Source organism: Pseudomonas sp. NBRC 111139 (assembly GCF_001753955.1).
GTDB classification, from domain to species: domain Bacteria; phylum Pseudomonadota; class Gammaproteobacteria; order Pseudomonadales; family Pseudomonadaceae; genus Aquipseudomonas; species Aquipseudomonas alloputida.
Window position 1 is genome coordinate 1 of record NZ_BCBP01000032.1, and the last position, 102,623, is coordinate 102,623.

The window sequence follows — 102,623 nt, forward strand, 5'->3', positions numbered from 1 at the left end:
CAAACCTGCAGCTCCTGCTGGGTGGTGATGCGCGCATCGGCATGCCCCAGGTCTGCCGGGCCAATGCCGCTGCCGGCCAGCAACGCCGACGCCTCGCAACCGTCTGCCTGGAAGACGTTGAGGATCAGCGAAACTGCGTTGAGGGTGGTCAGGTGGCTGTGCAGCATGCTGGGTAATCCCGTTGGGCTGGGACGCATTATGGAGCAAGTTGTGTGCCGATCTCCGGGGCTGCAGGCAAACCACATACCCTGCCGGCGCGGCCGGGTGTTGCGAAGGCCTGCATAGCGGCCTCCAAAACCTTCAGGCAAAAAAAAGGCCCGAAGCAAGCGCTCGGGCCTTGGAAAGGTTGAGAGGTGTCTAGTCCCTCGACCTGGTGAGACTGTTTACAGCGGCCTGATTACGCTTTCAGCGGAACCAGACGTGGAGCGATCATGTTTTCAGGACGCAGGATGTCGTCGAGCATCGCGTCGTCCAGCAGCTTCTCTTCGCGCACCAGTTCCAGTACGCCGCGGCCGCTTTCCAGGGCAACGCGGGCGATACGGGTGGCGTTCTCGTAGCCGATGTACGGGTTCAGTGCGGTAACCAGGCCGATCGAGTGCTCGACCAGTTCACGGCAGCGCTGTTCGTTGGCGGTGATGCCGACGATGCAGTGCTCGCGCAGCATGTCCATGGCGCGTTGCAGCAGGCGGATCGAGTCGAAGATCTTGTACGCGATCAGCGGCTCCATCACGTTCAGCTGCAGCTGACCACCTTCGGCGGCGACGGTCAGGGCCAGGTCGTTGCCCATGATGGCGAAGGCCACCTGGTTCACAGCTTCTGGAATAACCGGGTTGACCTTGCCTGGCATGATCGAGCTGCCTGGCTGACGCGCTGGCAGGTTGATCTCGTTGATGCCGGTACGCGGGCCGCTGGACAGCAGGCGCAGGTCGTTGCAGATCTTCGACAGCTTGACCGCGGTGCGCTTGAGCATGCCGGAGAACAGCACGAAGGCGCCCATGTCGGAGGTGGCTTCGATCAGGTCGGCAGCCGGTACCAGCGGGTGGCCGCTGATGGTGGCCAGGCGCTGTACGGCCAAGGCCTGGTAGCCAGGGTCGGCGTTGATGCCAGTACCGATGGCGGTGCCGCCCAGGTTGATTTCGGTCAGCAGTTCCGGAGCCAGCGAGCGCAGGCGCTGCAGGTCTTCAGTCATGGTGGTGGCGAAGGCGCGGAATTCCTGGCCCAGGGTCATCGGGACGGCGTCCTGCAGCTGGGTACGGCCCATCTTCAGTACGTGGTCGAATTCTTTACCCTTGGCAGCGAAGGCCTGGATCAGGCTATCAAGGCTGGCCAGCAGCGCGTCGTGACCCAGCAACAGGCCCAGGCGGATTGCGGTCGGGTAGGCGTCGTTGGTCGACTGCGCCATGTTCACGTCGTTGTTAGGGTGCAGGTACTTGTACTCACCCTTCTGGTGGCCCATGGCCTCCAGCGCAACGTTGGCAATGACTTCGTTGGCGTTCATGTTGGTAGAAGTACCAGCGCCGCCCTGGATCATGTCAACCACGAACTGGTCGTGGAAATCGCCTTTGATCAGGCGGGCGCAGGCTGCGGAAATGGCAGCGTGCTTGGCATCGCTCAGGTGACCCAGCTCACGGTTGGCGTCGGCAGCGGCCTGCTTGACCATGGCCAGGGCCACGACCAGCTTCGGGTAGTGCGACAGCGGAACACCGGAGAGGTGGAAGTTGTTGGCAGCGCGCAGGGTCTGGATGCCGTAGTAGGCATCTGCAGGAACTTCAAGGGTACCCAACAAGTCTTTTTCGACGCGGAACGATGCAGCAGAGGACATGATGTATATCATCTCGATTTTGACCCGGCACATGCCGGAATGGCGCCAATCCTAGGCCTGAAGGTGTTTTTGCGGCCAATGCTATTGCACGCTAACCTATGCACAAACGGCATAGTGTTTCATGTGACGCCAATTGATATTCGAGCGTGTTCCATTTTGGTGCGCGCCGGGAGATGTGCTTCGTGAACCTTGAAAGCAAATGGCTGGAAGACTTCAGTGCTCTGGCCGCTACCCGCAGTTTTTCCCAGGCCGCAGAGCGGCGTTTCGTGACCCAACCGGCCTTCAGCCGGCGCATTCGCAGCCTTGAGGCGGCGTTGGGCCTGCAACTGGTGAACCGCTCTCGCACACCCATCGAGCTGACCGAGGCGGGTCAGCTATTTCTCGTCACAGCGCGTACTGTTGTCGACCAGTTGAGCGAAATTCTCCGCCATTTGCATCACTTGGAAGGCGGGCAGGGCGAAGTGGTGCAGGTAGCTGCGGCACACTCCTTGGCGTCGGGTTTCTTCCCCCGTTGGGTGGCCCAGCTGCGCAACGACGGTTTGAACATCGCCACCCGCCTGGTTGCGACTAACGTCGGAGATGCTGTGCATGCACTGCGCGAAGGCGGCTGCGACCTGATGCTGGCGTTCTATGACCCGGACGCGGCCTTGCAGATGGATGCCGAGATCTTCCCGTCGCTGCACATGGGCACCACTGAAATGCTGCCGGTGTGCGCCGTGGATGCTGATGGCAAGCCGTTGTTCGACCTGGAGGGCGAGGGCAGTGTGCCGTTGCTAGCCTACACCGCCGGCGCATTCCTCGGCCGCTCGGTCAACTTGCTGTTGCGCCAGCGCAACCTGCGTTATACCACCGTCTACGAAACCGCCATGGCCGACAGCCTCAAGAGCATGGCCCTGGAGGGGATGGGCATCGCTTGGGTGCCGCGCCTGTCGATGCGTGGCGAGCTCGAACGCGGTGAACTGGCGATCTGCGGCGGTAGCCAATGGCATGTGCCGCTGGAAATCCGCCTGTACCGCTGTGCTTTGGTGCGTAAGGCTAACGTCCGCTTGCTATGGCGCAAGCTGGAGTCGTCTGGCGCACAAGGTGAAGCGTCAATTTGAGTTGTATGTCAGGTAGTCAGTGATATTTGCACGATTCCTGTCGCTGTAGCGGTAGCAGTTGGATCGTGCCGGTACACGGGGGTGCGTGTACGTTTCGCACACCCAGCCATTGAACTTCAGTTCGGCGTCTTCATGCGTGGCACCTAGCAGATGGCCAATTTCATGAGCGGCAGCACCGTATGCGGCCACAGAGGCAATGGCCGTTTTCTGCTTGAAATAGGCCAAGCCGGCGTTGTAGTTCAGGCCGCTATGATCGTAGCTGTTGCGAGTGAGCAGGAGATGTTTGTCCATGAGAGAGTAGAGCCGGTGTCGCTGTTGTGCATACACCTGCTGGCTGAAAGCTTCCAGGAGCTTTTCGGACGGCATTCCTGCATAAGCAATATCGGTTATGTGTTTTACATTGCGTTGAAATATCACTTCGATGGGATGTTGGCTGAAACGGCGCATTTCGTTCAGCCAATGCTGGAAGAAGTCTTCGTTCAATTGCCCGTCGTGCATATCGGCCAGGTCGTCGTGCACATAGACGGTGACGGTGAGCGAGTGGGCCGCCGAAGCACTTGGCAATTGCAAGCTGAGTACCAGGCCAAACGAAAGTGCGAAAAAGCATGGAGTTTTCATGTAGACGTACCAAAGTGCGCGAGTTAAGGGCTGCGAGCGTGCAGCACTCGTCGACCCCGAGGCAGCAGGAAAAAGTTGTCCCACGAGACAGCTTGCCCTTTGATCCGGCATGTGCTTGTAGGGGTGGGCGGCCAGCCTTTAAATACGTTACAATCCCGCGCCTTCGGCCGACCTGGTCGATTCAGAATCCGTATGACAAGCCACGCCGGCCCACCTGCGTGGCTTGTTGCTTTTAGCGCGCCAGAAGGCGCTTGCAGGAGAGGCTCGACGATGAGTGCACTGGTTGGCGTGATCATGGGCTCCAAGTCCGATTGGTCCACCCTTAGCCACACCGCCGATATGCTGGAAAAACTCGGCATTCCCTACGAAGTGAAGGTGGTTTCCGCCCACCGCACCCCGGATCTGCTGTTCCAGTATGCCGAGGAGGCTGAGGGCCGTGGCATCGAGGTGATCATCGCCGGTGCCGGTGGCGCAGCCCACCTGCCAGGCATGTGCGCCGCCAAGACCCACCTGCCGGTGCTGGGCGTGCCGGTGCAGTCGTCGATGCTGTCGGGCGTCGATTCGCTGCTGTCGATCGTGCAGATGCCAGCCGGTGTGCCGGTTGCCACCCTGGCCATCGGCCGTGCCGGTGCGGTCAACGCTGCCCTGTTGTCGGCCAGCATTCTGGGCGCCAAGTACCCGCAGTACCACGCGGCGTTGAAGCAGTTCCGCACGGAACAGACCGACACCGTGCTGGACAACCCAGACCCGCGCCAGGCTTGAGGCTCAACCCATGAAGATCGGTGTAATCGGTGGCGGCCAGCTGGGCCGCATGCTGGCCTTGGCGGGTACCCCGCTGGGCATGAACTTCGCCTTCCTCGACCCGGCACCGGACGCCTGCGCTGCGCCCTTGGGCGAACACCTGCGTGCCGACTACGGCGATCAGGACCACCTGCGTCAGCTGGCCGACGAAGTCGACCTGGTCACCTTCGAGTTCGAAAGCGTCCCGGCCGAGACCGTGGCCTTCCTCTCGCAGTTCGTGCCCGTGTATCCCAGCGCCGAATCGCTGCGCATCGCCCGTGACCGCCTGTTCGAAAAGAGCATGTTCCGCGACCTGGGCATCCCCACCCCGGCCTTCGCCGACATCCTCTCGCAGGCAGATCTGGACGCCGCAGTGGCCAGCATCGGCCTGCCGGCCGTGCTGAAAACCCGCACGCTGGGTTACGACGGCAAGGGCCAGAAGGTGCTGCGCACGCCAGAAGACGTGGTGGGTACCTTCGCCGAGCTGGGCAGCGTGCCATGCCTGCTGGAGGGCTTCGTGCCGTTCACCGGCGAGGTGTCGCTGGTGGCCGTGCGTGGTCGCGATGGTGAAACCCGCTTCTACCCGCTGGTGCACAATACCCACGAGAGCGGCATTCTGCGCTTGTCGGTAGCCAGCCAGGCACACCCGCTGCAGGCTCTGGCCGAAGATTACGTCGGCCGCGTGTTGCAGAAGCTGGATTACGTTGGCGTGATGGCCTTCGAGTTCTTCGAGGTTGACGGTGGCTTGAAGGCCAACGAAATCGCCCCGCGCGTGCACAACTCCGGGCACTGGACCATCGAAGGCGCCGAGTGCAGCCAGTTCGAGAACCATCTGCGTGCCGTTGCCGGCCTGCCACTTGGCTCGACCGCCAAGGTGGGCGAGAGCGCGATGCTCAACTTCATCGGTGAAGTGCCGGCCGTGGACAAGGTTGTCGCCATCGGCGACTGTCACCTGCACCACTACGGCAAGGCCTTCAAGGTTGGCCGCAAGGTAGGACACGCCACCCTGCGCTGCCCGGACATGGCCACCCTCGAGCGCAAGATTGCCGAAGTAGAGGCGCTGATCAGCAACTGATCGGGCTTCGAATCGAACTTCCGCAAGCGGCATGCCCTCTGAATATGGCAACAAGCCGAAGCCCGTCTAGGCTTTGGCTTGTTCCAACTTCACTGCAGAGGGATTGCCATGGGTATCATTGGAACCATCTTCATCGGCCTCATCGTCGGCCTGCTGGCCCGCTTCATCAAACCGGGCGATGACAGCATGGGCTGGATCATGACCATCCTGCTGGGTATTGCCGGCTCCTTGTTGGCTACCTATGGCGGCCAGGCACTGGGTATATACCAGGCTGGGCAAGCGGCAGGCTTCCTTGGCGCGCTGGTCGGTGCCGTGGTGCTGCTGGTGATCTACGGATTCATCAAGAAACGCTGATTACTGGTTAGAATGCTCGGCAATTCTTTCGAGTTGCCGAGCATTTCCATGCGTGCCTTTTTCCTTGTCCCCTTGCTGTTGGCCAGTACCCTGGCCCATGCCGAACTGCCCGAAACCGACTGGCTGGAGCTGATGCCCAGGTCGGACCAGAAGGCACTCGAACAAATGCCTGAAATCGACCACAACTCACCGGAAGCCATGGGCACCTTTACCGCCAAGGGAGGCCTCAAGCAGAGCAAGGGCCTGCCTGCGGTGATGTACTCGACCAAGACCGTTGCAGCCATGAATGGCAAGGATATCCGCCTAGGTGGCTACCCTGTGCCGCTGGAGAGTGACGCCAAGGGCAACAGCACGTTGTTCTTCCTGGTGCCGTACCCGGGTGCGTGCATCCATGTGCCGCCACCGCCGCCCAACCAGTTGGTACTGGTGCGCTACCCGAAAGGCCTGAAGATCGATGACATCTACACCCCGCTGTGGGTCAGCGGCAAGCTGAAGGTGGAGAAGGTCAGCAATGACCTGGCCGATGCGGCCTATGCGCTGGATGCGGGGAAGGTGAGGGTGGTGGAGGATGCTGATCTCTGAACGGCTGTGCCGGCCTCTTCGCGGGTAAACCCGCTCCTACCCGGCGTCCACAGGCCTCGCATGCCGCGGGGTATCTGTAGGAGCGGGTTTACCCGCGAAGAGGCCGGCACAGGCACCGTAAAACTCAGATCATTTCGCTGACAATCCTGACCGCTAGCGAACTGCTGTGCCCGGGCTTCAATTCCACCAGGTCATCCCACACATTCGCCGTCTCGATGCACAGCATTCGCTGCCATCCATCGTCAGCCATGTCCGCCAGCTCCTTCGCCCGCTCGGTCCACGGGTTCCAGATCACCGCCGAGCGCGAGCCGCTGCTGGTCAAGGTAATCCGCCGATCCCAATGCGGGTCGACGATGCTGAGGGTCTGCGGGGTGTTCAGGTAGATCCGGTCCGTCTCCCCGGCAAACATCAGTGCCCCTTGCTGCTGGCGCTGTTCCCAGTTCGCCAGGGTCTCGATATAACCCAGCCCGTCGACACCCTCGACCCGCGCCTGGCGCACATCGCTGACCGCGAAGTAGCTATGCAGGGCCTGGCTGATGGTCACGGGGGTATTGCCCATGTTGCGGCTGGTCAGGCTCAGTGTCAGGTCTGCGCCCATCTCCACCACCAGTTTCAGCTCGACATCATGGGGCCAACCGGGCAGGTCGCCCCGCGCTTCAGGCAGTTCGAACTCGATCCGCAGGGTCTCGCCCACTTCCTCGATACCCAGCAATTGCCAGTCACGCGTGCGCGCAAGCCCGTGGGCAGGCGCCGGTGTTCCCTGGTACATGGCCTGGACGGCCTGAGGGTTGCGCTGCAGGTTGCCAAACCATGGCCAGCACACCGGTACCCCGGCGCGTACCGACTTGCCCTGGCGGAAGATGGCCTGGTCGCTCAGCCACAGCAGCGGCGGTTCGCCCACCTGCTGGTAGCTGAGGACCTGTGCGCCCTGCTGGGCGATCAGGAGTTCGGCACGGTCACTGCTGATACGCCAGCAGTTGAGTTCGCCATGTTGCTCGGTTACGACCTGAAAGGTAGCCATTGCGTTCTTCTCATTGATTGCCAGTGGGCCTTGGACCCGGGCAGATGCAATGAGTTTACCGCCAGCGTGGCTCAGCGACGAGGCACCGAGCGGGTACGACCACTGCCGTCGATGGCGACGAAGACGAATACCGCTTCTGTGACCTTGCGCCATTCGCTGGACAGCGGGTCGTCGCTCCACACTTCGACCATCATCTGGATCGAGCTGCGGCCGATTTCCAGGGTCTGGGTATAGAAAGACAGCTGTGCGCCGACCGCGACGGGCACCAGGAAGGCCATGCGGTCGATGGCGACGGTGGCTACGCGGCCGCCGGCGACACGGCTGGCCATGGCCGTGCCTGCCAGGTCCATCTGGGCAACCAGCCAACCGCCGAAAATATCGCCGAAACCGTTGGTTTCTCGCGGCAATGCGGTGATTTGCAAGGCCAGGTCGCCTTGCGGGATTGGATCTTCTTGTTCGAGCTCAATCATGCGATGGGGCCTCTGACCCGTGACGCTTTTCGTTGGTGTGGCGCAAAGGCCGGGTAAACGATTCAGCTTGAAACATACTACGCCGATTTCGTTTCACTGGGCGGCCGTAGGGAAACTCTGCGAAACCGCCTGACAATAGTGACCGGCGTTTTCGCACAACATCCCACGTTAGGAGCAACATAATCCTACGAAATGCCAGTATATAGGGCATAACGGCCAGCGACGACCGCGCATTCACGAATATCTGTGTGGATTTTGTATCGCTTTCGGCGTAGCTCGGCAATTTGCTATCTTCGCTTGTCTCCAATCCAGAAGCCGCGCGCCAAGCGGCCTGCATGCCCTATAAAGAGAACAACGAGCGATGACTTCCGTGCCCAGCAGTATCGAGCAGCCCTCGCGGCCGCTGACCCGCAGCGACTACAAGACCCTCTCACTGTCCGCCCTGGGCGGTGCGCTGGAGTTCTACGATTTCATCATCTTCGTGTTCTTCGCCACGGTGGTGGGCAAGTTGTTCTTCCCGGCCGACATGCCCGAGTGGCTGCGGCTGATGCAAACGTTCGGCATCTTCGCCGCCGGCTACCTGGCGCGGCCGCTGGGCGGCATCATCATGGCCCACTTCGGCGACTTGCTGGGGCGCAAGAAGATGTTCACCCTGAGCATCTTCATGATGGCCCTGCCGACCCTGATCATGGGCCTGCTGCCGACGTATGCGCAGATCGGCATGTGGGCACCGATCCTGCTGTTGCTGATGCGCGTGATCCAGGGCGCGGCAATCGGCGGCGAAGTACCGGGCGCATGGGTGTTCGTCTCTGAGCATGTGCCGGCTCGCAACACCGGCTATGCCTGCGGCACCCTGACCGCCGGCCTGACTGCCGGCATTCTGCTGGGCTCGCTGGTAGCGACCCTGATCAACAGCGTGTACAGCGCGGAAGAAGTGGCTGACTACGCCTGGCGTATCCCGTTCCTGCTTGGCGGTGTGTTCGGCCTGTTCTCGGTGTACCTGCGCCGCTGGCTGCACGAAACTCCGGTGTTCGCCGAAATGCAGCAACGCAAGGCACTGGCCGAGGAGTTGCCTCTGCGCGCCGTGCTGCGTGACCACCGTGGTCCGATCATCCTGTCGATGCTGCTGACCTGGATGCTTTCGGCCGGCATCGTGGTGGTCATCCTGATGACCCCGGCGCTGCTGCAGAGCTTCTACCACATCAGCCCGACCGACTCGCTCAAAGCCAACAGCCTGGCCATCGTGTTGCTCAGCTTCGGCTGTATTGGTGCCGGCAGCCTGGCCGACCGCTATGGTGCGGGCCGGGTATTCGTGATCGGTAGCCTGCTTTTGCTGGCCAGCTCCTGGAGCTTCTACCGCAGCCTGCCGACCCGCCCCGAGTTGCTGTTCCCACTGTATGCCGTGACCGGCCTGTGCGTGGGTGTGATTGGCGCGGTGCCTTATGTGATGGTCAAGGCATTCCCGGCGGTGGTCCGCTTTAGCGGGCTGTCGTTCTCGTACAACGTGGCCTACGCGATCTTTGGTGGGCTGACGCCGATGGCGGTGACTGCTCTGCTGAAAGTGAGCCCCATGGCGCCTGCCTACTATGTGGCTGGCTTGTGTGTTCTCGGCTTGCTCGTTGGCCTCTATTTGCTGGCGAAAAAACGTTGAGCTTCAGGTCAGATGCCTTCCCTGAAGAAGGCCAAGTCGCAAACCTGTAGATCGGTGTTGTATTGGACCATCACGAATGTGGGGACGTTGTTTGTGTTTTCCCAGGCAAACACGTCCCAACCTCCGGTATCGCCCAAGGGGGAGGGCATTTGCAAGGGCGGCTGCGACATGGACGAAGGGCCGAATCTCTCGGTGACTTCTTTTCTGGTTGTAAGTCCCTGTAATCGATCGGGCAGCGTGCCTTGATAGGGTTGGTCCTGAGGGATTGTTCTGATCACGTTGACATGCACGCACTTCAAAATTAACGGCTCAGTTGAAAACTCCAGTTCGAGGCCAGGCAGAGGGGTGGCAGTTTCTGACTCTTGCCCCATGAATACCACTTCAAGAGGTATATCTGGCAAATGGCTCAGTGTTACTAATGACGCGTGCGGGTGGCCAAGTCGCTCTATCCAGGAATCAATTATTGATTGGTTCATTCTACCCATCCCCCGTTCTGATAAAGGCTGATTATCTTCTGCTTGGCGCTCCCGAGTTGTGTAGCGTTGTCCGGCCAAGCTATTTTTAAAGCGGTGAAAAAAAGGTCGACCTCAGCCAATATCTCTCCAGGCTGATCGCCTGAGGCATGCCTCTTGTTCTTGATGAGGTGAAATGCCAAATCGAATTTTGGCAGTATGGCTTCGGGCAAAACGATCGAGGGTGTTTGCAGTAATATTTCTTTGGTCTTGGCAAAGCTGAGTTTCGGGTATTTTTTTATTAGTGTCCCGATAAGGATCTCTGGCCAAATGGTTGGCATGGTGAAGGTCTTCTCATGAGTGATGTTTTCAGGCATGGGTGTTCCCTGCTAATAATTAAAGTGTAAGTGGCAAATGCTTCATCCATAGCGTTGCATTTAATGATTGTCTGCGTCAGTGCGGATTTGTTTCATTGTGTGCTGTTTGTGTCGCTGTAAGAGGAATCAATCTAACTAGTAAGAAATTTCTTTTTGGGTATTGGTGAATAAGTAGAAGGGGTTGGGTTTCAAATGTGAGTTGATAAATATGTAACGCAGCGTCATACGGCTTTTTCACAACGATCGGCCATACAGACAAGGAGACTCTGTATGGCTCAGAACACTTTTAACGACAATTCAACAGGTGACGTTGTTATCACCCCAGGCTCTTCCGGTTCAAGCGGTGGCGGGGGTGGCTTCTTCAGCATTGGCGGCGGCGGTGGCTTCGGTGGTGGCTTTGGTGGTTCCAGCCGGCGTCGCCGAAAAAAGCGGGCGAGAGCTCGCGCTGCTGCGCTGGCCAAGGCGCAGGCCGAACAACAAGCACGCCAGGCCGCGGCAGCGGCTGAACGCGCCGAAGCGCAAGCGCTCGCTCATCGGCAGCGAGTAGCTGCCTACAGCCAGGCACGAGAAGACCGGCGCGTGCAGCTTGACGCCCACTTCGCAGGCCTGGCTCAGGGGTTGACCCAGGCGCTTCAAGGCGAAATCGATGCAGCACGCAAGCGCCCAGAATATGACGGTAGCGAACGCTGGCAGCTCTACCAGATCACCAAGGCACGTAACGAGACAGAAGGGCTCATTGCGGCAAAGCAAGGCGCGCTGACCGAGTATCAGGCACGAGCGGCTGCTTTCGCTGACCAGGGTGTAAGCGCGGACGCCTATGCCGCGCGGCTGTCAGACCTGGCGACCGCAGAGCAGATGCAACAACTGCATCACGACTGGGAAGCAGCCTATCTGGCATCCCAGGAGGCCCGGTTGCTGCAAGAGGCCATCAGGCAATTGTCAGAGCGCTCGGCCGCGTTGCTGGTGGAACATGCCGCGCAGGAGCAGGTCTGGAAGGCGCGGGATGCAAGTCGGGAGCAGCAGCGACAGTACGCTGAACAGCGCGAAGCGCGGATTCGCTACAAGCAACAGGCGGATGAAGACCAGCGGCTGCAGCGGCTGAGAGATGCCGCCACGCTGACGGCTCCAGTTGGTGCAGTCCAGGCCGGTGGTGTGTTGCTCACCCAGGGCGGCGCACAGGTAGCGTTGGAAGTGGCCACTGCCATCCAGCAGGCCATCGCCAATGCGGCCAAGGAAGTGTTCAGGGTCGCAGCGATCCGCGCCGGTCAGGCTATTAGCCTGTCGGTTACAGCTATGGTGCACTCCCCGGTGCTGGGCGATGGCGAGTTGACTGCCGACCAACGTCGGCGACGACTCGAAGGGCTGGGGGTACGTGCTGATCTGCTGGGCGTTGAGGCTGGGCAGGACCTCCAGGCTATCGCCAATGCTGGTGGTTCGGCCCGTCTCTCGAGTCGCATCAAGATCGAGCACCTGCCGGGAGGCAGTGGTGTCGCGGTGGCGTCGACAGGCGCCGGGATCGCGCCTGAGGTACGGGTCAGAAATGCCGTTTTCGATCCTCTGACCGAAACCTACCGACTCCAGGGCGACTCGACCTCTGGCAAAACCATCGTCCTCGGTGGTTCTGCCGTGCCGGTAGAAGGTGGGTCGACGGGGAGAGTGCTGTCACTTGCGCCGGAGGTGGTTCCGGTTGGCGCAGGCGTGGACCTGCGCTTTGACGACTGCATTGTCTGTATTCCTGGCCAACCCCCTCAGTATTTCTCTTTCGTGCTGCCGCCAGCCGGTACCGGAGTGGTCAGCGGAAGAGGGCAAGCGGTTGCTGGCAACTGGTGGTCCGGCAACGGGGCCGCTGCTGGCGTGGCAGTGCCGGCACAGGTTGGCAACCAGCTGCGCGGCCGCCAGTTCACCGATATGCCGGCGTTCGAAAGTGAGGTATGGCGGGCTATCGCAGCGGAGCAGGCGTTGTTCGGGCAGTTCGATGAACTGAACCAGCGGCGCATCCTCAGCGGTTTTCCTCCTATTGCGCCGAGGGCGAGTTGGAGCGGGGCACGGCAGTCGTTTGAACTACGGCATCTATCTGCCGTTGGCGTTGGCTCCGGCCTCTATAACCTCGACCAACTGAGTATCCACAGGCCCACCGATGCCCAGGGCGTGCTGACAGTCGTTCAGCCGTTTCAGCCCTGGTTCGCTTCCAGTGTGGCGCTGGCCTTTGACCCGGCAGTTGTACAAGGCCAGCCAACGCGCACCTGGACACCTCTGGTTGCCCCTGGTGCAGAACTGCTCGGTCCGACGCGCTTGCCGGTGGCACCGTCGCTACCGGGAATCCTCCCGGGCGCGCCCACCGATCCCGTGGGGCCAAGTCTTGAAATACTTCCGGGCGAAAATCCAAGTGAAATTGGGGCCATAATTCCTGGGTTTGGTAGCGATACAGATCTGCCGCAGCCAGGGCTGGTCAACCACGAGCCGGCAAAGCTGCTTGAGGTAGGATGGTTTAGAGACCTGAGGCGGCGAAGTACCAATGACAAGATGGACGTGGATCATATCGTTTCACGAAAAGCCTATGAACGCTTTTTGATTAAGAACAACCCTAGATTGAGCGGTCGTGAGATTAAAGCCTTGCTGGAAGCCGCGCCGAGTATAGTCATCCCTGCCGAAGTGCACAGGAAATTTAGCCAGACATACGGTGGTAGGAATACTGCGGCTAGACAGATCAAGGACGCATCGGACCTGCGTGCAGCCGTTGATAATAATATGGATGCCCTGAAGCCTGGGTTGCTTGAGTATGGTTGCAGCGATATCGACATAGAAAATGCTCGACAACAGTTGCATGCACTCCACCAAAAGCTAGGACTCTACAAATGAATGCAAAAGAACTGGAATCTTATTTGGCGGGACTTGGCAAGTCACATAGTGAGCTAGTAGATGAAGGTGTTTTACCGCCTGGTAAATTTATAGAGATTTACCCTGGGGCACTATCAGTTTATCGGGATTTGTTGCCTGGCGTGGAATTGAGATTCTGGGCGGAAAATCAAAGTTTCGAGTCTGTGAATATATCGCTTGTCAAGACGCCTGTTTTGAAAGTGGTATATCAGCATGAACTTCCTGCCCCCTACGACAGGTGTATAAATCGTGAGGCAACTTTGGAGGTTCTAGGTGATCCCATTGAGTCAAAAGAGCCTCATAAAAAGCCTTTTCCTTTAGGTGAGTCAGGAGGCTGGGACAAATTTGACCTTGTGGGTTTGGGTTTTGAAAAATTATATGTCCTCTTTGAATATGGTGTGGACATGAATGTGACTGGCCTGATGTTTTCGTTGAAAGAAACAGGCTATGACCGCAGTAATGATGATTTTCAGCAGCAAGCTGACGAATGAATATTCAATCGTATATAAAAGATGAGGTAAGGATATGGAGCTCAGACCCCAGCTGAGTCAGTACGAAGAGCATACCTTTCTTGGTCTGGTCGAAGCTATTTGGCAGGCAGATGTCGACAAGCCCTCGCATGACGCGTGGATCGCCCACTTCAACAACATTGTCGGCCACCCCGCCGGCAGCGATCTCCTGTTCTACTCAAACGCTGACGAAACTGGCAACGTCAACTCTCCCGATTACATCGTTAAAACGGTAAAGGCATGGCACCGGCAAAACGGCCGCGCGGCCTTCCTGGGCCAGACCGTGCAGCCGCTACCGCCCCAGCAGAACCTGACCCGCGAGCAGCGTGCCAGCCGGTCGTCCAACCAAAACCTGGAGAAAGTGCGCAAATTGGTGGCACAGGTTCATGCTGCGCAGCAGCAGGCAGCGCTGCAACTCACAGCACTTGAACAGCAGTTAGGCATTGACCCTGTCGCGAGCACGCCAGAGCAGCAATTGGCCGTAAGCCATGCCACGCTGCGTGCACTGGAAAGCACCCAGCACCAGGCCAAGCGTGCAGTCAGCCAGCTCGAGCGGCTACAGATGTCAGTCGGGTTCGCTCGGGATGGCGCCGTTCGGGATGCTTCCAGCCCGTTTCTCAATGCGGCGATACAGGCCGTGGTGCTGCAGGAAATCACGGCAGGTAGCCAACTACATGCCCAAGCATTGGCAGCGGCACAAGCGCGCCACCCTGGCTTGTACGCCCGAGCTGTGATGCTGATTGAAGCTCTGGAAGCGCGTATCGCCCAACTGGCCAGAACCACGGCAACCGGACCAGGCCATGGGCCACTGACGTTAAAGGCGCATGCACATGCGGCAGGTTTGCATCCGGCATTGCTGACTGCGCAGGGCCTGAGCTGTGAGGTGGCCCAACAGCAGCATCAGCTGATCAAGACTTTTCGCTCCGCAGCAGCAGAACTGGCATGGCAGGCCACCTCTGTAGAAGGCCAACACCCCGGCACCTATGCGGATGTTGTCGAATTCGTGCTGGGTACGCCAAGCGATGACCCCCGCTTTGCGATGACGGTGCCGCTGGTTGAAATGTTCTCTGGCGAGGATCTGGACTGGGCAGCCTTGGCGGCAGAAAGGGCTGAAGTGGAATTGCCCGTGCGCTTGTGCTCAACAGTACACGGCACTAGTTCTGGCACTAGTGTGGGCGTCAAGCCGTTTACCCTATACTCCCATGTCGTCATGACAGTCACTCAGGGGGCGGTTGTCCCCTCAGGCGTGCGAGTTCGGGCGGCTGGCTGGGATGCCACGCGGCAGGTTTTTGCGTTCACCAGCGAGGGCAAGGCGCCTGTGACCGTGTTGTGGCAGAAGGGCCGCGCGCCGAATGCGCTCAAGGATCTCGCGAGCCCCCCGAGCATCGGCTTCCTCCATATGCCGAAAGTACCTTTGATAGACCGTTTTGCGGACTTGTCCCAGGTTGAGTTCGACGACTACGTGGTGGTGTTTCCTCCCGATGCTGGCGTGGCGCCTCTGTACATCATGTTCAGGGACCGCCGCGAGCTTTGAGGCAGCATTTTTGCCATGGCCATCCCGATTATTGGTGATGGCCTTTCATCCATTTGTCATATTCAAGTCATATCGTATTCATGCGGCCTGCCGATACTTGGGCCCGTTCCATCCAACACCCCCATATTCCTGCTAGGAGCAAGGCATGAAACTGAAGCGTTTGATGGCGGCCCTTACCTTTGCCGCCGCTGGCGTTGCAACCGCCAACGCGGTAGCCGCTGTCGATCCTGCGATCCCGACCTACACCAAGACCACGGGTGTTTCGGGCAACCTCTCCAGCGTTGGTTCCGACACCCTCGCGAACCTCATGACTCTGTGGGCCGAGGCCTACAAGAAGGAATATCCGAACGTAAACATCCAGATCCAGGCTGCCGGCTCCTCTACCGCGCCACCCGCGCTGACCGAAGGCACCGCCAACCTCGGCCCGATGAGCCGCAAGATGAAGGATGTCGAGCTGCAAGCCTTCGAGCAGAAGTACGGCTACAAGCCGACCGCCATCCCAGTCGCCGTCGACGCTCTGGCCGTGTTCGTGCACAAGGACAACCCAATCAAGGGCCTGACCATGGCTCAGGTCGACGCCATCTTCTCCTCCACTCGCCTGTGCGGTGGCAAGGCCGAGATCAAGACCTGGGGCGACGTCGGTGTGACCGGCGACCTGGCCAACAAGCCAATCCAGCTGTTCGGCCGCAACTCGGTATCGGGCACCTACGGCTACTTCAAGGAAGAAGCCCTGTGCAAAGGCGACTTCAAGCCTAACGTCAACGAACAGCCTGGCTCGGCTTCGGTCGTGCAGTCGATCAGCTCCTCGCTGAACGGCATCGGCTACTCGGGCATCGGTTACAAGACCGCCAGCGTGAAGACCGTAGCCCTGGCCAAGAAAGACGGCGGTGAGTTTATTGAAGACAATGAAGCCAACGCCCTGAACGGCACTTACCCGCTGTCGCGCTTCCTGTACGTCTACGTCAACAAGGCGCCGAACAAGCCTCTGGCCCCGCTGGAAGCCGAGTTCGTCAAGCTGGTGCTGTCGCAAGCGGGCCAGCAGGTGGTGGTGAAGGATGGCTACATCCCGCTGCCGGCCAAAGTCGTCGACAAGACCCTGGCTGACCTGGGCCTGTCGCACGCCGGTAACGTTGCAAAGAAGTAAGTAATTAAGAGGAGGCCGGTGCCACAGCCCGGCCTCTTCCACGAATTTCCAGTCCGAAGCCAGGTCCCCTGTGCGGCGGGCTTTCGCGCGTCACCACTTTGTAATGTTTTTGTCACACGGGACCGCTAGGGTGTGCGCATGAATGATCTGGCCAATTCCAACATGACCCAAAACTCCCAGCCCGTGCGCATTGATTTCAATACGCCCGAGTTGCAACGCAAGCGCCGCATGCGCGCGCTCAAGGACCGCCTGACCCGCTGGTATGTGCTGGTAGGCGGGCTTGCCGTATTGGCGGCAATCACGTTGATCTTCTTCTACCTGGCTTATGTGGTGTTGCCACTTTTCCAGGGCGCCGAGCTGACCAGCAAGAAAGCCCTGGAGCCGACATGGCTGCAGCAGGATGCCGGTAAGCCACTGATGATCGCGCTTGAAGAGCAGAATCAGGTGGGGATGCGTGTTTCGGACAAGGGCCAGGCATTGTTCTTCGATACCAAGACCGGTAACGAACTCAAGCGTGTCGATCTGGCAGTGCCGGCGGACACCCAGGTTACTTCCATCAGTACTGACCAGCCGGGCAGCGCGCTGGTGGTGCTGGGCTTGTCCAATGGTCAGGCCCTGGTGTTCCACCACACCTACAAGATCACCTACCCGGACAACAAGAAAACCATCACCCCTGGCATCGACTATCCGTACGGCGAGCAATCGTTCGTGCTCGACGAGCAGGGGCGCGCGCTGGACCACGTCAGCGTCAACGTCAATGGTGACACCCTGCTGCTGGCCGGCTCTACCGGTGCTCAGCTGCAGGTGATCGAGCTGACGCGCACGGAAAACATGATGACCGAAGAGGTCACCACCGAGCAGAACCGCATCGAACTGCCGCAAATGACCGAGACGGTGAAGAATATCTTCATCGACCCACGCCAGCACTGGCTGTACGTGATCAACGGCCGCGCCACGGCCGACGTGTTCAGCCTGCGCGACAAGAGCCTCAACGGCCGTTACAAGTTGTCTGATAGCGCCGACACCGAAATTACTGCCACGGCCCAGCTGGTTGGCGGCATTTCGCTGATCATCGGTGACTCCAAGGGCGGGCTGGCCCAGTGGTTCATGGCCCGCGACCCGGATGGCGAATCGCGCTTCAAGCAGATCCGTACCTTCCAGATGGGCAAGGCGCCGATCGTGCAGATCGACGCCGAAGAGCGCCGCAAGGGCTTCATCGCCCTCGACGCCGAAGGCAAACTGGGCGTGTTCCACAGCACTGCACACCGAACCCTGCTGGTAGAGCCGGCTGCCGAAGGCCCTGGCACGCTGGCCCTGTCGCCACGCGCCAACCGCATCATCATCGAAGAAGGCGGCAAGTTGTTGCCGTTTAGCCTGCGCAACCCGCACCCGGAAGTTTCGTTCAGCGCGCTGTGGGGCAAGGTGTGGTACGAGAACTACGACGAGCCGAAGTACGTCTGGCAATCGACCGCGTCGAACACTGACTTCGAGCCCAAACTGAGCCTGTCGCCGCTGACCTTCGGAACCCTGAAGGCCGCGTTCTACGCCATGATCCTGGCCGCCCCGCTGGCCATTGCCGCAGCCATCTACACCGCCTACTTCATGGCCCCGCGCATGCGCCGCAAGGTCAAGCCGGTGATCGAGCTGATGGAAGCGATGCCGACGGTGATCCTCGGCTTCTTCGCCGGCCTGTTCCTGGCCCCGTACCTGGAAGGCCACCTGCCCGGTGTGTTCAGCCTGTTCCTGCTGATGCCGATCGGTATCCTGCTGGCCGGCTTCTTCTGGAGCCGGCTGCCGGAGTCGATCCGCCTGCGTGTACCGGATGGTTGGGAAGCGGCGATCCTGATTCCGGTCATCCTGTTTACCGGCTGGTTCGCCCTGACCATGAGCCCGCACCTGGAAAGCTGGTTCTTCGGCGGTGACATGCGCCTGTGGATCACCAACGACTTAGGTATCACCTACGACCAGCGCAACGCCCTGGTAGTCGGTATCGCCATGGGCTTCGCGGTCATCCCGAACATCTACTCGATTGCCGAAGATGCCGTGTTCAGTGTGCCGCGCAGTCTGACCCTGGGCTCGCTGGCACTGGGCGCGACGCCTTGGCAGACCCTGACTCGCGTGGTCATCCTCACCGCCAGCCCGGGCATCTTCTCGGCGTTGATGATCGGCTTGGGCCGTGCGGTCGGCGAGACCATGATCGTGCTGATGGCCACCGGCAACACACCGGTGATGGAGATGAACCTGTTCGAGGGCATGCGCACCCTGGCCGCCAACGTGGCCGTGGAAATGCCGGAGTCGGAAGTCGGTGGCAGCCACTATCGCGTGCTGTTCCTGGCCGCCCTGGTGCTGCTGATGTTCACCTTCATCATGAACACCTTGGCCGAGCTGATTCGCCAGCGTCTGCGCAAGAAATACTCGTCGCTTTGATAGAAAGGTAGCGATCCGTGAAAAAGGATTCCCTCAAAGGCTGGTTCAAGAGCGGCGCCCCAGGCGTCTGGATGAGCGGCGGCGCGGTGGCCATGGCCGTGATCATGACCGTCGGCCTGCTGGCGGTGATCGCCGTGCGCGGCCTGGGCCACTTCTGGCCAGCCGATCTTGTCCAGGCCACCTACAAGGTGCCGGGCCAGGCCGATCACGTTGTCATTGGCGAAGTGGTGCAGAAGGAGGAAGTACCCCGAGCTCGTCTGAAGGGTGCTGGCCTGCCGGTACCGGACCAGGGCCCGGAGTTCATGACCCGGGAGCTGATCAAGGTGGGTAACCGCGACCTCAACGGCAGCGACTTTACCTGGGTGGTCGGCGACTGGCTGGTCGACGAACAGCGTCCGGCTGACCTGATGGCCCTTGAGCGCCGCGAGTGGGGCAACTTCTATGGCTACCTGGTCAGCGTCAAGGAACAGGGCCGTGTGGTTGCCGAAGGCCCCGCTGCCTGGAACGAACTGCAGGCCCGCCTCAAGCGTGCCAACCAGCTCAACAGCGAGCTGCAGCAGCTGGAGAAGAAGGACATTGGTGCCATCAACCATGGCCTTGAGCGCCTGCGCCTGCAAGCGCGCAAGCTGGAGCTGGACGGCAAGCTGGACGCCGCCGCCCAGGCCGACATGGACGCCGACCGTGCCGAACTGAACAGCCGCTACAAGGCTATCGAAGAACGCCTGACCGGCCTGCACCAGGCTTTCTCCCGCGACAGCCTGGTGGCCCGGGATGGCAACGGCCGTGAAGTGGAAATCAACCTGAGCAAGGTGGTGCATGCCGTTCAGCCGAACGGCATGTCGGCGTTTACCAAGCTGGGCACCTACTTCGGCAAGGTCTGGGAGTTCCTCAGCGACGACCCGCGTGAAGCCAACACCGAGGGCGGTATCTTCCCGGCCATCTTCGGTACCGTGATGATGACCCTGATCATGGCCGTGATCGTTACCCCGTTTGGCGTGCTGGCTGCCGTGTACTTGCGTGAATACGCCAGGCAGGGCCCGGTCACCCGGCTTATCCGTATTGCGGTGAACAACCTGGCCGGTGTTCCTGCGATCGTCTACGGTGTGTTCGGTCTGGGCTTCTTCGTCTATGTGCTGGGCGGCTCGATCGACCGCCTGTTCTTCCCCGAAGCGTTGCCCGCGCCGACCCTGGGTACCCCGGGCCTGCTGTGGGCATCGCTGACCCTGGCATTGCTGGCGGTACCGGTGGTGATCGTGGCCACCGAAGAAGGCCTGGCGCGAATTCCGCGCACCGTGCGTGAGGGCTCGCTGGCGTTGGGCGCAACCAAGGCCGAGACCCTGTGGAAAATCGTCCTGCCCATGGCCAGCCCGGCCATGATGACTGGCATGATCCTCGCCGTGGCCCGTGCCGCCGGCGAAGTGGCGCCGCTGATGCTGGTAGGTGTGGTGAAGCTGGCGCCGTCGCTGCCGGTGGATGGTAACTACCCGTACCTGCACCTGGACCAGAAGATCATGCACCTGGGCTTCCACATCTATGACGTCGGCTTCCAGAGCCCGAACGTCGAAGCTGCGCGGCCGCTGGTTTATGCCACTGCGCTGCTGCTGGTGCTGGTGATCGCGACCCTCAACCTCTCTGCCGTGTGGATTCGCAACCACCTGCGCGAGAAGTACAAGGCGCTGGACGGCTGACCCTGATTGCAAGCGTGTCGCCCGTAAGCCGGGCGGCCCTTTGAAACGACTTGATAGCGTATGGAGTTGACCATGCAGCAAGATTCCCACACCCATGGCATCGACATGTCTGCCCTGGGCCGCAACAAGCAAAGCCTGCGAATGGCTGAAGAAACCGTGGCCATCGAAGTGCCGGGCCTGAGCCTGTTCTATGGCGACAAGCAAGCGCTGTTCGACGTGCAGATGAACATCCCGAAGCAGCGTGTGACCGCCTTCATCGGCCCATCCGGCTGCGGCAAGTCGACCCTGCTGCGCACCTTCAACCGGATGAACGACCTGGTTGACGGTTGCCGTGTGGAAGGTGCCATCAACCTGTACGGCAACAACATCTACCGCAAGGGCGAAGACGTTGCCGAACTGCGCCGGCGTGTGGGCATGGTGTTCCAGAAGCCGAACCCGTTCCCCAAGACCATCTACGAGAACGTGGTCTACGGCCTGCGCATCCAGGGCATCAACAAGAAGCGCGTGCTTGATGAGGCCGTCGAGTGGGCGTTGAAGGGTGCGGCCTTGTGGGACGAGGTCAAGGACCGTCTGCACGAGTCGGCGCTGGGCCTGTCCGGTGGCCAGCAGCAGCGTCTGGTCATCGCACGCACCATTGCCGTGGAGCCGGAGGTGCTGCTGCTTGACGAACCGTGCTCGGCGCTGGACCCGATCTCGACCTTGAAGGTCGAAGAACTGATCTATGAATTGAAATCCAAGTACACCATCGTCATCGTGACCCACAACATGCAGCAAGCGGCGCGTGTTTCGGATTACACCGCGTTCATGTACATGGGCAAACTGGTCGAATTCGGGGATACCGATACCCTGTTCACCAACCCGGCGAAGAAGCAGACCGAAGACTACATCACCGGTCGCTACGGCTAAGCGCCGCTCGCGAAACAGGCACCTCGGTGTCTGGCACCGGCGTTGCCGGTGTTCGCGGGTGAACCCGCTCCTACAGGGCCGCGCTACCAAAGGACAAAACGATGATCAACAAAGAAAGCCTTACCCATCACATTTCCCAGCAGTTCAACGCCGAGCTGGAAGAGGTGCGCAGCCACCTGCTGGCCATGGGCGGGCTGGTGGAAAAGCAGGTCAACGACGCGGTTACCGCGCTGATCGAAGCCGACTCTGGTCTGGCCCAGCAGGTGCGCGAGGTTGACGAGCAGATCAACCAGATGGAGCGCAACATCGACGAGGAGTGCTTGCGCATCCTCGCCCGCCGTCAGCCAGCGGCCTCGGACCTGCGCCTGATCATCAGCATTTCCAAGTCGGTGATCGACCTGGAACGCATCGGTGACGAGTCGACCAAGATCGCCCGCCGCGCCATCCAGCTGTGCGAAGAGGGCGAGTCGCCGCGTGGTTATGTCGAGGTGCGCCACATTGGCGACCAGGTGCGCAACATGGTCCGGGATGCGCTGGACGCCTTTGCCCGCTTCGACGCCGACCTGGCGCTGTCGGTGGCCCAGTACGACAAGACCATCGACCGCGAATACAAGACCGCGCTGCGTGAGCTGGTGACCTACATGATGGAAGACCCGCGCTCTATCTCGCGGGTGCTGAGCGTGATCTGGGTGCTGCGCTCGCTGGAGCGTATTGGCGACCATGCGCGCAACATCTCCGAACTGGTGATCTACCTGGTGCGCGGTACCGACGTGCGCCACATGGGCCTCAAGCGCATGACGGCAGAAGTGCAGGGCACTGCTGTCGCCAACGGCGAAAAGGCTAATGTTCCGGGTGAATCTGACGATAAGTAAGGTTGCTCCCGAGCATCGACGCCCGGCCTTGGCCGGGCGTTTTCGTTTGCGGTCGAGAGCCGGCAGGCACCCGCGAACGATGTGAAGAAGTCCCGGCGTGACCAGGTTGTAGCAAATGGCCATTATTTGGCAGTAGGCTAGTCGGGATTCATAAGGAGTATCGATGAGTAAAGTGAATGTGCTGGTCGTGGATGACGCCCCGTTTATCCGTGATCTGGTCCGCAAGTGTCTGCGCAACGCCTTCCCGGGTATGGCCATCGACGACGCGGTCAACGGTCGCAAGGCCATGGCCATGCTCGGCAAGGAAGCGTTCGATCTGGTCCTCTGCGACTGGGAAATGCCGGAAATGTCAGGCCTGGAACTGCTGACCTGGTGCCGTCAGCAGCCTGCACTGAAGAACCTGCAGTTCATCATGGTGACCAGCCGTGGCGACAAGGAAAACGTCATTCAGGCGATCCAGGCGGGCGTTTCCGATTTTGTAGGCAAGCCGTTCACCAACGAGCAACTGCTGACCAAGGTAAAAAAAGCCCTGACCAAGATCGGTAAGCTCGACAGCCTGATGGCCACCGGCCCGGCGCGAGCCAACCCGGCGTTTGCCAACGATTCGTTGAACGCGCTGACTGCGGGCAAGCCCGAAGCGGTCAAGGTTGCGGCGCCGGTACCGGCCAAGCCTTTGGTCGCCGCACCCGCACCTGCTGCCCCCGCGCCGAGCGGCCGTGGCCAGGGCCAGCTGCGCCTGGCCAGTGGCATGCAGCCATGCGTGATCAAGGCGTTGAGCCTGAAAGAGGCACTGCTGGTGGTACGCCGCAGCGAAGTGCTGCCACAGGTGCTGGAAGGTGCGGTGCTGGACCTGGAGCAGGGCGAAAGTGCCGAAGTTGCTCGCCTGAACGGCTACCTGCATGCGGTGGCGGCGCTGGAGCCAAAACCTGACAGCGACTGGTTGCAGTTGACGTTCAAGTTTGTCGACCAGGATGCCCAGAAGCTCGACTACCTGTCTCGGTTGATTGCCCGCGGCACTGCGCAGAAGCACTTCACCCCCGGTGCCTGACCCCGGCCCCGGGTCATGCTTTGGGCAGGAGCAGCACACGGGTGCTCCTGCCCAAGCCCGAGTTGCCCCATCCGACCAACTGCAATACCTACCGTAAAACCCGCTGCTAGGCTTCGACAGATCATAACTGTCAAAAAGCCACTATCATGCCCGCGCGCCTGCTGCTGTTCTGTGCATTGCTCATGGCCTCGGCGTCGAGCCAGGGCGTGACGCTCTACAAGATCACTGACGATTCCGGTGTCGTCTCCTATTCCGACCGCCCTGGCCCCGGCGCCAAGCCCTTGGTGTTGCTCGAACCCATGGTCGAAACGCTCGAAGGCCAGGTACTGCTGAACGCGAAAACCTTCGACGGTGGCGTGAGCTTTTCGGCACGAAACGAGCTGCATGTGCCGGTAGAGGTAGAGTTGCGGCTGGACAACCTGGTCAACGCACAAGGCGGTGATGCCCCGCGTATCGTGCGCCGGCTGCTGCCGCCGCGCACCACGCAGATGCTCAGTGTGCTCAGGGGGCGGCCCGGGCTGCTGCTGAACTACCGTTCGACCCTGCTGCAGGCCATGGGTGATCCGGGCAAACGGCCGCTAGGCTTCCGCTATGCGTTCCCGTGGATTGGCGGGCCGTTCCGCGTCACTCAGGGCCCCAATGGCCGTGTCAGTCATTTTGGGCCCCGAGGGCGCTACGCCATGGATATCGCCATGCCCGAAGGCACCCCCATCATCGCGGCGCGGGAAGGGGTGGTGGTGAAGACGCAGAACAGCCAGAGCGGGCGCGGCCCCAACCCCTCGGGTAACTTTGTCAGGATTTTGCACCCGGACGGCACCATGGGCGTCTACCTTCACCTGATGCGTGGTTCGGTGATGGTGGCGGAGGGGCAACGGGTACGGCAGGGCCAGATGCTGGCCAAGTCGGGCAATACCGGCAACAGCACTGGGCCGCACCTGCATTTTGTGGTGCAGCGCAATGTGGGGTTGGCGCTGGAGTCGATACCTTACCGCTTCGACAGGCCGATCAGCGGGATGCCGGATTTCACTGCCGGCAACCCCTGACCGATTGGGCCATCAATCCAGCTTCAGCACCTTGGCCAGTACGATCTTGGGCCCTTTCATCTTCTTGATGATGATGCGCAGCCCTTCGACTTCCAGCACTTCCTCTTCTTCTGGCACGCGCTTGAGCGTCTCGTAGATCAACCCGGCCAGGGTTTCGGCCTCGATGTGGTCAAGGTCGATACCCAGCAGGCGTTCGACCTTGAACAGTGGGGTGTCGCCGCGCACCAGCAACTTGCCCGGCTGGTAGGCGAGAATGCCACGCTCGGTCTTGCGGTGCTCGTCCTGGATGTCGCCCACCAGCACTTCCAGCACGTCTTCCATGGTCAGGTAGCCGATCACCTTGCCATCGGCTTCCTCTACCAGCACGAAGTGCGCGCCGCCCTTACGGAACTGCTCCAGCAACTGGGCCAGCGGCATGTGCCGCGACACGCGTTCGAGTGGCCGGGCAAGGTCCTCCAGGTCGATGGTCTCTGGCAAGTGCTCCAGCTCAGCCAGCTCCAGCAGCAGGTCCTTGATGTGCAGCAGGCCGGTGAATTCTTCGCGCTCGGCGTCGTACACCGGGTAGCGGCTGAACTTGTGGCGGCGCACCAGGGCCAGGATCTGCTTCAGAGGCGCATGGGCGTCGATGCTGATCATGTCCTCACGCGAGTTGGCCCAGTCGACCACTTCCAGCTCGCCCATTTCCACGGCCGAGGCCAGCACGCGCATGCCTTGGTCGCTTGGGTCCTGGCCACGGCTGGAGTGCAGGATCAGCTTAAGTTCTTCGCGGCTGTAGTGGTGCTCGTGGTGCGGGCCAGGCTCGCCCTGGCCGGCAATACGCAGGATGGTATTGGCGCTGGCATTGAGCAGGTAGATGGCCGGGTACATCGCCCAGTAGAACAGGTAAAGCGGCACGGCGGTCCACAGCGACAGCAGCTCTGGCTTACGGATAGCCCAGGACTTGGGGGCCAGCTCGCCGACCACGATGTGCAGGTACGAGATGACGAAGAAGGCGACGAAGAACGAGATCGCCTTGACCAGCTCGGCGCTGTCCACGCCGAAATAGGCCAGCAATGGTTCCAGCAGGTGGGCGAAGGCGGGCTCACCCACCCAGCCCAGGCCCAGCGAGGCGAGGGTGATGCCCAATTGGCAGGCCGACAGGTAGGCGTCGAGCTGGTTGTGAACCTTGCGCAGGATGTTGCCACGCCAGCCGTGCTTTTCGGCGATGGCCTCTACGCGTGTAGCGCGCAGCTTGACCATGGCGAACTCCGCGGCAACGAAGAAGCCGTTGAGCAGCACCAGCAGGAAGGCAAAGATGATCATGCCGAAGTCGGCGAATAACGAGGTGAGGCTAATACCAGAGGAAGGGTCCATGATGGAGTTTTTACGGGGTCCGTCTTTGAGATAGAGAGAAAAAAAGTGCCAGCTTTTGCTGGCACAGGGGATCCAATGTAGCGGCTGGGGCCGTAAAAGCAAAGGGCAGCGGACTCATTGCAGTCCCTGTGGGAGCAGGCATGCCCGCGAAGGCCCGCGCAGCAGCCTCAATCTCAAGCCTTTTCGTTGGCCAATTGTGCTGGCGCAAAGTGACAGGTAAAGGTGCTGCCATGCCCCGGTACACTGCTGATTTCCAGCTTGCCCCGGTGGCGCATCAGCACATGCTTGACGATTGCGAGCCCCAGCCCGGTACCGCCGGTATTCGATGCACGGCTGGAGTCTACGCGGTAGAAGCGCTCGGTCAGGCGTGGCAAATGCTTGGCATCGATGCCCACCCCCGAGTCCTGCACCGACAGGTGTGCGCCCTGGGCATCGGCCCACCAGCGGATGCGGATGCTGCCTTCGTCCTGGGTGTACTTGACTGCATTGAACACCAGATTGGAAAAGGCACTGCGCAATTCCGACTCGCTGCCCTTCAGCTTGAGGCCAGGCGCAGCTTCCAGGCTGATGCGCTGGTTGCGCGGCCCGGACAGGGCCTGGGCGTCGTTCTTGATGGCGGCGAGCAGGGCATCGACCGCCACCGGCTGGTTGTCCGATGGGTAATCGGTGGCTTCCAGTTTGGCCAGTAGCAACAAATCGTTGAGCAGGGTTTGCATGCGCGAGCCTTGCTGGCTCATTTGCTGCAAGGCGCGGCTCCACCGCGGGTTCACGTCCTCGACGTTGTCCAGCAGGGTTTCCAGGTAGCCGGTGATTACCGTCAGCGGTGTGCGCAGCTCGTGAGACACGTTGGCGACGAAGTCCTTGCGCATCTGTTCCAGCTGGTGAATACGGGTGACATCGCGCACCAGCATCAGGTGTTCATTGTTGCCGTAGCGGGTGATGTGCAACTGCACACGCATGCGGTCATTGATTGGCGAAGGGATTTCCAGCGGTTCGAGGTAGTTTTCTGCCTCGAAGTACTCTTTGAAGAGCGGATGGCGCACCAGATTGGTCACTTGCTGGCCGCCGTCCTGTGGGGTCTTGAAGCCCAGGAGGGTCTCGGCGGCGCGGTTCCACCATTCCAGGTTGCCGTCGCTGTCGAGCATGATCACCGCGTCACGCAGCGCAGCAGTGGACTCCTGCACCCGGTCGATCACTGCCTGCAGGCGGCCCCGTACGCGCTGGTCGCGGCGTTGCAGGTGGTAGATGCTATCGAATACCTCGCCCCACAGGCCGTAGCCATCGGGCGGTGCTTCGTCCGGTTGGTGATTGCGCAGCCAGTCGTGCAAGCGCAGCAGTTGCTTGAGGGTCCAGCCCAGATAGAGCGCCAGGCCAATGGCCAGGCTCCAGCCATAGTAGCCGCTGACCAGCCCGCCGATCAGGCAGACGGTAATCAGCAACAGCAGATGGCGAATCAGGGTTGCATGCCAGTTCTGGTTCAATTGACGATCCTTGTACAACGATGTGCAGCTTGGCGCTCCAGAGCTCGATCAGCTCTTGGTCGAGAAGCGGTAGCCAGTGCCCCGGACGGTTTGTACCAGATTCTCGTAAGCTTCACCCAGCGCCTTGCGCAGGCGACGGATGTGCACGTCGACGGTACGTTCCTCGACGTAGACGTTGCCGCCCCACACCTGGTCCAGCAATTGGCCTCGGGTGTAGGCGCGCTCCTGGTGGGTCATGAAAAACTGCAGCAGGCGGTATTCGGTAGGGCCCATCTCGGCCGGCTTGCCGTCGATGGTCACACGGTGGCTGATCGGGTCGAGCAGCAGGCCGCCGACCTCGATCGGCGCCTCGCTGTCGCTCGGACCCGTGCGGCGCAGCACGGCTTTCAGTCGCGCTACCAGTTCACGCGGCGAGAACGGCTTGGTGATGTAGTCGTCGGCGCCCACTTCCAGGCCCTGGATCTTGTTGTCTTCTTCACCCTTGGCCGTGAGCATGATGATCGGAATATCACCGGTCAGCTCGTCGCGCTTCAGGCGGCGGGCCAGCTCGATGCCGGAGGTGCCCGGCAGCATCCAGTCGAGCAGGATCAGGTCCGGTTTGCGGTCGACGATGATCGCGTGGGCCTGTTGGGAGTTTTCCGCTTCCAGGCAGTCATAGCCGGCCATTTCCAGGGCAACGGCGATCATCTCGCGAATGGGCGCTTCGTCGTCGACGATCAGAATGTTCCTGCCTACCATGCTCAAAACCTCTCCTGGATTCGGTGTCTTGGCCCGCATTAGATAACGGAATTATTGCAGCTGTGTGACAGGGTGTTGGCCGTTCTGGCGACATTCCGTGACTGAACTAGGCTACAGAGGGCCGCTTTAATGGCAACCCGAACCCATTTCCCCCCGAAACAATGGTGAATCCAATGACACGACATACGCTGAGCTGGATGGCCCTTTTCACTGCGTTGGCGCTCCCGGGGGTGGCGTTGGCCCACCATGCCATGGAGAAGGATGGCATGTGGGTCGATCATGCCGGCATGACCCTGTACACCTTTGACAAGGATGCGGGTGGCAAGTCGATGTGCAATGGCGAGTGCGCCAAGAACTGGCCACCGTTGATGGTCAAGAAAGAAGACGAAGCACCGAAGGATAAATGGACCCATGTAAAGCGTGACGACGGTTCGATGCAGTGGGCTTACGACGGCAAGCCGCTGTATACCTTCATCAAGGACAAGAAGGCCGGTGACATGACCGGTGACGGCATGAAAGACGTCTGGCACGTTGCCAAGCCTTGAGATAGCCGGGGCCGCTGTGCGGCCCATCGCGACACAAGGCCACATGGTTCGACGTATGCCGATCAATGTGTGCGGCCTTGTGTCGCGATGGGCTGCGCAGCAGCCCCAAACTACTCAGCGCAACGCGTAATCCAGCACCACCCCGATAAACACCAGCATCCCCGCCCAGTGGTTGTGCAGAAACGCCTTGAAGCACGATTCCCGGTCCAGCTTGCGCGTTGACCAGTATTCCCAGGCAAAGCAAGCCGCCGCGCCCAGCAACCCAAGGTGGAACCAGCCACCCAGGTCGAAGCGGCTACCGGCCAGCAACAGGCAGCCCAGCGACAGCAACTGCAGGGTCAGGATGATGCTGCGATCAGCGTCGCCGAACAGGATCGCAGTGGATTTCACACCAATTTTCAGGTCGTCATCGCGGTCGACCATGGCGTAATAGGTGTCATAACCCACCGTCCACAGCAGGTTGGCGATATACAGCAGCCAGGCGCCGGCCGGCAACTCACCGCCAGCGGCTGTAAAAGCCATGGGAATGCCCCACGAATACGCCGCGCCCAGCACCACCTGCGGGTAGTAGGTGTAGCGCTTCATGAACGGGTAGCAGAACGCCAAGGCCACCGCCCCGAACGACAGCCAGACGGTGCGGCTGTTGGTGCACAGCACCAGCAGGAAACTCACCCCGACCAGAATCGCGAACAGTGTCAGCGCCTCGCGTGGCCGCACCCGGCCACTGGCCAGGGGGCGGTCGGCGGTCCGCTTGACGTGGCCGTCAACCTTGCGGTCGGCAAAGTCGTTGATGCAGCAGCCGGCGGCGCGCATCAGCACCACACCAAGGCCGAAGATGAGCACATTGGCCAGGGTGGGTGACCCATTGCCGGCAATCCACACTGCCGACAGGGTCGGCCACAACAGCAGGTAGATGCCTATCGGCCGGTCCATACGGCTGAGCTGGACGAAGTCCCAGGCCCGTGGATGCAGGCGGTTGAGCGACTTGAGCAGTTGCAGGTACATCAGCGGTTATCCTCCTTGGCCGCTTGCCACAATGCCGGTAGAAACACTTCTGCCACCAGCAGGTCCAGACCGTTGCGCTCGAAGCGCGAGCGGCGGCCCCAAAGCGCCGCATGTGCAGCTTCGGACGGCAGCCATGCCTGTGGGTAAGTACACACTTCGAGCGGATGACGGATGAACGCCTGGTCGCAGAACAGCAGCTCGCCCAGCGAGCGGCTGCCCAAGGATTCCAGGTCCAGGCCACCACGTTCCAGTGCGCTACGGCTGGCCACGCTGCGGGCGAACACCCAAGGTTGGCCATGGCCGCGCAGGTACACTTCGCGCACCCAGCCTTCGGCGCCAGCAGCGATGCCCAGCGCTTGGCATTCGTCATCGCGCAGCGGCTGCCAGCCCTCGAACAGCGGGGTGACGGAAAAGTGATCGATGGACAGACGGGTCAGGCGGCGGGTCAGCGAGCCCTCGTCGAACAGCCAGTCAAGGGTGGGCTGGTCGATGTCGGTCGCCAGCTGTGAATACGGCAGCCACGCGACAGCGGCTGCTTGCGGGGATTCGTACGACACGTCGGTATGCTTTGTTACAGCCAGAGAGGCGGCGAGCTTAGCATGATTGCCCCAACTGCTTGCATACTGCCGACAGGGCCGCTACAAAGCCCCCACGCATTGCGCGCTGGCCCCATTCGCGGGCAAGCCCGCCCGGCCTGCGCGGTCACTGTAGGCGCGGGCTTGCCCGCCAAGAGGCCATCAGCCGCAACACAAGCCCCAGCCTGAACCGAGGAAATAGACCTGATGAAAAAGTGGCAATGTATTGTCTGTGGCCTGATCTACGACGAAGCCGAAGGCTGGCCCGACGACGGCATCGCCCCCGGCACCCGTTGGGAGGATGTGCCTGAGGACTGGCTGTGCCCCGACTGTGGCGTCGGCAAAAGCGACTTTGAAATGATCTCCATCGGTTAATCGAGGAAAGCACGACATGACGTCCCCTGTGGTAATCATCGGTACCGGCCTTGCGGGCTACAACCTGGCCCGTGAATTTCGCAAGCTCGATACGCAGACGCCGCTGTTGCTGATCACCGCCGACGATGGTCGTTCGTACTCCAAGCCGATGCTTTCCATGGGCTTTGCCAAGCAGAAGGACGCCGACGGCCTGTGCATGGCTGAGGCGGGTGCCATGGCCGAGCAATTGAACGCCGAGGTCCGCACCCATACCCGCATCAGCGGCATCGACCCGGGCCACAAGCGGCTGTGGATCGGCGAAGAAGCCGTGGAATACCGCGATCTGGTGCTGGCCTGGGGGGCGCAGACCGTGCAAGTGCCGATCGAGGGTGATGGCGGCCATCTGGTATTCCCGATCAACGATCTGGAGGACTACGCGCGCTTCCGTGCTGCCGCCGCGGGCAAGCAGCGTGTCCTGATCCTCGGCGCCGGCCTGATCGGCTGCGAATTCGCAAACGACATGAGCCTGGGTGGTTTCAAGGTCGACGTTGTGGCGCCGTGTGAACAGGTCATGCCGACCCTGCTGCACTCGGCCGCTGCGGCGGCTGTACAGGGTGGGCTGGAGGGGCTGGGAGTACGCTTTCACTTGGGGCCGGTGCTGACCCGCCTGCAGCAGGTGACCCAAGGCCTGGAGGCGCACCTGTCGGATGGCAGCGTGATTGCCTGCGACCTGGTGGTTTCGGCCATCGGCCTGCGCCCACGTACCGACCTGGCTGCCGCAGCTGGGCTGCAGACCAATCGAGGTGTAAGCGTAGACCGTGAGCTACGTACATCACACGCCAACATCTTCGCCCTTGGCGACTGTGCCGAAGTCGATGGCATCAACCTGCTGTACGTGATGCCGCTGATGAGCTGTGCCCGGGCGCTGGCGCAAACCCTGGCCGGCAAGCCGACGGCAGTTTTCTACGGGCCGATGCCTATCACCGTGAAAACCCCGGCCTGTCCGCTGGTCGTCTCGCCAGCGCCACAGGGTTGCGAAGGCACCTGGCAGGTAGAGGGGCAGGGCAGTGACCTCAAGGTGCTCTGCCTTGATGCCGACGGCAAGTTGCTGGGCTACGCCCTGACCGGAGCGGCGGTGATGGAGAAGCTGGCGCTGAATCGTCAGTTACCAGCGGTTATGGCGTAAATAGCGGCTGTTCTGTCGGATTTATCCTGTTGTTGCCTGCACAATGGCCGCCCAGATACTGGCGCGGCCCCTGAGCTCGTGCCATTCTCACTCCCGTCTGCCGCAGATTAGAGCCTGCGGTGCCTTGAGCGCTGCTCCCAGAGGCAGCACGGCATAACAACAAGAATTCCGTCAAAGAGGCTTCACTATGCGCAAACCAGAACTCGCCGCCGTCATCGCCGATAAGGCTGATCTGACCAAGGAAAAGGCCAATCAGGTTTTGAACGCGATTCTCGACAGCATTACCGGTGCCCTGGGCAAGGACACCGTGACCTTGGTCGGTTTCGGCACCTTCGAAAAACGTCATCGCGGCGCGCGTACCGGCAAGAACCCGCAAACTGGGGAACCGGTCAAGATCAAGGCCAGCAATACCGTGGCCTTCAAGCCTGGCAAGAACCTGCGCGACAGCGTTAACGCCCCCGCCAAGCCAGCCAAGAAAGGCAAGTGATCGCTCCCTGACAACCCCAGTGTCGGCCAAGCGGGCGCCCCAAGGCGCCCGTTGTGCTTTCTGCAGGCAAAATGTTTCGAACTTGCATAAATAGTTCTGGAAAAGGATAAACTGCGCGCCTTAGTCACTTTTCATTCGAGGCGCGTTGATGAAGTTTCGCTTTCTTCTCTGGGCCATGGGGCTGTTGATGGCCAGGGCCAGCCGTAATAACCCCGCATTCCAGCAGCAGCTCAAGGGCAAGGACCTGGTGTTCCAGATGCAGACCCTGGACGGCAAGGTCGCCCGACACTTCATCGTCCACAACGAACGCATCAGCAGCAAGGGCGGCGCGCACCCACAGCCGGCGTTCGCCATTGCCTTCAGGGACGCCGCTTATGGCTTCGCCACCATGCAGGCGGGTAACAAGCAGCTGGCGTTCATGCAGGGGATTCAGGAAAAGCACATCCAGATCAAGGGCAATCCGGCGCTGGTGATGTGGTTCCAGGGGTTGATGAAATACCTGAAACCGAAGAAGAAAGGCTGAAACCCGACGGGGATGCTGACGCTTTACCTGTGGGAGCGGGCGTGCTCGCGAAACAAGCGACGCCGTGCATGGCACCGGTTTCGCCGGTGTTCGCGGGCATGCCCGCTCCCACAAGCTATGTGCTAATGCTTAATGCGGTGCATGGAACTGCGAAGCCAGCTCACGCAGCAGGTTCTCGGCTTCGAGCACCTTGTTCACCACATCCTCGGCCTTGTCCCGGGTAATGCTCAGGCGTTCCAACAGCTCGTCAGGAATCTCTTCCTGCGGCCCTGAGCCTATACCTCGCGAGCGCAGCAGGCGGGTGGCCAGGCACACCAAGTTGGGGAACGCGAAATATTCGCCGTCGTAGGCTGGATCGTGCTGAAAGCGCAAGGCAGTCGACAGCTCTTCTGGCATGTCCCACAGCTTCATCAGCCAGGCACCGATCTGTTCGCGGCTGATGCCCAGCAAGTGTTGTTCCACATAGGTGTGGTTCAAATGCGGGTTGACCTCAAGGTGGCGGCAAATCAGCGAAAAATGCGGTGGGAACACGTGCGCCAGCAGCAGGTAGCCAAAGTTGTGCAGTAGCCCGGCCAGGTAGGTCAGCCCGGCCTCGGGGCGTTCTGCGCGCGGCATGGCGCGGGTCAGGCCTTCGATGATCGCGGCGGTGTAGATCGATTGTTGCCAGTAGGGCGTGGCCTGCTGCGGGTGGTCTTTGGGCAGGCTCAAGGTCTTGCCCAGCGCCAGGCCCAAGGCCAGGTTGATCACCAGGTCGAAACCCAGCACACGCACGATGGCGTCTTCTACCGAGCGGATCTTGCCCGGTGATCCATAGTAGGGCGATGCAGCCCAGCTCACCACCTGTGCCGCCAGCGCCGGGTCGGTTTCGACTACGCCGGTGATGTCGTCGATGCTGGCGTTGGGATCTACCCGCAGCTTGATGATCTTCTGCGCGGTGTCGGCGAGCGGTGGAATTTCGATGGTCTCTTCCAGGCGTTTCTGAATGCGTCGGGCAGTGAAGGCCTGGACCGCATCGGTGATTTCCCGGGTGTCGTCATCGGGGCGGTCGAGATTGGGGCTGATCGCTTCGACTTGCTGGCCAAAGCTGCTGGCGCTGGCCTTGGCCAGCATGCGCTTGAAGTGTGCGCGTTCGATTTCCAGCAACAGACCGGCTTCGCCTGACTGGATAAAGACAGTTTCGGCGTCGAGCAGGCTCTTTTCGTACTGACATGGCGAGCTGGTCAGCGCCGGGATGCCCGGCAGGGCCTTGAGGTGGTGCTTGTCGAGCATCTGCTTCAGGCGCGGCACCGACACCGCGGTCAGCTTGCGCCCGGTCAGCTCGGCCAGGCGGTTGAGGTCCAGCAGGTGGCTCTGCGGGAACAGCACCATGAGGGCGCCGACCTCGTCGTCGAGAAGGACAGCCTGCACCCGCGAAGCCGCAGGCAGGTGCGAGTGTTCGACCACCTGGCGGTAGGGCACGCCGAGCTTGTCGAGCAGCAGCCTGATGACGGAGGGGGCGTGTGGGGTTGCGGTGTCCAGGGCAACTTCAGTCATGGTCCGTATCCACTGTTTCTTTTAAACGCGAAGTATAACCAGCCTGCGAGCAAATCTGGATCCATTCTGGGACTGGCGTCACACTTGGCCATATTGTTGGCCGTGGCGCAGCCAGCGGTCCAGCAGCGGGCTGACGTGTTCCGGCCAGCGTGATACCAAGGCCTGGGCCGCGTCGCGCACGGCCGGCAGCAGGTCGGCGTCGCGCATCAGGTCGGCGACCTTGAACTGCAGCAGACCGGTCTGGCGGGTGCCGAGCATCTCACCCGGGCCCCGCAGTTCAAGGTCTTTTTCGGCGATGATGAAGCCGTCGTTGGTCTCGCGCATGATCCCCAAGCGCTCGCGGCCGATCTGCGACAGCGGCGGGTGGTACAGCAGCACGCAATGGCTCACGGCACTGCCTCGGCCTACCCGGCCGCGCAGCTGGTGCAACTGTGCAAGGCCCAGGCGCTCGGGGTTCTCGATGATCATCAGGCTGGCGTTGGGCACGTCCACGCCCACCTCGATGACCGTGGTCGCGACCAGAAGCTGCAGGTTGCCAGCCTTGAACTCGGCCATGATCTCGGCTTTTTCCGCCGGTTTCATGCGCCCGTGGATCAACCCCACCCTCAGCTCGCCTAGCGCGCTGCCAAGCTCCTCGTAGGTGCTTTCGGCGGCCTGGCAGGTGAGTTCTTCGGACTCTTCGATCAGCGTGCATACCCAATAGGCCTGGCGCCCCTCGGCGCAGGCGGCGCGTACCCGCTCGACCACTTCGAAGCGGCGGCTGTCGGCCACCAGCACGGTGTTCACCGGCGTACGGCCTGGCGGCAATTCGTCGAGCACCGAGGTGTCCAGGTCGGCGTAGGCGCTCATGGCCAGCGTGCGCGGAATAGGTGTGGCGGTCATGATCAACTGGTGCGGGCACAGTTCGCCGGCCACGCCCTTCTTGCGCAGGGCCAGGCGCTGCTGCACGCCGAACCGGTGCTGTTCGTCGATGATCGCAAGGGCCAGGTGCTTGAACCTTACCTCTTCCTGGAACAGCGCGTGGGTGCCGACCACCATGGGTGCACCGTTGGCGATCTGCTCCAGGGAAGCAGCCCGGGCCTTGCCCTTGAGTTTGCCGGCTAGCCAGGCGACTTCGATGCCCAGCGGTTCCAGCCAGCGCTTGAAGGTAATGTAGTGCTGCTCGGCGAGGATCTCGGTGGGTGCCATCAATGCCACCTGGTAGCCAGCCTCCAGCGCCTGCAGCGCCGCCAGTGCTGCGACCACGGTCTTGCCGGCACCCACGTCGCCCTGCACCAGGCGCATCATCGGTTCGTGTTGGCTAAGGTCGTAGGCAATTTCGTTGGCTACCCGCTGCTGCGCGCCGGTCGGCTGGAAGCCCAGGTTAGCCAGGTATTGCGCCTGCAGGCGCGTGGCCTTGGGCAGTACCGGCGCACGCAGGCTGCGCAGGCTTTCGCGCAGGCGTTGCTGCGACAGCTGATGGGTCAGCAACTCTTCGAAGGCCAGGCGGTGTTGAGCCCAGTGCTGGCCTTCGGCGAGCTCGTCGAGGTCAGCGTCGGCCGGCGGGTTGTGCAGGTAGCGGATGGCTTCGTCCAAGGGTGCCAGCTGGTAGTCCCGGGCAAGTTCGTCAGGCAGCCAGTCGGGCAGGCTACGCGGGCCAAGCAGCGCAAGGCTCTGCTGGCACAACAGGCGCAGGCGTTGCTGGGTAAGGCCTTCGGTGGACGGGTAGATCGGCGTCAGGGTCTGCTCCACCGGTGGTGGTGGCTCGTTGCCGTTCAGCGCACGGTACTCCGGGTGGTAGATTTCCAAGCCCGAAGCGCCGGGGCGGGCTTCTCCGTAGCAGCGCAGGTGGGTGCCCCGCTTCAGGCCCTCCTTCTGCGCGTTGCTGAAGTGGTAGAAGCGCAATGTCAGCACACCGCTCCCGTCGCCCAGGCGCACCACCAGGCTGCGGCGCTTGCCCATGGTCACATCGGCACCACTGACCACGCCCTCGATAACCGCGTCCTGGCCGGGACGCAGTTGGCCGATTGGCACCACGCGCGTACGGTCCTGGTAGCGCAGGGGCAGGTGGAACAACACGTCCTGCAGGTTTTCCAGGCCGACCTTGGCGAGTTTCTCCGCCATAGCCTCGCCCACGCCTTTCAGTACTGTGACCGGGACCTTCGACAGCTCACTCATGACTCAGGCCGGTTGTTCCGCAGGGTTTTTGGCGACCGAGCACAGGCGGATCGAATCGGCGAGGATCTCGATGGCCTTTGGCCGCGGGAAGCTGGCGCGCCAGGCGATGGCGACCGTGCGGAACGGTGCCGGTGCCGTCAGCGGGCGCACTTCGATGACGCCGGGGGCATAGTGATGGCTGTGCACTGCCGACAGCGGCAAGATCGATACGCCAAGGCCGGAAGCCACCATGTGACGGATGGTTTCCAGCGAGCTGGACTCAACCGTGGTGTGCCGTGAGCCTTCACCCCCCTTGTTCAGGGTAGGGCAGGCTTCCAGTACCTGGTCACGGAAGCAGTGGCCCTCACCAAGCAGCAGCAGGCTCTTGTCGTTGAGCATGGCGGTGTCGATGGTCTTCTTCGCCGTCCATGGGTGGTCGGCAGGCATCAGGGCGCAGAACGGTTCGTCGTATAGCGGTAGCGTCAGCACGTCGGCTTCGTTGAACGGCAGGGCGATGATCACCGCGTCCAGTTCACCGTTGCGCAGCTTTTCGCGCAGTACGTGGGTGAAGTTTTCTTCGATGTACAGCGGCATTTGCGGCGCTACGCGGTGCAGCTGCGGGATCAGGTGCGGGAACAGGTAGGGGCCGACGGTGTAGATAGCGCCGACCTTGAGCGGAGCGGTCAGCTGATTTTTGCCGGCCTGGGCCAGCTCGCGAATGCCTTGGGCCTGCTCCAGTACCTTCTGCGCTTGGGCGACGATGTTTTCGCCGACCGGGGTCAGACGTACTGCGCTTTTGCTGCGCTCGAAGATCAGAACGCCAAGCTCGTCCTCGAGCTTCTTCACACCGACCGACAGGGTGGGTTGGCTCACGTGACAGCGCTCGGCGGCATGGCCGAAGTGCTGTTCCTGGGCGAGTGTGACGATGTAGCGTAATTCTGTGAGGGTCATAACGTGCGTCCATGAAGTTGCGAGCCCAGCATAGCGGCTGCAATTGATAGACGCACGTTATCAGACTTGCCGAATTGTGACAGAAACAAAAGTCTTAGCGGCGGTCCAGTGAGTAGACGAACGGTGCCACGACTTCAATCGTGCCATTGTTCAGCAACTCGGGTGGCGGCTTGGGTACCGTGCCGGCCCGACGGATCATTTCCAGGGTCGCCCGGTCCAGTGCGGCACTGCCCGAGCCACCGGCCATGGAGTACGACACGACCTTGCCTTCGGCGTCGACCACGAAGCGCAGGCGGTTCATGCCTTGCAGGCCACGACGGCGCGCGTCTTCCGGGTAACGCTTGTACTTGGCAAGGTGGCGCAGCAGGTCGCTCTGCCAGGTTGGCAGGGCGTTGCTGTTGGACGCAATGCTCGGTGCCGGTGCCGCGGACTTCTGCGGTGGCGTGTTGCTGGGCGGTGCGTCCACCGTTTGCTCGGTGGGTGGTGCTTCCTTCGGCCGCTCAGGCTTTTTCTCGGGCTTGGGCGGTTGCGGCTTGGCCTTTGGCTTGGGCGGCTTGGGGATGGCGATCTTGGGTTTGGGCGCTTCTGCCAGCTTCGGCAACGGTGGTTCCTCGACCGGTGCCGGTGGCTGCGGAGCTGCCTTTGGGGGTGGTGGTGGCGCAGGCTCCGGCAACGGTGCCAGTTCGACCATCATCGCTGCCGGGGGCAGTTCGATGGCCTGTGGTACCGACCAGTTGAGCGTCAGCAGCACGGCGACCACGTGCACACCCAGCACGATCGCCAGGCTGCCACCGTAGCGCGCCATGTTAGAGCGCGTTTTCATCATTTCTTGGCTGCCGTCTCGAGACCTACCAGACCGACTTTCAGGTAGCCGGCCGCGCGCATGTTGTTCATCACCTCCATCAGGTCGCCGTAATCCACGCCTTTGTCAGCCTGGAAGAAGATGGTGGTTTCCTTGTCACCCTTGGTCTTGGCGTCGAGCATCGGGCCAAGCTGGTCGGGTGCAGCAACCTGATCGTCGCCGACATACAGCTTCTGGTCGGCCTTGACGCTGACGAACACCGGTTTCTCTGGCCTTGGCGCCGGTTTGGCGGTTGAGGCCGGCAGGTCGACCTTGATGTCGACCGTGGCCAAGGGGGCGGCGACCATGAAGATGATCAGCAGCACCAGCATCACGTCGATGAACGGCGTAACGTTGATTTCGTGGTTTTCGGCGAGGTCGTCGCCACCTTCGTTGAGATGCAGGCCCATGGCTTACCCCACTTTCACCATGTGCGGGGCGGCGCGCTCGCTACCCTGGTGGTCCAGATCACGGCTGACCAGCAGCAGTACCTGAGCGGAGGCATCGGACACCTGCGCCTTGTAACCGGCAATGGAGCGGGCGAAGACGTTGTAGATGACCACGGCCGGGATTGCCGCGACCAGGCCCAGAGCCGTGGCCAGCAGCGCTTCGGCGATACCTGGGGCAACGACGGCCAGGTTGGTGGTCTGGGTCTTGGCGATGCCGATGAAGCTGTTCATGATGCCCCATACGGTACCGAACAGGCCAACGAACGGTGCGGTGGAGCCGATGGTTGCGAGGACGCCGGTGCCGCTGCTCATGGTACGGCCGCTGGCATGCACCAGGCGCTCCAGACGGAAGCTGACGCGCTCCTTGATGCCTTCTTTTTCGCGGGCGTTAGTCGAAAGGCGCATCTCTTCGAGGGCATCGTGGACCAGGGTATGGGCCAGGGTGCCTTCCTTGTTGGAGACTTCGCTGGCTTCCTTCAGGGTGGTGGACTTCTTCAACTGGGCGATTTCACCCCGCAGGCGGCGCTTGGCGCCCATCAGCTCGAAGCCTTTGGCAATCCAGATGGTCCAGGTGATGATGGAGGCGATGGCCAGGCCGATCATGACGATCTTCACCACGATGTCGGCGTTCTTGTACATGCCCCATGGGGACAGGTCATGGGCCATGCCCAGCGAGGTGTCTTCGACCAGGGCTTGAACGCTTGGGTCTGCATCTGCCGGGTTGGTGGCAGTGGCACCAGGCGCCGGCGCATCGACCGGGGCAGCAGCGGATGCGGCCGGGGCAGTAGCAGCCGCAGGTGTGGCTGCGTTGGTGGTTGGCTCATCGGCCATGGCCACCGGGGCCAGCACCAGGCTGAGTGTCAGCGCGGCGATGGCGCGCCAGGCGCGCGACGGGGTTGGCGAAGCGGAAGGTTGAGTACGTGTCATGCTGGCCGGACCTGATGAAGAAAAAGTGAACGTTCTCCAAGGCCTCGATGTAGGCCGAGAACAATTTGGCGGCCATTATTGCAAGTAATTCTTGTTAACAAAAGTAATATTGTAGCTTTTTTCGCCTATGGTCTAGCCACCCATCGTGTAGCGTGGCCAGGCTGATCAATTGGTCTAGGGAGTTTAGAGATGTCAGACCTTTCCGTGATGGTGGTGGGTTGTGGTGATGTGGGTGGGCGTCTGGCCAAGCAGATGTTGGCTAAAGGCTGGCAGGTGAGCGGCCTGCGCCGTTCTGTTGGTCAGCTGCCCGCAGGGGTTCAGCCGGTTGCCGCAGATTTGGCCGAACCGTCGATACCGCAGGCCTGGCCACAGGGCCCGCTGGACTACCTGGTGTACTGCGTGGCGGCCAGCCAGCACGATGAGGCGGGTTACCAAGCAGCCTATGTCGATGGTTTGCGCCATGTGTTGGCCTGGTTGGCCGAGCGTGGCCAGCGCCCGCGTCGCCTGCTGTTCGTCTCAAGCAGCAGTGTGTATGCGCAGAAAGGCGGCGAGTGGATAGAGGAGGGCGCTGCCACCGAGCCTGAGGGCTATTCCGGGCGTGTGATGCTGGAGGCTGAACGGTTGGCACTGGCCAGCGGCATCCCGGCGAGCGTGGTCCGCCTGACCGGTATCTATGGCCCAGGGCGTGAGTGGTTGCTGAGCCAGGTGCGTCAGGGTTACCGCGTTGCCGAGGAGCCACCGCTGTATGGCAACCGCATTCATGCCGAAGATGCCGCCAGCCTGCTGGCGTTTCTGCTGCAGGCCGATGCTGATGGCAAGGCTCTGGACGACTGCTACATTGGCGTTGATGACGACCCGGCGCCGCTGGCCGATGTGGTGGCCTGGCTACGGGCGTACATGGGGGTTACCGAATGGTCCGATGAGCAGCGGGTGCGGCGTACCGGCAGCAAGCGCTGCAGCAATGCGCGGGCGCGGGCGCTCGGCTGGGCGCCTGAGTATCCGAGCTACAAGGAAGGCTACGCCGCGATTCTGGCAGGAAAAGCCTAGCTGGCAGGTGGCGCGATGCCTTGTTGGGAGCGGCCTTGTGTCGCGAAAGGGCCGCAAAGCGGCCCCTGAATTTCAGTGTGACGGCATAGCCTGCCGGGGCTGCTTCGCAGCCCTATCGCGACACAAGGCCCCCACAGGGGCCGCGCATCATCTCAGCTGCGCTCCAGCGCCCATTGACGCTTGCCCGCTGCCAGTTCTGGCATTTCATCCGGCTGGGCACGGTTCACTGCCTGGAAAATCTCCAGCTTGTCACCATCGCGCTTGATGATGAACGGTGCGCCACGCTGGTTGCGCTCCAGCCACAGGCTGTCATTGTTGCCACCCATGGTCGCGCAATCACCTGCCAGGCACAGGGCGAAGCGGTCCGGCCCCGGTAGGCCGGTGACGTTGCCGGTATCGCTGAAGCGTACACTGGCACCTTTGCCTTGGCCGTCGACGATCTTCCAGTCACCACCCAGGTAGGCCTGGTAAAGCGCTTTCTCGAAGCTGCTGCCCAGTGGTGCATTGGCTGTCGCCGGTGTCTTGGCGCGCACGAAGGTTTGCTTGGCGCCGTTCTGGGCGACGGCCAGCAGCTCGTCGCCATCGAGCGAAAGCTGTTCGGTCTGGCCGCCTTGGAAACGGGCCTGCCATTGCTTTTCATTGGCGCTCAGCTGGCCGTCAGCGGCCTCGAAACCATTGCTATAGCTAGCTTGCTGATTGGCCACGTCGAGCTTCCACTCGAACACTGGGCCGTGCTCATTCAGCGCCTGGCGCAGGCTGCCGGCTTTGACCGCCGCAGTGATGGCTTCCTGGTTGATCCAGATGCCGTTGAAATCTTCGGGTTTGTGGCTGGTGCAGCCGCCCAGTAGCAGGGCTGCCAGCGCAAAGGGCAGTGCTTGACGCATGACGGGGTAACCTTGCAGAGGAAGGAAGGTGACGGGCAGGGCCCGTCACCAGGGCATCATTCGATGACCAGGATGGCGTCCATTTCGACCTGGGAGCCTTTCGGCAACGCGGCAACGCCGATGGCGGCGCGGGCCGGGTAGGGCTGTTCGAAGTAGCGGCCCATCACCTCGTTTACCTTGGCGAAGTGGCTCAGGTCTGTGAGGAAGATGTTCAGTTTCACGATGTCCTTGAACGAACCGCCAGCAGCTTCAGCCACGGCCTTGAGGTTCTCGAACACCTGCACGGTCTGGGCTTCGAAGCCTTCGACCAGTTCCATGGTCTTCGGGTCCAGAGGGATTTGGCCCGACATGTACACGGTGTTGCCGGCCTTGATCGCCTGCGAGTAGGTGCCGATGGCGGCAGGGGCCTTGTCGCTGTTGATGACGGTTTTGCTCATGATGACTCCTTGCGGTTGGCGGACTACGTACGCATGCGGGTGATGCGGACCACACCGGTCAGGGTACGCAGCTTCTTGATCACACGCGCCAGGTGCACGCGGTCGTGCACGCTGACCACCAGTTGGACCACGCTGATACGGCCGTCGCGTTCGTCCATGCTGATCTTTTCAATGTTGCCGTCGGCGGCGTTGACGCTGCTGGCCAGCAGGGCGATCAGCCCGCGCTGGTGTTCCAGTTCGACACGCAGTTCGACATTGAACTCGCCAGTGATGTCCTTGGCCCAGGAGAGTTGCACGCACTTTTCGGGGTTGTGGCGGATTTCACTGATGTTGCGGCAGTTCTCCAGGTGCACGACCATGCCTTTGCCGGCTGACAGGTGGCCGACAATCGGGTCACCCGGGATCGGCGTGCAGCACTTGGCGTAGCTGAGCACCAGGCCTTCGGTGCCGCGGATCGCCAGCGGGCCTTCTGGCGCCGGCAGCTGTTCGCCTTCGGCCGACAGCAGGCGGCGCGCGACCACGTAGGCCATGCGGTTGCCCAGGCCGATGTCTTCGAGCAGGTCTTCTATCAGCTCCAGGCGGTACTCGGCGAGAATAGACTCGATGCGTTCCTGGGGGATTTTCTCCAGGCTGCTGTCGAAGCCAGTGAGTACCTTGTTCAGCAGGCGCTCGCCCAGGCTGATGGATTCGGAGCGGCGCTGTTGCTTGAGCGCGTGGCGGATATTCGTGCGTGCCTTGCCTGAGACCACAAAGTTGAGCCAGGCCGGGTTTGGCCGAGCGCCCGGGGCGCTGACGATTTCCACTGTCGAGCCGCTTTGTAGCGGTTCGGACAGCGGCGCCAGGCGGCGGTTGATGCGGCACGCGATGCAACTGTTGCCAACGTCGGTGTGCACCGCGTAGGCGAAGTCGACGGCCGTGGAGCCTTTGGGCAACTCCATGATTCGGCCTTTGGGCGTGAACACGTAGACCTCGTCCGGGAACAGGTCGATCTTCACGCTCTCGATGAATTCCAGGGAGTTGCCGGCACGTTGCTGCAGTTCGAGGATACCCTTGACCCACTGGCGGGCACGCGCGTGGCTGCCCTTGGGCTGCTCGTCGTCGTTTGACTTGTACAGCCAGTGCGCGGCGATGCCGTTGTTGGCCATCTCTTCCATTTCGCGGGTGCGGATCTGGATTTCGATGGGCACGCCGTGCATGCCGAACAGGGTCGTGTGCAACGACTGGTAGCCATTGGCCTTGGGGATCGCGATGTAATCCTTGAAGCGTCCGGGCAGCGGCTTGTACAGGTTGTGCACGGCGCCGAGCACGCGGTAGCAGGTGTCAACCTTGTCGACAATGATGCGGAAGGCATACACGTCCATGATCTCGTTGAAGGCACGGCGCTTGCCGCGCATCTTCTTGTAGATGCCATAGAGGTGTTTCTGCCGCCCGCTGACCTCGCCCTCGATGCCGTCGGCGGACAGGCAGTTGGCCAGCGAGTGCTCGATCTTGGCGACGATTTCTTTGCGGTTGCCGCGTGCGCTCTTCACTGCACGATGAATCAGCGACGAGCGCATCGGGTGCATGGCCTTGAAGCCAAGGTCTTCGAACTCCACGCGCACGGTGTGCATCCCCAGGCGGTTGGCGATGGGGGCGTAGATCTCGAGGGTTTCCTTGGCGATGCGCCGGCGCTTTTCGCCAGACAGCACTTCCAGGGTGCGCATGTTGTGCAGGCGGTCGGCCAGCTTGACCAGGATCACGCGGATATCGCGGGCCATGGCCATGGCCATCTTCTGGAAGTTTTCCGCCTGCGCCTCGGCCTTGGTCTCGAAATTCATCTGGGTCAGCTTGCTGACCCCATCGACCAATTCGGCCACAGTCTCGCCAAACTGCTGGCTGAGGGCTTCCTTGGCGATGCCGGTGTCTTCGATCACATCGTGCAGCATGGCCGCCATCAGGCTCTGATGGTCCATGTGCATGTCGGCGAGGATGCTGGCCACGGCCAGCGGGTGGGTTACGTAGGGCTCGCCACTGCGGCGGCGTTGCCCATCGTGGGCCTGTTCGGCGTAGAAATAGGCACGCCGAACCAGGTTGACCTGTTCGGGGCCAAGATAGGTCGACAGCCGTTCGGCCAAGGCTTCTATACCCGGCATGGGTTCACCTCCTGCCGAGGAAGAGGGCCTTGCGCCGTACGACGTCGACCTGGCATCAATCAGACAGCCTCGTTGTTCTCGTCCTCGAACGCGGCGAACACCGGATCCTCGGTGACGATCTCTTCAGCGGCGATGAACTCGTTGGTGACGATGCCTTCGGCAATTTCACGCAGGGCAACAACGGTTGGCTTGTCGTTTTCCCACGCAACGCGTGGCTCTTTGCCGCCGGTCGCCAGCTGGCGAGCGCGCTTGGTCGAGAGCATGACCAGCTCAAAGCGGTTATCCACGTGTTCCAGGCAGTCTTCAACAGTTACGCGGGCCATGGTCTTCCTCAGTAGCAATTGCGGTGGGCGTGCAGCCCATTAATGGGCAGGCGGACTCGATAGTATAAAAATTCACCAGCCAATAGGGAAGCGCTGTTTTGCCGGGCGGTACCTGCAAACCCTGCGATGCCTTCTTCGCGGGTGAACCCGCTCCTACAGGGACCGCGTAGCTTGTAGCTGCGGGTTTACCCGCGAAAGAGCCGGAACAGACACCCTCAGTGCATGAGCTTGACGATAACCTCAGAGCATCGCGTCACGCAACCGCGGGGTCAGCTCTTCGAACAAGGTCTGCACCGAGCGCAACGCCCGGCAATCCGGCCGGGTCAGCAACCACAGCTGAGTGTCGCAGCCGGGCAGGGGACCGCTGAGAGCATCCACCCCAGGCAGCGCATGCACCATGTAGTCCGGGAGTGCTGCCACGCCCAGGCCGGCCATTACCAACTGGGCGATGGTCGACATGCTGCTGCACTGGTAGCGCGGGCTCAGGCCCGGGTGTTGTTGGTTGCGCCAGACCACCGTAGGGTGGTCCTGCATCGAGTCGTCTGGTGCGATCCACGGCACGCTGGCGGGGGACTCGCTCAGGCGCTCGCGCCACTGTGGCTGGCCGCAGACTACATAGGAGGTCGAACCCAGGTTGCGGCCAACCAGGTGCTCCGGAGGTGTGTTGGTCAGGCGCAGGGCGATGTCGGCGTCGCGCCGGCTGAGGTTGGCGAAGGTATTGGAGGTGCCCATCTCCAGCGACAAAGCCGGGTAGTTGGACATGAACTCGGCCAGCGCCGGCAGCAACAGGCTGTGCATCACCGCCTCTGTGCAGGTCAGGCGCACCGTGCCGCTGACCACCTGCTCGCCACTGGTCATGGCAATGCGCGCCGCTTCCAGCGCCTGCTCGGCACGTTCGGCCTGCTCGGCCAAGGCCTGTGCGGTGTCAGTCGGCAGATAGCCCTTTCGGCTCTTGACGAACAAAGCAGTGCCCAGCGCTGACTCCAATCGGCGGATCGAGCGGAATACGGTCGAAACGTCGACTTTGAGCAGTTCGGCGGCTTTGGCCAGCGAGCGGCCACGTTCCAGTGCCAGGACCAGAGAGAGGTCTGCGTGGGTTATCTGATATTGCATTGATGCACGCTCTGCTTGCCAAATTGCCAATGTCTGTTGCGTCTGGGCCATTTTATAGTGAAACGGCCCCCCGGAATCAATGCGCCCGGTCGGGTAACCAGTCCCCACGATGGGAAAGTGAAAAGAACAACAGCTGCAACCATCGTCGCCCGTGAGGCGCCAGCCGTATCCCCACATCGCCGCAGCACATCAAAGGATGTACACCATGACGTCGGTAACCCCGTGCGCCAGTTCTTCCAGCGAGATGAATGACTTCCTCCAGGCCCATCCGGACACGCAGTACGTAGACCTGCTGATCTCCGACATGAATGGCGTGGTACGTGGCAAGCGCATCGAGCGGGCCAGCCTGCACAAGGTGTACGAGAAGGGCATCAACCTGCCCGCATCGCTGTTCGCCCTTGATATCAACGGTTCCACTGTCGAAAGCACCGGCCTTGGCCTGGACATCGGCGACGCCGACCGTATCTGTTTCCCGATCCCCGGCACCTTGTCGGACGAGCCGTGGCAGAAGCGCCCCACCGCCCAGCTGCTGATGACCATGCACGAGCTGGATGGCCAGCCGTTCTTCGCCGACCCGCGTGAAGTGCTGCGCCAGGTGGTGAGCAAGTTCGACGACCTGGGCCTGGATATTTGCGCCGCGTTCGAGCTGGAGTTCTACCTGATCGACCAGGACAACCTCAACGGCCGCCCGCAGCCGCCGCGCTCGCCGATCTCCGGCAAGCGCCCGCAGTCGACCCAGGTGTACCTGATCGACGACCTCGACGAGTACGCCGACTGCTTGCAGGACATGCTCGAAGCAGCCAAGGAACAGGGCCTGCCTGCCGACGCCATCGTCAAGGAAAGCGCCCCAGCGCAGTTCGAGGTCAACTTGCACCACGTGGCGGATCCGCTGAAGGCCTGCGACTATGCGATCCTGCTCAAGCGCCTGATCAAGAACGTCGCCTACGACCATGAAATGGACACCACCTTCATGGCCAAGCCCTACCCGGGCCAGGCAGGCAACGGCCTGCATGTGCACATTTCATTGCTGGACAAGAAAACCGGCAAGAACATCTTCGCCAGTGACGATCCGCTGCAAAGCGATCCGCTGCGCCACGCCATTGGTGGCGTGCTGGAAACCATGCCGGCGTCGATGGCCTTCCTGTGCCCCAACATCAACTCCTACCGCCGCTTCGGTGCGCAGTTCTACGTGCCCAATGCGCCGAGCTGGGGCCTGGACAACCGCACCGTGGCCGTACGCGTGCCCACCGACAGCAGCGACAATGTGCGCCTTGAGCACCGTGTAGCCGGCGCCGATGCCAACCCGTACCTGATGCTCGCGGCGATCCTTGCCGGCGTTCACCATGGCCTGACCAACAAGGTCGAGCCCGAGGCGCCGATCGAAGGCAACTCCTACGAGCAGCTGGAGCAAAGCCTGCCGAACAACCTGCGCGATGCCCTGCGCGCGCTGGATGACAGCGAAGTCCTCAACCAATACATCAGCCCGGACTACATCGATATCTTCGTGGCCTGCAAGGAAAGCGAACTGGCCGAGTTCGAAGTGTCGATTTCCGACCTCGAGTACAACTGGTACCTGCACACGGTGTAAGCCCATGAGCGCAAATGCGGTCCCTTTGATCGGTGTCAGCGCCTGCCGTCAGCAGGTAGGGAAGAACTCCTCGCATACGGTCGGCGACAAGTATGTCGAGGCGGCCGGCTTTGCCGGCTTGCCACTGATCTTGCCGGCCCGTGATGGCGGCAGCGACACGCAAGCGCTGCTGGCCCGCCTGCACGGCATTGTTTTTACCGGCTCGCCTTCAAATATCGAGCCGCATCATTACAATGGCGCCCCCAGTGTGGCGGGTACCCGGCATGATTTGGCGCGTGATCGCCTGACCCTGCCGCTGCTGCAGGCAGCCATTGCCGTCGGTGTGCCCGTATTCTGCATCTGCCGAGGCTATCAGGAGCTGAATGTGGCCCTTGGCGGCAGCCTGCACCAGCGTGTGCAGGAACTGCCTGGCTACCTTGACCACCGCGAACCTGAGGACGCCCCCCTGGAGGTGCAATACGGCCCTCGCCACTCGGTCAGCATCGAGCCTGGCGGGTTGTTCGAGCGCCTGGGGCTAGTGGCGCAGTTCGAGGTCAATTCGCTGCACAGCCAGGGCATCGACCGTCTGGCCCCGGGCCTGCGCGTCGAGGCACGGGCCCCGGATGGCCTGATCGAGGCGGTGTCCATGCCTGCGGCACCGGGCTTTGTGCTCGGGGTGCAATGGCACCCGGAGTGGCGCTTCAACGAAAACCCGGTTTCGCTGCGTCTGTTTGAGGCGTTTCGCGAGGCCTGCAATGCCTACGCAGCACGGGAGGGCTCACGGCAGGAATGATTCTGGCGTCAGCCGAAGGTCTCGGATGACTCGTCCCCGATAGCAAGCTTTCAATGAGTGAAAGCGAGCCTTGTACCCAAGGCTTGTTAAAACAATTCCAAAATTTACGGCAAATACTCATGAGCAATTACACAGAAGCCGGCCGCCCACCCGATGTGGCGGCCGACGCGGGCAACACTCAGCGCAGCAAAGGCCTGGCCAAGGGCCGCTTGGGCCTGCTGGCCAGCGTGGTGCTGGGCATTTCCACCATCGCCCCGGTCTATACCCTGACCGGGGCCCTTGGCCCGACCGTACGTGAGGTGGGCGCCCACCTGCCGGCCGTGTTCATCGTGGGCTTCCTGCCGATGCTGCTGGTTGCCCTGGGCTATCGCGAGCTGAACTCGGCGGAGCCGGACAGCGGTACTTCGTTTACCTGGTCGGCGCGTGCATTCGGCCCGATGATCGGCTGGATCGGCGGCTGGGGACTGGTGGTTGCCACCACGATCGTGCTGTCGAACCTGGCAGGTGTGGCGGTGGACTTCTTCTACCTGTTCCTTGGCCAGATCACCGGCAAGCATGAGCTGGCAGCGTTGGCCGACAACCTGTTGATCAACATCGTTACCTGTTGCGTGTTCATTGGTTTGGCAGTGTGGATCTGCTGTCGGGGTATCGCCACCACAATGACTGTGCAGTACGGCTTGGTGGCCCTGCAGTTGCTGGTGTTGATCGGCTTTGCTTTCGCCGCTTTCGGCGGCACCACCGCGCCGCCACCGCTGGCGTTCGATTTCGCCTGGTTCAACCCGTTCGGTGTCGAGTCGTTCTCGGCCTTTGCCGCTGGCCTGTCACTGTCGATCTTCATCTTCTGGGGCTGGGACACTTGCCTGACCGTCAGTGAAGAATCGGTGGGCAGCGAAGAGGTGCCGGGCAAGGCCGCTACCTGGACCGTGATGTTGATTCTCGGCCTGTACCTGTTCACCGCCATCGCCACCCTGCAGTTTGCCGGTATCAGTGAAACGGGTCTGGGCCTGAACAACCCGCGCATCCAGGAGAACGTCTTTGCCCACCTGGCCGGCCCGGTCATGGGGCCGCTGGCGATCCTGATGTCCATCGCTGTGCTGGCCAGTACGGCGGCGTCGCTGCAGTCCACCTTCGTGGCGCCGGCGCGCACCCTGTTGGCCATGGGTTATTACGGCGCTGTACCGCAGAAGTTCGCCAGCGTCTGCCCGCGCTCGCAAACGCCGCGCTATGCCACCATCTGCGCCGGCCTGGCCGCAGGCCTGTTCTACGTAACCATGCGTACGCTGAGCGAGAACGTGCTGGCAGATACCATCACGGCATTGGGCATGATGATCTGCTTCTACTATTCGCTGACCGCGTTTGCCTGCGTCTGGTATTTCCGCGGCAGCCTGTTCGACAGCCTGCGCCATTTCATCATGCGCGGCCTGTGCCCGCTGGTGGGTGGGGTGATCTTGTCGGTGATCTTCGTGCGTACCGCCATCGACAGTGCGTCGCCGGACTTCGGCAGCGGCTCGCATGTGGGCGGTCTGGGGCTGGTGTTCGTGATTGCCGCGATCATCTCGGTGCTTGGTATCGGCCTGATGATGCTGTCGCGCATGCGTGCGCCGGCGTACTTCCTCGGGGCTACCCTGCGTCAGCAGGCTACCTTGCCACTGCAGGAATAAACCAATGGGGCCGCTCTGCGGCCCCATCGATCTTTAGCCGATCATTTGCTTCAGCAGCGCCGCATGACGCTGCTGCTGCTTCTTCAACAGCAGCCGATTCGAGCGGAACACCGCTTTCAAGTCTGCCAGCGCCGCGTCGAAATCATCATTGATGATCACGTAGTCATACTCGTCGTAGTGCACCATCTCGCTGACCGCTTCCTTCATGCGCCCGGCAATGATCTCTTCGCTGTCCTGCCCGCGTCCGTCCAGGCGGTGGCGAAGCGCCTCCTGGCTTGGAGGCAGGATGAACACCGACAGCGCCTCTGGCATCAGCTTGCGCACTTGCTGGGCACCTTGCCAGTCGATTTCCAGGATCAGGTCGTAGCCTTGGTCCAAGGTGTGCTGCAGCGCGCTGCGCGAAGTACCGTAGAAGTTGCCGAACACTTCGGCATGCTCCAGAAAGTCTCCTTGCGCGATCAGCGTCTTGAACTCCTCGTGGACGACGAAGTGATAGTTCACCCCGTGCTGCTCGCCCGGGCGCATGGCGCGGGTAGTGTGCGAGACCGAGACGCGAATCTGCTGGTCGTCTTTGGTCAGGGCGGTGACCAGGCTGGTCTTGCCGGCACCCGAGGGGGCCGAAACGATGTAGAGGGTGCCGCTGCTGTGGTTCATGGTAGGGGTGGCCTTACTCGATGTTCTGTACTTGTTCACGCATCTGTTCGATCAGTACCTTCAGGTTGACCGCCGCTTGCGTGCTGCGTGGGTCGAAGGCCTTGGAGCCAAGGGTGTTGGCCTCGCGGTTGAGCTCCTGCATCAGGAAGTCCAGGCGCCGGCCAGCGGCGCCGCCACCCTTGAGCACGCGGCGCACTTCGGTGACGTGGGTGCTGAGGCGGTCGAGCTCCTCTGCCACGTCGCTTTTCTGGGCCAGCAGTACCATCTCTTGCTCCAGGCGCTGTGGGTCCAGCTCGGCTTGCATGTCGCCGAAGCGGTCGAGAATCTTCTGCCGCTGCGCCGCCAGCATCTGCGGCACCAGGGCGCGCAGGGTCGTGACTTCGCTGGCCATGTTGTCCAGGCGTTCGTTGATCAGCCGCGCCAGTTCCTGGCCTTCGCGCTGGCGCCCGGCCTTGAGTTCGGCCAACGCTTCGTCGAACAGCGCCATGGCTTCGGCGTTCAGTGCCTGTGGGTCGCTGGTGTCGGCCACCAGCACGCCTGGCCATGACAGCACTTCCAGCGGGTTCAGGGGGGCAGGCTGCTTGATCAGGCCCGCCACTTCTTCGGCGGCGGCAACCAGTTGCTTGGCGCGCTCATGGTCCACTTTCAGCGGTTTGCCATTACTGTCTTCGTTGAGGCGCAAGGTGCATTCCACCTTGCCGCGTGACAGGCCCTGGCGCAGGCCTTCACGTACACCGCCTTCGAGGTCGCGCAGGGCCTCGGGCAGGCGCAGGTGCGGCTCCAGGTAACGGTGGTTGACCGAACGCAGCTCCCAGACCAGGGTGCCTTGGCTGCCGGCGCGCTCGACACGAGCAAAAGCGGTCATGCTGTGCACCATGGGGAGTACCTCGCGTAATGAATGAACGGTGGGAGCCTCTCGGCTGCAAGGCGCAGGATTGTAGCGCAGTGTCGCCGTGGCGCCCAATCCGCCTATGTTACCGACGGGTGGCTACTGCGGTAGGAAAAGGCGACGGGCTGTGCCGGGCGCGACAATAGGCATGTCTTCCCCGGGCTGCGGGCTCTATAATGCTCGGCAGATTCAAAGTCCCAGTACAGGTATCCCAGATGAAACGTCCAAGTGGTCGCGTTGCCGATCAGCTCCGCTCGATCCGCATCACCCGCAACTACACCAAGCACGCCGAAGGGTCGGTACTGGTCGAGTTCGGTGACACCAAAGTCATCTGCACGGTCAGCGTTGAAAACGGTGTACCGCGCTTCCTCAAAGGCCAGGGCCAAGGCTGGCTGACCGCCGAGTATGGCATGCTGCCGCGCTCCACCGGCGAACGTAACCAGCGCGAAGCCAGCCGTGGCAAGCAGGGTGGCCGCACCCTGGAAATCCAGCGCCTGATCGGCCGTTCGCTGCGCGCCGCGCTGGACATGAGCAAGCTCGGTGACATCACCCTGTACGTCGATTGCGACGTGATCCAGGCCGATGGCGGTACCCGTACCGCGTCCATCACCGGCGCCATGGTTGCCTTGTGCGACGCTTTGGCAGTCATCAAGAAGCGCGGCGGCCTCAAGGGCGGCAACCCGCTCAAGCACATGATCGCAGCGGTATCTGTCGGCATGTACCAAGGCGAAGCGGTGCTCGACCTGGACTACCTGGAAGACTCCGCAGCCGAAACCGACCTGAATGTGGTCATGACCAGCGCTGGTGGTTTCATCGAAGTGCAGGGTACTGCCGAAGGCGCACCGTTCCAGCCGGAAGATTTCAACGCCATGCTCGCTCTGGCGCAGAAGGGCATGAACGAGATTTTCGAGCTGCAGCAGGCAGCACTGGCTGACTGAAGCCAGCCACGGAGGTGCGGGGCATGAGCGATTCGAACCTGTCGATCACCCCGCCCAATGCCGAAATCCGGCAATGGGCGATGTTCTGCCACCTCTCCGCGCTGTTGGGCCTGGTAGTGCCGCTCGGGCACCTGCTGGGCCCGCTGGTGCTATGGCACCTCAAGCGCGAGCAAGACCCTTTTATCGACGCCCAGGGCAAAGAGGCGCTGAACTTTCAAATCAGCGTGACCATTGCCGGGTTCATCTGCTTTCTGCTGATGTTCGTGTTTATCGGGCTGGTGCTGTTTGCCATGCTCACGGTGGCAGTGATGATATTGATCATCATTGCGGCGGTGCGGGCGAATGAGGGCAAGCCTTATCGCTACCCGATGATCTGGCGGCCGATCAAATAGCCATTGGGGCTGCAACGCAGCCCCAATGGCCTTTTAGATGGTCAGCGTCCAGTCATAGTCGACGATCAGCGGCGCATGCTGGGAGAAGCGTGGCTGACGCGGCAGGCGAGCGTTGCGTACGAAGCGGCGCAGGCCCGGGGTGAGAATCTGGTAGTCGAACCGGTAGCCCAGGTTAAGCATCTCGGCTTGCTCGTTGTCTGGCCACCAGCTGTACTGGTCGCCTTCACGGCTGACTTCGCGCAAGGCATCGACATACCCCATCTCGCCAGTGATTGCATCCATCCAGGCGCGTTCTGGCGCCAGGAAGCCTGGCGACTGCTGGCTGTCACGCCAGTTTTTGATGTCGAGCTTCTGCTGCGCCACGTAGAACGAGCCGCAATAGATGTATTCGCGACGCTTGCGACGCTGCTTGTCCAGGTACTTGGCGAAGTCGTCCATCAACTTGAACTTCTGGTTCAAGTCTTCGTCGCCGTTCATGCCCGAAGGCAGCAGCAGGCTGGCAATACTGACTTTGTCGAAATCTGCTTGCAGGTAACGCCCGTAGCGGTCGGCTGTCTCGAAGCCCAGGCCGGTGATGACTGCCTTGGGCTGCATGCGCGAGTAAAGGGCCACACCACCTTGGGCTGGCACCTCCGCGTCGCAGGCATAAAGGAAATAGCCATCGAGCTGGAAAGCTGGGTCGTCGAGTTCAAAGGCCGAGGCGCGGGTATCCTGAAGGCAGATGACGTCGGCATTCTGGGCTTGCAGCCAGCTGAGCAAACCACGCTCGGCCGCAGCCTGAATGCCATTTACGTTCACACTGATGATCCGCATAAATGGCCCCATAAATCTCGTGCGTGTATGATACCCGAGCTCAACCCATTTAGCTAAATCCGTGGTGTCCGGGACTATTCATGCAGCCGTATCAGCGCGACTTTATCCGTTTTGCCATCGATCGCGGGGTACTGCGTTTCGGTGAATTCACCCTGAAATCGGGGCGTACCAGCCCGTATTTCTTCAATGCCGGCCTGTTCAACACCGGTTCCGCCCTGGCTGAACTGGGCCGTTGCTACGCCGCCGCCATCGTCGACAGCAAAATCCCCTTCGATGTGCTGTTCGGCCCGGCCTACAAGGGTATCCCTTTGGCGGCGACTACCGCCGTGGCCCTTGCCGACCAGCATCAGCTCGACGTGCCATGGTGCTTCAACCGCAAGGAAGCCAAGGACCACGGCGAAGGTGGCAGCCTGGTCGGCGCGCCGCTGGCCGGTGACGTGCTGATCATCGACGACGTGATTACTGCCGGTACCGCCATTCGTGAGGTCATGCAGATCATCAACGCCCAGCAGGCCAAGGCCGCTGGTGTACTGATCGCGCTGAACCGTGAAGAGCGCGGCAATGGCGAACTGTCGGCGATCCAGGAAGTGGAACGCGACTTCGGTATCCCTGTGGTCAGCATTGTTTCGCTGACCCAGGTGCTGGAGTTCCTGGCTGACGATCCACAGTTGAAGCAGCACCTGCCGGCTGTGGAGGCCTATCGGGCGCAGTACGGGATCTGATCCTGGCCTAGGAATGAAAAAGGCGACCTTCTTCAGAGGGTCGCCTTTTTTTGTGCCGCCTGATCTGGCCCTTTCGCGGGTAATCCCGCTCCTACACGGGGATTTCCTTTGTAGGAGCGGGTTTACCCGCGAAGAGGCCAGTGCAGGCTAACCGATCAATCAGCGCGGCTTGCGGTTGGTAATCAGGGTGCCCACGCCGCTGTCGGTGAAAATCTCCAGCAGCACTGCATTCGGCACGCGGCCATCAATGATGTGCGAGCTGTTCACGCCGCCCTGTACCGCATCCAGCGCGCACTTGATCTTCGGCAGCATGCCGCCATAAATGGTGCCGTCAGCGATCAGTTCGTTGACCTGCTCGGTGGTCAGGCCTGTCAACACCTGGCCCTGCTTGTCCATCAGGCCGGCGATGTTGGTCAGCAGCATCAGCTTCTCGGCTTTCAGCGCTTCGGCAACCTTGCCCGCCACCAGGTCGGCGTTGATGTTGTACGACTCACCGTTGGCACCCACGCCGATTGGCGCGATGACCGGGATGAAGTCGCCCTTCACCAGCATGTTCAGCAGGTCGGTGTTCACGCTCACCACTTCACCGACGTGGCCGATGTCGATGATTTCCGGAGTGGTCATCTCTGGCGTCTGGCGGCTGACGGTCAGCTTGCGGGCGCGGATCAGCTCCGCGTCCTTGCCGGTCAGGCCGATGGCGCTGCCGCCGTGGCGGTTGATCAGGTTGACGATGTCCTTGTTGACCTGGCCACCCAGCACCATTTCCACCACGTCCATGGTCGCCGAGTCGGTGACGCGCATGCCGTCGATAAAGTGGCTCTCGATCGACAAGCGCTTTAGCAGGTCGCCGATCTGCGGGCCACCGCCGTGGACCACCACCGGGTTGATGCCCACAGCCTTCATCAGCACGATGTCACGGGCGAAGCCCGTCTTGAGCTCCTCGCTCTCCATCGCGTTGCCGCCGTACTTGATCACCAGGGTCTTGCCGACAAAGCGGCGGATGTAAGGCAGTGCTTCGGACAAAACCTCGGCTACATGGGAAGCGGCATCGCGATCGAGGGTCATGCAGGGCTCCTGTAAGGAACAGATAGTCGGTCAGAACGGCAGTTGCAGCTCAGGCTCTACCCGCAGCAACTGGGTGCGGAAAACATCCTTGATACGTTGCAATTCGGCGTCGCTGTCGGCCTCGAAACGCAGCACCAGCACCGGAGTGGTGTTGGAGGCGCGAACCAGGCCCCAGCCATTGGCGTAGTCGACCCGCACACCGTCAATGGTGGTCAGGTGGGCTTCGCCCCAGTCGGCGTCGCGTTGCAGTGCATCAATGATGCTGAATTTACCCTCGTCGGTCACATCAATATTGATTTCCGGCGTGGAAATATCATTCGGGAAGGCGGCAAACAGGTCTTCGGCGCTCTGCTGGGTCTTGCTGAGGATCTCCAACAGGCGCGCGGCGCTGTAGATACCGTCGTCAAAACCGTACCAACGTTCCTTGATGAAGATGTGACCGCTCATCTCGCCTGCCAGCAGCGAACCGGTCTGCTTCATCTTCTTCTTGATCAGCGAATGGCCGGTTTTCCACATCAAGGCGCTGCCACCGTGCTGTTCGATCAGCGGGGTCAGGCGGCGGGTGCATTTGACGTCGAAGATGATCTCGGCACCTGGGTTGCGCGACAGCACGTCCTGGGCAAACAGCATCAGCAGGCGGTCGGGGTAGACGATGCTGCCGGTGTTGGTCACCACGCCGACGCGGTCGCCGTCACCGTCGAAGGCCAGGCCGATATCGGCACCGGTTTCCTTGACCTTGGCGATCAGGTCTTCGAGGTTCTCCGGCTTGCCCGGGTCCGGGTGGTGGTTGGGGAAGTTGCCGTCGACCTCGCAGAACAGCGGGATCACTTCGCAGCCCAGGGCTTCGATCAATTGCGGTGCAACCACGCCAGCGGCGCCGTTGCCGCAGTCCACCACCACCTTGAGCTTTTTCGCCAGCTTTACGTCGCCGACGATCTGCTGGAAGTAGCGGTCGAGGATCTCGACCTTTTCCACGCGGCCTTGGGCCAGGGTCAGGTCGTTGGTTTTCAGGCGGGTCAGCAGGGCCTGGATCTGTTCGTTGGCCAAGGTGTCACCGGCGATGACGATCTTGAAACCGTTGTAGTCCGAAGGGTTGTGGCTGCCAGTCAGCATCACACCGGACTTGCCGGCTAGCACGTTGGCTGCGTAGTACAGCGCCGGGGTAGGTACCAGGCCGACGTCGCTGACGTGGCAGCCCGCATCGACCAGGCCCTTGATCAGCTGTTCCACCAGCATCGGGCCCGACAGGCGGCCATCGCGCCCTACCGAAACCTGCGGTTCGCCCTGGGCCAGGCTTTGCGCGCCGATGGCGCGGCCGATCCAGTAGGCGGTTTCGGCGTGAAGGGTCTTGCCGACCACGCCGCGTATGTCATATGCGCGGAAAATGCTGTCGGGCAATGCGGCGGGGACCAGGTGGGCCATGTCGTTCATCTCTGGAAGCTCCATTAGTCAAAGGCTTTCTGGGCAGGCGCAAACTGAACGCTTGGACGGTGGTTTCGCCAGAGAGTTCGCCATCCTTGGCCTGAACGGTCATTTGCCGGCTCAGTGGCTGCCGGAGTGACCGAAGCCGCCAGCGCCACGCTGGCTTTCGTCGAATGCTTCGACGATGTCGAAGTGAGCCTGCACCACCGGTACCAGCACCAGCTGGGCGATGCGCTCGCCCACCGCGATGGTGAACGGCGTGTTGCCGCGGTTCCAGCACGACACCATCAGCTCGCCCTGGTAGTCCGAATCGATCAGGCCGACCAGGTTGCCCAGCACGATGCCATGCTTATGGCCCAGGCCCGAGCGCGGCAGGATGACTGCCGCCAGGCCCGGGTCGCCGATGTAGATCGACAGACCGGTAGGAATCAGAATGGTCTGGCCCGGCTCGAGGAGGGTGTCTTCCTTGAGCAGGGCGCGCAGGTCGAGGCCGGCGGAGCCGGGGGTGGCGTACGCGGGTAGCGGGAATTCGCTGCCCAGGCGTGGGTCGAGGATCTTGGCTTGAAGAGCGTGCATGTAACTTATTGAACCTGGTTAAGCCGTTCGGCGATGAAGGCGACCAGTTGCCGGGCAATCTTGCCCTTGCTGGTCTGCGCGAAGAGGGTCTGGTGCTGCTGGCGGTCGATCACGGTCAAGGCATTTTCTTCGCTGTTGAAGCCGATGCTGGGGTTGGCCACATCATTGGCGACGATCAGGTCGAGGTTCTTGTCCTTGAGCTTGCGCGTGGCGTAATCGAGCAGGTGCTCGGTTTCGGCGGCAAAGCCGACGCTGAACGGGCGGTCGGCGCGGCCAGCAATGGTGGCAAGGATATCGGGATTACGCACCATCTGCAGCAGCATGCCGTCGCCGGTCGTAGGATCTTTCTTCAGTTTTTGTGTGGCAACCACTTCGGGGCGGTAGTCCGCAACCGCTGCCGAGGCAATGAACAGGTCGCACGGCATGGCCGCTTCACAGGCCGCGAGCATGTCTCGCGCGCTGACGACGTCGATGCGGCTGACCCGGTCAGGGGTTGGCAAGTGCACAGGGCCCGTGACGAGGGTCACCCGAGCCCCTGCTTCGGCGGCCGCTTCGGCCAGGGCGAAGCCCATCTTGCCGGAGCTATGATTGGTGATGTAGCGCACCGGGTCGATGTTTTCCTGGGTCGGCCCGGCGGTGATCAGCACGTGCTTGCCGGTCAGTGCCTGGCGCTTGAAGCTTTCCGCGGCGCACCAGGCCAGGTCGGTGGCTTCTAGCATGCGCCCCAGGCCGACGTCGCCACAGGCCTGGCTGCCGGATGCCGGGCCGAACACCTGAATGCCACGGCTCTTGAGCAGCTCGAGGTTGGCCTGGGTGGCCGGGTCGCGCCACATGGCCTGGTTCATCGCCGGCGCCACGGCGACGGTGGCGTCAGTGGCCAGCACCAGCGTGGTCAGCAGGTCGTCTGCCATGCCCTGGGCCATGCGTGCCATGAGGTCGGCGGTAGCTGGGGCGATCAGCACCAGGTCCGCCCACTTGGCCAGTTCGATATGGCCCATGGCAGCTTCGGCGGCCGGGTCGAGCAGGTCCATGTGTACGGGGTGGCCCGACAGCGCCTGCAGGGTCAGCGGGGTGATGAATTCGGCACCACCCCGGGTCATGACGACGCGCACCTGCGCGCCGTGCTCCAGGAGACGGCGAATCAGCTCGGCGCTTTTGTAGGCGGCAATGCCGCCACCCACGCCGAGAACGATGCGCTTGCGATACAGCCGCTGCATAGGCTTGCCTTTTTCCAGTGAGAGCGGGCGGCGACGTTTGAAAATGCCTGCGGCGGAACGTCGCATGTACGAGGCGAAATAGATTAACACAGGGCCGAAATGGGCCGCAGCAAAGGCAGGGGTGGAATGAACATCAGGGAGTGGCCGGCGCAAGAACGGCCTAGGGAGAAGTTGTTGCAGCGAGGGGCAGGGAGCCTGACAGATACGGAGCTGCTGGCCGTTTTTCTTGGCTCAGGCGTACGTGGGCGTAATGTCGTGGAGCTTTCGCGAGGCTTGTTGGTGAAGTTCGGCAGCTTGCGCCGGTTGCTGGAGGCCGACCGCGAGGCCTTCGTCGGCGAGCTTGGGTTGGGCCCGGTGAGGTACAGCCAGCTGCAGGCACTGCTTGAGATCGGCCGCAGGCACCTTGCAACGTCGATTGAGCGCGAGTCTGCCATGGACAGCCCGGCAGCGGTGCGACGCTACCTGAAAGCCATGCTCAGGCATGAGGCCAGCGAGGTGTTCGGGTGTCTGTTTCTCGATACCAAGCACCGGCCACTGGCATTTGAGATCCTGTTCAGGGGCACGATAGATCGGGCGAGTGTCTATCCGCGAGAGGTGGTGCGACGGGCGTTGGTGCACAACGCTGCGGCATTGATCCTGTGCCACAACCATCCGTCAGGGATCAGTGAACCGAGTCAGGACGATGTGCATTTGACCCTGTCGTTGAAGCGGGGGCTGGCGTTGATTGATGTGCGGGTGCTGGATCACATCATCATTGGTGATGGGGAGCCGTTGTCGATGGTCGAGCATGGGTGGATTGTGGCCTGAGGGACTACTGAGAGCCTTATAGGGTCAGTACGGGCCCTTTCGCGGGTAAACCCGCTCCTACAGGGGTAGCGTCAACTACCAGGCTGGCGCTGTCCTGTAGGAGCGGGTTCACCCGCGAAGAGGCCGTTACAGGCTTACTTGGTCACCGACACCTTGCTGAAATCCAGCCGCCCGAACGGGCTCACCTGGTACCCCTCGACGCCTTGGCGCAGCAAGGTCGCCGCCGTCGGGTGCGCCAGTGGCACCCACAGCGCCTGCTGCTGGATCAGTGTCTGCGCCTGTTGGTACAGCCGGCTGCGCACGCTCTGGTCGTTGGTGGTGCGCCCGGCGCTGATCAGCTGGTCGAGGCGGCTGTCGCAGAAGCGTGCGAAGTTGGTCCCTGACTCGACCGCCGCACAGGAAAACTGCGGGCTGAGGAAGTTGTCCGGGTCGCCGTTGTCGCCCGCCCAGCCCATGAACAGCAAGTCATGCTCGCCGGCCTTGGCGCGGCGTATCAGTTCGCCCCACTCGATCACGCGGATCTCCGCTTTCACGCCAATCTTCGCCAGGTCGGCTTGCAGCATCTGCGCGCCTAGGCTGGGGTTGGGGTTGAGCAGGCTACCCGAGGGCCGGGTCCAGATGGTGGTACTGAAGCCTTCGGCCAGCCCGGCCTTGGCCAGCAGGGCTTTGGCTTTCTTCAGGTCCAGCGGGTAGCCGGGCAGGTCCTTGGCGTAGCTCCAGGTGTTAGGCGGGTAGGGGCCGTTGGCAGCCACCGCAGAGTCTTCGAACACGGCCTTGAGGTAGGCCTGCCTGTCGAAGGCCAGGTTGATCGCTTGGCGCACTTCCGGCTTGTCCAGCGGCGGGTGCTGGCTGTTGATGGCGACGAAGGCAGTCATGAATGCCGGGGTGGTGGCCACCTTGAGGTTACCGTCCTTGCCCGCTTCGGCAATGTCCAACGGCTTGGGCGACAGGGCAACCTGGCACTCGCCACGCTTGAGCTTCTGCAGGCGCACGTTGGCATCGGTGGTGATGGCGAAGATCAGCGGGTCGACCGCCGGCTTGCCGGCGAAGTAGTCCGGGTTGGCGCGGTAGCGCACCACGGCGTCTTTCTGGAAACGCTGGAACACGAACGGCCCGGTGCCGATCGGTTGGTTGTTGAGCTTTTCCGGTGTGCCGGCCTTGAGCAGCTTGTCGGCGTATTCGGCGGAGTAGATCGAGGCGAAGCCCATGCTCAGGGTGGCCAGGAAGGTGGCGTCCGGGTGGCTGAGGGTGAAGCGCACGGTGTTCGGCGACGGTGCCTCGATCGCCTTGATCAGGCTGCCCAGCTGCAGCGATTGGGCATGCGGGTAGCCGCCCGGCGCGGTCTTGTGCCAGGCATGGGCCGGGTAGAGCATGCGCTGGAAGCTGAACAGCACGTCGTCGGCATTCAGCTTGCGGCTTGGCTTGAAGTAGGGGGTGCTGTGAAACTTGACGTCATCGCGCAGGGTGAAGTCATACACCAGGCCGTCGGCCGATACCGTCCAGTTGGTCGCCAGGCTCGGCACCACCTTGCCTTGCGCCGCATCGAACTCCACCAGGCGGTTCATCAGCACGTCGGCGGTGGCGTTGGTGGTAGTGAGCGAATTGTACTGCACCACGTCGAAACCTTCGGGGCTGGCCTCGCTGCAAACGCTCAGCGGAGCGGCCTGGGCAACGCCGGCGGCGAACAGGGAGGTGAACAATAAGGAAAGTGCGGCGGCACGCATGGTGGCTCCTTGGCTGTCAGTGGCCCATCTGCCAGTGCAGTCTGTAAAAGGCCTACCCTAGTGCGCCCGCCGGCAAATGACCACACCCTTTTTTGCAAATCTTGCGACGAGCGGTCGACGACTGGCGGGGCCTGCCGCTATGCTGGCCCGGCGCGTTCTGGCTAGCGGTAATGTGCATCTACTGTTGTTGCAGCCAAGTCTTTCTGGTATAAAGCAGCGCTCTTTTCTAGGGGCTCGGCCTGTCGCATCAGCGGATCCGGTCGATAAGGCCTCCAGAATCACGGCGCCCAGGCGCCAAAGACTGAGAGATTAAGCGGCCAACCCATGCCGGGTTGGGCATGTGGTTTTAGAGGGCTGAGTCATGTCGAGAGTCTGTCAAGTTACTGGTAAGGGTCCAGTAACCGGGAACAACATTTCCCACGCAAACAACAAAACCCGTCGTCGTTTCCTGCCGAACCTGCAGCACCACCGTTTCTGGGTTGAATCCGAGAAGCGTTTCGTGCGTCTGCGCGTTTCCGCCAAAGGCATGCGTATCATCGACAAGCGCGGCATCGACGCCGTTCTGGTTGACATCCGTAAAGCTGGCGCCAAGGTTTAAGGGAGAGCATCATGCGTGAATTGATCCGTCTGGTTTCGAGTGCCGGTACCGGCCACTTCTACACCACCGACAAGAACAAGCGCACCACCCCGGACAAAATCGAGATCAAGAAATATGATCCGGTTGTTCGCAAGCACGTGGTGTACAAGGAAGCCAAGATCAAGTAATTGATCGGCGACCTGAAAAAAACCCGCATCCGAAAGGACGCGGGTTTTTTTTGGGCTGCAGCAGGGTCAGTTGAAGGCGAAACTCTGGATCATCAGGTCGGCGTCGGCCTTGATCTGGATGCGCGCTGCGTCGTAGTCGCGGGTGGACATCTCGTTGGGGCCAACCACGCGAGTGCGCCCGGTGAGGGCGCAAATGGTGCCTTTCAGCTCCGGCACGTAGCGGGTGCCGACCAGGTGAGCGAGGGTTTGCAGAACTTCTTCGTTGGTCATGCTGATTTTCCTTGTGAGGCTGAATGGCCCGAAACGGGCAGGGTCATCCTCACGCATGCCTGCAAAATCCCTGCGCTACATAATTATTTCTGCTCGAACATCACATAGATCTTGCGGCACGGCTCCAGCACCTCCCAAGTGCCTTTGAAGCCGGCGGGGATGACAAACCGATCGCCGGCACGCAGGGTTTTAGCCCCACCGTCCTGGTCGCGCAGCACCGAAACGCCCTGGACGATCTCGCAGTATTCGTGCTCCGTGTAGTTCACTGTCCACTGGCCCACCTCACCTTCCCATACGCCAGCGGCAAACTGCCCACACGGGCTGGAATAATGGTTGTAGACCGCCTGGTCCGGTTCGCCCTTGAGAATTTTCTCTGCTGCCGGGCGGTAGCGTTCGGCTTCGGTGAGGACCTGCGCGAAGTCGATGATGCTATCGATACTCATGGTTCGGCTCCTGTTGTTGTTTAATAAAATGAACATCAGTAGGCTTTTGAGCCTCTCGTGTCAAATATATTGATAGTTTACACCGGCTGGTTTAGGGTATCGCTTGCCAGTGTGCGCTTGGCGCCCGGCCAGAATTCTGACAACGCCTGTGAGTCCTCAGTGCGGCGTTGCACCTAAACAAGAGGAGGAGTTTCGTATGACCACCCTGACCCGTGCGGACTGGGAACAACGTGCCCAGCAACTGAAGATCGAAGGCCGTGCCTTCATCAACGGCGAATACACCGATGCCGCATCCGGTGAAACCTTCGAGTGCCTGAGCCCGGTCGACGGACGCTTCCTGGCCAAGGTTGCCAGCTGCGACCTGGCCGATGCCAACCGCGCTGTTGAAAACGCTCGTGCCACCTTCAACTCCGGCGTGTGGTCGCAGCTGGCACCGGCCAAGCGCAAGGCCAAGCTGATCCGTTTCGCCGACCTGCTGCGCAAGAACGTCGAAGAGCTGGCGCTGCTGGAAACGCTGGACATGGGCAAGCCGATTGGCGACTCCTCCAGTATCGACATCCCAGGTGCGGCCCAAGCCATCCACTGGACTGCCGAAGCCATCGACAAGGTCTACGACGAAGTTGCCCCGACCCCGCATGATCAGCTTGGCCTGGTTACTCGCGAGCCGGTAGGTGTGGTCGGTGCCATCGTACCTTGGAACTTCCCGCTGCTGATGGCCTGCTGGAAGCTCGGCCCGGCGTTGGCCACCGGTAACTCGGTCGTGCTCAAGCCGTCCGAAAAATCGCCGCTGACTGCCATCCGCATCGCCCAACTGGCGATCGAAGCCGGTATCCCGGCTGGCGTGCTGAACGTGCTGCCAGGCTATGGCCACACCGTGGGCAAGGCACTGGCCCTGCACATGGACGTCGATACCCTGGTGTTCACCGGTTCGACCAAGATCGCCAAGCAGCTGATGGTTTACGCGGGCGAGTCGAACATGAAGCGCATCTGGCTGGAAGCCGGTGGCAAGAGCCCGAACATCGTCTTTGCCGATGCCCCGGACCTGCAAGCTGCCGCCGAAGCCGCCGCCAGCGCCATCGCCTTCAACCAGGGCGAAGTGTGCACTGCAGGTTCCCGACTGCTGGTCGAGCGTTCGATCAAGGACAAATTCCTGCCGATGGTGGTAGAAGCCCTGAAAGGCTGGAAGCCAGGCAACCCGCTGGACCCGCAGACCACTGTCGGTGCCTTGGTCGATACCCAGCAGATGAACACCGTACTGTCGTACATCGAGGCTGGCCACAAGGACGGCGCCAAGCTGCTGGCCGGCGGCAAGCGCACCCTGGAAGAGACCGGCGGCACCTACGTCGAGCCGACCATCTTCGACGGCGTGACTAACGCCATGCGCATTGCCCAGGAAGAAATCTTCGGCCCGGTGCTGTCGGTGATTGCCTTCGACACCGCCGAAGAAGCCGTGGCCATTGCCAACGACACCCCGTATGGCCTGGCAGCGGGTATCTGGACCTCGGACATTTCCAAGGCCCACAAAACCGCCCGTGCCGTGCGTGCGGGCAGCGTCTGGGTCAACCAGTACGATGGTGGCGACATGACCGCGCCGTTCGGTGGCTTCAAACAGTCGGGCAACGGCCGTGACAAGTCGCTGCACGCACTGGAGAAGTACACCGAGCTGAAGGCGACCTGGATCAAGCTGTAACCCGGTAGGTCCTTTTCGCGGGCAAGCCCGCTCCTGCAGGTCTTCGCGACCGATGCAGGAGCGGGCTTGCCCGCAAATGGGCCCCTGGAAATATTGGCTGGGAGGCTGCAATGCGTTGGGGTACCTACTTCGCCGTACTGGCATCGGTGCTCAGTGTCGGGCTGGCGCTCGGCGTGAGCATGCCGCTGGTGTCCCTGCGCCTGGAGGCCTGGGGCTACGGCAGCTTCGCCATCGGCGTGATGGCGGCAATGCCGGCGTTGGGCGTACTGGCCGGCGCCAGCCTGGCCAGCCGCCTGGCAGGGTGGGTTGGCGTACCGTCGGCGATGCGCCTGTGCCTGTGGGGCGGGGCGCTGTCGATTGGCCTGCTCGCGTTGCTGCCTAGTTACCCGTTATGGCTGCTGCTGCGGCTGATGATCGGCATGTCCCTGACCGTGGTGTTCATCCTCGGCGAAAGCTGGATCAACCAACTGGTGGTCGAACAGTGGCGTGGCCGGTTGGTGGCGCTGTATGGCAGCAGCTACGCCTTGAGCCAGTTGGCCGGGCCGTTGGTGCTGGGTTTCCTTGGCTCTGATGACGACTTCGGCTTCTGGGCGGCGACTGGCCTGCTGCTGGCCGCGCCGCTGGTTCTGCTGGGGCGTGGTGGGGCGCCGAGCACGGAAGCCTGCAGTGTCACCTTTGGCGACCTGTTCGCTTTCTGCCGACGCTTGCCGGTAATTGCCTGGGCCATTGCCCTGTTCGCCTCGTTCGAGGCGATGATCCTCACGTTGCTGCCGGTGTATTGCCTGCAGCAGGGTTTCAGCACCGAAATCGCCTTGTTCATGGTGAGTACCGTGGTGGTGGGTGATGCGGTGCTGCAGTTGCCCATCGGCGCGCTGGCCGACCATATGTCGCGACGTACCTTGTTCACTGGCTGTGCGGTGACCCTGCTCGTGTCCAGCCTGGCGATCCCGCTGCTGTTGCACACACCGGTTATCTGGCCATTGTGGGTGTTGTTCGGCGCCAGTGCCGGCGGCCTGTTCACCTTGTCGCTGGTGCTGATCGGTGAGCGCTACCGCGATGATGAGTTGGTACGGGCCAATGCCCACGTGGCTCAGCTGTGGGGTATTGGCTGTTTGCTCGGGCCGTTGTTGGCGGGGGCGGGGAGCCAGTGGATCAGCGGGCATGCGTTGCTGTTCCTGATGGCGGCCGGGGCTGCGGGGTTGGTGGTATTAACCCGGCGGCGCGGAGCCTTTGAGCCGGTTTCTGCCTGATGATTTTTGGGGCCGCAAGGCCCCGGAATCGCCGCTACAGCATTTTCTCCAAGCCAACCGCCTTGCTGATCCAGGCATTGAGCCGTCGCCAGATCCCGCCCGGCTCAGACGTCAGCACGTGCCGTTGGCCATTGTCCTCGGTCGCCCACACCAGCTTGTTACTTATCAGTTTCACCTGATAGCTCAGCGCAGGCGCCATACCCTGCTGGGCCAGCTCGCGGGTGTATTCGGCCAGCTCCGGGCTGTCCACCATTACCCCAACCTCGGTGTTCCACAATACTGAGCGCGGGTCGAAGTTGAACGAGCCGATGAAGGTCTTGCGCCGGTCGAACACGATCGCCTTGGTGTGCAGGCTCGAATCCGAGCTGCCACGGAAACTCAGTCGCCCCGCGCTGGGGTCGCCTGGCTGGCGGCGAAGCTCGTAAAGCTGCACCCCGTGCTCAAGCAAGGCACGACGATAGGGTGCATAGCCTCCATGCACTGCCGGCACGTCAGTGGCTTCCAGCGAGTTGGTCAGCAGCTTCACCGAAACGCCAGCGTCGGCGCGGCCGGTCAGGTACAGCAGCCCCGGTTCGCCCGGTACAAAGTAGGCCGAGGCCAGGACCAACTCGCGGTGCACGTTAGCCAGGTCCGGTGCCAGTTGCTGGCTCAGCAGTAATTGCGGGTCCGGTTCGTCTTCGGCCAACACCTTGCTGGGCGCATCCCATAGCGCCTGGGCGTGAGCCCAGATCAGCTCGTTGCGCCACACATCCAGGCGCGGCTGCGACTGGTAGGCCATCAAGCGGTCGTACAGGGCCTTGCGCTGGGTCCTGGCTTTAGCCAGCGACACTTCCAGGCGCTGGCGGCTGGCCCGCAGGTCGTTGGCATCCGGGTCATGCCAGAGGAAGTCGGTGATCGGCCGGCTGAGGGCGCTGTTCCAGTACTGGTCGAAGCTGTGCCCCAACTGCTCGGCTACCGGGCCCACGCCCAGCAGGTCGATGTCGGTGAAGTTGAGGTTGGGCTCGGCATCGAAATACTCGTCGCCCAGGTTGCGCCCGCCGACGATGGCCATGCTGTTGTCCACCAGGAACAGCTTGTTGTGCATGCGCCGGTGCTGGCGCGACAAGTTGAACAGCCGGCCCACGGCGCGCGTAACGCCGGTACTGCGCCCCAGATGCAGTGGGTTGAACACTCGAATCTGGATGTTCGGGTGGGCATTAAGGGTGCCCATGACGGTGTCCAGGCCGTCGCTGGTGGTGTCGTCGAGCAGGATGCGCACGCGCACGCCACGGTCGGCAGCGCGCAGCAGTTCATGCACAAGGGCGCGGGTACTGAGGCCGTCGTGGACGATGTAGTACTGCAGGTCGATGCTCGCCTGGGCGTTGCGTATCAGTTCGGCGCGGGCGCGAAATGCCTCGTTGCTGTTGGGCAGCAGGCGAAAGCCCGAGCGGCCGCCATAGGGCGCGGCTTGGCGCAGCACCGAGCGGCCAAAGGCCGAATCGTGGGCAGGCAACGCCTGACTGGTTTCGCGGGGCGCGCTGATGCTTGTGCAACCGGCAAGGCCGAGCAACAACACCAGCAGCAGAGGCAAGGCTCGCTGGAGTCTCAAGGGTGGACCGTCCTGTGCAGCAAGGGCTTTAGGGGTTTGACCGTGACGGGCGGCGCAAAGTTACGCGTCGGCGCTTTCGTCATCCAGTAGACGAAGGGCGGTTTCACCTACCTTACGCACGGAGGCTTCGATTTGCGGCGTTGGCCTGGCGGCGAAATTCATGCGCAGGCAGTGGCGGAACTTGCCCGAGGCCGAAAAAATGCTGCCCACGGCAACCTGCACGCCCTGCTCCAGTAAAGCGCGGTTCAGCCGAAGCGTATCGAGATGTTCGGGTAATTCCACCCACAGCATGAAGCCGCCCTGGGGCCGGCTCACCCGGGTGCCCGCCGGGAAGTAGCGGGTCACCCAGTCGCCCATCAGGTCGCGGCCACGCTGGTACTGGCTGCGCATGCGCCGCACATGGGGCTGGTAGTGGCCGCCGGCGATGAAGTCAGCGATGGCCAGCTGAGGCTGGCTGGCGGTGCTGCCGGTGCTGATGTACTTCATGTGCAGCACACGCTCCAGGTAGCGCCCGGGCGCCACCCAGCCGATCCGCAGGCCGGGCGCGAGGGTTTTGGAGAACGAACTGCAGAGCAGCACGCGGCCATCGTCGTCGAACGACTTCAGGGTGCGTGGGCGTGGGTAGGTATAGGCCAGGTCGCCGTACACATCGTCTTCCAGAATTGCCACGTCATAGCGTTGGGCGAGGCTCAACAGGGCCTTCTTGCGTGCCTCGGGCATGATGTAGCCCAGCGGGTTGTTGCAGTTGGGGGTGATCTGGATGAGCTTGATCGGCCACTGCTCCAGGGCCAGTTCCAGCGCCTCCAGGCTGATGCCGGTGACCGGGTCCGTGGGGATTTCCAGCGCTTTCATGCCCAAGCCTTTGAGGGTTTGCATGGCGCCGTGGAAGCTGGGCGAGTCGACCGCGACGATGTCGCCTGGCTCGCAGACCGCTCGGATGCTGCATGACAGCGCCTCATGGCAGCCGGTGGTGATCACCAGGTCGGCCGGCCCCAGGCGGCAGCCGGAGTCGAGCATCAGCCGGGCCACCTGTTCGCGCAGGGCCAGGTTACCGTGGATGTTGTCGTAGTACAGGCCAGGCATGTCCTGGCGTCGGCTCAACTGGGCAAGGCTGCGCAGCAGCGGCTTCAGGGTAGGGCTGTCGATGTCGGGCATGCCGCGGCCGAGTTGCACCACATCCTGGCGCGGCGTACTGCGCACCAGCTCCAGCACGTGTTCCCACTGCGAGATGTCCACCGGGCGCTGGGCCGGGCGGCTAACTGCGGGCAGTGCCGGCAACTGCCGTTGGTCGCTGACGAAGTAGCCGGACTTGGGCCGCGGCGAGACCATACCGCTGTCTTCGAGTATGCGATAGGCCTGCTGCACGGTGCTCAGGCTGACCCCGTGCTCCTCACTCAGTGCGCGCACGGACGGCAGGCGCTGGCCGGGGCGATAGAGCCCCTGCTCGATGCGGGCGCCGAGTATTTCGGCGAGATTCAGGTAGAGGGTCACGGCATACTCCTGCGCTGCATTGGCATAGCGACCGGTACAGTTGGCCCGAAAATACAGCATTCAGTCGGCCAGCGGCCAATTCTGTATGGGAATAATAAGGCTGTATTGGATCTGTATTGTCGAGGGTGCCGACGCGCATGCTTTCTCCACGGTAACCACTGAACGGGAGGATGCGGTGATGGGTGGCATGAGCGATGTGCGCTTGCAACTGTTGGCCAAGGAACTGGAAGCCGGGCAGCAGGCCAAGGTGTTCAACGCGCCAGAGGGTTTGGGGCGTTGGGGGCTGATGCTGCATCGCTGGCATACCCGCAGGGCGTTGCTGCAGCTGACCGATGACGAGTTGCGCGATGTCGGGCTGAGCTGGGAGCAGGCCCGGATAGAAGGGCGGAAACCCTTCTGGAAGGACTGACACGGTTACCCAGGGTTTGCTCAAGCCTGGACGATTGTGCGGCCCATGTGGGAGGAGGTCTACCCGCGAGGCAGGCAGCTCGGAGCATGGCACCGGCCTCGCCGGTGTTCGCGGGTGAACCCGCTCCTACAGGGGCCGCACAGCTCTCAAGTCAGCTCTTTGAGGCGATGCCACAGCATCCCCAGCGCCAGCAGTGGCGAGCGCAGGTGCTTGCCGCCAGGGAAGGTGATGTGCGGCACTTTGTTGAAAAGGTCGAAGCGCCCGCTTTCCTGGCCACTGATGGCTTCACCCAGCAGGCGTGCGGCCAGGTGGGTGGCGTTGAGCCCATGGCCCGAGTAGGCCTGGGCGTAATACACGTTCGGCTGGCTGGCCAGGCGGCCAACCTGCGGCAGGCGATTGGCACCAATGCCGATCATGCCACCCCACTGGTAGTCGATGCGCACGTCGGCAAGCTGTGGGAACACCTTGAGCATCTTTGGCCGCATGTAGGCGGCGATGTCCTTCGGGTCGCGGCCTGAATAGTGGCAGGCACCGCCAAACAGCAGGCGGTGGTCGGCGGACAGGCGGTAGTAGTCCAGCGCCACGCGCTGGTCACACACCGCCATATTCTGCGGCAGCAATGCGCGTGCGCGTTCTTCGCCCAGCGGCTCGGTGGCGATGATGTAGCTGCCGGCCGGCAGCACCTTGCCGCCCAGCTCGCGGTTGAGGTCGTTGTGGTAGGCGTTGCAGCACAGTACCAGGGTCTTGGCGCGTACCCGGCCTTGGGCAGTATGCACCTGCACTTCTGTGCCGTAGTCGATGCGGGTGACTTCGGATTGCTCGAACAACTTCACGCCCAGGCGGGCGGCTGCGGCGGCTTCACCCAGTGCCAGATTGAGCGGATGCAGATGCCCGGAGCCCATGTCGACCAACCCGCCCACGTAGCAATCGGCACCGACCACGCTGTGGATATCGTCCTTGCCGACCAGCCGCAGCTCATGTGCATAGCCCAGACTGCGCAGGTCCTCGGCGTCTTGGGCAAAGCCCAGCAGCTCGGCGGGTTTGTTGGCCAGGTCGCAGTAGCCCCAGGCCAGGTCGCAGGCGATGGCATGCTTTTCAACCCGCTCGCGCACGATCTGTACGGCCTCCAGGCCCATCAGTTTCATGGTGCGCACGCCTTCTTCGCCGATGACCGGGAGGAACTGCTCCAGACCATGGCCGACCCCTCGGATCAGTTGCCCGCCATTGCGCCCACTGGCGCCCCAGCCAAGTTTGCGCGCTTCCAGCAGGATGACCGAGAAACCACGCTCGGCCAGCTCAATGGCGGTGTTCAGGCCGGAGTAGCCGCCGCCGATGATGCACACGTCGGCGTTGTGTTCGCCTTGCAGGTAGGCGTGGTCGGGGTGTGGCGCGCTGCTGGCGGCGTAATAGGAGGAGGCGTGCTGCGCGCTGTGGATCATTGGGGCGGCCCTGAAAAATGGAGGGGGGACGAGGATAAGCTGTGCCATCGCGGCCGGGCAACCAGCGAGGGCTTCATGCTCGTTCGCGGGTGAGCCCGCGAATAAGCCTATAATCCAATCACTTTTGTCAGCTTGTATCCCGTCATGTCCTGTAACCGCCACAAGATCCACTTCCTGCGCGAACTCATCCCCTCTTTCGAGTGCGAGCCCGGCTGCCACGACTGCTGCGGCCCGGTCACCACCTCGGCGGAAGAAATGGCCCGGCTGCCGCGCAAGTCCCAGGCCGAGCAGGACGCTGCTCTGGAGCGTCTGGACTGCGTGCACCTGGGCCCCAACGGCTGCACGGTGTATGAAGAGCGGCCGATGATCTGCCGGCTGTTCGGTACCACCCCGCGCATGGCCTGCCCGCGGGGTCGTGGCCCTGAACCGATGATCGACCCCGCCGCTGAACAGTTGGTCCACCAGTTCATTGCCACCACCCGCCAGGTGCTGGTCTAGCCTCAGTCCGGGATCGGCAGGCAGAGGCTCTCCTTCACCTCTTCCATTACGATGTAGCTCTTCGATTCGCGCACGTGCGGCAGTTTCAGCAGGATGTCCCCGAGCAGCTTGCGGTACGAGGCCATTTCCGAAATACGCGCTTTCACCAGGTAGTCGAAGTCGCCCGACACCAGGTGGCATTCCAGCACGTGGGGCAGCTTCAAGACCGCGCGGCGGAACTCCTCGAAGGTATCGCCTGACTTGTAGTCCAGGCTGATTTCCACGAACACCAGCAGGCTGCCCTTGAGGTGCTGCGGGTTCAGGCGGGCGTTGTAGCCCATGATGATGCCCTCGCGCTCGAGGCGGCGAACCCGCTCGGTACAAGGGGTGGTGGACAGCCCAACTTTCTCGCCCAGTTCGGTGAAGGAAATACGCCCGTCATTCTGCAGGATACGCAGGATGTTGCGGTCGATCTTGTCCAGTTCACGCTTGGTCTGGTGCTGGGTTCTCATAGGGGATGCCCCTCCGTGAAAGGCGATTTTGCCGAGAATTCTCGCCAATAATAGGCTTTTATATAGTGAATTGCACTGGTCTCAAATTCCTATACTGCGCCCATTCATGCCATTTCAATAAAAGTGTGCGGCGCGCCGCGTGTGAGGGATAAAACGATGCGAGTTCTGGTACTTGGTAGCGGTGTAATCGGAACCGCCAGTGCCTACTACCTGGCCCGGCAAGGTTTCGAAGTGACGGTGGTCGACCGCCAGCCAGCGGTGGCCATGGAAACCAGCTTTGCCAACGCCGGCCAGATCTCGCCCGGCTATGCCTCGCCCTGGGCTGCCCCTGGTGTACCGCTCAAAGCCATCAAATGGCTGCTGGAGCGTCACGCTCCCCTGGCCATCAAGCTCACGGGCGATGTCGACCAGTACCTGTGGATGGCACAGATGCTGCGCAACTGCACCGCCAGCCGCTACGCGGTGAACAAGGAGCGTATGGTGCGCCTGTCCGAGTACAGCCGTGACTGCCTCGACGAACTGCGCGCCGAAACCGGCATCAACTACGAAAACCGCAGCCTGGGTACCACCCAGCTGTTCCGCACCCAGGCCCAGGTCGATGCTGCGGCCAAGGACATTGCCGTACTCGAACAGTCCGGTGTGCCCTACGAGTTGCTCGACCGCGACGGCATTGCCCGCGTCGAACCCGCCCTGGCCGGCGTGAAAGATATCCTGGCCGGCGCCCTGCGCCTGCCGAACGACCAGACTGGCGACTGCCAGCTGTTTACCACCAAGCTCGCCGACATGGCGTTGAAGCTGGGCGTGGAGTTCCGCCTCGGCCAGGACATCCAGCGCCTGGACTTCGCCGGTGACCGCATCAATGGCGTGTGGATCGACGGCAAGCTGGAGACGGCAGACCGCTACGTGCTGGCGCTGGGCAGCTACTCGCCACAGATGCTCAAGCCGTTGGGCATCAAGGCTCCGGTGTACCCGCTGAAAGGTTATTCGCTGACCGTGCCGATCACCAACGCCGACATGGCTCCGACCTCGACCATTCTCGACGAGACCTACAAGGTTGCGATCACCCGTTTCGATAACCGCATCCGCGTTGGCGGGATGGCTGAAATCGCCGGCTTTGACCTGTCGCTGAACCCGCGCCGGCGCGAAACACTGGAGATGATCGTCAACGACCTTTATCCTCGCGGCGGTGACTTGAGCCAGGCCAGCTTCTGGACCGGCTTGCGCCCGGCGACCCCGGACGGCACGCCGATCGTGGGCGCCACGGCGTTCCGCAACCTGTTCCTGAACACCGGTCACGGTACCTTGGGCTGGACCATGGCGTGCGGTTCCGGTCGCTTGCTGGCCGACCTGATTGCGCGCAAGAAGCCGCAGATCAGTGCCGAAGGCCTGGATATCTCCCGGTATGGCAACAGCCGGGAAGTGGCCAAGCACGGGCAAAGCGCGCCGGCTCACCAGCAGTAATAGCCTGTGCCGGCCCATTGGCGGGCTTGCCCGCTCCCGCAGGAACACCACCGCTTTTGAAAGCTGTGCACGACCTGTGGGAGCGGGCAAGCCCGCGAAGAATCCACCACCGATTTCAACCCGAACCACCATAAGGCAGCCGCCATGCGTCCCGCCCGCGCCCTGATCGACCTCCAGGCCCTGCGCCACAACTACCGTCTGGCCCGTGAACTGACCGGTGCCAAAGCCCTCGCCGTGATCAAGGCCGACGCCTATGGCCACGGCGCCGTGCGCTGCGCCCTGGCCTTGGAGGCCGAGGCCGACGGCTTTGCGGTGGCCTGCATCGAGGAGGCACTGGAACTGCGCGCCGCCGGTATCAATGCCCCGGTGCTGCTGCTGGAAGGTTTTTTCGAAGCCAGCGAACTGGCACTGATCGCCGAGCACGACCTGTGGTGCGTGGTGCACTCGCTGTGGCAGCTGGAAGCCATCGAGAAAACCCCGCTGCACAAGCCGCTCACCGTCTGGCTGAAGCTGGACAGTGGCATGCACCGCGTTGGCCTGCACCCCAAGGACTACCACGATGCCTACCAGCGACTGCTGGCCAGTGGCAAGGTTTCGCGCATCGTGTTGATGAGCCACTTCGCTCGCGCCGACGAACTGGACGCTGACGCTACCGCCCAGCAAATTGCCGTGTTCGAAGCTGCCCGACAGGGCCTGGCCGCCGAATGCAGCCTGCGTAACTCACCCGGCGTGCTGGGCTGGCCGCAAGCGCCCAGCGACTGGGTACGCCCAGGCCTGATGCTGTACGGCGCCACGCCGTTCGAAGTGGCGCAGGCCGAGGCCGCACGCCTGCAACCGGTGATGACCCTGCAATCGCGGGTGATCAGCGTGCGCGAGCTGCCTGCCGGCGAGCCGGTGGGCTATGGTGCCAAGTTCGTCAGCCCTCGGCCGACCCGCGTGGGTGTGGTCGCCATGGGCTATGCCGATGGCTACCCGCGCCAGGCGCCCAACGGCACCCCAGTGCTGGTCGCCGGCAAGCGTACCCACCTGATCGGCCGGGTGTCGATGGACATGCTCAGCATCGACCTCACCGACGTACCGCAAGCCACTGTCGGCAGCCCGGTCGAACTCTGGGGCAAGCAGGTGCTGGCCAGTGAAGTGGCCGCACAGGCGGGCACCATTCCGTACCAGATCTTCTGCAACCTGAAGCGAGTACCACGGGACTACGTCGGCGAATGAGACGCTGAAGCGGACAGGTTGGGGGCGGTGTGTTGTAAATACTGAACGGCATTGCCATGATATCGTTCACATCCACCCCCCTTTCACCGTTTCAGGAGGCTCCAGCTTTGGACGTCGGCGAACGACTGCAAGCCATCCGCAAGCTCAAGGGCCTGTCGCAGCGCGAACTCGCCAAGCGTGCTGGCGTGACCAACAGCACCATCTCGATGATCGAGAAGAACAGCGTAAGCCCCTCTATCAGCTCGCTGCGCAAAGTGCTGAGCGGCATTCCCATGTCCATGGTCGAATTCTTTTCGGTCGAGCTGGAGCCGCAAAGCCCGACTCAGATCGTCTACAAGGCCCACGAGCTGATCGATATCTCGGACGGTGCGGTGACCATGAAGCTGGTGGGCAAGTCGCACCCCAACCGTGCCATCGCTTTTCTGACCGAGGTGTACCCGCCAGGTGCGGACACCGGTGCCGAGATGCTGACCCACGACGGCGAGGAGACCGGTATCCTGCTTGAAGGCCGCCTGGAACTGGTGGTCGGCAACGAGATTTTCGTTCTCGAAGAAGGCGACAGCTACTACTTCGAAAGCACCCGCCCGCACCGCTTCCGCAACCCATTCGACCAGCCGGCGCGGCTGATCAGTGCGGCGACGCCTTCAAACTTTTGATCCAGCGCAGTGCATTGATTCGGCAATACCCCTTTCCTGTGTGGGGTCGTTTCACGGCCTCTGGGTTCCCGCTATACTTTTCAACGCTCGCCGATCCGTGGCCGCGAGCGTGATTAGCCACCATGAGGGTGTTCGCGTGAATCAAATCAAGAAGATGCTGGCCGTACCAGCAGCCGTATTCGCCCTCTGGGCAATGAGCGCAACCGCTGCGACCAATGACGACATCGCCAAACGCCTGGAGCCGGTTGGCCAGGTGTGCGTCCAGGGCCAGGAGTGCAAAGGCATGGAAGTGGCCGCTGCAGCGGGTGGCGGGGGAGCCAAGACGCCGGATGAAATCATCGCCAAGCACTGCAATGCCTGCCATGGCAGCGGCTTGCTCGGCGCGCCTAAAATTGGTGACACCGCCGCGTGGAAAGAACGCGCCGACCACCAGGGCGGCCTGGATGGCATCCTGGCCAAGGCCATTACTGGCATCAACGCCATGCCGCCAAAGGGCACCTGTGCAGACTGCTCGGATGAAGACCTGAAAGGGGCGATCAAGAAAATGTCCGGGTTGTGATTTACAGCTGAATTGCATGAGGCCCGCCGTTGATGGCGGGCTTTGTTTTTGTGATGCCCGCGAAAGGTCCAGCACAGGCAACCAACCCGCTAGAGCCATGTCCATGGATGTCTCCAGAAGCCCCGATCGGGCTGAGCCTGATTCCATGAGAACTAGCATTTTTACCAGTTCTATTTTTCAGGGTTCTGAAGAACACTGACGCTTCTGATTGCAGTGGTGGCTAACAATGGATCTGGGCGATAACTGTCCCGAGCAACATGCAGCCGGTCGAACACAGCCGCAAAAGCTGATCCCCGGCAGCGCCCTTCGGCATCTGGCCTATTCGCCTTATGGCTATCTCTCGATTTTCCACGCCGTGCTCGGTTTTAATGGTGGGCGACCGGACCCTGTTACCGGCTGTTATCTATTGGGTAATGGCCGTCGGGCATTTAACCCATCATTGATGCGCTTCATTAGCCCCGACAGCATGAGCCCGTTCGCAGCGGGTGGTCTGAACTCATATGCCTACTGTCTAGGGGATCCGGTAAACCGGGAAGATCCGAGTGGTTATTTCTCTTTATTCAAACCTATCTCGCGATTGTTCAGGTATTTTTTTCCAAAGAAAAAACCTACGACGCTTGGTAAATTGCACCGGGCGATTGTTTTTGAAACTGAAGTAATTACCAAGACATACAGTAATATACCTTCCCATACCAAGATCAATGTGGTGAAATCGCCGAAAAGTGTGCCGGATGGCTATGTATTGAGGATGGTGCATGGCACTCAGGAAAAGCATGTTCAATCATTGTTGAACGGGCTTGATCCTCGCAATGCAAAGAATGGATCTTACGGCGCGCACGTTTATGGCACAACGAATATTGATGCGGCCAGCAACTACACAGGCCAGGACGGATCTATAGTAGGGTTTTACGTGCATGAGTCTGAGTCGTGGGTTCGCGGTAAGGACTATTGGTATGTTCATAAAAATGCGATAGCGATCGATAAGAGCGCGTATCACAAGGTTCATGTGAGCGAAGAAGTGGAATTTCCATTTTTAATTAGTAAGACGCTTAAAGTAAGGTGGGGTTGACCAGCGTTTGCCCTAGGCAACCAACCCGCTTGAGCTCATGTCCAACCCCTGAACCCATGGATGTTTCAGGAGGCCCAGATGCACCTCTGCGCCATCGACCAGGCTGTCGAGCAGGTTTTGTCCCGGCTGCCAACCCATATCCACATGGGGCTGCCTTTGGGCCTGGGCAAACCCAATGCCTTCGTCAACGCGCTTTACGCCCGCGTACGCGAGCTGCCCGAACGGCGCCTGACCATCTATACCGCACTTTCCCTCGGCCGCCCGCCACTGGGCGATGGCCTGCAGCGGCGCTTTCTCGAACCCTTCGTCGAGCGTGTCTTCGCTGACTACGAAGAGCTCAGTTACCTTGCAGACCTGCGCAACGACACGTTGCCACCCAATATTCGGGTCGAACAGTTCTTCATGCAGCCCGGCAGCCTGCTGCACAGCGAATCGGCGCAGCAGGACTACGTCAGCAGCAACTACAGCCATGCCGCACGGGATATCAACGCCAAAGGCCTGAACCTGATCGCCCAGTTGGTGGCCGCCACCCCTGAAAAGCCCGTGCACCTGAGCCTGGCCTGCAACCCAGACATCACCCTCGACCTGCTGCCGATGATCGCCAAGCGCCGCGCGGCTGGCGAAACCATCCTTATGCTGGGCCAGGTGCATGCCGAACTGCCCTACATGCCAGGCGATGCCGAGCTGCCCATCGATGCCTTCGACCTGCTGCTCGATGAAGTCGAGCAACGCCGGCTGTTTTCCACACCAAACATGCCGGTTGGCATTCAGGACCACTGCATCGGCCTGCACGCCAGCAGCCTGGTACGCGATGGCGGTACGCTGCAGATCGGCATTGGTGCCATGGGCGACGCGGTTGCCGCGGCATTGCTGGCACGTCAGGGCGACAACGCCGGTTACCGTGCGGTGCTCAAGGCGCTGGATGTCGGACCGTGGCAGGCGTTGATCGAGCGAGAAGGGGGCCTGGACACCCTTACCCACGGCTTGTACGGCTGCAGCGAGATGTTCGTCAACGGCCTGCTGGTGCTGGCCGAAGCAGGGCTGCTACGACGCCCGGCGGACGAGCAGGGCGCAATACTGCATGGCGGCTTTTTCCTCGGCCCGCAAGCGTTCTACCAGCGCTTGCGCGAGATGCCGCTGGAGCAGCGCGCGCAGTTTGCCATGACCCGTATCAGCTTCATCAACGAGCTCTATGGGCAGGAGGCACTCAAGCGCCGACAACGTCGTGATGCGCGCTTCATCAACACCGCGTTTGGCATGACCCTGCTCGGCGCCGGGGTGGCCGACCAGCTTGAAGACGGCCGCGTACTCAGTGGCGTGGGCGGGCAGTACAACTTCGTTGCCCAGGGCCATGCGCTGGAGGGCGGGCGTTCGATCCTGCTCTTGCGCAGCTGGCGCGAGGCAGGCGGGGAGGTGACCTCGAACCTGTTCTGGACCTATGGCCACTGCACCATTCCCCGGCACCTGCGCGATATCGTGGTGACCGAGTACGGCATTGCTGACTTGCGTGGGCAGACTGACAGCGAAGTGATTGCGCGGTTGTTGGCGGTGAGCGATTCGCGGTTCCAGCCGGGCCTGATCAAGCAGGCCAAAGACGCTGGCAAGCTTGCCGACGACTTTCAGCTGGAGGCGCGCTTTACCGACAATACCCCGCAACGCCTGGAGGCGATCAGGGCACAGCATGCGCGGCTGTTCCCGGAGTATCCGATGGGCACGGACTTTACGGTCGAGGAGCGGGATCTGTTGCGGGCGCTGAACTGGTTGAAGAGCAAGTTCAAGCTGAGCGAGGTGTTGGAGCTGGGCAAGGCAGCGTTGGATGCACCGGGGCCGGAAGGGTATGAGCGGCATCTGGCGCGGATGGGGCTGGAGGTTCCGCAAGGGTTGAAAGAGGAGCTTTATCAGCGGCTACTGCTGGCAGGGTTACAGGCGACAGGATAATCGTTTGCGCACACTGGCCCCGTGTAGGAGCGGGTTTACCCGCGAATGCGATATTGAATCTGCCATCGCATTCGCAGGTAAACCCGTTCCTACGCCGGGGCGGTGAGGCCTTATTCGATGAAGCTGACCACACCACCTTCCAGCGACTTCACCCGGGCCAGCGATTCAACGCGGTAACCCTGGCTATCCAGTTCGGCACGGCCGCCCTGGAACGACTTCTCGATCACGATACCCAGGCCCGCCACGGTGGCACCTGCCTGCTTGATGATCGAGATCAGCGCCTGCGAGGCTTTGCCGTTGGCCAGGAAGTCGTCGATCACCAGCACGCGGTCGCTGCTGTTGAGGTGACGCGGCGAGATGGCCACGGTGTTCTCGGTCTGCTTGGTGAAGGAATACACCGAGGCGGTCAGCAGGTTCTCGGTCAGGGTCAGCGACTGGTGCTTGCGAGCGAAGATGACCGGCACACCCAGTTTCAGACCGGTCATCACCGCCGGGGCAATGCCCGAGGCTTCGATGGTGACGATCTTGGTCACGCCGGCATCGGCGAACAGGCGGGCAAACTCGTCACCGATCAGCTGCATCAGCGCCGGATCGATCTGGTGGTTGAGAAACGCGTCGACTTTGAGAACCTGATCGGAAAGCACGATGCCTTCTTCGCGAATCTTCTGATGCAGTGCTTCCACTGTGATTTCCTCGATGTAACAAAGGTTGCCGCTGGAGGCGGCAAAGTTAAAGAGTAATGGTTGATCAGCGTTTGAGCATTGCCCGGATATCGGCCAGGGCGTTGTTGCCGCGAGCGGCCTTCACCTCGACCGGCGCATCGTCCAGGCCCTCCCAGGCCAGGTCGTCCGGTGGCAGTTCGTCGAGGAACCGGCTGGGCGTGCAGTCGATGATTTCACCGTACTGCTTGCGCTTGGCGGCGAAGGTGAAGGCCAGGGTCTGGCGCGCGCGGGTGATACCCACGTAGGCCAGACGGCGTTCCTCTTCGATGGTGTCGGCCTCGATGCTGGAGCGGTGCGGGAGGATTTCCTCTTCCATGCCCATGATGAACACGTAGGGGAATTCCAGGCCCTTGGAGGCATGCAGGGTCATCATCTGCACGCCCTCGGCGTTCTCTTCCTCTTCCTGCTGGCGCTCGAGCATGTCGCGCAGCACCAGCTTGCCGATGGCGTCCTCGATGGTCATGTCACCCTCTTCGTCCTTCTCGAGGGTGTTCTTCAGCGCTTCGACCAGGAACCAGACGTTGCTGATGCGGAACTCGGCAGCTTTGTCGCTGGCGGTCTGCTGGCGGATCCAGTTTTCGTAGTCGATGTCGCGGATCATCTCGTGCAGCGCGGCAATCGGGTCTTCCAGGGCAACCTTGTGGCGCACCCCGTCCAGCCAGTGCTTGAAACGCTGCAAGCGCTCGGTGTAGCGCGCGTCCAGGTGCTCACCCAGGCCCAGCTCTTCGCTGGCGGCGTACATCGAAATGCCGCGCTCGGTGGCGTAGTTGCCGAGCTTTTCCAGGGTGGTGGAGCCGATCTCGCGGCGCGGCACGTTGATTACCCGCAGGTAGGCGTTGTCATCGTCCGGGTTCACCAGCAGGCGCAGGTAGGCCATCAGGTCCTTGACCTCCTGGCGGCCGAAGAAGCTGTTACCGCCCGACAGGCGATACGGCACCTGGTGGTGCTGCAGCTTCAGTTCGATCAGCTTGGCTTGGTAGTTGCCGCGGTAAAGGATGGCAAAGTCGCTGTACGGGCGGTTGGTGCGCAGGTGCAAGGTGAGGATTTCCATGGCCACGCGTTCGGCCTCGGCTTCCTCGTTCTTGCAGCGGATCACGCGGATCTCGTCGCCCACGCCCATTTCGCTCCACAGCTGCTTTTCGAACGCATGCGGATTGTTGGCGATCAACACGTTGGCGCAGCGCAGGATGCGGCTGGTGGAGCGGTAGTTCTGTTCGAGCATGACGATCTTCAGGGAGGGGTAGTCCTCCTTGAGCAGCATCAGGTTCTCGGGGCGCGCACCACGCCAGGCGTAGATCGACTGGTCGTCGTCGCCCACCACGGTGAACTGGTTGCGCATGCCGATCAGCATTTTCACCAGCAGGTACTGGCTGGCGTTGGTGTCCTGGTATTCGTCCACCAGCAGGTAGCGCACGCGGTTCTGCCAGCGCTCCAGCACCTCGGGGTGCTCCTGGAACAGCTTGACCGGCTGCAGGATCAGGTCGTCGAAGTCCACCGCGTTGAACGCCTTGAGCGTGCGCTGGTAGTGGGTGTAGACGATGGCGGCGGTCTGCTCGCGCGGGTTGCGCGCCTTTTCCAGGGCTTCTGGCGGCAGGACCAGGTCGTTCTTCCAGGCACCGATCATGTTCTTGATCTCGTCGATGCCGTCGTCGCCGGAGTATTCCTTCTGCATGATGTCCGACAGCAACGCCTTGATGTCGGACTCGTCGAAGATCGAGAAACCCGGCTTGTAGCCCAGGCGCTCGTGTTCCTTACGGATGATGTTCAGGCCCAGGTTGTGGAACGTACACACGGTCAGGCCACGGCCTTCGCCCGGGCGCAGCAAGGTGGCGACCCGCTCCTTCATCTCGCGCGCGGCCTTGTTGGTGAAGGTCATCGCCACGATGTACTGGGCGCGGATGCCGCAGTTCTGGATGAGGTGGGCAATCTTGCGCGTGATCACGCTGGTCTTGCCCGAACCTGCACCGGCGAGCACCAAAAGAGGGCCGCCGACATAGTCACGGGCTTCCTGCTGCCGGGGATTGAGTCGGGACATGCTAGAAACCGGGGGTCGCCAGAAAATAGCCGCGCATTCTAACAGGCATGGGGCCGTTGTGGCGCGACCGTCTGACGTCTGAGTCAGACTTTTGTCCGCCTAATTATTAGTGTCACTAATGCTAGTAGCTGAAAAAATCATATTTGCCGGTTTGACTCGTTTCGCGCAGGATGCACGACAAAATACGTCGGAATGCTACGCTCGAAAAAACCATGTATAAAAGTGAAAATCATTTTCATTGAATGCAGTAGCATCCCCTCCAGATCTCGTTGCACCGTCAAGCCCTAAGGAGCCCGCTTGTCCACGCCTGTCGAACCTTTGCGTTTGCTGCTGTTGGCCGATGAGCCGGAATGGGCTGCCTCGTTGCACGCGTGCATGCCCGCACTGGGGGGCAGCGCCGTGTTACTGACTGCGCCAAACTGGGAGGCGGTCGACAGCCTGTTCAGCCATGATCGCCAGGCCGTCGTGCTGGCAACACCCGCCTTGCAGCCCGCCCCCGGGCGTTGCGAGCTGCCGACTATTCTGCTGCTTGAACACGAGCCTGAGGCAGCGCCCAGCGCTGTCAGTGACTGGCTGGTGCGCGACCAGCTCAACGCCGATACCCTGCGCCGCTCACTGCGCCATGTGCGAGAGCGAGGGGTGCTGGTCGCCACCTTGCAGCGCCTTGCCGAGCAGGACCCGCTGACCGGCATCGCCAACCGCCAGGGCTTCCAGGCTTTGCTTAATGCACGCCTGGCCGAAAACGAAGGCCGTGGTGTCGCGCTTGGCCACCTGGACCTGGACAACTTCCGCCACGTCAACGACGCCCTGGGCCACCAGAGCGGTGACCGGTTGATCCTGCAGGTGGTGGCACGGCTGAAGCATCAGCTGGAGGCGGGCGACCAGCTGGCACGTCTGGGTAGCGACGAGTTCGCCCTGCTGATCGACACCCGTCGCGATGCCAACCGCGCCGAATGGATTGCCGAACGCATCGTCGAGGCCTTGGCAGAGCCCTACTGGATCGACGGCGAAAGCCTGCTGCTGGGCTGCAGCCTGGGCCTTGCACATGCTCGCGCGCAGAGCGGCGCCGATCCGCTGATGTGGCACGCGCACATCGCCATGCGTCAGGCCAAGGGCAGCCAGGGCTGCACCTTCCATGTGTTCAACGAACGCATCAACCGCAACGCCCGCAGCCTTGCCGACCTGGAAAGCGAGTTGCGCCGCGCCCTGCGCCGCGACGAACTGGAGCTGCACTATCAGCCCCGCCTGAACCTGGCTGACGGGCGCATTGTTGGCCTGGAGGCGCTGGTGCGCTGGCGCCATGCCGAGCGCGGGCTGCTGCCACCCAGTGAGTTCGTGCCACTGGCCGAGCAGAGCGGCCTGATCGTGCCCTTGGGTTATTGGGTTATTTCCCGTGCCCTGCGTGACATGCAGGCATTGTGCGAGCGTGGCCTGGAACCGCTGCACATGGCGGTCAACCTGAGTTTCCGCCAGTTCCAGGACAGCCAGCTACTGGCCACGTTGAGTCGCCTGATCCTCGAGCACGGTGTGGATGCCCGCTGGCTTGAGTTCGAGCTGACCGAGACGGCGGTGATGCGCCGCAACGAGGTGGTGCGCCAGACCATGGACGCGCTGGGTCGCCTGGGCGTGCGCTTCTCCCTCGATGATTTCGGCACCGGGTTTTCTTCGTTCGTGCACCTCAACAGCCTGCCGATCACCTTGCTCAAGGTGGACCGCAGCTTTGTTGCGGAAATGGAAATGCGTGAAGAGAACCGCAAGCTGGTACACGCCATGATCAACCTGGCGCACAACCTCAACCTCGAGGTGGTGGCCGAGGGTGTGGAGAGTGAAGAGCAACTGGCGTTGCTGCGCGGGTTTGGCTGCGACCAGGTGCAGGGTTTTCTGGTCAGCAAACCGCTACCGATAGGGGAATTGATGGCGTATTTGCTGCAGGCGCCCGGACGCCAGTTGGAGGCTGTCCTGTAGGAGCGGGTTTACCCGCGAATGGGCCGGGCCTGCTGGCCAATCTCCACCAGACGTTCACTGTTGCCGCCACCACCGTATTCGCGGGTAAACCCGCTCCTACACACTGATCTGCGGTGGACACACACCGGCGTTGGACACAGGCCGTTGTAGGAGCGGGTTTACCCGCGAAGAGGCCCCCACGTCAGGCCGAAGCCGTCGCCTTTCCGGTAGCCCAAGCCTTCCCCAACAACCGCTTCATCCGCCACTCAAAGCCAAAGGTCAGCGCCACCGCCGCACATGCCAGCCCCAGCGCCAGCCCCCACCAGATCCCTACTGCACCACCGCCCAGCGTAAAGGTGAACAGCCAGGCACTCGGCGCCCCCACCAGCCAGTAGCACACCAGCCCGATCAGGAAGGTGGTCTTGGCATCTTTCAGGCCACGGATCGAGCCCATGGCAATCGTCTGCATGCCGTCGAACAGTTCGAACCACGCCGCCACCATCAACAACTGCACGGCCACCTGGAAGATCGCGGCAAAGGCCGGGTCATTACGGTCGATGAACAGCCCTACCAGTGCTTCGGGCAGCAGCAGGAATAGCGCGGCGAAGGCAAACATGATCATGGCCCCGAACCCGATGCCCACCCGCCCGGCGCTGCGCGCCGCCAGCAGGTTGCCAGCGCCGTAGTACAGGCCGACGCGCATGGTCACCGCATAGGACAAGCCAGTCGGCACCATGAATGCCGTAGACACGATCTGCAGGGCAATCTGGTGCGCCGCCAGCTCGGTGCTGCCCAGCACGCCCATGCACAGCGCGGCGAATGCGAACAGGCCCACTTCCACCATGTAGGTACCGCCAATCGGCAGGCCCAGCCGCCACAGCTCGCGCAGGGCCGCCAGTGATGGGCGTGACAGGCCCTTGCGCAGCGGGTAGGCGGTATAGGCCGGATGCCAGCGGATATACAACGCCAAGGCAGCGGCCATGCCCATCGACACCACTGCAGTGACCAGACCGATACCCATCAGCCCCAGCTTGGGCAGGCCGAACATGCCTTCGATCAGTGCCACGTTGAACAGGTAGTTGAGCACCGTGCCGAACAAACTGATGACCATCACCGGGGTCGAGCGGCCCAGCGCGCTGGTGAAGCCACGCAAGGCCATGAAGGTCAGATAGCCGGGCAGGGCCAGTGGCAGCAGGGTGAGAAATTCGGCGGCCGAGGCCACGTTCTCGGGCTTCTGCCCGAACAGCAGCAGCACAGGTTCAAGATTCCACAGCACCAGCGCGGCGAACAGCGCCAAGGCCCAGGCCAGCCACAGGCCGTTCTGCGCCAGCCGGGTGGCGCCCTCGATGTCGTTGGCACCCTTGCGAATGGCCACCAGCGTGCCGACTGCGGCGATCACGCCCAGGCAGAAGATCGATACGAACGAATAGCTGGCTGCCCCCAGGCCACCCCCCGCCAAGGCCTGAGGGCTGATGCGGGCCATCATCAGGGTGTCGGTCAGCACCATCAGCATGTGCGCCAACTGCGAGGCAATCAGCGGCCCGGCCAGGCGCAGCAAAGCCTTGAGTTCTGTGGTGGGCGCGACGTGCATGGGGGCAGTCCTTCATTCTGGGGTGATCAACGAAGGGCGATTCTGAGGCTTCGGTCAACTTTGCACAAAAGGATAAAAGCGATAGTTGGCATGAGTTGAACTCATGTATATAGGCTTCTCGGTGATTTGCCTCACACGCCCATATTGCAGGTGCCTCATGCCACGCCAGCTACCACCGCTGTATGCCCTGCGCGCATTCGAAGCTGCCGCGCGGCTAAGCTCCTTCACCCGTGCGGGCGAAGAGCTTTCTATCACCCAAAGCGCCATCAGCCGGCATATCCGTACGCTGGAGGAGCATTTTGCCTGCCGCCTGTTCGTGCGCAGTGGCCGCAGCCTGCAACTTACCGAAGCGGGGCGGGTACTGCTGCCGGGCGTGCGCGAGGGCTTCGCGGCGTTTGAGCGGGCCTGTGAAACCTTGTGCGGTGAAGACGACATATTGCGCATGAAAGCCCCCTCGACCCTGACCATGCGCTGGTTGCTGGCGTGCCTCAGCCGCTTTCGCCACCTGCAGCCGGGCAATGAGGTGCAACTGACCAGTGCCTGGATGGATGTCGACCATGTGGACTTCAACCAGGAGCCGTTCGATTGCGCGGTGTTGCTCAGTGATGGGGTGTTCCCGGCGGAGTGGGAGGTGCGCAAGCTGTTCCCTGAGTTACTGATCCCGGTCGGTGCGCCGGACCTGCTCGACGAGGAACCTTGGGATGTACGTAGGCTGGCCTCTATCGAGCTGCTGCACCCTACGGTGGACAAGCGTGACTGGCGGGAATGGCTGGAGCGTATGGGGCTTGGCGACGAGGTGTCGCTCAAGGGCGGCCAGGTGTTCGATACCCTGGAGCTGGGCATGATTGCCGCGGCGCGTGGCTATGGAATATCCATGGGCGATTTGCTGATGGTGGCCGAAGATGTGGCGCAGAAGCGCTTGAGCCTGCCATGGCCGACGGCGGTGCCCAGCGGCATGGATTACTACCTGGTGTGGCCGCGCACCCGGCGAGGCGGCGAGCGGTTGCGGCGGTTGAGTGCGTTCCTGGAAGGCGAGGTGGCGGCAATGGATTTGCCGGATGTGGAAATCCTGCCGCCTCTTTGATCACCTGCACCGGCCTCTTAGCGGGCTCGCCCGCGAAGAGGCCGGTGCAAATTTACATCGAGCCCAGGTTCAACGCCTGTGCGCAGGCCTGCAGCGACCGGCGCTCGCTTTGCGCATACAGCGCCAGCTCATCCTGTACCTGCAACCCCAGCGCCGCTTCGAACGCTTCGCGGTTGGCGTTGCTGCCGTATTCGGCCTGCGCATCGTCACCCAGGTTGGACTGGAAGATCCCCGCCGCACTCACCGGCAGGAAGTCCTCGTACACCAGCGCCTCGAAGTGCACGTGGCCCGCGTCGATCAAGCCTTGCAGGGTGGTCGGGCGGCCTTCCTGGTCGCGTGCGGCCAGGCCTTTCTCGGTGGCGAAGTAGCGGAAGTACGCCAAGCCCTGTTCACGCATCTGCGCCAGGTCATCCGGGAATTCGGCAAAGTTTGCCTGCAGCAGCGCCATGTAACGCTCGGCATTGGCTTCGGCCGGGGCGCCACCCAGCACAGCGCGGGTAGCGTCGAGCAACTTGTCGTAAAGCTGGCGACCTTTCGGCGTCAGCGCCGCGCCGCGTTGCTCGATTTCGCCAAAGCGCGCGGTGTGGCTGCCTTCGCGGCCTTGCTGGTCGCGGAAGGCGACCGTTTCCTGCAGGGCCTTGAAACTGGTCTGGCGCAGCAGGATCGGGTGGCGGCGGGTGGGCGGGCCTTCAACCACGGCCTTCGGCGGGATGCCCTTGGCAGGCATGCCGAGCTGGATTGCATCGATATCCAGGGTACGCGGGGTCAGGTGGTTGATGTGCGGGCCCTTGAAGGCCACCACATCGGCGATCAGGCGGTGTTGGTCGTGCAGCTGCTGGTACTGCTCGGCCGTAACGGTAGCGTCCTGGTGCCAGCGGAAGGTGTGCAGCGCCTCCTGCACGAACGTCTCTGCATCCGCGGTGTCAAGGCCACCCTCGCGCTCACACTGGGCGATCAGTTCGAGGGCGCGGGAGGTGAAGATCTGGCGCTTGGCCAGGATGCTCTGTGCCAGCTCGCGCAACTGCGGGTTGTCGATCAGCTCCAGGCGCAGCAGCGAGGTGAACACACGGAACGGGCTGACATGCAGCGATTGCTCGTGCACCGCGCGGAAGGCAGTGGAATGCACCGGTACGCCAGCGGAGCTGAGGTCATAGTAGCCGACCGGCTGCATGCCCATGACAGCGAACAGGCGGGCGATGGTGGCCAGTTCTTCGGCGGTGCCGACGCGGATGGCGCCGTGACGTTCCTGGTCCAGGCGCTCGATTTCGCCGGTCCAGCGCAGGGCCTCGGCCACTTCGGGTTGCTGGGCCATGACCTGCTGGTTGATTTCGCTCACCAGCTCCAGCAGCGTGCCGTACAGCGGCACTTCCTGTTTGTACATGAGCGACATGGCGGCAGAGAACTGCGCGCGGATGCTGTCTGGGCTGACGAAATCGTTGGCGGGCATCGCTAGCTTCCTGGTTGGGTTCGGACGCTTACATGAAAGCTGGGAATGCACTTTGCTCACAAGCGAAAAAAAGTGAGTGTGTCATTCCTTTTTTGATCGACCTCGACGGCCCTTTCGCGGCTAAAGCCGCTCCTACAGGGACCGTGCAAGGTTGGGGTCTTGCGCAGGGCCCCGTAGGAGCGGCTTTAGCCGCGAAGAGGCCCTCAAGCCTGAAGCTGTTCGTGGATCCACTCCACCAGCGCCCGCACCTTGGGCACCTCCGCCGCATGTTCAGCGTACGCCAGATAGTGCGCCCCGGCACTGCGCATCGCATGGTTCCACGGCACCACCAGGCTACCGTCGGCCAGTTCCTTCGCCGCCAGGTAGCGCGGCACCAGCGCTACCCCGCACCCGGCCTGTGCTGCGCTCAACGCCATATAGAACGTATCGAAGCGCGGCCCGTGGTAGGCGCTGACGCTCTGCAGGTCCTGCTCCAGGAACCACTCATGCCAGGCCTCCGGGCGCGAGGTGCTTTGCAGCAGCACCAGCTCGGCCAGCTCCTCGGCACCGGCCAGCTTGCGCCCGGCCAGCAGCTCTGGCGCACACACCGGCACCACCTCTTCGCGAAACAACTCCACGCAAGTGGCCCCCGGCCAGGTGCCCTGGCCATAGAAGAACACCACGTCAGCCGAGCCTTGCAGCAGGGCGAACGGCTCCATTTCGTTGCGAATGTCCAGGTGGATATTGCTGTGCCGTTTGCCAAACCCCTTGAGGTGCGGGATCAACCAGCGCACGCCAAAACTCGGTTGAGTGGCTACCTTCAATATCTCGGTCTGCTCGCCGTAGGTGAGTACGTAGCGGCTGGACATGTCCACCTGGGTGAGGATTTTGTTGACCTCGGCCAGGTACAGGCTGCCGGCCGGGGTCAGCTGCAAGCGCCGGCGGATGCGCAGGAACAGGTGGTGGCGCAGCATGTCTTCCAGCTGCGCCACCTGCTTGCTGACCGCGCTCTGGGTCAGGTGCAGTTCCTCAGCGGCACGGGTAAAACTCAGATGGCGGGCTGCAGCTTCAAAGCACTGCAGGGCGGTCATGGAGGGTACCAGGCGTTTTGACATAGCGGTCTCTGCGGCTCAAATCATTACCTGACGGAATGATATGCGGAATAAAGGTCGTTTGTTGTACCTATGTGATCGGATTAATACTGATCCACATCATTTTTCCACCCCATCACCGATGTAGGAGATGCACAAATGGTTGCTGGATTGCTCGAGCGCCTTGGCGTTGCCGCCGAGGCTTACACCCAGGGCGACTACCCTGTTCACACGCCGATCGACGGCAGCCAGATCGCCTCGGTGAAACTGCTCGGCAAGGCCGAGACCATCGCCCGCATCGATCAGGCCCAGAGCGCCTTCGAAGCCTGGCGCAGTGTGCCGGCTCCGCGCCGTGGCGAACTGGTGCGCCTGTTCGGCGAAGTGCTGCGTGAGCACAAGGCCGACCTCGGCGAGCTGGTCTCGATCGAAGCCGGCAAGATCACCCAGGAAGGCCTGGGCGAAGTGCAGGAAATGATCGACATCTGCGACTTCGCCGTTGGCCTGTCGCGCCAGCTGTACGGCCTGACCATCGCTTCCGAGCGCCCGGGCCACCACATGCGTGAAACCTGGCACCCGCTGGGTGTGGTCGGCGTGATCAGCGCCTTCAACTTCCCGGTTGCCGTGTGGGCCTGGAACACCGCCCTGGCCCTGGTGGCCGGCAACTCGGTGGTATGGAAACCGTCCGAGAAAACTCCGCTGACCGCCCTGGCCTGCCAGGCGCTGTTCGAAAAAGCCCTGAAAGCCTTCGGCGATGCTCCGGCTGGCTTGGCACAACTGGTGATCGGCGGCCGTGAAGCTGGCGAAGCCATGGTCGACGACCCGCGTGTACCGCTGGTCAGCGCCACCGGCAGCACCCGCATGGGTCGCGAAGTCGGCCCACGCGTTGCTGCCCGCTTCGGCCGCAGCATCCTGGAACTGGGCGGCAACAACGCCATGATCCTGGCCCCGAGCGCCGACCTGGACCTGGCCGTGCGCGGCATCCTGTTCTCGGCTGTCGGCACTGCCGGCCAGCGTTGCACCACCCTGCGCCGCCTGATCGTGCACCGCTCGATCAAGGACGAAGTGGTTGCCCGCGTCAAAGCCGCCTACGGCAAAGTGCGTATCGGCGACCCACGTAAAGACAACCTGGTCGGCCCGCTGATCGACAAGCAGTCGTTCGACGCCATGCAGGGTGCACTGGCCAAGGCCCGTGACGAAGGTGGCCAGGTATTTGGTGGCGAGCGTCAGCTGGCCGACCAGTACCCGAACGCCTACTACGTTTCGCCAGCCATTGCTGAAATGCCGGCGCAAAGTGACGTGGTGCGCCACGAAACCTTCGCACCGATCCTGTACGTGCTGGCCTACGACGACTTCGAGGAGGCCCTGCGCCTGAACAACGAAGTGCCGCAAGGCCTGTCGTCGTGCATTTTCACCACCGACATCCGTGAAGCCGAGCGCTTCCAGAGCGCCTCGGGCAGCGACTGCGGCATCGCCAACGTCAACATCGGTACCAGCGGCGCCGAGATTGGCGGTGCGTTTGGTGGCGAGAAGGAAACCGGCGGTGGCCGTGAGTCGGGCTCGGATGCCTGGAAAGGCTACATGCGTCGCCAGACCAATACCGTGAACTACTCGCGCGAGCTGCCGCTGGCGCAGGGTATCGTGTTCGACTGATGTATTGATGCTGCATGGCCGGGGGCCTGGCCCCCGGTTCGCGGGTAGACCCGCTCCTACAGGGTTCGTCCAAGCGACACCGACCCCTGTAGGAGCGGGTTTACCCGCGAATGGGCCGCCCTGCGGCCCCAACAAGAACAAATTGCTGGAGCCGGCCATGTCCGAACTGCGTCAACAATGCTTGTGGGAACACGTCAGCAAACCGACCGTCGCCGCCCAGGCCCTGGCCGGTGAGCACAAGGCCGATGTCTGTGTGATCGGCGGCGGCATTACCGGCCTGTCGGCGGCCATCCACCTGCTCGAACAGGGCAAGTCGGTGATTGTGCTGGAGGCCTGGAAGATCGGCCACGGTGGCTCCGGGCGCAACGTCGGCCTGGTCAACGCCGGCACGTGGATCCGCCCCGACGACGTCGAGGCCACCCTTGGCCAGAAGCAGGGCAGCCGTCTGAACAAGGTGCTTGGCGAAGCCCCGGCTGAAGTGTTCGCCATGATCGAGCGCCTCGGCATCGACTGCCAGGCCCAGCACAAAGGCACGCTGCACATGGCGCACAACGCCACCGGTATCGCCGACCTCGAAGCGCGTCACGAACAATGGCGCCGCCGAGGTGCCGACGTCGAGCTGCTGACCGGTGCCCAATGCCAGGAATACTGCGGTACTGACAAGATTTCCGCTGCGCTGCTTGATCGCCGTGCTGGCACCATCAACCCCATGGGCTACACCCAGGGTTTGGCGGCTGCTGTAACGCGCCTGGGCGGCAAGATTTTCCAGCAGTCTTCGGTCGAAGGCCTGGAGCGTGAAGGTGATGGCTGGCGGGTGAAGACTGCGCGTGGCGCTGTGCGCGCCGAAAAGGTGGTGATTTCCACCGGCGCCTACACCGAAGGCGACTGGAGCAACCTGCAGAAGCAGTTCTTCCGCGGTTATTACTATCAGGTAGCCTCCAAACCGCTGCAGGGCACCGCAGCCGACAAGGTGCTGCCACATGGCCAAGGTTCGTGGGACACCCGCACCGTGCTCAGCAGCATCCGCCGCGACGATCAGGGCCGCCTGCTGCTCGGCAGCCTGGGCCGGGTCGACAACAAGCCGGCGTGGTTCGTGCGCAGCTGGGCCGACCGCATCCAGGGCCATTACTACCCGGAGCTGGGCAAGGTCGAGTGGGAAATGCACTGGACCGGCTGCATCGACTTCACGCCTGACCACCTGATGCGCCTGTTCGAGCCGGCGCCTGGGTTGGTGGCGGTGACCGGGTACAACGGGCGCGGTAATACCACCGGCACCGTGATTGGCCGGGCGTTTGCCGAGTTCCTGCTCAAGGGCGAGGCGGACAGCCTGCCGATTCCGTTTTCGCCGATGAGCGGTGTGAGCGCGCCTTCGCTGCGGACGGCGTTCTACGAGTCTGGCTTCTCGCTGTACCACGCGGGGCAGTGCCTGAGGGTTGTGTTGTAAGTACTGGCCTATTCGCGGGTAAACCCGCTCCTACAAATTGTTCACCGCCTGAGAGGGCTGTGGTGAACCTGTAGGCGCGGGTTTACCCGCGAAGAGGCCAGCACAGGCTTACTTGTGCAGCCAGCTGAGGAAGCCACCTTTCTTGATCAGGGCCGGCTTCTGCAGCAACAACGACTCCCGGCTCTGCCGCCGGAACCGCTGCAATTTGCTCAACGCCGTCTGCACTTCGCCACGCTGCTGCAAACAGCTCTTCACCTGTTCCTTGTCGATCCGGTACAGCACGCAACTGGTCAGCGTGCGGAATTCGGCCAGCGAATCTTCGTCGTCGATGATCCCCTCGATCCCAAGCACCTCTCCCGGCCCCATGCGCCCGGCCTCCAGCCGCTTGTCTCCGTCGCGCACCGAGGCCGATACCACACCGCTGCCAATCACCAGCAGATGATCGGAATGCTCGCCCACCTCCAGGATCACCTGGTCCGCCAGGTACTCGACTGCAGTCATGCGCTGGCTCAACGCATCGCGCTCTTCATCACTTAGCGAGCGGAACACTCGAACCTCATCCAGCACCTCGCGCTGGCGGCTGCGCGGCGGCACAGCCAGGTCGACGTTCCACATCACCCCGCTGGCCTCCAGATGCCGGTGCGCCAGGTCGAACAACTGGTTACGTGCATCGCCCTTGGTGCCCGCATCGGCCACGAAGCCGCTGGCCTCGTACTCCACCGACTCCAGAGTCGAGGCCTTTACCGTCACCTTCGGCTTCGGGGTCGCAAGGATGGCACTGACGCCCTGCAAGGCTTTTTCCAGCGCATCGAACACGCGCTTGGGCCGCACCTTGGCCGGGACCACCACGCTGATCGATACCCCGTGCACATCGGCCGGGCGACTGTGGTTGAGCAGCCGCGCCTTGGCCGCCACCGAGTTAGGGATTACCGCCAGGCTGCCGGTACCGGTCAGCAGGCGCGTGGCGCGCCAGTCGATGTCCAGGACCTTGCCTTCGGTGCCGTCGATGGAGATTGAGTCGCCAATCTGATAGGGCCGCGTGGTGTTCAGCACGATGCCGCTGAAGACGTCAGCCAGTGTGCTCTGCAGCGCCAGGCCGATGACGATGGCCATTACCCCGGAGGTGGCCAGCAGGCCCTTCACCGGCAGTTGCAGCACGTAGCCTGCGGCCGCGACCACGGCGGCGAGGAAGATCAACGCCCCCAGCACATCCTGCAGCAAGCGCCCGCCATGGCTGCCACGGGCCACCAGCAACAGGCCGAACACCACGGTCACCGTGCGCGCACCGAACAGCCACCAGCCGATGGCCAATACCGTGGCCATCAGGTTGCGCGAAAGATCGTCGGGCCACGGCGGTGGTTGCAGCGGGCTCATGCCGGCGGCCATCAGCACCGCGCTGAACAGCAGGAAGATCACCAGGCGCGCGCTGATGCGCCAGGCATGACGCTGAATGGGGATCAGTTGCCAAAGCACGAGGTCGAGCAGGATCAGGGCGCAACCGAGCAACAACGGGGACGACTGGATGAACGCCAGCATGGTGGTCTCGGGGGTGAGGGGAGGGCTGTGGGTAGTAATAGAGCAGGTTTGCCGGGCAGGCAATGCAAGCCTGTGCTGGCCCCTTCGCGGGTTTGCCCGCTCCCACAGGTAAAGCGCTGGTTTTGAACCTTGTGCGATCCCTGTGGGAGCGGGCGAGCCCGCGAAAAGGCCAGCAAAACCAACGCCAATCTATCGTTCCCAAAACAGAACGCTAAAGCCAAAAACCGCTATCTACCGCTCCAAAGGTGATGGTTTTAATCTTCTCCCATCAACGCGAAACACCCAACTTACTGAACATCAAAACCCTTAGGAGCTACCCCCATGACCCACTTCAAATACAACCGCCTGAACAAAGACGACGCCGCCGTACTGCTGGTCGATCACCAGGCTGGCCTGCTGTCCCTGGTCCGCGACATCGAGCCGGACGCGTTCAAGAACAACGTGCTGGCCCTGGCCGACCTGGCCAAGTTCTTCAACCTGCCGACCATCCTCACCACCAGCTTCGAGCAAGGCCCCAACGGCCCACTGGTGCCAGAACTGAAAGCCCTGTTCCCGGACGCCCCGTACATTGCCCGCCCTGGCCAGATCAACGCCTGGGACAACGAAGACTTCGTCAAGGCCGTGAAGGCCACTGGCAAGAAGCAACTGATCATCGCCGGCGTTGTGACTGAAGTGTGCGTAGCTTTCCCGGCCCTGTCGGCCCTGGAAGAAGAGTTCGACGTGTTCGTGGTCACTGATGCCTCCGGTACCTTCAACGCCATGACCCGCGACGCCGCCCACGACCGCATGAGCCAGGCAGGTGCGCAACTGATGACCTGGTTCGGCGTGGCCTGTGAGCTGCACCGCGACTGGCGCAACGACATCGAAGGCCTGGCCGCGCTGTGCTCCAACCACATTCCGGATTACCGCAACCTGATGACCAGCTACAACGCCTTCAACGCCAACAAGTAAGCGCAAACGCCGCGGGCACCGCCAATCGGTGCCCGCCCAGGGCAGCACACCTATCCAATCCAGCGCCCGTCCGCCGTTGCACAGTGGATGCGGGCAAGCTCATCCCAAGGAACGCCGATGAACACCGCACTCCATGACAACCGCGAAGTGGTGACCGTATGCCTGCAACACAAGGTGCTTGATAGCTCGCCGGGCACCCCCGCAGCGCAACCGCCGCGCTGGAAACAGGCGCTGCTGACCTACCTGGTGATCTGCCCGATGACCATGGTCATCCCGCAACTGCTGGCGCCGCTGTTTGCACGCTTCCCGCAGTTGGGCGGCGTGATCACCGGCAACCTGATCGTCAACCTGTTCGTCATCCTGCCCGTGGTGTTCTACATCATGCCTTGGGTAACCCGCCGCTGCGCCAACTGGCTGCGCGGCTGAGCCGACGCCTTCATCTCGAAACGTTCAAGGAGATACCGCTATGAGCACGTTCGTTACCCGCGATGGCACTTCGATCTATTTCAAGGACTGGGGCAGCGGCAAGCCCGTGCTGTTCAGCCACGGCTGGCCGCTGGATGCCGACATGTGGGACTCGCAGATGGAGTTCCTGGCCAGCCGCGGTTACCGCGCCATCGCCTTCGACCGCCGGGGTTTCGGCCGCTCGAGCCAGCCGTGGAACGGTTACGACTACGACACCTTCGCCGATGACATTGCCCAGCTGATCGAGCACCTCGACCTGCGCGACGTCACCCTGGTGGGCTTCTCGATGGGGGGCGGTGATGTCAGCCGCTACATCGCCCGCCACGGCAGCGAGCGGGTGGCCGGGCTGGTGTTGCTGGGCGCGGTGACGCCAGTGTTCGGCAAGCGTGAGGACAACCCTGACGGTGTCGACCTGTCGGTGTTCGAGGGCATCCAGGCCGGCCTGCGTGCCGACCGCGCGCAGTTCATCGCCGATTTCGCCACGCCGTTCTACGGCCTGAACCATGGGCAGCAGGTGTCCCAGGGTGTGCAGACGCAGACCCTGAACATTGCGCTGATGGCGTCAATCAAAGGCACCCTGGACTGTGTGACGGCCTTCTCGGAGACCGATTTCCGTCCCGACATGGCCAAGGTCGATGTGCCGACGTTGGTGATCCATGGCGATGACGACCAGATCGTGCCGTTCGAGACCACTGGCAAGCAGGCGGCGGAGCTGATTCGCGGCGCCGAGCTGAAGGTGTATGCCGGGGCGCCGCACGGGTTTGCAGTGACTCATGCACAGCAACTGAATGAGGACCTGCTGGCGTTCCTTCAGCGGTAAATGTGGGAAACATTCGCGGCTGAACCCGCTCCTGCAGACGTTGTAGGAGCGGGTTTACCCGCGAAGAGGCCGGCCCAGGCAGCAAAAAGCTTGACCAGGACTAACCTTCTTCAACCCACCGCACATCCATTCAAGCCCAGGCCTTGCATCAACCGGCATGCTTCGCAGTCCCCTGCCGGCCCCTAGTCGGAGAAGCCCATGTCCCAGGATCGCAACGACAAGACCCGTCGCCAGTTCCTCGCCACCAGCACTGTGCTCGGTGCCGCTGGCGCGCTCTGGTCCGCATTGCCCTTCACCGGCCAAGCCGGTTCCGCTCACGCATCCAGCCAAGGAGGTTCCATGACCGCCGACCTGATTCTGTTCAACGGCAAACTGCACACCGTTGACCGCGAAAAGCCCACCGCGACCGCCGTCGCCATCAAGGACGGCCGCTTCATCGCCGTGGGCAGCGACGCCGAGGCCATGGCCCACAAGGGCGCCGCCACGCAAATCATCGACCTCAAGCAGCGCACGGTGATCCCGGGCCTCAATGACTCGCACCTGCACCTGATCCGCGGTGGCCTGAACTACAACCTCGAGCTGCGCTGGGAAGGGGTACCGTCCGTGGCCGATGCCCTGCGCATGCTCAAGGACCAGGCTGCGCGCACGCCAACCCCGCAGTGGGTGCGGGTAGTCGGTGGCTGGAACGAATTCCAGTTCGCCGAAAAACGCATGCCCACCCTGGAAGAAATCAACCAGGCTGCGCCCGATACCCCGGTGTTCCTGTTGCACCTGTATGACCGCGCGCTGCTCAACCGCGCTGCGCTCAAGGCCGTCGGCTACGACAAGAGCACCCCGAACCCGCCAGGTGGCGAAATCCAGCGTGACAAGTTCGGCAACCCGACCGGCATGCTGATCGCCCGCCCCAACGCAATGATCCTCTACGCCACCCTGGCCAAGGGGCCGAAGCTGCCGCTGGAGTACCAGGTCAACTCCACCCGCCAGTTCATGCGCGAACTCAACCGCCTGGGCCTGACCAGCGCCATCGATGCCGGCGGTGGCTACCAGAATTTCCCCGATGACTACTCGGTGATCCAGGAGCTGGCCGACAACAACCAGCTGACCGTACGCATCGCCTACAACCTGTTCACCCAGAAGCCCAAGGAAGAACTGGACGACTTCAAGAAGTGGACCTCCAGCGTCAAGCTGCACAGCGGCACCGATTTCTTGCGCCACAATGGCGCGGGCGAAATGCTGGTGTTCTCTGCCGCCGACTTCGAGGACTTCCTCGAGCCGCGCCCGGACCTGCCGCAGACCATGGAAGAAGAACTGGAGCCGGTGGTGCGCCACCTGGTCGAGCAGCGCTGGCCATTCCGCCTGCACGCCACCTACAACGAATCGATCACGCGCATGCTCGACGTGTTCGAGAAGGTCAACCGCGACATTCCATTCAACGGCCTGCCCTGGTTCTTCGACCACGCCGAAACCATCACCCCGCAGAACATCGAGCGCGTGCGTGCGCTGGGCGGTGGTATTGCCATCCAGGACCGCATGGCCTTCCAGGGTGAGTACTTCGTCGACCGCTACGGCGCCAAGGCCGCCGAGCAGACCCCGCCGATCAAACGCATGCTCGAGATGGGCGTGCCGGTGGGCGCGGGTACCGATGCCACTCGGGTGTCTAGCTACAACCCATGGACCTCACTGTACTGGCTGGTCAGCGGCAAGACGGTCGGTGGCATGGAGCTGTACCCGGAAGGCCTGAGCCGTGACACCGCGCTGCAACTGTTCACCCAGGGCAGCGCCTGGTTCTCCAGCGAGCAAGGCAAGAAGGGCCAGATCAAGGTAGGCCAGCTGGCTGACCTGGCAGCATTGTCGCTGGACTTCTTCAGTGTCGATGAAGAGGCGATCAAGGGCATCGAGTCGGTGCTGACCATCGTTGATGGCAAGGTGGTGTACGGTGCTGGCGAGTTCGACAAGCTTGGCCCGCCGCAGGTGCCGGTGCTGCCAGAGTGGTCGCCGGTGACCAAGGTGCCTGGGCACTGGCGCGTTGGTACGCCATCGTTGGCAGCCGCGGTGCACCAGTGCTCGGGGCCGTGCGGGGTGCATGCACACAGCCATGACAAGGCGCGCAAATCGAGTGTTCCGGTCAATGATTTCCAGGGATTCTGGGGGGCGCTGGGCTGTTCGTGCTTCGCTTTCTAAGCTGAGCTGATGTGAAGAACGGGGGCCAATAACTGGCCCCTTTCTTGTGTCTTCAGTGCCGGCCCTTTCGCGGGTAAACCCGCTCCTACAGGGCCTTTGCTGCCTTTTCGCAGGTAACCCGCACCTACGGGGCCTTTGTGGTCCTTTCGCGGGTAAACCCGCGCATACGGGGGCTGCGCGGTCCTTGTAGCGAAAGGGCCGCAAAGGCCAGCATCAATGGTGAGCCTTATGCTCCCCGCCAGCCAACAAATGCCGAATCCGCACTTCAACCCCATCGGTCTGCAGCATCCTGACCCGCGCCTCGATCTTCAGTTCACCACGGGTCACCCGGTGGTGATGCCGCAGATGCTCCAGCCACGATTCCTCGAAGAAGAACTCCAGCCACAACGCCGGATCAGCACTGTCCCGCATCAACCCCCACGACAATGCGCCATTGCGCTTGCGCATCGCTTCCAGCTCCCGCGCCGCCTGCTGGAAGGCCTCGGCCTTGGTGGGGGCGATGTGGTACTCGACGGTGACCATCACCGGTCCGACTTCCGTGTCCATGTCATCGCTGAGCACCGGCACCGGCCAATGCAGCGACGGCGTCAGCTCCTCTGCCTCGGTTTCCGGCAGCGTCACCTTGCAGGTCAGCAAGGTACCCAGCGCCAGGCCGCCTGCGGCCAGCAGCAGGCTGAAGGTGATCGTTGCATGGCTGGCCAGCGTGCCCCACAGCAGGCCGCCACAGGCCATGGCGCCGAAGAAGATCAGAATGTATACCGACAAAGCCCGCGCCCTTACCCAGGCGGGCACCGAAGTCTGCGCAGCCACCTGCAGGTTGGACAGCACCGCGATCCACGCCGCGCCACTGAGCAGCATCGCGGGCAGCAGCGCATAGAAGTTGCGCACCAGCGCCAGGGCCAGCAGGAACAGGGCATACAGCAGGCTGGCCAGTAACACCAGGCGGTCACGGCTGATGCGCTCACGCAGGCGCGGCAGCAAGGTGGCACCCGCCACTGCGCCAATACCGATGGCCGCCAGCAGCAGGCCGAAGTCCGCTGCGGTGCCGCGCATCTCGCCACGCACGATCAGCGGCAGCAGCGAAGTGCCGGCGCTGGCGCAGAAAAAGAACGCCAACGCGCGTAGCATCACGGCCTGCAAAGGCTTGGCGCTGCGGGCAAAGCGCAGCCCAGTGCGCATGGCGCCAACGAAGCGTTCGGCCGGCAGCAGTGGTTCCTTCACCTCGCGCTTCCACAGGAACAACACCAGGATCACACCCGCGAACGAGATGGCATTCAGGGCAAAGGTCAGCCACGGGCCGACCATGCTCACCACCACCCCCGCCAGTGCCGGGCCGATGGCCCGTGACACGTTGATGCCGACACTGGAAAGCGCCACCGCGTTGGCCAGGTCCTCCTTGCCCACCAGTTCCGGTGTCAGTGCGCTCCACGCCGGCATCATCAGTGCTGTACCAATGCCCAGTGCCAGGGTCAGCACCAGCAGCAAGGTGACGTTCATCATCCCGAGCAAGGTCAGGGCCGCCAGCACAACCGCTACGCAAGACATCCACAGTTGCACCAGCAACAGGTAGCGGCGTTTGTCGACGATGTCCGCCGCTGCGCCCGCCGGCAGGGCCAGGAAGAACATCGGCAACGAGCCGGCTACCTGGATCAACGCCACGTGCAGCGGGCTGGCCGACAGCGTGGTCATCAGCCAGCCGGCGCCCACCTCGTGCATCCAGGTGCCGATGTTGGAGGCGATGGTGGCGATCCACAGCATGCGGAAGGTGGTGTTACGCAACGGGCTCCAGGCACCTGAAGGGGATGTACTCATGTCAGAAGCTGCCTTTGAGTGGGTATTCGATGATCAGGTAGATGCGGTCGATATCATTGCCCGCCTGGGCCTGGTTGGCGCGGTGGCTGACGTGGGAGAACGACAGGCTCAGGTCCTTGGCAGCCCCCGACTGCACCACGTATTTCAGGTCGATGTCGCGTTCCCAGTGCTTGCCGCCGTCGCCGTACTGGTTCACATAGGCGCCGTCCGCCGGCGCATGGCTGCCGTCGATGCCGCGGCCGCTGACATAGCGGCCCATCAGGCTCAGGCCAGGTACGCCGAGGGTGGCGAAGTTCAGGTCATAGCGCAGTTGCCACGAGTGCTCGCCAGGGCCGTTGAAGTCGGCGTACTTGATCGCGTTGGCCAGGTAGATGGCGTCGCCGCCGACGAAGTCGAACGGGGTGTCGCCCTCGACCTTCTGGTAGGCCAGGCTCAGCGCCTGGGTGCCGAAGCTGTACCTGGCCAGCAGGCTGTAGGCGAGGGTGTCGATCGCCCCGGCGCTGGCGTTGCCGGTGTCGCGGGTTTTGTACAGGTTGCCGTCCAGGCGCCAGTTGCCCTCGGCCACGTTCAGGTTGAGGTAGGCCTGGCGCCAGGTGTTTTCCAGCTGCCCGGCATACACTGCGGCGCCGAACGGCCCGTTGGGTGCGAAGGTGGCACCGGCCAGGCTGATGGCCCGGTTGTGGGTGGTCGCGCCGTAGCCGCTGAAGTCGTCGTGGGTGGAGCTGTTGTCCTGGTTGTTGAAGGCAGTGAAACGCCCGGCCTGCAGGCGCCAGTCGGGCTGGTCGGTGTTTTCCACCCACCAGCCGGTGGCGTATTCCGGGTGCAGGCGTTTGTCACCGGTGTCGAACACCGGGGTTTCCACCATCATCTCGCCATAGCGCAGTTGGGTGTTGCCTAACTGCATTTTGAGCGCGGCACCGGCGCTGGAGTACTCGGACTCGGCGCGGCCATCGCTGTCGCGTGGCAGCAGGCCGGTGCCGCTATGGCCGCGGCCGCCGTCGAGCTTGAGGCCAAGAAAGCCATGGGCATCGATGCCGACGCCGACAGTGCCTTCGGTGAAGCCGGAACGGACCTCGCCGATGAAGCCTTGGGCCCATTCCTGGCGGTAGTTCTGGCCGCTGCCGGAGGGCGAGCGGAAGTCACTGTGCAGGAAATAGTTGCGGCTGAGCAGCGACCAGCCGGGCGCCTCGGCGTGGCTCAGCGCCGGCCAGAGGGCGAGGGTGGCGAGCAGGGCGCGGCCTGGTCCGTGAGTGGCGCGGATCATGAGGGGCTCCGGGGGATGATCCGGGAGTGTGGAAGAAGCGTAGACCCAAGGTCTTGTAAGGGTGTGCTGGGTGGGGATTTGCATTACCTGTACCGGCCCTTTCGCGGCTAAAGCCGCTCCTACAGGGCCACCACCGGCCCCGAGCCTTGTGCAATACCTGTGGGTGCGGGCAGGCCCGCGAAGAGGCCGGCTCAGCCAGCCAGGCACTCAAGCCATGTCGCTGATGGCGAACTCCTCAGCCAGATGATCGATCAGCGCTCGCACCGAAGGCAGCAACCCACGTCGCGATGGGAAGATCGCATGCACGATGCCGCAACGCGGGTGCCAGTCCGGGATCAGCTCAACCAGGCGTCCTGCCGCCAGGTCCTCACGCACCGCCACCCGCGGCAAGTGTGCAATCCCCACTCCGGCTACCACGAAGTGGCGCAAGGCAAACAGGTCATCAGTCACCATGCGTGGTGTATGCGGGATGACGATGCTGCGGCTGTTGTCCTCACCCTGGAACAGTTCCCACTGGTACTCGCGCTGGGCACTGCCCCAATGCACGCTGGGTAGCGTGCCCAGCAGCTGCGGATCAAAGCCTTTGGGCAGTTGCGCCAGGTATTGAGGTTGACCGACCAGGCACTGGGTGCTGTTGCTCAGCACCTTCATCACCATGTCAGTGTTCTCCAGCGGCGGAAAGCGCACCCGCAGGGCGATGTCGAAGCCCTCGTGCAACAGGTCGACACGGCGGTTGGTACTTTCGATGAACAGCTCCACCTGCGGGTACTTGAGCATGTAGCGGGTCAGCATCGGCCCGACCCATGAGTTGAGCAGGGTGGTCGGGCAGCTGATGCGGACCAAGCCGCGCGGTTCGCTGCGGTTGCGCTCGATGATCTCTGCTGCGCCCTCGGCCTCCACGCGCATGGCCAGGCAGCGGTTGTAATAGGCCTGGCCGATCTCGGTCAGCGAGCAATGCCGGCTGGTGCGGTTCAACAGCCGCACACCCAGGCGGTCTTCAAGGTCGGCGATGCGCCGGCTGAGTTTTGACTTGGGCATGTCCAGCGCCCGCCCGGCCGGGGCAAAGCCGCCATGTTCGACGACCTGGGTGAAGTAGTAGAGGGAGTTGAGGTCTTCCAATGATCGGTCTCCGGGTATTTGGTTGCCTGTGTCGGCCTCTACAAATCCATCGTTCATAAATCGGAACGCTAAAGCCAGATTCTGCTAACTACCGCCGCAAAGGTGATGATTTTAATCTGTGCCCATCAACGCGAAACACCCCGGATTGCTGAAAAATTCATAACCCTTGGAAGCACAGACCATGAGCAAATTCACCTACAACCGCCTGAATAAAGACGACGCTGCCGTACTGCTGGTCGACCACCAGGCTGGCCTGCTGTCGCTGGTGCGCGATATCGAGCCGGACAAGTTCAAGAACAACGTGCTGGCGCTGGCTGACCTGGCCAAGTTCTTCAACCTGCCGACCATCCTCACCACCAGCTTCGAGCAAGGCCCCAACGGCCCGCTGGTGCCGGAACTGAAAGCCCTGTTCCCAGATGCCCCGTACATTGCCCGCCCTGGCCAGATCAACGCCTGGGACAACGAGGACTTCGTCAAGGCGGTGAAGGCGACCGGCAAGAAGCAGCTGATCATTGCAGGTGTTGTGACCGAGGTTTGCGTGGCGTTCCCGGCGCTGTCGGCCTTGGAGGAAGAATTTGAGGTGTTCGTGGTGACCGATGCTTCCGGCACCTTCAATGAAATGACCCGTGATGCCGCGCATGACCGCATGAGCCAGGCGGGTGCCCAACTGATGACCTGGTTCGGCGTAGCCTGCGAGCTGCACCGCGACTGGCGCAACGATGTCGAAGGGCTGGCTGCACTTTGCTCCAACCACATTCCGGATTATCGCAACCTGATGACCAGCTATAACGCGCTGACTGCGGGTAAGTAATCAACCATCAGCAACGCGCACAAAGGCCGGCTCTCTCTGTAGGGAGCCGGCCTTTTTTGTTTGCTGTACCGGCCTCTTCGCGGGCAAGCCCGCTCCCACAGGGATCGCGCAAGATTCAACGCCAGTGCAGTACCTGTGGGAGCGGGCATGCCCGCGAAAAAGCCGGTGCAGGCGACTCAATTCATGGGCTGTGACTCAATCCCATCCAGCAACGCCTCAACCAAACCTTCTGCCATTTCGAGTGCGTTCAGGTTGCTCCAGAACAGGCTCTTGCCTGTGTCATCCAGATGCTCCAAGGCTTTGTAGCCACAGTCGTAGGCACCGCGCAGGTATTGGGCGACATGCACCAGGGCATCGTGGGCGGAAACGCCTGGGTTTACGGTGAACAATGGGGGATGGCCGGCATCGCAGCGGCTGAAAGAGCGTTGTGTGGTGTTGGGGAAGGGTGGATCGGGGACGATTCTTTTCATGGCAATTCCTTCTCCAGGATTGAACTGCAACCACCCGTTTCCACGCAGAAGGCGGCAGTTGTGCGCGGGGTGGAAAACCGGGGAGAAGGCAAGCCGGTAGGCCAAATGGCCTCACGCGCACAACTGCCATAACGGCAGCCCTTCATCACATCCGGGTTTCCACACCCGATCGCTGAACCGACAGCGACCCGGTTAGCCTAGAGAGCAGGCCTTCCCTGGACAATCAGACGGGCGTCGACACGGTGTGTAGGATAATTCCTTGGGATTGGCGTGAACGTAGGAAATGGTTCGCGGGGAAGTAGGACCCAGCTGAGAATTAGACGATTTTGTGATGGCTTTTGTGTGTTCGCGTCATGGCGGCG

The 102,623-nt window shown here is 62.1% G+C and carries 94 protein-coding genes and 3 pseudogenes; 50 read left to right on the plus strand and 47 right to left on the minus strand.

Translation table 11 applies throughout. The annotated features are described in order from the left end of the window. Together BJQ17_RS31025 and aspA are read right to left on the minus strand one after the other, a co-directional pair. Positions 1-167 (minus strand): annotated as a pseudogene (locus BJQ17_RS31025) (AraC family transcriptional regulator); the annotation flags it as partial. A gap of 230 nt (positions 168-397) precedes the next feature. Further along, positions 398-1,822 carry an aspartate ammonia-lyase gene (gene aspA / locus BJQ17_RS12430; RefSeq protein ID WP_003253297.1) on the minus strand — a complete coding sequence of 475 codons (1,425 nt, stop codon included), beginning with the start codon at positions 1,820-1,822 and terminating at the stop codon, positions 398-400. Positions 1,823-2,004: 182 nt separating this feature from the next. Here aspA and BJQ17_RS12435 point away from each other — a divergent pair, with 182 nt between their 5' ends. Next, positions 2,005-2,922 carry a LysR substrate-binding domain-containing protein gene (locus BJQ17_RS12435; protein ID WP_003253299.1) on the plus strand — a complete coding sequence of 306 codons (918 nt, stop codon included), beginning with the start codon at positions 2,005-2,007 and terminating at the stop codon, positions 2,920-2,922. Here BJQ17_RS12435 and BJQ17_RS12440 read toward each other — a convergent pair. Beyond that, positions 2,914-3,540, minus strand: a complete 627-nt coding sequence (locus BJQ17_RS12440) for a zinc-dependent metalloprotease family protein (RefSeq protein ID WP_003253301.1) — start codon at positions 3,538-3,540, stop codon at positions 2,914-2,916. The two genes, BJQ17_RS12435 and BJQ17_RS12440, sit on opposite strands and share 9 nt — an antisense overlap. A gap of 270 nt (positions 3,541-3,810) precedes the next feature. Between BJQ17_RS12440 and purE the strand changes: the two genes are divergently transcribed. The 4 genes from purE (at position 3,811) to BJQ17_RS12460 (ending at position 6,331) form a co-directional block, all read left to right on the plus strand. After that, complete coding sequence (gene purE / locus BJQ17_RS12445; protein WP_003253304.1) at positions 3,811-4,302, plus strand: 5-(carboxyamino)imidazole ribonucleotide mutase; 492 nt, start codon at positions 3,811-3,813, stop codon at positions 4,300-4,302. A 10-nt stretch (positions 4,303-4,312) separates the two neighbouring features. Next, positions 4,313-5,395 (plus strand): 5-(carboxyamino)imidazole ribonucleotide synthase, encoded by a 1,083-nt coding sequence (locus tag BJQ17_RS12450; RefSeq protein ID WP_010955825.1) that lies wholly within the window; start codon positions 4,313-4,315, stop codon positions 5,393-5,395. Between the two features lie 108 nt (positions 5,396-5,503). Further along, positions 5,504-5,749: a GlsB/YeaQ/YmgE family stress response membrane protein gene (locus BJQ17_RS12455; protein WP_003253308.1), complete on the plus strand. Its 246-nt coding sequence runs from the start codon at positions 5,504-5,506 to the stop codon at positions 5,747-5,749. 48 nt (positions 5,750-5,797) lie between these two features. After that, positions 5,798-6,331: a DUF3299 domain-containing protein gene (locus BJQ17_RS12460; RefSeq protein WP_003253310.1), complete on the plus strand. Its 534-nt coding sequence runs from the start codon at positions 5,798-5,800 to the stop codon at positions 6,329-6,331. A gap of 124 nt (positions 6,332-6,455) precedes the next feature. On the opposite strand, the gene BJQ17_RS12465 is transcribed toward BJQ17_RS12460, so the two are convergent. Together BJQ17_RS12465 and BJQ17_RS12470 are read right to left on the minus strand one after the other, a co-directional pair. Then, positions 6,456-7,352 (minus strand): D-hexose-6-phosphate mutarotase, encoded by an 897-nt coding sequence (locus BJQ17_RS12465; RefSeq protein WP_070096134.1) that lies wholly within the window; start codon positions 7,350-7,352, stop codon positions 6,456-6,458. Positions 7,353-7,423: 71 nt separating this feature from the next. Beyond that, the gene (locus BJQ17_RS12470) at positions 7,424-7,822 is read right to left on the minus strand and encodes an acyl-CoA thioesterase (RefSeq protein WP_003253317.1); all 399 of its coding nucleotides are present in this window, start codon (positions 7,820-7,822) and stop codon (positions 7,424-7,426) included. Positions 7,823-8,183: 361 nt separating this feature from the next. Here BJQ17_RS12470 and BJQ17_RS12475 point away from each other — a divergent pair, with 361 nt between their 5' ends. Next, a complete protein-coding gene (locus BJQ17_RS12475) occupies positions 8,184-9,473 on the plus strand; it encodes an MFS transporter (protein WP_070096135.1) in 1,290 nt (429 codons plus the stop codon). Positions 9,474-9,481: 8 nt separating this feature from the next. Here the strand turns inward: BJQ17_RS12475 and BJQ17_RS12480 are convergent, their stop codons facing one another. Continuing rightward, positions 9,482-9,949 (minus strand): hypothetical protein, encoded by a 468-nt coding sequence (locus tag BJQ17_RS12480; protein ID WP_139139777.1) that lies wholly within the window; start codon positions 9,947-9,949, stop codon positions 9,482-9,484. Then, positions 9,946-10,302, minus strand: a complete 357-nt coding sequence (locus BJQ17_RS12485) for a hypothetical protein (RefSeq protein ID WP_070096137.1) — start codon at positions 10,300-10,302, stop codon at positions 9,946-9,948. Before BJQ17_RS12485 ends, BJQ17_RS12480 begins: the two co-directional genes overlap by 4 nt. 270 nt (positions 10,303-10,572) lie before the next feature. On the opposite strand from BJQ17_RS12485, the gene BJQ17_RS12490 reads away from it, so the two are divergent. The 10 genes from BJQ17_RS12490 to BJQ17_RS12535 all read left to right on the plus strand — a co-directional run bounded on the left by BJQ17_RS12490 (position 10,573) and on the right by BJQ17_RS12535 (position 24,350). Beyond that, positions 10,573-13,161, plus strand: a complete 2,589-nt coding sequence (locus BJQ17_RS12490) for an S-type pyocin domain-containing protein (RefSeq protein WP_070096138.1) — start codon at positions 10,573-10,575, stop codon at positions 13,159-13,161. Then, positions 13,158-13,670 carry a DUF6392 family protein gene (locus BJQ17_RS12495; protein ID WP_070096139.1) on the plus strand — a complete coding sequence of 171 codons (513 nt, stop codon included), beginning with the start codon at positions 13,158-13,160 and terminating at the stop codon, positions 13,668-13,670. Before BJQ17_RS12490 ends, BJQ17_RS12495 begins: the two co-directional genes overlap by 4 nt. Positions 13,671-13,704: 34 nt before the next feature. Further along, positions 13,705-15,222: an S-type pyocin domain-containing protein gene (locus BJQ17_RS12500; RefSeq protein ID WP_070096140.1), complete on the plus strand. Its 1,518-nt coding sequence runs from the start codon at positions 13,705-13,707 to the stop codon at positions 15,220-15,222. Positions 15,223-15,367: 145 nt separating this feature from the next. Then, positions 15,368-16,366 carry a phosphate ABC transporter substrate-binding protein PstS gene (locus BJQ17_RS12505; RefSeq protein ID WP_014861173.1) on the plus strand — a complete coding sequence of 333 codons (999 nt, stop codon included), beginning with the start codon at positions 15,368-15,370 and terminating at the stop codon, positions 16,364-16,366. 138 nt (positions 16,367-16,504) lie between these two features. Further along, a complete protein-coding gene (locus tag BJQ17_RS12510) occupies positions 16,505-18,793 on the plus strand; it encodes an ABC transporter permease subunit (RefSeq protein ID WP_070096141.1) in 2,289 nt (762 codons plus the stop codon). Positions 18,794-18,864: 71 nt separating this feature from the next. Next, a complete protein-coding gene (gene pstA, locus BJQ17_RS12515) occupies positions 18,865-20,481 on the plus strand; it encodes a phosphate ABC transporter permease PstA (RefSeq protein WP_173881456.1) in 1,617 nt (538 codons plus the stop codon). Positions 20,482-20,553: 72 nt separating this feature from the next. Continuing rightward, the gene (gene pstB, locus BJQ17_RS12520; protein WP_003253327.1) at positions 20,554-21,387 is read left to right on the plus strand and encodes a phosphate ABC transporter ATP-binding protein PstB; all 834 of its coding nucleotides are present in this window, start codon (positions 20,554-20,556) and stop codon (positions 21,385-21,387) included. 101 nt (positions 21,388-21,488) lie between these two features. Then, on the plus strand, positions 21,489-22,259 hold the full coding sequence (gene phoU, locus BJQ17_RS12525; RefSeq protein ID WP_003253329.1) for a phosphate signaling complex protein PhoU: 771 nt from the start codon (positions 21,489-21,491) through the stop codon (positions 22,257-22,259). Between the two features lie 163 nt (positions 22,260-22,422). Continuing rightward, entirely contained in the window at positions 22,423-23,307 is an 885-nt protein-coding gene (locus BJQ17_RS12530; protein WP_003253331.1) for a response regulator, read from the plus strand. 146 nt (positions 23,308-23,453) lie between these two features. Then, positions 23,454-24,350, plus strand: a complete 897-nt coding sequence (locus BJQ17_RS12535) for a peptidoglycan DD-metalloendopeptidase family protein (protein WP_003253334.1) — start codon at positions 23,454-23,456, stop codon at positions 24,348-24,350. Between the two features lie 12 nt (positions 24,351-24,362). Here BJQ17_RS12535 and BJQ17_RS12540 read toward each other — a convergent pair whose 3' ends face one another. The 3 genes from BJQ17_RS12540 to phoB form a co-directional block, all read right to left on the minus strand. Continuing rightward, positions 24,363-25,703 carry a hemolysin family protein gene (locus BJQ17_RS12540; protein WP_003253336.1) on the minus strand — a complete coding sequence of 447 codons (1,341 nt, stop codon included), beginning with the start codon at positions 25,701-25,703 and terminating at the stop codon, positions 24,363-24,365. Positions 25,704-25,876: 173 nt separating this feature from the next. Further along, on the minus strand, positions 25,877-27,184 hold the full coding sequence (phoR, locus tag BJQ17_RS12545) for a phosphate regulon sensor histidine kinase PhoR (RefSeq protein WP_070096142.1): 1,308 nt from the start codon (positions 27,182-27,184) through the stop codon (positions 25,877-25,879). Between the two features lie 48 nt (positions 27,185-27,232). Beyond that, positions 27,233-27,922: a phosphate regulon transcriptional regulator PhoB gene (phoB, locus tag BJQ17_RS12550; RefSeq protein WP_003253341.1), complete on the minus strand. Its 690-nt coding sequence runs from the start codon at positions 27,920-27,922 to the stop codon at positions 27,233-27,235. Between the two features lie 173 nt (positions 27,923-28,095). Between phoB and BJQ17_RS12555 the strand changes: the two genes are divergently transcribed. Then, positions 28,096-28,467 (plus strand): hypothetical protein, encoded by a 372-nt coding sequence (locus tag BJQ17_RS12555; protein WP_070096143.1) that lies wholly within the window; start codon positions 28,096-28,098, stop codon positions 28,465-28,467. A 114-nt stretch (positions 28,468-28,581) separates the two neighbouring features. Here the strand turns inward: BJQ17_RS12555 and ubiA are convergent, their stop codons facing one another. Both ubiA and BJQ17_RS12565 read right to left on the minus strand, forming a co-directional pair. After that, positions 28,582-29,472, minus strand: coding sequence for a 4-hydroxybenzoate octaprenyltransferase (gene ubiA / locus BJQ17_RS12560; protein WP_004575206.1), 891 nt, complete (start codon positions 29,470-29,472; stop codon positions 28,582-28,584). Beyond that, positions 29,472-30,029, minus strand: coding sequence for a chorismate lyase (locus BJQ17_RS12565; RefSeq protein WP_003253347.1), 558 nt, complete (start codon positions 30,027-30,029; stop codon positions 29,472-29,474). Before BJQ17_RS12565 ends, ubiA begins: the two co-directional genes overlap by 1 nt. Positions 30,030-30,254: 225 nt before the next feature. Here BJQ17_RS12565 and BJQ17_RS12570 point away from each other — a divergent pair, with 225 nt between their 5' ends. The 4 genes from BJQ17_RS12570 to BJQ17_RS12585 all read left to right on the plus strand — a co-directional run bounded on the left by BJQ17_RS12570 (position 30,255) and on the right by BJQ17_RS12585 (position 32,597). Continuing rightward, positions 30,255-30,422, plus strand: coding sequence for a rubredoxin (locus BJQ17_RS12570; protein ID WP_003253349.1), 168 nt, complete (start codon positions 30,255-30,257; stop codon positions 30,420-30,422). A gap of 16 nt (positions 30,423-30,438) precedes the next feature. Continuing rightward, positions 30,439-31,587 (plus strand): NAD(P)/FAD-dependent oxidoreductase, encoded by a 1,149-nt coding sequence (locus BJQ17_RS12575; RefSeq protein WP_070096144.1) that lies wholly within the window; start codon positions 30,439-30,441, stop codon positions 31,585-31,587. A gap of 187 nt (positions 31,588-31,774) precedes the next feature. Beyond that, entirely contained in the window at positions 31,775-32,074 is a 300-nt protein-coding gene (locus BJQ17_RS12580) for an HU family DNA-binding protein (RefSeq protein WP_070096145.1), read from the plus strand. 148 nt (positions 32,075-32,222) lie between these two features. Next, entirely contained in the window at positions 32,223-32,597 is a 375-nt protein-coding gene (locus BJQ17_RS12585) for a hypothetical protein (protein ID WP_003253357.1), read from the plus strand. A 129-nt stretch (positions 32,598-32,726) separates the two neighbouring features. On the opposite strand, the gene BJQ17_RS12590 is transcribed toward BJQ17_RS12585, so the two are convergent. From BJQ17_RS12590 to exbB, 6 genes are all read right to left on the minus strand, one after another. Beyond that, on the minus strand, positions 32,727-34,130 hold the full coding sequence (locus BJQ17_RS12590; RefSeq protein WP_012054109.1) for an aminoacyl-tRNA deacylase and HDOD domain-containing protein: 1,404 nt from the start codon (positions 34,128-34,130) through the stop codon (positions 32,727-32,729). A gap of 78 nt (positions 34,131-34,208) precedes the next feature. Beyond that, positions 34,209-36,287, minus strand: a complete 2,079-nt coding sequence (gene recG, locus BJQ17_RS12595) for an ATP-dependent DNA helicase RecG (protein WP_014861179.1) — start codon at positions 36,285-36,287, stop codon at positions 34,209-34,211. A 3-nt stretch (positions 36,288-36,290) separates the two neighbouring features. Beyond that, complete coding sequence (locus BJQ17_RS12600) at positions 36,291-37,217, minus strand: hydrogen peroxide-inducible genes activator (RefSeq protein WP_003253362.1); 927 nt, start codon at positions 37,215-37,217, stop codon at positions 36,291-36,293. 94 nt (positions 37,218-37,311) lie between these two features. Beyond that, entirely contained in the window at positions 37,312-38,043 is a 732-nt protein-coding gene (locus tag BJQ17_RS12605) for an energy transducer TonB (RefSeq protein ID WP_070096146.1), read from the minus strand. Beyond that, complete coding sequence (exbD, locus tag BJQ17_RS12610) at positions 38,040-38,468, minus strand: TonB system transport protein ExbD (protein WP_003253367.1); 429 nt, start codon at positions 38,466-38,468, stop codon at positions 38,040-38,042. Before exbD ends, BJQ17_RS12605 begins: the two co-directional genes overlap by 4 nt. Before the next feature lie 3 nt (positions 38,469-38,471). Beyond that, the gene (gene exbB / locus BJQ17_RS12615; protein WP_003253369.1) at positions 38,472-39,434 is read right to left on the minus strand and encodes a tonB-system energizer ExbB; all 963 of its coding nucleotides are present in this window, start codon (positions 39,432-39,434) and stop codon (positions 38,472-38,474) included. Positions 39,435-39,623: 189 nt separating this feature from the next. On the opposite strand from exbB, the gene BJQ17_RS12620 reads away from it, so the two are divergent. Then, positions 39,624-40,481: an SDR family oxidoreductase gene (locus BJQ17_RS12620; RefSeq protein ID WP_014861182.1), complete on the plus strand. Its 858-nt coding sequence runs from the start codon at positions 39,624-39,626 to the stop codon at positions 40,479-40,481. A 152-nt stretch (positions 40,482-40,633) separates the two neighbouring features. Here BJQ17_RS12620 and BJQ17_RS12625 read toward each other — a convergent pair whose 3' ends face one another. The 5 genes from BJQ17_RS12625 to BJQ17_RS12645 all read right to left on the minus strand — a co-directional run bounded on the left by BJQ17_RS12625 (position 40,634) and on the right by BJQ17_RS12645 (position 45,370). Beyond that, a complete protein-coding gene (locus BJQ17_RS12625) occupies positions 40,634-41,365 on the minus strand; it encodes a hypothetical protein (protein ID WP_003253373.1) in 732 nt (243 codons plus the stop codon). A 56-nt stretch (positions 41,366-41,421) separates the two neighbouring features. Then, entirely contained in the window at positions 41,422-41,802 is a 381-nt protein-coding gene (locus BJQ17_RS12630) for a RidA family protein (RefSeq protein ID WP_003253379.1), read from the minus strand. A 23-nt stretch (positions 41,803-41,825) separates the two neighbouring features. After that, positions 41,826-43,934, minus strand: a complete 2,109-nt coding sequence (gene spoT / locus BJQ17_RS12635) for a bifunctional GTP diphosphokinase/guanosine-3',5'-bis pyrophosphate 3'-pyrophosphohydrolase (RefSeq protein WP_003253381.1) — start codon at positions 43,932-43,934, stop codon at positions 41,826-41,828. A 59-nt stretch (positions 43,935-43,993) separates the two neighbouring features. Further along, complete coding sequence (gene rpoZ, locus BJQ17_RS12640) at positions 43,994-44,257, minus strand: DNA-directed RNA polymerase subunit omega (RefSeq protein WP_003253383.1); 264 nt, start codon at positions 44,255-44,257, stop codon at positions 43,994-43,996. 240 nt (positions 44,258-44,497) lie between these two features. Next, a complete protein-coding gene (locus tag BJQ17_RS12645) occupies positions 44,498-45,370 on the minus strand; it encodes a LysR family transcriptional regulator (protein ID WP_003253385.1) in 873 nt (290 codons plus the stop codon). A gap of 205 nt (positions 45,371-45,575) precedes the next feature. Between BJQ17_RS12645 and BJQ17_RS12650 the strand changes: the two genes are divergently transcribed. The 3 genes from BJQ17_RS12650 (at position 45,576) to BJQ17_RS12660 (ending at position 49,391) form a co-directional block, all read left to right on the plus strand. Next, on the plus strand, positions 45,576-46,958 hold the full coding sequence (locus BJQ17_RS12650; RefSeq protein WP_070096147.1) for a glutamine synthetase family protein: 1,383 nt from the start codon (positions 45,576-45,578) through the stop codon (positions 46,956-46,958). Positions 46,959-46,962: 4 nt separating this feature from the next. Continuing rightward, positions 46,963-47,730, plus strand: coding sequence for a gamma-glutamyl-gamma-aminobutyrate hydrolase family protein (locus BJQ17_RS12655; protein ID WP_003253389.1), 768 nt, complete (start codon positions 46,963-46,965; stop codon positions 47,728-47,730). A gap of 119 nt (positions 47,731-47,849) precedes the next feature. Continuing rightward, a complete protein-coding gene (locus BJQ17_RS12660) occupies positions 47,850-49,391 on the plus strand; it encodes an APC family permease (protein WP_003253391.1) in 1,542 nt (513 codons plus the stop codon). Between the two features lie 33 nt (positions 49,392-49,424). Here BJQ17_RS12660 and gmk read toward each other — a convergent pair whose 3' ends face one another. Then, positions 49,425-50,045: a guanylate kinase gene (gmk, locus tag BJQ17_RS12665; protein WP_004575215.1), complete on the minus strand. Its 621-nt coding sequence runs from the start codon at positions 50,043-50,045 to the stop codon at positions 49,425-49,427. Between the two features lie 13 nt (positions 50,046-50,058). Continuing rightward, the gene (locus BJQ17_RS12670) at positions 50,059-50,922 is read right to left on the minus strand and encodes a YicC/YloC family endoribonuclease (protein ID WP_003253395.1); all 864 of its coding nucleotides are present in this window, start codon (positions 50,920-50,922) and stop codon (positions 50,059-50,061) included. A 227-nt stretch (positions 50,923-51,149) separates the two neighbouring features. On the opposite strand from BJQ17_RS12670, the gene rph reads away from it, so the two are divergent. Both rph and BJQ17_RS12680 read left to right on the plus strand, forming a co-directional pair. Next, the gene (gene rph / locus BJQ17_RS12675) at positions 51,150-51,872 is read left to right on the plus strand and encodes a ribonuclease PH (RefSeq protein ID WP_003253397.1); all 723 of its coding nucleotides are present in this window, start codon (positions 51,150-51,152) and stop codon (positions 51,870-51,872) included. Positions 51,873-51,895: 23 nt separating this feature from the next. Beyond that, the gene (locus BJQ17_RS12680; RefSeq protein ID WP_003253399.1) at positions 51,896-52,264 is read left to right on the plus strand and encodes a DUF4870 domain-containing protein; all 369 of its coding nucleotides are present in this window, start codon (positions 51,896-51,898) and stop codon (positions 52,262-52,264) included. 33 nt (positions 52,265-52,297) lie between these two features. On the opposite strand, the gene BJQ17_RS12685 is transcribed toward BJQ17_RS12680, so the two are convergent. Then, positions 52,298-53,077, minus strand: coding sequence for an exodeoxyribonuclease III (locus BJQ17_RS12685; RefSeq protein ID WP_003253401.1), 780 nt, complete (start codon positions 53,075-53,077; stop codon positions 52,298-52,300). An 80-nt stretch (positions 53,078-53,157) separates the two neighbouring features. On the opposite strand from BJQ17_RS12685, the gene pyrE reads away from it, so the two are divergent. After that, positions 53,158-53,799: an orotate phosphoribosyltransferase gene (gene pyrE / locus BJQ17_RS12690; RefSeq protein ID WP_003253405.1), complete on the plus strand. Its 642-nt coding sequence runs from the start codon at positions 53,158-53,160 to the stop codon at positions 53,797-53,799. A gap of 159 nt (positions 53,800-53,958) precedes the next feature. Here pyrE and argB read toward each other — a convergent pair whose 3' ends face one another. The 4 genes and pseudogenes from argB to coaBC form a co-directional block, all read right to left on the minus strand. Next, positions 53,959-54,864, minus strand: coding sequence for an acetylglutamate kinase (gene argB, locus BJQ17_RS12695; protein WP_004575216.1), 906 nt, complete (start codon positions 54,862-54,864; stop codon positions 53,959-53,961). A 30-nt stretch (positions 54,865-54,894) separates the two neighbouring features. Next, positions 54,895-56,262, minus strand: a pseudogene (locus tag BJQ17_RS12700) (phosphomannomutase/phosphoglucomutase); the annotation flags it as partial. A gap of 144 nt (positions 56,263-56,406) precedes the next feature. Beyond that, a complete protein-coding gene (gene dut / locus BJQ17_RS12705) occupies positions 56,407-56,862 on the minus strand; it encodes a dUTP diphosphatase (RefSeq protein WP_003253408.1) in 456 nt (151 codons plus the stop codon). Between the two features lie 5 nt (positions 56,863-56,867). Then, positions 56,868-58,079, minus strand: coding sequence for a bifunctional phosphopantothenoylcysteine decarboxylase/phosphopantothenate--cysteine ligase CoaBC (coaBC, locus tag BJQ17_RS12710; protein WP_003253409.1), 1,212 nt, complete (start codon positions 58,077-58,079; stop codon positions 56,868-56,870). A 126-nt stretch (positions 58,080-58,205) separates the two neighbouring features. Between coaBC and radC the strand changes: the two genes are divergently transcribed. Then, positions 58,206-58,886: a DNA repair protein RadC gene (radC, locus tag BJQ17_RS12715; protein ID WP_004575218.1), complete on the plus strand. Its 681-nt coding sequence runs from the start codon at positions 58,206-58,208 to the stop codon at positions 58,884-58,886. 134 nt (positions 58,887-59,020) lie between these two features. Here radC and BJQ17_RS12720 read toward each other — a convergent pair whose 3' ends face one another. Then, on the minus strand, positions 59,021-60,610 hold the full coding sequence (locus BJQ17_RS12720; protein ID WP_060538443.1) for an ABC transporter substrate-binding protein: 1,590 nt from the start codon (positions 60,608-60,610) through the stop codon (positions 59,021-59,023). Positions 60,611-60,971: 361 nt separating this feature from the next. Between BJQ17_RS12720 and rpmB the strand changes: the two genes are divergently transcribed. Next, positions 60,972-61,208: a 50S ribosomal protein L28 gene (rpmB, locus tag BJQ17_RS12725; protein ID WP_003253504.1), complete on the plus strand. Its 237-nt coding sequence runs from the start codon at positions 60,972-60,974 to the stop codon at positions 61,206-61,208. A gap of 11 nt (positions 61,209-61,219) precedes the next feature. Further along, positions 61,220-61,375 (plus strand): 50S ribosomal protein L33, encoded by a 156-nt coding sequence (rpmG, locus tag BJQ17_RS12730; protein WP_003253507.1) that lies wholly within the window; start codon positions 61,220-61,222, stop codon positions 61,373-61,375. Positions 61,376-61,441: 66 nt separating this feature from the next. Here the strand turns inward: rpmG and BJQ17_RS12735 are convergent, their stop codons facing one another. After that, the gene (locus BJQ17_RS12735; RefSeq protein WP_004575219.1) at positions 61,442-61,645 is read right to left on the minus strand and encodes a hypothetical protein; all 204 of its coding nucleotides are present in this window, start codon (positions 61,643-61,645) and stop codon (positions 61,442-61,444) included. A gap of 83 nt (positions 61,646-61,728) precedes the next feature. Then, positions 61,729-62,088: a cupin domain-containing protein gene (locus BJQ17_RS12740; protein WP_003253509.1), complete on the minus strand. Its 360-nt coding sequence runs from the start codon at positions 62,086-62,088 to the stop codon at positions 61,729-61,731. Positions 62,089-62,284: 196 nt separating this feature from the next. On the opposite strand from BJQ17_RS12740, the gene BJQ17_RS12745 reads away from it, so the two are divergent. Both BJQ17_RS12745 and BJQ17_RS12750 read left to right on the plus strand, forming a co-directional pair. Further along, positions 62,285-63,778, plus strand: a complete 1,494-nt coding sequence (locus BJQ17_RS12745; RefSeq protein ID WP_003253510.1) for an aldehyde dehydrogenase — start codon at positions 62,285-62,287, stop codon at positions 63,776-63,778. Positions 63,779-63,888: 110 nt separating this feature from the next. Next, the gene (locus BJQ17_RS12750) at positions 63,889-65,028 is read left to right on the plus strand and encodes an MFS transporter (protein WP_003253511.1); all 1,140 of its coding nucleotides are present in this window, start codon (positions 63,889-63,891) and stop codon (positions 65,026-65,028) included. Between the two features lie 34 nt (positions 65,029-65,062). Here the strand turns inward: BJQ17_RS12750 and BJQ17_RS12755 are convergent, their stop codons facing one another. Beyond that, positions 65,063-66,616, minus strand: a complete 1,554-nt coding sequence (locus BJQ17_RS12755) for a phospholipase D family protein (RefSeq protein ID WP_070096148.1) — start codon at positions 66,614-66,616, stop codon at positions 65,063-65,065. A 60-nt stretch (positions 66,617-66,676) separates the two neighbouring features. Beyond that, the gene (locus BJQ17_RS12760) at positions 66,677-68,107 is read right to left on the minus strand and encodes a PLP-dependent aminotransferase family protein (RefSeq protein WP_003253513.1); all 1,431 of its coding nucleotides are present in this window, start codon (positions 68,105-68,107) and stop codon (positions 66,677-66,679) included. A gap of 178 nt (positions 68,108-68,285) precedes the next feature. Here BJQ17_RS12760 and BJQ17_RS12765 point away from each other — a divergent pair, with 178 nt between their 5' ends. Beyond that, positions 68,286-68,516 (plus strand): DUF1127 domain-containing protein, encoded by a 231-nt coding sequence (locus BJQ17_RS12765; protein WP_003253515.1) that lies wholly within the window; start codon positions 68,286-68,288, stop codon positions 68,514-68,516. A 146-nt stretch (positions 68,517-68,662) separates the two neighbouring features. On the opposite strand, the gene BJQ17_RS12770 is transcribed toward BJQ17_RS12765, so the two are convergent. After that, positions 68,663-69,955, minus strand: a complete 1,293-nt coding sequence (locus tag BJQ17_RS12770; protein WP_070096149.1) for an FAD-binding oxidoreductase — start codon at positions 69,953-69,955, stop codon at positions 68,663-68,665. Positions 69,956-70,099: 144 nt separating this feature from the next. Here BJQ17_RS12770 and BJQ17_RS12775 point away from each other — a divergent pair, with 144 nt between their 5' ends. Continuing rightward, positions 70,100-70,453, plus strand: a complete 354-nt coding sequence (locus tag BJQ17_RS12775; protein ID WP_003253518.1) for a YkgJ family cysteine cluster protein — start codon at positions 70,100-70,102, stop codon at positions 70,451-70,453. A gap of 2 nt (positions 70,454-70,455) precedes the next feature. Here the strand turns inward: BJQ17_RS12775 and BJQ17_RS12780 are convergent, their stop codons facing one another. Further along, entirely contained in the window at positions 70,456-70,944 is a 489-nt protein-coding gene (locus BJQ17_RS12780) for an Lrp/AsnC ligand binding domain-containing protein (RefSeq protein ID WP_003253520.1), read from the minus strand. A gap of 156 nt (positions 70,945-71,100) precedes the next feature. Between BJQ17_RS12780 and dadA the strand changes: the two genes are divergently transcribed. The 6 genes and pseudogenes from dadA (at position 71,101) to BJQ17_RS12805 (ending at position 77,845) form a co-directional block, all read left to right on the plus strand. Beyond that, positions 71,101-72,405 carry a D-amino acid dehydrogenase gene (dadA, locus tag BJQ17_RS12785; RefSeq protein WP_070096150.1) on the plus strand — a complete coding sequence of 435 codons (1,305 nt, stop codon included), beginning with the start codon at positions 71,101-71,103 and terminating at the stop codon, positions 72,403-72,405. A 144-nt stretch (positions 72,406-72,549) separates the two neighbouring features. Further along, the gene (alr, locus tag BJQ17_RS12790; protein ID WP_003253524.1) at positions 72,550-73,623 is read left to right on the plus strand and encodes an alanine racemase; all 1,074 of its coding nucleotides are present in this window, start codon (positions 72,550-72,552) and stop codon (positions 73,621-73,623) included. A gap of 107 nt (positions 73,624-73,730) precedes the next feature. Further along, on the plus strand, positions 73,731-74,279 hold the full coding sequence (locus tag BJQ17_RS12795; RefSeq protein WP_003253526.1) for a cupin domain-containing protein: 549 nt from the start codon (positions 73,731-73,733) through the stop codon (positions 74,277-74,279). Positions 74,280-74,433: 154 nt separating this feature from the next. Beyond that, positions 74,434-74,838, plus strand: a complete 405-nt coding sequence (locus BJQ17_RS12800) for a cytochrome c5 family protein (RefSeq protein ID WP_033723760.1) — start codon at positions 74,434-74,436, stop codon at positions 74,836-74,838. A gap of 310 nt (positions 74,839-75,148) precedes the next feature. Continuing rightward, positions 75,149-75,907 (plus strand): annotated as a pseudogene (locus BJQ17_RS29965) (RHS repeat-associated core domain-containing protein); the annotation flags it as partial. Between the two features lie 78 nt (positions 75,908-75,985). Further along, positions 75,986-77,845 (plus strand): acetyl-CoA hydrolase/transferase C-terminal domain-containing protein, encoded by a 1,860-nt coding sequence (locus tag BJQ17_RS12805; RefSeq protein WP_070096151.1) that lies wholly within the window; start codon positions 75,986-75,988, stop codon positions 77,843-77,845. Positions 77,846-77,955: 110 nt separating this feature from the next. Here BJQ17_RS12805 and BJQ17_RS12810 read toward each other — a convergent pair whose 3' ends face one another. Both BJQ17_RS12810 and rep read right to left on the minus strand, forming a co-directional pair. Further along, positions 77,956-78,528, minus strand: a complete 573-nt coding sequence (locus BJQ17_RS12810; protein ID WP_003253535.1) for a xanthine phosphoribosyltransferase — start codon at positions 78,526-78,528, stop codon at positions 77,956-77,958. 64 nt (positions 78,529-78,592) lie between these two features. Continuing rightward, complete coding sequence (rep, locus tag BJQ17_RS12815) at positions 78,593-80,602, minus strand: DNA helicase Rep (RefSeq protein ID WP_003253537.1); 2,010 nt, start codon at positions 80,600-80,602, stop codon at positions 78,593-78,595. Between the two features lie 297 nt (positions 80,603-80,899). Between rep and BJQ17_RS12820 the strand changes: the two genes are divergently transcribed. Then, positions 80,900-82,567 (plus strand): bifunctional diguanylate cyclase/phosphodiesterase, encoded by a 1,668-nt coding sequence (locus BJQ17_RS12820; RefSeq protein WP_003253539.1) that lies wholly within the window; start codon positions 80,900-80,902, stop codon positions 82,565-82,567. Positions 82,568-82,748: 181 nt separating this feature from the next. Here the strand turns inward: BJQ17_RS12820 and BJQ17_RS12825 are convergent, their stop codons facing one another. Continuing rightward, positions 82,749-84,137, minus strand: coding sequence for a NorM family multidrug efflux MATE transporter (locus BJQ17_RS12825; protein WP_070096152.1), 1,389 nt, complete (start codon positions 84,135-84,137; stop codon positions 82,749-82,751). Positions 84,138-84,294: 157 nt separating this feature from the next. Between BJQ17_RS12825 and BJQ17_RS12830 the strand changes: the two genes are divergently transcribed. After that, the gene (locus BJQ17_RS12830) at positions 84,295-85,221 is read left to right on the plus strand and encodes a LysR substrate-binding domain-containing protein (protein WP_012054085.1); all 927 of its coding nucleotides are present in this window, start codon (positions 84,295-84,297) and stop codon (positions 85,219-85,221) included. A 52-nt stretch (positions 85,222-85,273) separates the two neighbouring features. Here BJQ17_RS12830 and BJQ17_RS12835 read toward each other — a convergent pair whose 3' ends face one another. Next, positions 85,274-86,668: a VOC family protein gene (locus BJQ17_RS12835; RefSeq protein WP_070096153.1), complete on the minus strand. Its 1,395-nt coding sequence runs from the start codon at positions 86,666-86,668 to the stop codon at positions 85,274-85,276. 203 nt (positions 86,669-86,871) lie between these two features. Then, positions 86,872-87,762, minus strand: coding sequence for a LysR family transcriptional regulator (locus tag BJQ17_RS12840; RefSeq protein WP_003253545.1), 891 nt, complete (start codon positions 87,760-87,762; stop codon positions 86,872-86,874). A gap of 135 nt (positions 87,763-87,897) precedes the next feature. On the opposite strand from BJQ17_RS12840, the gene BJQ17_RS12845 reads away from it, so the two are divergent. Together BJQ17_RS12845 and BJQ17_RS12850 are read left to right on the plus strand one after the other, a co-directional pair. Next, complete coding sequence (locus tag BJQ17_RS12845) at positions 87,898-89,388, plus strand: aldehyde dehydrogenase family protein (RefSeq protein ID WP_003253547.1); 1,491 nt, start codon at positions 87,898-87,900, stop codon at positions 89,386-89,388. 157 nt (positions 89,389-89,545) lie between these two features. Beyond that, on the plus strand, positions 89,546-90,832 hold the full coding sequence (locus BJQ17_RS12850) for an FAD-binding oxidoreductase (RefSeq protein WP_003253548.1): 1,287 nt from the start codon (positions 89,546-89,548) through the stop codon (positions 90,830-90,832). A gap of 108 nt (positions 90,833-90,940) precedes the next feature. Here BJQ17_RS12850 and BJQ17_RS12855 read toward each other — a convergent pair whose 3' ends face one another. Beyond that, entirely contained in the window at positions 90,941-92,368 is a 1,428-nt protein-coding gene (locus BJQ17_RS12855) for a mechanosensitive ion channel domain-containing protein (protein WP_003253551.1), read from the minus strand. Positions 92,369-92,689: 321 nt separating this feature from the next. Here BJQ17_RS12855 and ycaC (BJQ17_RS12860) point away from each other — a divergent pair, with 321 nt between their 5' ends. The 4 genes from ycaC (BJQ17_RS12860) to BJQ17_RS12875 all read left to right on the plus strand — a co-directional run bounded on the left by ycaC (BJQ17_RS12860) (position 92,690) and on the right by BJQ17_RS12875 (position 96,785). Further along, a complete protein-coding gene (ycaC, locus tag BJQ17_RS12860) occupies positions 92,690-93,319 on the plus strand; it encodes an isochorismate family cysteine hydrolase YcaC (protein ID WP_003253552.1) in 630 nt (209 codons plus the stop codon). Positions 93,320-93,436: 117 nt separating this feature from the next. After that, positions 93,437-93,745: a hypothetical protein gene (locus tag BJQ17_RS12865; RefSeq protein WP_003253554.1), complete on the plus strand. Its 309-nt coding sequence runs from the start codon at positions 93,437-93,439 to the stop codon at positions 93,743-93,745. 40 nt (positions 93,746-93,785) lie between these two features. Next, the gene (locus BJQ17_RS12870; protein ID WP_003253555.1) at positions 93,786-94,604 is read left to right on the plus strand and encodes an alpha/beta fold hydrolase; all 819 of its coding nucleotides are present in this window, start codon (positions 93,786-93,788) and stop codon (positions 94,602-94,604) included. A gap of 198 nt (positions 94,605-94,802) precedes the next feature. After that, positions 94,803-96,785, plus strand: a complete 1,983-nt coding sequence (locus BJQ17_RS12875) for an amidohydrolase (protein ID WP_003253557.1) — start codon at positions 94,803-94,805, stop codon at positions 96,783-96,785. A 213-nt stretch (positions 96,786-96,998) separates the two neighbouring features. On the opposite strand, the gene BJQ17_RS12880 is transcribed toward BJQ17_RS12875, so the two are convergent. The 3 genes from BJQ17_RS12880 to BJQ17_RS12890 form a co-directional block, all read right to left on the minus strand. Then, a complete protein-coding gene (locus BJQ17_RS12880) occupies positions 96,999-98,597 on the minus strand; it encodes an MFS transporter (protein ID WP_014860495.1) in 1,599 nt (532 codons plus the stop codon). 1 nt (position 98,598) lies between these two features. Continuing rightward, complete coding sequence (locus tag BJQ17_RS12885; RefSeq protein WP_070096154.1) at positions 98,599-99,861, minus strand: OprD family porin; 1,263 nt, start codon at positions 99,859-99,861, stop codon at positions 98,599-98,601. Positions 99,862-100,068: 207 nt separating this feature from the next. Next, positions 100,069-100,980 carry a LysR substrate-binding domain-containing protein gene (locus tag BJQ17_RS12890; RefSeq protein WP_010955764.1) on the minus strand — a complete coding sequence of 304 codons (912 nt, stop codon included), beginning with the start codon at positions 100,978-100,980 and terminating at the stop codon, positions 100,069-100,071. 181 nt (positions 100,981-101,161) lie between these two features. Here BJQ17_RS12890 and ycaC (BJQ17_RS12895) point away from each other — a divergent pair, with 181 nt between their 5' ends. After that, positions 101,162-101,791, plus strand: a complete 630-nt coding sequence (ycaC, locus tag BJQ17_RS12895) for an isochorismate family cysteine hydrolase YcaC (RefSeq protein ID WP_010955763.1) — start codon at positions 101,162-101,164, stop codon at positions 101,789-101,791. Between the two features lie 176 nt (positions 101,792-101,967). On the opposite strand, the gene BJQ17_RS12900 is transcribed toward ycaC (BJQ17_RS12895), so the two are convergent. Beyond that, entirely contained in the window at positions 101,968-102,261 is a 294-nt protein-coding gene (locus BJQ17_RS12900; RefSeq protein ID WP_004575818.1) for a hypothetical protein, read from the minus strand. Positions 102,262-102,623 lie beyond the last annotated feature (362 nt).

Bases quoted from the DNA above. Each gene is read 5' to 3' on its own strand.
- aspA (WP_003253297.1), bottom strand. From the start codon at position 1,822: ATGTCCTCTGCTGCATCGTTCCGCGTCGAAAAAGACTTGTTGGGTACC.
- BJQ17_RS12440 (WP_003253301.1), bottom strand. From the start codon at position 3,540: ATGAAAACTCCATGCTTTTTCGCACTTTCGTTTGGCCTGGTACTCAGC.
- purE (WP_003253304.1), top strand. From the start codon at position 3,811: ATGAGTGCACTGGTTGGCGTGATCATGGGCTCCAAGTCCGATTGGTCC.
- BJQ17_RS12450 (WP_010955825.1), top strand. From the start codon at position 4,313: ATGAAGATCGGTGTAATCGGTGGCGGCCAGCTGGGCCGCATGCTGGCC.
- BJQ17_RS12455 (WP_003253308.1), top strand. From the start codon at position 5,504: ATGGGTATCATTGGAACCATCTTCATCGGCCTCATCGTCGGCCTGCTG.
- BJQ17_RS12460 (WP_003253310.1), top strand. From the start codon at position 5,798: ATGCGTGCCTTTTTCCTTGTCCCCTTGCTGTTGGCCAGTACCCTGGCC.
- BJQ17_RS12465 (WP_070096134.1), bottom strand. From the start codon at position 7,352: ATGGCTACCTTTCAGGTCGTAACCGAGCAACATGGCGAACTCAACTGC.
- BJQ17_RS12470 (WP_003253317.1), bottom strand. From the start codon at position 7,822: ATGATTGAGCTCGAACAAGAAGATCCAATCCCGCAAGGCGACCTGGCC.
- BJQ17_RS12475 (WP_070096135.1), top strand. From the start codon at position 8,184: ATGACTTCCGTGCCCAGCAGTATCGAGCAGCCCTCGCGGCCGCTGACC.
- BJQ17_RS12480 (WP_139139777.1), bottom strand. From the start codon at position 9,949: ATGAACCAATCAATAATTGATTCCTGGATAGAGCGACTTGGCCACCCG.
- BJQ17_RS12485 (WP_070096137.1), bottom strand. From the start codon at position 10,302: ATGCCTGAAAACATCACTCATGAGAAGACCTTCACCATGCCAACCATT.
- BJQ17_RS12490 (WP_070096138.1), top strand. From the start codon at position 10,573: ATGGCTCAGAACACTTTTAACGACAATTCAACAGGTGACGTTGTTATC.
- BJQ17_RS12495 (WP_070096139.1), top strand. From the start codon at position 13,158: ATGAATGCAAAAGAACTGGAATCTTATTTGGCGGGACTTGGCAAGTCA.
- BJQ17_RS12500 (WP_070096140.1), top strand. From the start codon at position 13,705: ATGGAGCTCAGACCCCAGCTGAGTCAGTACGAAGAGCATACCTTTCTT.
- BJQ17_RS12505 (WP_014861173.1), top strand. From the start codon at position 15,368: ATGAAACTGAAGCGTTTGATGGCGGCCCTTACCTTTGCCGCCGCTGGC.
- BJQ17_RS12510 (WP_070096141.1), top strand. From the start codon at position 16,505: ATGAATGATCTGGCCAATTCCAACATGACCCAAAACTCCCAGCCCGTG.
- pstA (WP_173881456.1), top strand. From the start codon at position 18,865: ATGAGCGGCGGCGCGGTGGCCATGGCCGTGATCATGACCGTCGGCCTG.
- pstB (WP_003253327.1), top strand. From the start codon at position 20,554: ATGCAGCAAGATTCCCACACCCATGGCATCGACATGTCTGCCCTGGGC.
- phoU (WP_003253329.1), top strand. From the start codon at position 21,489: ATGATCAACAAAGAAAGCCTTACCCATCACATTTCCCAGCAGTTCAAC.
- BJQ17_RS12530 (WP_003253331.1), top strand. From the start codon at position 22,423: ATGAGTAAAGTGAATGTGCTGGTCGTGGATGACGCCCCGTTTATCCGT.
- BJQ17_RS12535 (WP_003253334.1), top strand. From the start codon at position 23,454: ATGCCCGCGCGCCTGCTGCTGTTCTGTGCATTGCTCATGGCCTCGGCG.
- BJQ17_RS12540 (WP_003253336.1), bottom strand. From the start codon at position 25,703: ATGGACCCTTCCTCTGGTATTAGCCTCACCTCGTTATTCGCCGACTTC.
- phoB (WP_003253341.1), bottom strand. From the start codon at position 27,922: ATGGTAGGCAGGAACATTCTGATCGTCGACGACGAAGCGCCCATTCGC.
- BJQ17_RS12555 (WP_070096143.1), top strand. From the start codon at position 28,096: ATGACACGACATACGCTGAGCTGGATGGCCCTTTTCACTGCGTTGGCG.
- ubiA (WP_004575206.1), bottom strand. From the start codon at position 29,472: ATGTACCTGCAACTGCTCAAGTCGCTCAACCGCCTGCATCCACGGGCC.
- BJQ17_RS12570 (WP_003253349.1), top strand. From the start codon at position 30,255: ATGAAAAAGTGGCAATGTATTGTCTGTGGCCTGATCTACGACGAAGCC.
- BJQ17_RS12575 (WP_070096144.1), top strand. From the start codon at position 30,439: ATGACGTCCCCTGTGGTAATCATCGGTACCGGCCTTGCGGGCTACAAC.
- BJQ17_RS12580 (WP_070096145.1), top strand. From the start codon at position 31,775: ATGCGCAAACCAGAACTCGCCGCCGTCATCGCCGATAAGGCTGATCTG.
- BJQ17_RS12585 (WP_003253357.1), top strand. From the start codon at position 32,223: ATGAAGTTTCGCTTTCTTCTCTGGGCCATGGGGCTGTTGATGGCCAGG.
- BJQ17_RS12590 (WP_012054109.1), bottom strand. From the start codon at position 34,130: ATGACTGAAGTTGCCCTGGACACCGCAACCCCACACGCCCCCTCCGTC.
- recG (WP_014861179.1), bottom strand. From the start codon at position 36,287: ATGAGTGAGCTGTCGAAGGTCCCGGTCACAGTACTGAAAGGCGTGGGC.
- BJQ17_RS12600 (WP_003253362.1), bottom strand. From the start codon at position 37,217: ATGACCCTCACAGAATTACGCTACATCGTCACACTCGCCCAGGAACAG.
- BJQ17_RS12605 (WP_070096146.1), bottom strand. From the start codon at position 38,043: ATGATGAAAACGCGCTCTAACATGGCGCGCTACGGTGGCAGCCTGGCG.
- exbD (WP_003253367.1), bottom strand. From the start codon at position 38,468: ATGGGCCTGCATCTCAACGAAGGTGGCGACGACCTCGCCGAAAACCAC.
- exbB (WP_003253369.1), bottom strand. From the start codon at position 39,434: ATGACACGTACTCAACCTTCCGCTTCGCCAACCCCGTCGCGCGCCTGG.
- BJQ17_RS12620 (WP_014861182.1), top strand. From the start codon at position 39,624: ATGTCAGACCTTTCCGTGATGGTGGTGGGTTGTGGTGATGTGGGTGGG.
- BJQ17_RS12625 (WP_003253373.1), bottom strand. From the start codon at position 41,365: ATGCGTCAAGCACTGCCCTTTGCGCTGGCAGCCCTGCTACTGGGCGGC.
- BJQ17_RS12630 (WP_003253379.1), bottom strand. From the start codon at position 41,802: ATGAGCAAAACCGTCATCAACAGCGACAAGGCCCCTGCCGCCATCGGC.
- spoT (WP_003253381.1), bottom strand. From the start codon at position 43,934: ATGCCGGGTATAGAAGCCTTGGCCGAACGGCTGTCGACCTATCTTGGC.
- rpoZ (WP_003253383.1), bottom strand. From the start codon at position 44,257: ATGGCCCGCGTAACTGTTGAAGACTGCCTGGAACACGTGGATAACCGC.
- BJQ17_RS12645 (WP_003253385.1), bottom strand. From the start codon at position 45,370: ATGCAATATCAGATAACCCACGCAGACCTCTCTCTGGTCCTGGCACTG.
- BJQ17_RS12650 (WP_070096147.1), top strand. From the start codon at position 45,576: ATGACGTCGGTAACCCCGTGCGCCAGTTCTTCCAGCGAGATGAATGAC.
- BJQ17_RS12655 (WP_003253389.1), top strand. From the start codon at position 46,963: ATGAGCGCAAATGCGGTCCCTTTGATCGGTGTCAGCGCCTGCCGTCAG.
- BJQ17_RS12660 (WP_003253391.1), top strand. From the start codon at position 47,850: ATGAGCAATTACACAGAAGCCGGCCGCCCACCCGATGTGGCGGCCGAC.
- gmk (WP_004575215.1), bottom strand. From the start codon at position 50,045: ATGAACCACAGCAGCGGCACCCTCTACATCGTTTCGGCCCCCTCGGGT.
- BJQ17_RS12670 (WP_003253395.1), bottom strand. From the start codon at position 50,922: ATGGTGCACAGCATGACCGCTTTTGCTCGTGTCGAGCGCGCCGGCAGC.
- rph (WP_003253397.1), top strand. From the start codon at position 51,150: ATGAAACGTCCAAGTGGTCGCGTTGCCGATCAGCTCCGCTCGATCCGC.
- BJQ17_RS12680 (WP_003253399.1), top strand. From the start codon at position 51,896: ATGAGCGATTCGAACCTGTCGATCACCCCGCCCAATGCCGAAATCCGG.
- BJQ17_RS12685 (WP_003253401.1), bottom strand. From the start codon at position 53,077: ATGCGGATCATCAGTGTGAACGTAAATGGCATTCAGGCTGCGGCCGAG.
- pyrE (WP_003253405.1), top strand. From the start codon at position 53,158: ATGCAGCCGTATCAGCGCGACTTTATCCGTTTTGCCATCGATCGCGGG.
- argB (WP_004575216.1), bottom strand. From the start codon at position 54,864: ATGACCCTCGATCGCGATGCCGCTTCCCATGTAGCCGAGGTTTTGTCC.
- dut (WP_003253408.1), bottom strand. From the start codon at position 56,862: ATGCACGCTCTTCAAGCCAAGATCCTCGACCCACGCCTGGGCAGCGAA.
- coaBC (WP_003253409.1), bottom strand. From the start codon at position 58,079: ATGCAGCGGCTGTATCGCAAGCGCATCGTTCTCGGCGTGGGTGGCGGC.
- radC (WP_004575218.1), top strand. From the start codon at position 58,206: ATGAACATCAGGGAGTGGCCGGCGCAAGAACGGCCTAGGGAGAAGTTG.
- BJQ17_RS12720 (WP_060538443.1), bottom strand. From the start codon at position 60,610: ATGCGTGCCGCCGCACTTTCCTTATTGTTCACCTCCCTGTTCGCCGCC.
- rpmB (WP_003253504.1), top strand. From the start codon at position 60,972: ATGTCGAGAGTCTGTCAAGTTACTGGTAAGGGTCCAGTAACCGGGAAC.
- rpmG (WP_003253507.1), top strand. From the start codon at position 61,220: ATGCGTGAATTGATCCGTCTGGTTTCGAGTGCCGGTACCGGCCACTTC.
- BJQ17_RS12735 (WP_004575219.1), bottom strand. From the start codon at position 61,645: ATGACCAACGAAGAAGTTCTGCAAACCCTCGCTCACCTGGTCGGCACC.
- BJQ17_RS12740 (WP_003253509.1), bottom strand. From the start codon at position 62,088: ATGAGTATCGATAGCATCATCGACTTCGCGCAGGTCCTCACCGAAGCC.
- BJQ17_RS12745 (WP_003253510.1), top strand. From the start codon at position 62,285: ATGACCACCCTGACCCGTGCGGACTGGGAACAACGTGCCCAGCAACTG.
- BJQ17_RS12750 (WP_003253511.1), top strand. From the start codon at position 63,889: ATGCGTTGGGGTACCTACTTCGCCGTACTGGCATCGGTGCTCAGTGTC.
- BJQ17_RS12765 (WP_003253515.1), top strand. From the start codon at position 68,286: ATGGGTGGCATGAGCGATGTGCGCTTGCAACTGTTGGCCAAGGAACTG.
- BJQ17_RS12770 (WP_070096149.1), bottom strand. From the start codon at position 69,955: ATGATCCACAGCGCGCAGCACGCCTCCTCCTATTACGCCGCCAGCAGC.
- BJQ17_RS12775 (WP_003253518.1), top strand. From the start codon at position 70,100: ATGTCCTGTAACCGCCACAAGATCCACTTCCTGCGCGAACTCATCCCC.
- BJQ17_RS12780 (WP_003253520.1), bottom strand. From the start codon at position 70,944: ATGAGAACCCAGCACCAGACCAAGCGTGAACTGGACAAGATCGACCGC.
- dadA (WP_070096150.1), top strand. From the start codon at position 71,101: ATGCGAGTTCTGGTACTTGGTAGCGGTGTAATCGGAACCGCCAGTGCC.
- alr (WP_003253524.1), top strand. From the start codon at position 72,550: ATGCGTCCCGCCCGCGCCCTGATCGACCTCCAGGCCCTGCGCCACAAC.
- BJQ17_RS12800 (WP_033723760.1), top strand. From the start codon at position 74,434: ATGCTGGCCGTACCAGCAGCCGTATTCGCCCTCTGGGCAATGAGCGCA.
- BJQ17_RS12805 (WP_070096151.1), top strand. From the start codon at position 75,986: ATGCACCTCTGCGCCATCGACCAGGCTGTCGAGCAGGTTTTGTCCCGG.
- rep (WP_003253537.1), bottom strand. From the start codon at position 80,602: ATGTCCCGACTCAATCCCCGGCAGCAGGAAGCCCGTGACTATGTCGGC.
- BJQ17_RS12825 (WP_070096152.1), bottom strand. From the start codon at position 84,137: ATGCACGTCGCGCCCACCACAGAACTCAAGGCTTTGCTGCGCCTGGCC.
- BJQ17_RS12830 (WP_012054085.1), top strand. From the start codon at position 84,295: ATGCCACGCCAGCTACCACCGCTGTATGCCCTGCGCGCATTCGAAGCT.
- BJQ17_RS12835 (WP_070096153.1), bottom strand. From the start codon at position 86,668: ATGCCCGCCAACGATTTCGTCAGCCCAGACAGCATCCGCGCGCAGTTC.
- BJQ17_RS12840 (WP_003253545.1), bottom strand. From the start codon at position 87,762: ATGTCAAAACGCCTGGTACCCTCCATGACCGCCCTGCAGTGCTTTGAA.
- BJQ17_RS12845 (WP_003253547.1), top strand. From the start codon at position 87,898: ATGGTTGCTGGATTGCTCGAGCGCCTTGGCGTTGCCGCCGAGGCTTAC.
- BJQ17_RS12850 (WP_003253548.1), top strand. From the start codon at position 89,546: ATGTCCGAACTGCGTCAACAATGCTTGTGGGAACACGTCAGCAAACCG.
- BJQ17_RS12855 (WP_003253551.1), bottom strand. From the start codon at position 92,368: ATGCTGGCGTTCATCCAGTCGTCCCCGTTGTTGCTCGGTTGCGCCCTG.
- ycaC (WP_003253552.1), top strand. From the start codon at position 92,690: ATGACCCACTTCAAATACAACCGCCTGAACAAAGACGACGCCGCCGTA.
- BJQ17_RS12865 (WP_003253554.1), top strand. From the start codon at position 93,437: ATGAACACCGCACTCCATGACAACCGCGAAGTGGTGACCGTATGCCTG.
- BJQ17_RS12870 (WP_003253555.1), top strand. From the start codon at position 93,786: ATGAGCACGTTCGTTACCCGCGATGGCACTTCGATCTATTTCAAGGAC.
- BJQ17_RS12875 (WP_003253557.1), top strand. From the start codon at position 94,803: ATGTCCCAGGATCGCAACGACAAGACCCGTCGCCAGTTCCTCGCCACC.
- BJQ17_RS12880 (WP_014860495.1), bottom strand. From the start codon at position 98,597: ATGAGTACATCCCCTTCAGGTGCCTGGAGCCCGTTGCGTAACACCACC.
- BJQ17_RS12885 (WP_070096154.1), bottom strand. From the start codon at position 99,861: ATGATCCGCGCCACTCACGGACCAGGCCGCGCCCTGCTCGCCACCCTC.
- ycaC (WP_010955763.1), top strand. From the start codon at position 101,162: ATGAGCAAATTCACCTACAACCGCCTGAATAAAGACGACGCTGCCGTA.
- BJQ17_RS12900 (WP_004575818.1), bottom strand. From the start codon at position 102,261: ATGAAAAGAATCGTCCCCGATCCACCCTTCCCCAACACCACACAACGC.